Source organism: Streptomyces sp. ISL-12 (assembly GCF_018614415.1).
In the GTDB taxonomy this organism is placed as follows: Bacteria; Actinomycetota; Actinomycetes; order Streptomycetales; family Streptomycetaceae; genus Streptomyces.
This window is the reverse complement of record NZ_JAGGOO010000016.1, coordinates 1-113,537: the sequence shown is the minus strand read 5'-3', so window position 1 is coordinate 113,537 and position 113,537 is coordinate 1. Positions and strand designations below refer to the sequence as shown.

The 113,537-nt window shown below is 73.2% G+C and carries 98 protein-coding genes and 1 pseudogene (1 of these 99 running past the window's edge); 43 read left to right on the top strand and 56 right to left on the bottom strand.

Going from position 1 to position 113,537, the window contains the following annotated elements; all coding sequences use genetic code 11:
- The 3 genes from J7I94_RS05100 to J7I94_RS05090 all read left to right on the top strand — a co-directional run.
- On the top strand, nt 1-196 hold the 3' end of the coding sequence (locus J7I94_RS05100) for an amino acid ABC transporter permease (protein WP_215165427.1). 836 nt of this gene lie to the left of the window's left edge; only the last 196 of its 1,032 coding nucleotides appear in the window; the start codon falls outside the window, past its left edge; it ends in the stop codon at nt 194-196.
- Entirely contained in the window at nt 193-2,229 is a 2,037-nt protein-coding gene (locus tag J7I94_RS05095; protein WP_215165425.1) for an FAD/NAD(P)-binding domain-containing protein, read from the top strand. Before J7I94_RS05100 ends, J7I94_RS05095 begins: the two co-directional genes overlap by 4 nt.
- A gap of 519 nt (nt 2,230-2,748) precedes the next feature.
- Nucleotides 2,749-3,435 carry a hypothetical protein gene (locus tag J7I94_RS05090; protein ID WP_215165423.1) on the top strand — a complete coding sequence of 229 codons (687 nt, stop codon included), beginning with the start codon at nt 2,749-2,751 and terminating at the stop codon, nt 3,433-3,435.
- Nucleotides 3,436-3,582: 147 nt separating this feature from the next.
- On the opposite strand, the gene J7I94_RS38950 is transcribed toward J7I94_RS05090, so the two are convergent.
- From J7I94_RS38950 to J7I94_RS05075, 4 genes are all read right to left on the bottom strand, one after another.
- Nucleotides 3,583-3,708, bottom strand: a complete 126-nt coding sequence (locus J7I94_RS38950) for a hypothetical protein (protein WP_285442415.1) — start codon at nt 3,706-3,708, stop codon at nt 3,583-3,585.
- Between the two features lie 64 nt (nt 3,709-3,772).
- Nucleotides 3,773-4,048: a hypothetical protein gene (locus tag J7I94_RS05085; protein WP_215165421.1), complete on the bottom strand. Its 276-nt coding sequence runs from the start codon at nt 4,046-4,048 to the stop codon at nt 3,773-3,775.
- Nucleotides 4,049-4,260: 212 nt separating this feature from the next.
- Complete coding sequence (locus J7I94_RS05080; RefSeq protein WP_215165419.1) at nt 4,261-4,500, bottom strand: helix-turn-helix transcriptional regulator; 240 nt, start codon at nt 4,498-4,500, stop codon at nt 4,261-4,263.
- Complete coding sequence (locus tag J7I94_RS05075; RefSeq protein ID WP_215165417.1) at nt 4,500-4,997, bottom strand: DUF2975 domain-containing protein; 498 nt, start codon at nt 4,995-4,997, stop codon at nt 4,500-4,502. The genes J7I94_RS05080 and J7I94_RS05075 overlap by 1 nt, the downstream gene beginning before the upstream one ends.
- 788 nt (nt 4,998-5,785) lie before the next feature.
- On the opposite strand from J7I94_RS05075, the gene J7I94_RS05070 reads away from it, so the two are divergent.
- Nucleotides 5,786-6,961, top strand: a complete 1,176-nt coding sequence (locus J7I94_RS05070) for a PP2C family protein-serine/threonine phosphatase (RefSeq protein ID WP_215165415.1) — start codon at nt 5,786-5,788, stop codon at nt 6,959-6,961.
- Between the two features lie 145 nt (nt 6,962-7,106).
- On the opposite strand, the gene J7I94_RS05065 is transcribed toward J7I94_RS05070, so the two are convergent.
- The 5 genes and pseudogenes from J7I94_RS05065 to J7I94_RS05045 form a co-directional block, all read right to left on the bottom strand.
- On the bottom strand, nt 7,107-7,556 hold the full coding sequence (locus J7I94_RS05065) for an ATP-binding protein (RefSeq protein ID WP_215165413.1): 450 nt from the start codon (nt 7,554-7,556) through the stop codon (nt 7,107-7,109).
- 177 nt (nt 7,557-7,733) lie between these two features.
- On the bottom strand, nt 7,734-9,902 hold the full coding sequence (helR, locus tag J7I94_RS05060; RefSeq protein ID WP_215165412.1) for an RNA polymerase recycling motor ATPase HelR: 2,169 nt from the start codon (nt 9,900-9,902) through the stop codon (nt 7,734-7,736).
- Nucleotides 9,903-9,992: 90 nt separating this feature from the next.
- Nucleotides 9,993-11,170: pseudogene (locus J7I94_RS05055) on the bottom strand (nucleotide disphospho-sugar-binding domain-containing protein).
- A gap of 271 nt (nt 11,171-11,441) precedes the next feature.
- Nucleotides 11,442-12,905: a 4-hydroxyphenylacetate 3-hydroxylase family protein gene (locus tag J7I94_RS05050; protein WP_215165411.1), complete on the bottom strand. Its 1,464-nt coding sequence runs from the start codon at nt 12,903-12,905 to the stop codon at nt 11,442-11,444.
- Nucleotides 12,906-13,173: 268 nt separating this feature from the next.
- Nucleotides 13,174-14,628, bottom strand: a complete 1,455-nt coding sequence (locus J7I94_RS05045) for an MFS transporter (protein WP_215165410.1) — start codon at nt 14,626-14,628, stop codon at nt 13,174-13,176.
- Between the two features lie 210 nt (nt 14,629-14,838).
- Here J7I94_RS05045 and J7I94_RS05040 point away from each other — a divergent pair, with 210 nt between their 5' ends.
- On the top strand, nt 14,839-15,279 hold the full coding sequence (locus tag J7I94_RS05040; RefSeq protein WP_215165480.1) for a MarR family winged helix-turn-helix transcriptional regulator: 441 nt from the start codon (nt 14,839-14,841) through the stop codon (nt 15,277-15,279).
- An 86-nt stretch (nt 15,280-15,365) separates the two neighbouring features.
- Here the strand turns inward: J7I94_RS05040 and J7I94_RS05035 are convergent, their stop codons facing one another.
- A complete protein-coding gene (locus tag J7I94_RS05035; RefSeq protein ID WP_251074670.1) occupies nt 15,366-15,992 on the bottom strand; it encodes a hypothetical protein in 627 nt (208 codons plus the stop codon).
- 408 nt (nt 15,993-16,400) lie between these two features.
- On the opposite strand from J7I94_RS05035, the gene J7I94_RS05030 reads away from it, so the two are divergent.
- From J7I94_RS05030 to J7I94_RS05005, 6 genes are all read left to right on the top strand, one after another.
- Nucleotides 16,401-16,526: a lasso RiPP family leader peptide-containing protein gene (locus J7I94_RS05030; RefSeq protein WP_215165408.1), complete on the top strand. Its 126-nt coding sequence runs from the start codon at nt 16,401-16,403 to the stop codon at nt 16,524-16,526.
- Between the two features lie 113 nt (nt 16,527-16,639).
- On the top strand, nt 16,640-18,469 hold the full coding sequence (locus J7I94_RS05025; RefSeq protein ID WP_215165407.1) for an asparagine synthase-related protein: 1,830 nt from the start codon (nt 16,640-16,642) through the stop codon (nt 18,467-18,469).
- Nucleotides 18,466-18,723: a lasso peptide biosynthesis PqqD family chaperone gene (locus J7I94_RS05020; RefSeq protein ID WP_215165405.1), complete on the top strand. Its 258-nt coding sequence runs from the start codon at nt 18,466-18,468 to the stop codon at nt 18,721-18,723. Before J7I94_RS05025 ends, J7I94_RS05020 begins: the two co-directional genes overlap by 4 nt.
- Nucleotides 18,720-19,154: a lasso peptide biosynthesis B2 protein gene (locus J7I94_RS05015; protein WP_215165404.1), complete on the top strand. Its 435-nt coding sequence runs from the start codon at nt 18,720-18,722 to the stop codon at nt 19,152-19,154. Before J7I94_RS05020 ends, J7I94_RS05015 begins: the two co-directional genes overlap by 4 nt.
- The gene (locus tag J7I94_RS05010; protein ID WP_215165403.1) at nt 19,151-20,224 is read left to right on the top strand and encodes an LLM class flavin-dependent oxidoreductase; all 1,074 of its coding nucleotides are present in this window, start codon (nt 19,151-19,153) and stop codon (nt 20,222-20,224) included. Before J7I94_RS05015 ends, J7I94_RS05010 begins: the two co-directional genes overlap by 4 nt.
- A gap of 9 nt (nt 20,225-20,233) precedes the next feature.
- Nucleotides 20,234-22,027 (top strand): ABC transporter ATP-binding protein, encoded by a 1,794-nt coding sequence (locus J7I94_RS05005; RefSeq protein ID WP_215165402.1) that lies wholly within the window; start codon nt 20,234-20,236, stop codon nt 22,025-22,027.
- Between the two features lie 146 nt (nt 22,028-22,173).
- On the opposite strand, the gene J7I94_RS05000 is transcribed toward J7I94_RS05005, so the two are convergent.
- A complete protein-coding gene (locus J7I94_RS05000; RefSeq protein ID WP_215165401.1) occupies nt 22,174-22,773 on the bottom strand; it encodes a TetR/AcrR family transcriptional regulator in 600 nt (199 codons plus the stop codon).
- A gap of 239 nt (nt 22,774-23,012) precedes the next feature.
- Here J7I94_RS05000 and J7I94_RS04995 point away from each other — a divergent pair, with 239 nt between their 5' ends.
- Together J7I94_RS04995 and J7I94_RS04990 are read left to right on the top strand one after the other, a co-directional pair.
- Nucleotides 23,013-24,263, top strand: a complete 1,251-nt coding sequence (locus tag J7I94_RS04995; protein ID WP_215165399.1) for a hypothetical protein — start codon at nt 23,013-23,015, stop codon at nt 24,261-24,263.
- A 29-nt stretch (nt 24,264-24,292) separates the two neighbouring features.
- Entirely contained in the window at nt 24,293-24,442 is a 150-nt protein-coding gene (locus tag J7I94_RS04990; RefSeq protein WP_215165397.1) for a hypothetical protein, read from the top strand.
- Nucleotides 24,443-24,481: 39 nt separating this feature from the next.
- Here J7I94_RS04990 and J7I94_RS04985 read toward each other — a convergent pair whose 3' ends face one another.
- On the bottom strand, nt 24,482-24,976 hold the full coding sequence (locus tag J7I94_RS04985) for a DUF4396 domain-containing protein (protein WP_215165395.1): 495 nt from the start codon (nt 24,974-24,976) through the stop codon (nt 24,482-24,484).
- Nucleotides 24,977-25,284: 308 nt separating this feature from the next.
- On the opposite strand from J7I94_RS04985, the gene J7I94_RS04980 reads away from it, so the two are divergent.
- From J7I94_RS04980 to J7I94_RS04965, 4 genes are all read left to right on the top strand, one after another.
- Nucleotides 25,285-26,727: a sugar porter family MFS transporter gene (locus J7I94_RS04980; protein WP_215165393.1), complete on the top strand. Its 1,443-nt coding sequence runs from the start codon at nt 25,285-25,287 to the stop codon at nt 26,725-26,727.
- Between the two features lie 86 nt (nt 26,728-26,813).
- A complete protein-coding gene (locus J7I94_RS04975; RefSeq protein ID WP_215165391.1) occupies nt 26,814-27,599 on the top strand; it encodes a DeoR/GlpR family DNA-binding transcription regulator in 786 nt (261 codons plus the stop codon).
- A gap of 145 nt (nt 27,600-27,744) precedes the next feature.
- On the top strand, nt 27,745-28,800 hold the full coding sequence (locus J7I94_RS04970; RefSeq protein ID WP_215165389.1) for an SIS domain-containing protein: 1,056 nt from the start codon (nt 27,745-27,747) through the stop codon (nt 28,798-28,800).
- A complete protein-coding gene (locus tag J7I94_RS04965) occupies nt 28,797-29,744 on the top strand; it encodes an ROK family protein (protein ID WP_215165387.1) in 948 nt (315 codons plus the stop codon). The genes J7I94_RS04970 and J7I94_RS04965 overlap by 4 nt, the downstream gene beginning before the upstream one ends.
- Nucleotides 29,745-29,792: 48 nt before the next feature.
- Here J7I94_RS04965 and J7I94_RS04960 read toward each other — a convergent pair whose 3' ends face one another.
- The 9 genes from J7I94_RS04960 to J7I94_RS04925 form a co-directional block, all read right to left on the bottom strand.
- Nucleotides 29,793-30,035 carry a hypothetical protein gene (locus J7I94_RS04960; RefSeq protein WP_215165385.1) on the bottom strand — a complete coding sequence of 81 codons (243 nt, stop codon included), beginning with the start codon at nt 30,033-30,035 and terminating at the stop codon, nt 29,793-29,795.
- A gap of 50 nt (nt 30,036-30,085) precedes the next feature.
- Complete coding sequence (locus J7I94_RS04955; protein ID WP_215165383.1) at nt 30,086-31,003, bottom strand: LysR family transcriptional regulator; 918 nt, start codon at nt 31,001-31,003, stop codon at nt 30,086-30,088.
- A gap of 53 nt (nt 31,004-31,056) precedes the next feature.
- The gene (locus J7I94_RS04950; RefSeq protein WP_251074668.1) at nt 31,057-32,403 is read right to left on the bottom strand and encodes an MFS transporter; all 1,347 of its coding nucleotides are present in this window, start codon (nt 32,401-32,403) and stop codon (nt 31,057-31,059) included.
- Nucleotides 32,404-32,469: 66 nt separating this feature from the next.
- A complete protein-coding gene (locus J7I94_RS04945; RefSeq protein WP_215165381.1) occupies nt 32,470-32,718 on the bottom strand; it encodes a hypothetical protein in 249 nt (82 codons plus the stop codon).
- Complete coding sequence (locus J7I94_RS38130; protein ID WP_251074667.1) at nt 32,715-33,455, bottom strand: peptidase dimerization domain-containing protein; 741 nt, start codon at nt 33,453-33,455, stop codon at nt 32,715-32,717. The genes J7I94_RS04945 and J7I94_RS38130 overlap by 4 nt, the downstream gene beginning before the upstream one ends.
- Nucleotides 33,456-33,494: 39 nt before the next feature.
- Nucleotides 33,495-33,863, bottom strand: coding sequence for a hypothetical protein (locus tag J7I94_RS38125; protein WP_251074666.1), 369 nt, complete (start codon nt 33,861-33,863; stop codon nt 33,495-33,497).
- Nucleotides 33,863-34,528, bottom strand: a complete 666-nt coding sequence (locus tag J7I94_RS04935) for a DUF1028 domain-containing protein (RefSeq protein WP_215165379.1) — start codon at nt 34,526-34,528, stop codon at nt 33,863-33,865. Before J7I94_RS04935 ends, J7I94_RS38125 begins: the two co-directional genes overlap by 1 nt.
- Nucleotides 34,525-35,004, bottom strand: a complete 480-nt coding sequence (locus J7I94_RS04930; RefSeq protein WP_215165378.1) for a RidA family protein — start codon at nt 35,002-35,004, stop codon at nt 34,525-34,527. The genes J7I94_RS04935 and J7I94_RS04930 overlap by 4 nt, the downstream gene beginning before the upstream one ends.
- An 11-nt stretch (nt 35,005-35,015) precedes the next feature.
- Entirely contained in the window at nt 35,016-36,284 is a 1,269-nt protein-coding gene (locus J7I94_RS04925; RefSeq protein ID WP_215165377.1) for an NAD(P)/FAD-dependent oxidoreductase, read from the bottom strand.
- Nucleotides 36,285-36,528: 244 nt separating this feature from the next.
- Between J7I94_RS04925 and J7I94_RS04920 the strand changes: the two genes are divergently transcribed.
- From J7I94_RS04920 to J7I94_RS04900, 5 genes are all read left to right on the top strand, one after another.
- The gene (locus J7I94_RS04920; protein WP_215165376.1) at nt 36,529-37,053 is read left to right on the top strand and encodes a hypothetical protein; all 525 of its coding nucleotides are present in this window, start codon (nt 36,529-36,531) and stop codon (nt 37,051-37,053) included.
- A gap of 161 nt (nt 37,054-37,214) precedes the next feature.
- A complete protein-coding gene (locus J7I94_RS04915; RefSeq protein WP_215165375.1) occupies nt 37,215-38,267 on the top strand; it encodes a hypothetical protein in 1,053 nt (350 codons plus the stop codon).
- Nucleotides 38,268-38,353: 86 nt separating this feature from the next.
- Nucleotides 38,354-38,758: a DUF2089 domain-containing protein gene (locus J7I94_RS04910; protein ID WP_251074665.1), complete on the top strand. Its 405-nt coding sequence runs from the start codon at nt 38,354-38,356 to the stop codon at nt 38,756-38,758.
- Nucleotides 38,759-38,769: 11 nt separating this feature from the next.
- Nucleotides 38,770-39,015: a hypothetical protein gene (locus J7I94_RS04905; RefSeq protein WP_308114498.1), complete on the top strand. Its 246-nt coding sequence runs from the start codon at nt 38,770-38,772 to the stop codon at nt 39,013-39,015.
- A gap of 21 nt (nt 39,016-39,036) precedes the next feature.
- Nucleotides 39,037-39,462 carry a hypothetical protein gene (locus tag J7I94_RS04900; RefSeq protein ID WP_215165372.1) on the top strand — a complete coding sequence of 142 codons (426 nt, stop codon included), beginning with the start codon at nt 39,037-39,039 and terminating at the stop codon, nt 39,460-39,462.
- Between the two features lie 85 nt (nt 39,463-39,547).
- On the opposite strand, the gene J7I94_RS04895 is transcribed toward J7I94_RS04900, so the two are convergent.
- Complete coding sequence (locus J7I94_RS04895) at nt 39,548-40,195, bottom strand: YceI family protein (RefSeq protein WP_215165370.1); 648 nt, start codon at nt 40,193-40,195, stop codon at nt 39,548-39,550.
- 217 nt (nt 40,196-40,412) lie between these two features.
- Between J7I94_RS04895 and J7I94_RS04890 the strand changes: the two genes are divergently transcribed.
- The 9 genes from J7I94_RS04890 to J7I94_RS38120 all read left to right on the top strand — a co-directional run bounded on the left by J7I94_RS04890 (nt 40,413) and on the right by J7I94_RS38120 (nt 51,174).
- Nucleotides 40,413-41,480: a glucose-1-phosphate thymidylyltransferase gene (locus tag J7I94_RS04890; protein ID WP_215165368.1), complete on the top strand. Its 1,068-nt coding sequence runs from the start codon at nt 40,413-40,415 to the stop codon at nt 41,478-41,480.
- 68 nt (nt 41,481-41,548) lie between these two features.
- On the top strand, nt 41,549-42,148 hold the full coding sequence (locus J7I94_RS04885) for an acyltransferase (protein WP_215165367.1): 600 nt from the start codon (nt 41,549-41,551) through the stop codon (nt 42,146-42,148).
- A gap of 288 nt (nt 42,149-42,436) precedes the next feature.
- Nucleotides 42,437-43,603 (top strand): hypothetical protein, encoded by a 1,167-nt coding sequence (locus tag J7I94_RS04880; RefSeq protein ID WP_215165364.1) that lies wholly within the window; start codon nt 42,437-42,439, stop codon nt 43,601-43,603.
- The gene (locus J7I94_RS04875) at nt 43,600-44,370 is read left to right on the top strand and encodes a WecB/TagA/CpsF family glycosyltransferase (protein ID WP_215165362.1); all 771 of its coding nucleotides are present in this window, start codon (nt 43,600-43,602) and stop codon (nt 44,368-44,370) included. The genes J7I94_RS04880 and J7I94_RS04875 overlap by 4 nt, the downstream gene beginning before the upstream one ends.
- On the top strand, nt 44,370-45,629 hold the full coding sequence (locus tag J7I94_RS04870; RefSeq protein ID WP_215165361.1) for a nucleotide sugar dehydrogenase: 1,260 nt from the start codon (nt 44,370-44,372) through the stop codon (nt 45,627-45,629). The genes J7I94_RS04875 and J7I94_RS04870 overlap by 1 nt, the downstream gene beginning before the upstream one ends.
- 4 nt (nt 45,630-45,633) lie before the next feature.
- Complete coding sequence (gene wecB / locus J7I94_RS04865; protein WP_215165360.1) at nt 45,634-46,821, top strand: non-hydrolyzing UDP-N-acetylglucosamine 2-epimerase; 1,188 nt, start codon at nt 45,634-45,636, stop codon at nt 46,819-46,821.
- 51 nt (nt 46,822-46,872) lie between these two features.
- Nucleotides 46,873-47,793: a chain length determinant protein gene (locus tag J7I94_RS04860; RefSeq protein WP_215165359.1), complete on the top strand. Its 921-nt coding sequence runs from the start codon at nt 46,873-46,875 to the stop codon at nt 47,791-47,793.
- On the top strand, nt 47,753-49,318 hold the full coding sequence (locus tag J7I94_RS04855) for an oligosaccharide flippase family protein (RefSeq protein WP_215165358.1): 1,566 nt from the start codon (nt 47,753-47,755) through the stop codon (nt 49,316-49,318). Before J7I94_RS04860 ends, J7I94_RS04855 begins: the two co-directional genes overlap by 41 nt.
- Nucleotides 49,315-51,174 (top strand): glycosyltransferase, encoded by a 1,860-nt coding sequence (locus J7I94_RS38120; protein WP_251074664.1) that lies wholly within the window; start codon nt 49,315-49,317, stop codon nt 51,172-51,174. The genes J7I94_RS04855 and J7I94_RS38120 overlap by 4 nt, the downstream gene beginning before the upstream one ends.
- 3 nt (nt 51,175-51,177) lie before the next feature.
- On the opposite strand, the gene J7I94_RS04840 is transcribed toward J7I94_RS38120, so the two are convergent.
- Together J7I94_RS04840 and J7I94_RS04835 are read right to left on the bottom strand one after the other, a co-directional pair.
- Nucleotides 51,178-52,077, bottom strand: coding sequence for a glycosyltransferase family 2 protein (locus J7I94_RS04840; RefSeq protein WP_215165356.1), 900 nt, complete (start codon nt 52,075-52,077; stop codon nt 51,178-51,180).
- Nucleotides 52,074-54,089, bottom strand: coding sequence for an O-antigen ligase family protein (locus tag J7I94_RS04835; RefSeq protein ID WP_215165354.1), 2,016 nt, complete (start codon nt 54,087-54,089; stop codon nt 52,074-52,076). Before J7I94_RS04835 ends, J7I94_RS04840 begins: the two co-directional genes overlap by 4 nt.
- Before the next feature lie 74 nt (nt 54,090-54,163).
- Here J7I94_RS04835 and J7I94_RS04830 point away from each other — a divergent pair, with 74 nt between their 5' ends.
- Nucleotides 54,164-54,829, top strand: coding sequence for a hypothetical protein (locus J7I94_RS04830; protein ID WP_215165351.1), 666 nt, complete (start codon nt 54,164-54,166; stop codon nt 54,827-54,829).
- 29 nt (nt 54,830-54,858) lie between these two features.
- Here J7I94_RS04830 and J7I94_RS04825 read toward each other — a convergent pair whose 3' ends face one another.
- The 8 genes from J7I94_RS04825 to J7I94_RS04790 form a co-directional block, all read right to left on the bottom strand.
- The gene (locus J7I94_RS04825) at nt 54,859-55,905 is read right to left on the bottom strand and encodes a glycosyltransferase (protein WP_215165349.1); all 1,047 of its coding nucleotides are present in this window, start codon (nt 55,903-55,905) and stop codon (nt 54,859-54,861) included.
- 14 nt (nt 55,906-55,919) lie between these two features.
- Nucleotides 55,920-59,528: a DUF4082 domain-containing protein gene (locus J7I94_RS04820; RefSeq protein ID WP_215165347.1), complete on the bottom strand. Its 3,609-nt coding sequence runs from the start codon at nt 59,526-59,528 to the stop codon at nt 55,920-55,922.
- A gap of 23 nt (nt 59,529-59,551) precedes the next feature.
- Entirely contained in the window at nt 59,552-60,670 is a 1,119-nt protein-coding gene (locus tag J7I94_RS04815) for a DegT/DnrJ/EryC1/StrS aminotransferase family protein (RefSeq protein WP_215165345.1), read from the bottom strand.
- On the bottom strand, nt 60,667-61,371 hold the full coding sequence (locus tag J7I94_RS04810) for a NeuD/PglB/VioB family sugar acetyltransferase (protein ID WP_215165343.1): 705 nt from the start codon (nt 61,369-61,371) through the stop codon (nt 60,667-60,669). Before J7I94_RS04810 ends, J7I94_RS04815 begins: the two co-directional genes overlap by 4 nt.
- A complete protein-coding gene (locus tag J7I94_RS04805) occupies nt 61,368-62,510 on the bottom strand; it encodes a DegT/DnrJ/EryC1/StrS family aminotransferase (protein WP_308114497.1) in 1,143 nt (380 codons plus the stop codon). Before J7I94_RS04805 ends, J7I94_RS04810 begins: the two co-directional genes overlap by 4 nt.
- Nucleotides 62,507-63,481 (bottom strand): SDR family NAD(P)-dependent oxidoreductase, encoded by a 975-nt coding sequence (locus J7I94_RS04800; protein WP_215165341.1) that lies wholly within the window; start codon nt 63,479-63,481, stop codon nt 62,507-62,509. The genes J7I94_RS04805 and J7I94_RS04800 overlap by 4 nt, the downstream gene beginning before the upstream one ends.
- A 31-nt stretch (nt 63,482-63,512) precedes the next feature.
- Nucleotides 63,513-64,562 (bottom strand): Gfo/Idh/MocA family oxidoreductase, encoded by a 1,050-nt coding sequence (locus J7I94_RS04795; RefSeq protein WP_308114496.1) that lies wholly within the window; start codon nt 64,560-64,562, stop codon nt 63,513-63,515.
- A 242-nt stretch (nt 64,563-64,804) separates the two neighbouring features.
- Nucleotides 64,805-66,244, bottom strand: a complete 1,440-nt coding sequence (locus tag J7I94_RS04790) for a sugar transferase (protein ID WP_215165337.1) — start codon at nt 66,242-66,244, stop codon at nt 64,805-64,807.
- A gap of 348 nt (nt 66,245-66,592) precedes the next feature.
- Here J7I94_RS04790 and J7I94_RS04785 point away from each other — a divergent pair, with 348 nt between their 5' ends.
- The 3 genes from J7I94_RS04785 to J7I94_RS04775 are packed head-to-tail and all read left to right on the top strand — an operon-like array spanning nt 66,593 to nt 69,879.
- The gene (locus J7I94_RS04785; protein ID WP_215165336.1) at nt 66,593-67,477 is read left to right on the top strand and encodes a glycosyltransferase family 2 protein; all 885 of its coding nucleotides are present in this window, start codon (nt 66,593-66,595) and stop codon (nt 67,475-67,477) included.
- Between the two features lie 25 nt (nt 67,478-67,502).
- Nucleotides 67,503-68,813, top strand: coding sequence for an MFS transporter (locus J7I94_RS04780; protein WP_215165335.1), 1,311 nt, complete (start codon nt 67,503-67,505; stop codon nt 68,811-68,813).
- A gap of 43 nt (nt 68,814-68,856) precedes the next feature.
- Complete coding sequence (locus tag J7I94_RS04775; RefSeq protein WP_215165334.1) at nt 68,857-69,879, top strand: PD40 domain-containing protein; 1,023 nt, start codon at nt 68,857-68,859, stop codon at nt 69,877-69,879.
- 20 nt (nt 69,880-69,899) lie between these two features.
- Here the strand turns inward: J7I94_RS04775 and J7I94_RS04770 are convergent, their stop codons facing one another.
- The 8 genes from J7I94_RS04770 to J7I94_RS04740 form a co-directional block, all read right to left on the bottom strand.
- Entirely contained in the window at nt 69,900-70,976 is a 1,077-nt protein-coding gene (locus J7I94_RS04770; RefSeq protein ID WP_215165333.1) for an iron chelate uptake ABC transporter family permease subunit, read from the bottom strand.
- Nucleotides 70,973-71,962 carry an iron ABC transporter permease gene (locus J7I94_RS04765; RefSeq protein WP_215165332.1) on the bottom strand — a complete coding sequence of 330 codons (990 nt, stop codon included), beginning with the start codon at nt 71,960-71,962 and terminating at the stop codon, nt 70,973-70,975. Before J7I94_RS04765 ends, J7I94_RS04770 begins: the two co-directional genes overlap by 4 nt.
- Nucleotides 71,963-71,967: 5 nt before the next feature.
- Nucleotides 71,968-72,162 (bottom strand): hypothetical protein, encoded by a 195-nt coding sequence (locus J7I94_RS39320; RefSeq protein ID WP_308114500.1) that lies wholly within the window; start codon nt 72,160-72,162, stop codon nt 71,968-71,970.
- Nucleotides 72,084-73,016, bottom strand: a complete 933-nt coding sequence (locus J7I94_RS39315) for an ABC transporter substrate-binding protein (protein ID WP_308114495.1) — start codon at nt 73,014-73,016, stop codon at nt 72,084-72,086. The genes J7I94_RS39320 and J7I94_RS39315 overlap by 79 nt, the downstream gene beginning before the upstream one ends.
- Before the next feature lie 28 nt (nt 73,017-73,044).
- A complete protein-coding gene (locus tag J7I94_RS04755) occupies nt 73,045-75,264 on the bottom strand; it encodes an MMPL family transporter (RefSeq protein ID WP_215165331.1) in 2,220 nt (739 codons plus the stop codon).
- A 182-nt stretch (nt 75,265-75,446) separates the two neighbouring features.
- Nucleotides 75,447-76,103 (bottom strand): LuxR family transcriptional regulator, encoded by a 657-nt coding sequence (locus J7I94_RS04750; protein WP_215165329.1) that lies wholly within the window; start codon nt 76,101-76,103, stop codon nt 75,447-75,449.
- A complete protein-coding gene (locus tag J7I94_RS04745; RefSeq protein ID WP_215165327.1) occupies nt 76,091-77,245 on the bottom strand; it encodes a sensor histidine kinase in 1,155 nt (384 codons plus the stop codon). The genes J7I94_RS04750 and J7I94_RS04745 overlap by 13 nt, the downstream gene beginning before the upstream one ends.
- Before the next feature lie 69 nt (nt 77,246-77,314).
- Nucleotides 77,315-79,132: an NAD(P)/FAD-dependent oxidoreductase gene (locus tag J7I94_RS04740; RefSeq protein ID WP_215165326.1), complete on the bottom strand. Its 1,818-nt coding sequence runs from the start codon at nt 79,130-79,132 to the stop codon at nt 77,315-77,317.
- Nucleotides 79,133-79,303: 171 nt separating this feature from the next.
- On the opposite strand from J7I94_RS04740, the gene J7I94_RS04735 reads away from it, so the two are divergent.
- Nucleotides 79,304-80,326 carry an SMP-30/gluconolactonase/LRE family protein gene (locus J7I94_RS04735; RefSeq protein ID WP_215165325.1) on the top strand — a complete coding sequence of 341 codons (1,023 nt, stop codon included), beginning with the start codon at nt 79,304-79,306 and terminating at the stop codon, nt 80,324-80,326.
- A gap of 110 nt (nt 80,327-80,436) precedes the next feature.
- Here the strand turns inward: J7I94_RS04735 and J7I94_RS04730 are convergent, their stop codons facing one another.
- Nucleotides 80,437-82,146: a subtype B tannase gene (locus J7I94_RS04730; protein ID WP_215165324.1), complete on the bottom strand. Its 1,710-nt coding sequence runs from the start codon at nt 82,144-82,146 to the stop codon at nt 80,437-80,439.
- A gap of 474 nt (nt 82,147-82,620) precedes the next feature.
- Here J7I94_RS04730 and J7I94_RS04725 point away from each other — a divergent pair, with 474 nt between their 5' ends.
- On the top strand, nt 82,621-83,184 hold the full coding sequence (locus J7I94_RS04725) for a DUF2690 domain-containing protein (RefSeq protein ID WP_215165323.1): 564 nt from the start codon (nt 82,621-82,623) through the stop codon (nt 83,182-83,184).
- Between the two features lie 95 nt (nt 83,185-83,279).
- Here the strand turns inward: J7I94_RS04725 and J7I94_RS04720 are convergent, their stop codons facing one another.
- Complete coding sequence (locus J7I94_RS04720; RefSeq protein WP_215165322.1) at nt 83,280-84,041, bottom strand: GPP34 family phosphoprotein; 762 nt, start codon at nt 84,039-84,041, stop codon at nt 83,280-83,282.
- Nucleotides 84,042-84,237: 196 nt separating this feature from the next.
- Entirely contained in the window at nt 84,238-84,843 is a 606-nt protein-coding gene (locus J7I94_RS04715) for a TetR/AcrR family transcriptional regulator (RefSeq protein WP_215165321.1), read from the bottom strand.
- 289 nt (nt 84,844-85,132) lie between these two features.
- Here J7I94_RS04715 and J7I94_RS04710 point away from each other — a divergent pair, with 289 nt between their 5' ends.
- Nucleotides 85,133-86,059 carry an alpha/beta fold hydrolase gene (locus J7I94_RS04710; RefSeq protein ID WP_215165320.1) on the top strand — a complete coding sequence of 309 codons (927 nt, stop codon included), beginning with the start codon at nt 85,133-85,135 and terminating at the stop codon, nt 86,057-86,059.
- 724 nt (nt 86,060-86,783) lie between these two features.
- On the opposite strand, the gene J7I94_RS04705 is transcribed toward J7I94_RS04710, so the two are convergent.
- From J7I94_RS04705 to J7I94_RS04680, 6 genes are all read right to left on the bottom strand, one after another.
- Nucleotides 86,784-87,650, bottom strand: a complete 867-nt coding sequence (locus J7I94_RS04705) for an ANTAR domain-containing protein (RefSeq protein ID WP_215165319.1) — start codon at nt 87,648-87,650, stop codon at nt 86,784-86,786.
- Nucleotides 87,651-88,128: 478 nt separating this feature from the next.
- Nucleotides 88,129-88,308, bottom strand: a complete 180-nt coding sequence (locus J7I94_RS04700) for a hypothetical protein (RefSeq protein WP_251074662.1) — start codon at nt 88,306-88,308, stop codon at nt 88,129-88,131.
- Between the two features lie 27 nt (nt 88,309-88,335).
- A complete protein-coding gene (locus J7I94_RS04695; RefSeq protein ID WP_215165318.1) occupies nt 88,336-89,373 on the bottom strand; it encodes a nitronate monooxygenase family protein in 1,038 nt (345 codons plus the stop codon).
- A gap of 146 nt (nt 89,374-89,519) precedes the next feature.
- Nucleotides 89,520-89,780 carry a tautomerase family protein gene (locus tag J7I94_RS04690; protein WP_251074661.1) on the bottom strand — a complete coding sequence of 87 codons (261 nt, stop codon included), beginning with the start codon at nt 89,778-89,780 and terminating at the stop codon, nt 89,520-89,522.
- 1 nt (nt 89,781) lies between these two features.
- Entirely contained in the window at nt 89,782-90,243 is a 462-nt protein-coding gene (locus J7I94_RS04685) for a hypothetical protein (protein WP_251074660.1), read from the bottom strand.
- Between the two features lie 42 nt (nt 90,244-90,285).
- Complete coding sequence (locus J7I94_RS04680) at nt 90,286-91,266, bottom strand: pirin family protein (protein ID WP_215165313.1); 981 nt, start codon at nt 91,264-91,266, stop codon at nt 90,286-90,288.
- Nucleotides 91,267-91,353: 87 nt separating this feature from the next.
- On the opposite strand from J7I94_RS04680, the gene J7I94_RS04675 reads away from it, so the two are divergent.
- On the top strand, nt 91,354-91,812 hold the full coding sequence (locus tag J7I94_RS04675; RefSeq protein ID WP_251074659.1) for a carboxymuconolactone decarboxylase family protein: 459 nt from the start codon (nt 91,354-91,356) through the stop codon (nt 91,810-91,812).
- Here J7I94_RS04675 and J7I94_RS04670 read toward each other — a convergent pair.
- Entirely contained in the window at nt 91,778-92,638 is an 861-nt protein-coding gene (locus J7I94_RS04670) for an inositol monophosphatase family protein (protein ID WP_215165311.1), read from the bottom strand. The two genes, J7I94_RS04675 and J7I94_RS04670, sit on opposite strands and share 35 nt — an antisense overlap.
- A 484-nt stretch (nt 92,639-93,122) precedes the next feature.
- Entirely contained in the window at nt 93,123-94,601 is a 1,479-nt protein-coding gene (locus J7I94_RS04665; protein ID WP_215165310.1) for a glutamate-cysteine ligase family protein, read from the bottom strand.
- A gap of 238 nt (nt 94,602-94,839) precedes the next feature.
- Between J7I94_RS04665 and J7I94_RS04660 the strand changes: the two genes are divergently transcribed.
- Nucleotides 94,840-95,190 (top strand): hypothetical protein, encoded by a 351-nt coding sequence (locus J7I94_RS04660; protein WP_215165308.1) that lies wholly within the window; start codon nt 94,840-94,842, stop codon nt 95,188-95,190.
- A 24-nt stretch (nt 95,191-95,214) separates the two neighbouring features.
- Here the strand turns inward: J7I94_RS04660 and J7I94_RS04655 are convergent, their stop codons facing one another.
- The gene (locus J7I94_RS04655) at nt 95,215-95,658 is read right to left on the bottom strand and encodes a DUF3093 domain-containing protein (protein WP_215165306.1); all 444 of its coding nucleotides are present in this window, start codon (nt 95,656-95,658) and stop codon (nt 95,215-95,217) included.
- A gap of 123 nt (nt 95,659-95,781) precedes the next feature.
- Here J7I94_RS04655 and J7I94_RS04650 point away from each other — a divergent pair, with 123 nt between their 5' ends.
- The gene (locus J7I94_RS04650; RefSeq protein WP_215165475.1) at nt 95,782-96,357 is read left to right on the top strand and encodes a GNAT family N-acetyltransferase; all 576 of its coding nucleotides are present in this window, start codon (nt 95,782-95,784) and stop codon (nt 96,355-96,357) included.
- A 31-nt stretch (nt 96,358-96,388) separates the two neighbouring features.
- Here J7I94_RS04650 and J7I94_RS04645 read toward each other — a convergent pair whose 3' ends face one another.
- On the bottom strand, nt 96,389-96,847 hold the full coding sequence (locus J7I94_RS04645) for a tautomerase family protein (protein WP_215165304.1): 459 nt from the start codon (nt 96,845-96,847) through the stop codon (nt 96,389-96,391).
- An 89-nt stretch (nt 96,848-96,936) separates the two neighbouring features.
- On the opposite strand from J7I94_RS04645, the gene J7I94_RS04640 reads away from it, so the two are divergent.
- Nucleotides 96,937-97,839 (top strand): LysR family transcriptional regulator, encoded by a 903-nt coding sequence (locus J7I94_RS04640; RefSeq protein WP_374198359.1) that lies wholly within the window; start codon nt 96,937-96,939, stop codon nt 97,837-97,839.
- Nucleotides 97,840-98,126: 287 nt separating this feature from the next.
- On the opposite strand, the gene J7I94_RS04635 is transcribed toward J7I94_RS04640, so the two are convergent.
- Nucleotides 98,127-98,393 (bottom strand): hypothetical protein, encoded by a 267-nt coding sequence (locus J7I94_RS04635; protein WP_215165302.1) that lies wholly within the window; start codon nt 98,391-98,393, stop codon nt 98,127-98,129.
- Between the two features lie 315 nt (nt 98,394-98,708).
- Here J7I94_RS04635 and J7I94_RS04630 point away from each other — a divergent pair, with 315 nt between their 5' ends.
- Complete coding sequence (locus J7I94_RS04630; protein WP_215165301.1) at nt 98,709-99,779, top strand: iron-siderophore ABC transporter substrate-binding protein; 1,071 nt, start codon at nt 98,709-98,711, stop codon at nt 99,777-99,779.
- Nucleotides 99,780-99,830: 51 nt separating this feature from the next.
- Here the strand turns inward: J7I94_RS04630 and J7I94_RS04625 are convergent, their stop codons facing one another.
- Together J7I94_RS04625 and J7I94_RS04620 are read right to left on the bottom strand one after the other, a co-directional pair.
- Nucleotides 99,831-100,040, bottom strand: a complete 210-nt coding sequence (locus J7I94_RS04625) for an MbtH family protein (protein WP_215165300.1) — start codon at nt 100,038-100,040, stop codon at nt 99,831-99,833.
- A gap of 22 nt (nt 100,041-100,062) precedes the next feature.
- Nucleotides 100,063-113,537 (bottom strand): non-ribosomal peptide synthetase (locus tag J7I94_RS04620; protein WP_215165299.1); only part of this gene is annotated, 13,475 nt, incomplete at its 5' end.

The window sequence follows — 113,537 nt, the reverse complement described above, 5'->3', positions numbered from 1 at the left end:
CCTGTGGTACATCGCGGTCACCACGGTGCTCAGCGTCGGCCAGTTCTATGTGGAACGGCACTACGCGCGCGGCACCTCCCGCGCCCTGCCGCCCACCCCGGTGCGGCGGCTGCGGGAGCGGCTGGGCGCCGTCCGCTCCCGGCTGAGCGCCGCGACGGCCGCCGACGCCCGGCCCGTGACCGGCGGTGACCAGTGAGCGCCACCGCCTCCGCCGCCGTACTGGCCGTCGTCGGTGCCGGACCGCGGGCCACCGGTCTGCTGGAGCGCCTGGCCACCAACTCCGGTGAACTCTGGTCGGGTGAGCGGGAGTTGCGCATCCATCTGATCGATCCGCACCCGCCGGGTCCGGGCCGGGTCTGGCGGCACGAGCAGTCGCCGCTGCTGCGGATGAACTCCATGGCCGAGGACGTGACCATGTTCACCGACGAGTCCTCCGTCATCGACGGAACGGTCCGGCCCGGGCCCTCGCTCGCCGAGTGGGCCGCCCAGTTCTCCGGCAACGGCCCCCGGTACGCGCCCTACGCCGAACCCGCCGACCCGGAGGTGCTCGGCGAACTCCGCGCGCTCGCACCCACCGACTTCCCCACCCGGCGCGCCCAGAGCGCCTATCTGGACTGGGTGTTCCGCGCGGCGCTGGCCGCGCTGCCGCCGTCGGTCACCGTCACCTGGCACCGGGCCACCGCGACCGCTGTCTCCGGTCCCCCGGACGGTCCGCAGCGGGTGTGCCTGGCCGGGAGCGACACACCGCTCACCGCCGACCTGGTGGTGCTCGCCCAGGGCCACCTGGACGCCGCGCCCGCCGCCGAGCACCGTGCCCTGGCCGCCTTCGCCCGCCGCCACGGCCGCTTCCACCTGCCGCCCGCCTTCTCCGCCGACGCCGACCTCTCGGCGCTGCGGCCCGGTGAACACGTCGTGCTGCGCGGCTTCGGGCTGGCCTTCGTCGACCTGGCCGTGCTGCTCACCGAGGGCCGCGGCGGCAGGTACCGCACCGAACCGGACGGGACACTCGCCTATCTGCCGGCCGGCCGTGAGCCGGTCCTGCACGTGGGATCGCGGCGCGGTGTGCCGTACCACTCCAAGACCGGCTACCGGCTCCGGGGCCCCCGCCCGCCGCTGCCGCGCCACTTCGGGCCGGAGGCGGTCGACGCGCTGCTCGCCGGGGGACGGCCGCTGGACCTGCGGCGCGACGTGTGGCCCCTGATGGCCAAGGAGATCGGGTTCGGCCACTACCACGAGCTGTTCCACGCCCATCCCGGGCGCACCACCGGGACCTGGTCCGCGTTCTCCGCCGCCTACGACCGTCTCGACTGGTACTCCGGCGACATGGCCGCCCTCGTCGCCGCGTCGGTTCCGGATCCGGCGGACCGGCTCGACTTCGAGGCCCTGGACCGGCCGCTGACCGGCGTCACCTTCGCCACCCCGGAGGCCTTCCAGGAACACCTGCGCGATTACATCGTCCGGGACGTGGCCCGCCGCGAGGACCCGGACCACAGCGCGGACCTCGGCGCGTTCCTCGCCCTGCTCTCCGTCTACGGCCACCTGTCCCGGCTGGTCGCGTCGGGGCGCCTGACCGCCCGCTCGGTGGCCGACGGGGTGGACGGCTGGTGGCAGGGCTTCTTCAGCTTCCTCGCCTCCGGCCCGCCCGGGTTCCGGCTGCGCCAGCTGCACGCCCTGTCCCGGGCCGGGATCGTCTGTTTCACCGGCGCGGACCTCAGGATCGGCACGGACGAGGCCACCGGCACCTTCACCGCCACCAGCCCCACGGTGCCCGGGCACACCGTGCACGCGACCGCCCTGATCGAGGCGTATCTGCCCCGTCACGCACTCGACCGCACCGAGGACCCCCTGCTGCGGCGCCTGTACCGGGCCGGGGAGATAGCCGAGGAGGTCGTCACCGACCCCTCGCACACCCACCGCTCCGGACTGCTCACCGTCTCCCCCACCGACGCCCATGTACTCGACCCGCTCCTCGGCGGCCCCCACCCGCGCCGGATCGCCCTCGGCGCCCCCACCGACAGCCGCGCCGTCGCCGCCTTCGCCCGGCCCCGCACCGACGCCCCGGCCTTCCGCCAGAACGACGCCGTGGCCCGTGCCGTGTTGCGTGCCCTGAGCACACGGGAAGGCTCCCTGCCCACGGCCGGCTCCTCTCCCGTCCGAGGCGCGTCCGGACCCACCCTGGTCTCCGACGTCCGCGAACCCCGTGAAACAACACCGCGTACACACTCCTGAGGCACCTCCCGCGCACCTCGCCGGGTCCGCCTGCGGGCGCCGGTGCCACCCCCGCCGCCCTCGCCCCACCCGCCACGGCGGCCACCGCGCCGGGCAGCGTCACGCCCCTGCCCGACGCGTGGTCGACCGTTCGCGACACCACGCGGGCGCCGGCCGCCACACCCCCGACGAGCGCTTCTTCGTCCGCGACCTCACCTCCACTCCCGTCCTGGACACCGACGGCTGCACGCTCACCGCCGACGGCACCGGCCGCACCCAGGGGTACCTGTCCGACGCGGTCGTACCGCATTCCATGACCCATCATCTGATGGTGTGTCAGCCACTCCCGTCCGAGCGGAAAACGACCCGAGAGGAACAAGTGGCACTAGTTGTACGTAGTATCTCCACCTCAGGGCATACGCAGCAGTCGAGGCCCGCGCAGGTGTCACGCGTGGCCGGAAGGGCGGCCCGCCGTCCGTCGGCACCCGGCTGCTGCCCGCCGACAGCAACGACCGTCAGCATCAAGGAGAGTGACCGACCATGTCGGAGACAGCGTCCACCGCCACCGAACTCGCCTCGCAGTACGCCGCGCAGGTGACCGGCGATCTCGAGCGCAACGCCAAGGAACAGGAGCGCCTCAGCTCGGAGATCACCACCTTGCAGGAGCAGCTCGCCGCGTTGCAGCGCGACCACAGTGTGCTGGTCAACATCCAGCAGGCACTGGGCTCGACGCGGACCCCGGCCGAGGAGACGGTCGCGCCCGACACGGCGGCCGTGCCGTCGCCGCGCAAGAAGTCGACGCCCGCCGAGGGCACCGGCGGCAAGCAGACCCGGGCGAAGAAGTCCGCGCCGCAGCAGCGCAAGGCGGAGAAGAAGGCCCCGCCGGCCGGCAAGTCCGCGGCCAAGCCGGCTGCCAGGACCGCCGCCAAGTCCGCCACCAAGTCCGCGGCGAAGAAGCCGGCCGCACCGACGCTGGGCGAGCTGATTCTCGGCGTGCTGGCCGAGCAGACGGAGCCGCGTTCCGCCGCGGAGGTGGCCACCGCGCTGGGCGAGGCCCACGCCGACCGGACGGTGAAGACCACGGTCGTGCGCAACACTCTGGAGAACCTGGTGGCCAGGAACCAGGTGCAGCGCACCAAGCAGGGCTCCTCCGTCTTCTACACCGTGTCCGAGGCCGCTCCGGCCGCGGCGCCGGCGGACGAGGCACCGTCCGAGAAGGCCGAGTAGCGGCTGCCGCAGGCCGAGCGGTGACTCCCGGAGGCCGGGCAGCGGTCCGCGCGTCAACACCGGTGACACGGACCACCGTTGTGCGGTGGTCATGGCAATCCACCGGCGGAGGCATCAGGGCGGCCGGCCCCATGCGGCTGGACGACCTCATCCGGGTGCCCGGCGGGACGAGACGGCAGCGGCGCCGACCGCCCAGGGGAGGTCGGCCCGCCGCTCCACCGGCCGGGCGCGGACGGTGTCGTCGACCCGCTCCGCTCCCGTCGGCGCGGTCACACGCAGGCACGGTGGCGATGTCCCGGAAGAAGCCCCGTCGCACGACGAGACCGGTGGCGGCACGTCACCGCTCATAGCCGCAGCGCACCCCCGTACCGTCCCGTCGGGACCTTTGCCGGCGTCCGGCTCGCGGGCTCAGCGCGGACAGGGCCGCGTGCGCCGCGGAGGTGACGCCGCTGACGGCTCGCCACACCGCGCGGACAGGCCGGTCACCGTCGCTCCGGGCCCGTCCGGCGTCGTCGGCCGGCGGGGTGTCCAGCATGCGTAAACAGTCCGGGCAGGGAGCCAGGTCGTCGTCCAGCCAGTAGGCGCCGTTCAGTGCCGCGTAGGGGGTTTCCATACCTGGAGAACGCGCGGCGCCCGGGCGGGCAACCCACCGCCGCCGGCTCGAAACCGGACCGCAACAACGGATATCCACCGGGCACGTGCGATTCTGGTGCGCCGTGGGCTGCCGTGCTGGGCCTGACAGGCACGGAGCGAGTTCACCGGCGGCCGGGCGCGCGAACCGTTCTGCCCCCGGGTGTCCGCGTCATGATCGTCGGGACCGGCACTTCACGCCCCGGTCCCCGCCGTCTCCGTACCGTCGCCGTCGGGCACCCAGCGCAGCACGTCGCCGGGCTGGCAGCCGAGGGTGCGGCAGATGGCGTCGAGTGTCGTAAAGCGCACCGCCTTGGCACGTCCGTTCTTCAGTACGGCGACGTTGGCGGGGGTGATGCCGACGGCGTCGGCGAACGCGCCGACCGACATCCCCCGTCGCGTGAGCAGGACGTCGAGGTCGACGACGATCGCCATCAGACGACCTCGGCCATCTCGGCCCGCAGCGCTGTCGCCTTGCGCAGCAGACCCCGCATGATCACCATGAGCATCGCGAACGCCGCGCCCACGGCCACGCAGACGGCCGCGGCGCCGAGCGCGCTGGTGACCTCCATGCCGTCGTCGGGCGAGGGGATCTCGGCCACGCCCAGGTGGCTGGTGACCCCGAACGCCAGCAGGGTCGCCACGATCGCGGCGCCGATGATGATGTCGACCCAGCGGAAGGCCCGCTCGGTGAAGATCACATCGCGTTCGACCATGTCGAGCAGCATCCACATGGCGGCGAGGACGACTTGGACGCAGGCGACGCCGGTGATCGCGACGGCCACATAGGGCGCGGCGAACGGGGCGTAGGCCGGGAACCGGTCGACCTCGTCGGCCGCCGCGGTGGGGATGACCACGATCTGCCCGAAGAGACCGAGCATGATCGACGCTGCGATACCGACGCGCAGGACGGTGATGAGAAGGCGAGGCATGTATCGATTCTCGATCGGTATCGATCGAAAGTCAATCGATTACGGCGGTCAGTACAGGGTGCGGACGTACACGCCGCCACCCGGCCCGGCCGTGCCCGGTGCCAGAGCGCCGTCCGCCGAGGTGAAGGCGACGGTGCGGCCCCAGGCGTCCATCGGGCGGCGCTGGTCGTGCGGCGGCCGGCGTGCCGTCCGGGGCCCGGCCGACGAGCGCGGTGCGCCCGGTGCGCAGGCCGGTGACGAAGACGCCGTCGCCTTCGCCGTTGGGGTCCTCGCCGGGCACCAGGTCGGTCGCCCACGAGGCGAACGGCGGTCCGCCCGTCGCCGCTGATCTCCGGGTGTCCGCAGCGCGCGGTGGCCTGGGGCCACGGCGCCTGCCGGGCCCCGGTGCGCTGCTGCCCCGGCCGCCCCTCGCGGTACGGGCACCGCGCGAGGCGGCGGCCGAGGTGACCCGGGCGGGTGACGTCAACGGACGGGCGGACCGTGGCGTTTGTGGCGCGGTGCGCGCCGGTCGGTGTTCTGATGGACCAGGAGAAGGGCGAGCAGCAGCGGCCCCGCGGTGCACAGCGTGAAGAGCATGAGTCACCTCTCGCTCGGCTGACCTGACTGAGGAGTACCCGCGTTCCCCTTACGCCAATGGTGTGAACCCGGCTGTCACTCTCACGTGTTTCCGTCTCCGCACACCCGCACGACCGCGTTCGACGCGGGATCTTCCGGGCATGTGCGGGCCGTGACCGGGCAGATGAACCATCCGCAACGGCAGGAAGCCACGACGGCGGAGGGAGAGGACCATGGACGGCAACACCTTGGAGTTGGGAGACCTGCTCGCCGACGCCGAGGAGGCCTCGCCGGTGGAATCGGTCGACGTCGTGGCGCGCAACCTTCAGAAGCGGTTCGCGGCGGCCAGCGTCTCTTTCCTCTTCCTGGATCTGATCGAGGAGGAGCTGGTACGGCTCACCACCGCCGACGGCGTACGGGACGGGCACGGGGCGACGCACATCGCGCTGCGCGACAGCGTCTACGAGAAGGTGCTGCGGTCGCAGCGCCGGCGCGTCGAACCGGACGGTGACGGAAGCCACCGGGTGATCTCACCGGTCACCAACCGCGGGGACTGCGTCGGTGTCCTGGAGGTGACCCTTCCGCACGACGACCCGTCGGTCCTGCGCAAGGTCGACCAGGCGGCCCACGCCCTGGCCTACATCATCGTCACCGACCGGCGTTTCACCGACCTCTACCACTGGGGCCGGCGCACCACACCGACCAGTCTGGCCGCCGAGATCCAGCACCAGCTGCTGCCGTCCGCCTCGGCCTGCGAGGCCGCGCAGTTCTCGATCGCGGGAGGTCTGGTACCGGCCGACAACATCGGGGGCGACACCTACGACTTCGCGTTGGACCGGGACGTGCTGCATCTGTCCATCACCGACGCGATGGGCCACGACACCGACTCGGCGCTGCTGGCCACCCTGCTCCTCGGGGCGCTGCGCGGCGCCCGCCGCACCGGATGCGGCATCGCGGAACAGGCCAGACGCGCACACCACGCCCTGCTCCACCACAACCGGGGCCTGGCCACCGGTCAGTTGCTGTGCGTCCAGCTCAGCACCGGCGCCGTCCAGCTGATCAACGCCGGCCATCCGCGTCCCCTGCTGCTGCGCGACGGCACCGTACGGGAGCTCATGCTCACCGCGAACCTGCCCTTCGGTGTCGCCTCCCCCGTCCCCCACCAGGTCCAGTACCTGGAACTGCGCCCCGGTGACCGGCTGGTCCTGCTCACCGACGGCATGCAGGAGCGTGGCGCGTCCGGGGTCGATCTGCCCGCCCTGCTCCGCGACTCCCGTGCCCTCCACCCCAGGGAGGTGGTCCGCACCCTGGCCGGCGCCGTCCAGGACGCCTGCCGGGGCCGGCTGCGGGACGACGCCACCGTCCTGTGCATGGACTGGTACGGCGACCGGAGCCCGCGGCTCCCGTAATGGGGCGGGGCCGGTCCGGCGGGTTCGCCCCGGCCGGCCGCCGGCGTCCTCGCCGCCTCGGCACCCGACGCCTCCGTCCCCCTCCCCGCACTCGCACTCGCCCTCGCGGCCGGCCGATGTCCCTTCTCCTCGGCGGTGGGCGCGCTCAGCGCAGCGCGATGCGGGCGGTGACCCGTTTGCCGGTCGGCTCGCGCCGGACGTCGAGGTGCTGGCTCAGCGCCGCGACGATCTCCAGGCCGTGCTGCCCCACCCGGCCGGGGTCGGCCGGCCGCGGTACCGGCAGGGCCGTCTCGCCGTCCCGCACGGTCACCGACATCATGCCGCCGGCGACGGACAGGGACAGCCGTACCGGGCCCGATCCGTACTTGACCGCGTTGGTGACCAGTTCGCTGACCACCAGCTGCGCCGCCTCCACGACCCGGTCCGGCCACGGTTCGGCCCGCTCGTCCCGTGACGCGGCCAGATACCGGACCGCGACACGACGCGCGTCCGCGACGCGGAACGTGCCGGGCTCGAACGTCACCGAAAGCCCGCGCGCACCACCCCCGGACGGCGTCCCCGCGCCGGCCACGCCGTCCGTTCCGACCTCACCCATTCCGCCACCGCCGTCCGACTCCCCCGTGGAACGCGGGACGCCGCCTTCGTCCCGCGCGACCAGAACACTTGTCGCCCCTACGATAGTTCCCGCCGCGTCCCGGCACGCTCCGCGAACCCGCTCCTGCGGCAACGGACGACCGTACCCGTACGCCGGTCGCCGCGTCGCCCGCGGAGGTCAGGAACTGGTGAGGACGACGAGCCGGCGGGTCGCGCGGGTCATCGCGACGTAACGGTCGACGGCCCCCACGACGCCTTCGCCGAACCGGTCCGGGTCGACGAGGACGACCAGGTCGAATTCGAGTCCCTTCGCCAGTTCGGGGGTGAGCGAGCGGACGCGGGACGTCGCCCGGAACGCGGGGTCGCCGATGACACAGGCGGTTCCCTCGTCGTGTGCGGCGAGCCAGGTGCCGAGGACCGTCTCCAGGTCCGCGGTGGAGCCGTGGACGACGGGAACGCCGCCGCTGCGGACGGAGGTGGGCACGTTGGCGTCCGGGAGAGCGGCCCGGATGACCGGCTCGGCCTCCGCCATGATCTCCTCCGGCGTCCGGTAGTTGATGTTCAGGGAGGCGAGGCCGATGCGGTCGAGGCCGACCCGTTCGAGCCGTTCCCGCCATGACTCGGTGAACCCGTGCCGGGCCTGGGCGCGGTCCCCGACGACGGTGAAGCTGCGCGAGGGGCAGCGGACCAGCAGCATCTGCCACTCCGCGTCGGTCAGTTCCTGCGCCTCGTCGACGACGACGTGGGCGAACGGACCGGCCAGGAGATCCGGTTCGACGGTGGCCAGTTCGCTCTCGTCGACCAGGCTGACCTGGGCGTCCTGGCCGCGCAGCATCCGTACCAGGCCCTCGCCGTCGTCACCGTCGGCGCCGGAGTCCGCCACCGCCGCGATCAGGTTGTCGACGACCCGGTCCATGCGGTCGCGCTGGGCGGCCAGGGCGGCCTGGTCCCGGCGCCTTCGCCGGGCCGCCTCCGGGTCACCGAGCCGCTGCCGCGCCGCGTCCAGCAGCGGCAGGTCGGACACGGTCCAGGCGGCCGGGTCCGCGCGCTGGAGCCTGCGTACGTCGTCCCGGTCGAGCCAGGGGGCGCACAGCCGCAGGTAGGCGGGGACCGACCAGAGGTCGCCGACCAGGTCGGCCGCTTCGAGCAGTGGCCAGGCGCGGTCGAAGGCGGTGCGCAGTTCCCGGTTCCGGTTGAGCGACCTGCGGAGCAGTTCCTCCGGGGCGTCGCCGTCGTGCTTGTCGGTCAGGATGGTGAGCAGTTCCTCCCAGACCTGGTCGCGGGCCTCGTTGTGCGGGGTGCCGGGGGCCGCCGCCTCGAAGGCCGCGGCCCATTCGCCGGCGCTCAGCCGGATGTCGGACCAGGGGGTGGTGACCGTCATACCCTCGGCGGGCGGCTCCTCGTAGAACCGGACGGCCTTCTCGATCGCCTTCACCAGGTCGGCGGACGACTTGAGCCGGGCCACCTCCGGATCGGCCTCCACGCCCGCTCCGGCCCCCTCGGCGACGAGGTCGCGCAGGACACAGGTCTGCACGCCCTCCTCCCCGAGGCTGGGCAGGACGTCGGAGACGTAGGCGAGGTAGGGCCGGTGCGGGCCGACGAACAGGACACCGCCCCTGCGGTGGCCGAGGCGCGGGTCGGAGTAGACGAGGTAGGCGGCACGGTGCAGCGCGACGACGGTCTTGCCGGTGCCCGGACCGCCGTCGACGACGAGGGTGCCGCGGGAGCCCGCGCGGATGACGGCGTCCTGGTCGGCCTGGATGGTGCCGAGGACGTCCCGCATCCGTGCCGTCCGCGTGCCGCCGAGGCTGGCGATGAAGGCGGACTGGTCGTCGAGCGCGGCGTGGCCGGCCAGCCCGTCCGGGGTGAACACCTCGTCCCAGTAGTCGCTGATCCGGCCGTCGGTCCAGCGGTACCGGCGGCGGCTCGCCAGCCCCATGGGACGGGCGTGGGTGGCGCCGAAGAACGGCTCGGCGGCGGGGGAACGCCAGTCGACCAGCAGTCGGCGCCCCGTGCTGTCGGTGAGGCCGAGCCGTCCGACGTACACCGGCTCGGGGCTGTCCGCGCCGACCATGCGTCCGAGGCACAGGTCGAGGCCGAAGCGGCGCAGGGCGCGCAGCCGGGAGGTCAGCCGGTGGATCTCCGTGTCCCGGTCCATGGCCTGCCGGCCCAGGCCGCCGGGGGCCCTGCGGGTGGCGGCGAGACGGTCGGACAGCTCGGCGATCGACTGCTCCAGGCAGGCCGCCAGGGCCGCGAAGTGCCGCTCGTCCTCGGCGATCAGTGCCGGGTCGGCCTTGGCCGAGAGCCGGTCGGGGAGGTCGAACGCGCTGGTGGTCAGGGGTTTCACGGTTGTCTCAGCTCCGATGTGTGGGTCACGCTCGCGACCAAGGCGCGTTGCGGGGGCCGGGGACGGGTGTCCCGCGTGCCGTCGTGGGGTTCACGTTCGCGCTGATCCGCGCGGTTTCGCCGCGTCGGCCAGGTCGCGCAGCAGCTTCGCGGCCACCGTCGCACCGTCGGTGCGCACCGTGGCGGCCACAGTACGGGCCCGCGCCGCGGTCCCGGGCGCCAGGGCCGTCCCGAGGCGGCGGTCAGGGAGGCGACGGTGGGGGCCGGGCCGTCGTGTGCGGCGCCGATGCCGAGGCCGGCGACCCGGTCCGCCCAGTACGGCTGGTCCGCGACCTGGGGCACCACCACCTGGGGCGTGCCGGCCCGGGCCGCGGTGGTCGTGGTGCCGGCGCCCCCGTGGTGCACGACGGCGGCCACCCGGCCGAAGAGCGCCCGGTGGTCGGCCTCGCCGACGAGGAAGCAGTCGTCCCCGTCGTCGGGCCGGGTCAGGCCGGCCCAGCCGCCGCCCAGCACCACCCGGCGTCCGTGGGCGCGGGCCGCCTCGACCGCCACCCGGGCGGCGTCCGGCGCCGTGTGCAGGGGCATGCTGCCGAAGCCCACGTACACCGGTGGCGCGCCGGCCTCCAAGAACGCCGTCAACGCGGCCGGGAGCGGGCGGACGTCGGGTGCGATCCAGGCCCCGGTCTGTACGACGCCGAGGTCCCCGGTCCCCTGCCACGGGTCCAGGACCGGGTCGGTCGCCAGCCACGGCCGGTCGCCGATGACGTAGTCACGTACGCCCCGCACCGGGGGCAGTCCGTGGGAGACCCGGCTCGTGTCGAGCGCCTCCCCGAACAGTACGTCGATGCTCTCGGCGTCCAGGTCCCACAGCACCCGGTGGTCGGCCACCTCCGGCGGGAGGGGCCGGCCCGGGTACGCCAGCGGCCGGCGCAGCGGGGACGGCAGGGTCAGTTGCTGGAAGGTCACGGACACGGAGCGGATGCCGAGTTTCTCGGCCACCGACAGCGCACCGGCCGCGGCCGGCACCATGCCGGTCGCCACCAGCACGTCGCAGCCCTCGGCGGCCTCGGTGACCACCTCGAACTGGGCGGCGATCAACGCCGCCGCGCGCTCGGGCAGGGACGACGGCGCCGGCGCCGCCTTCGTCAGCGCGCGCGCCGACGGGCCGACCGGTACCAGGGGCACACCGGCACCGGCCAGCCGCCGCGCGAAGTCCTCGTCCGGCGGCGCGCACACCAGCGCCTCGGCGCCGAGGTCCCGCAACGCCATGGCCAGCCCCACCAAGGGTTCGACGTCCCCCCGCGACCCGTACGTCGACAACAACACACGCACTCGGCGACTCCCGTTTTCGCTGGTCCTGGGCTCAGGCCGGTCATTCTGCGGCACGACGGGGGCCTTGCCGCAAGGCCCCCCGTGCGCTATACGTTGAGAGTGGCGGAGAGCGGGTACCTCCCTCCGCCGTTCCCCCGGGCATTCCGAGCCGAGCCGAGCCGTGCGCGTACGCGCCGGCGGCCGGGCCGGTGCCGTACGGCGGCGTTCGTCAGTCCCGCTCCGGGCCCCGTACACGGTCGGACAGTCCGGCGGCGTCGCGGACCAGGTCCAGCGGGCCGCTCCAGTCGAAGGCGTGGTAGACGGCGGCCAGTTGGGCGAAGGGCGGGCCCTGCGCGAAGAGCTGGAAGGTGAGGCGGTGCCCGGCGTAGTCGGAGTTGAGCAGGTCGCGGGCGAAGGCGAGGAGCTTGCGCCGGTCGTCGGCCACCCAGTTCTCGTCGATCGAGTAGAACTTCTCCAGCCAGCGGCCGGCCTCGGGGTCGGCGAAGCTCGCCGAGTCCGGGGTGACGCAGATCTGGCCGCCGCACAGCTCACGGGCGAGGTGTGTCATCTGCGGCAGTTGGGAGCAGGCCAGGACCCGGCCGGTGTGCAGCAGGGACTGGTCCGGCATGAACAGTCCGCCGGGTGACGTCGTGCCCATCGCGATCGCCGCGGTGAGATGGGCGTTGACGCTCTCGCGGTAGCAGGCCAGCTGGGCCAGCTTCTCCCGCACCGCCGGGCGGCGTTCCAGCCCGGTCTGCCGTACGTTCCACAGCGCGGCGCCGATCATGAGGTCGGCCAGGCGCAGGGTGCGGTGGGTGAAGGGCAGCGCCGAGTAGCGGTGCAGGGTGGTGCGGAGCAGGGCGGCGGCCTCGGTGTGCCGGTGGAACAGCACGTCCTCCCAGGGGATCTCGACGTCGTCGAAGACCACCAGGGTGTCGATCTCGTCGACGCGGTGGGACAGGGGGTAGTCCTCGGCCTTGCCGCGGCCGGCGAACCCGGTGCGGCAGAGGAATTTCAGGCCCCTGGTGTTCATGTCGACGATGAACCCGGCGGCGTACTCCGAGAGTTCGGTGCCACCCCAGTCGGCGACGGCCGGTTTGACGAACGCCTGGTTCGCGTAGGCCGCCGCGGTCTCGTACTTGGCGCCGCGCACGACGATGCCGCTGTCGGTCTCGCGGACCACGCGCAGCAGCAGGTCGGGGTCCTGGTCCTGGGGGCGTTTGGACCGGTCGCCCTTGGGGTCGGTGTCGGCCGAGACGTGGAACAGGTCATCGGTCACCGAACGGGCGACGTGACGCCGGATGTTCGCGGAGAACCGCGGGTCCAGTTCGTCGAGGACCCGCTGTCCGTCGAGGAGCGACCACATCTCGCCGACCGTCTCGTCGCCGACCCGGGTGACGACGCCGCGCGCCTCGTCCAGCACGGTGTCGACGGCGGCGCGCTTGTCGTGCCAGTCCCGCTGGGTGAGCGGCGGTTTGCAGGCGACGCTGTGGCGCTCGCCGGTCGCCGGATCGGCGTAGGACATGACGTCCTGGGTGGCGGCCTCGTGGGCGAGGTCGTGGATACGGGCGCGGATGCCGACGATCGGGGCGAACTGGGGGTGTGCGGTGACGTCCTTGACGCGTTCGCCGTCGATCCAGATCTGCCGGTCGGGAGAGAGGGATTCCTTGTACTGCTGGCCGGTACGGATCATGCGGGGCCTCCTCGGTCGCGGGGCCGGGGGCCGGGAACCGGCGGTCGGGTTCCCGCCCTCCGGCTGCGGCGGACTCGCGGAGGGGATGCCCGGTTCGGCCGGGCCGTGAACGGAGCGGGGGCGCTGTGCGGGGCCGGTGCGGCCGCGCGGGGCGGGTGCGGGGCCGTGCGGAGGCGTGAGCCGGGCAGCCCCGCTCGCCTCGGGCGGGGCCCTGTTCCTGATGCCGGGCCCGGCGGGTGCCCGGTGAACACCGGGCGCCCGTGTCGGTTCAGGCGCGGGTCGGCGCCTTCTCGGCCGGGGTCTGCTCGTCCGCGGCCGCACCGCTGTCCGCGCGCAGGGCGGGGATCAGGCAGGCCACGGCGGCCGACACCAGCGCGACACCGCAGCCGATCAGCAGTCCCGTACGGAAGCCGTCCTCGGAGGCGAGCGAGTAGCCGCCCAGGGTGACGGTCATCTGTGCCAGGACGACACCGATCACCGCCGAACCGATGGTCGTGCCGAGGGAGCGCATCAGGGCGTTGAAGCCGTTGGCCGCCGCCGTCTCGGAGAGCGGGACCGCGCTCATGATCAGCGCGGGCATGGCACCGTAGGCCAGGGCGACACCGCTGTTGATCACGATACCGGCGACCATCAGACCCCAGGCGGTCCCCATCAGCGGGAGGGCGAGGCCGTACCCGACGGCTATCACCAGCGCGCCGAGGATCAGGGCGGGCTTGGGGCCGCGGGAGTTGATGAGCTTGCCGCCCAGCGGGGAGACGATCATCATCATCACGCCGCCGGGAGCGAGGTACAGGCCCGCCGCCAGCATCGACTGTCCCAGGCCGTAGCCCGTGGCCTCGGGGAACTGGAGCAGCTGCGGCGCGATCAGCATGAAGGCGTACATGCCGACGCCGATGAGGATCGAGGACGCGTTGGTGAGCAGCACGCGGGGGCGGGCCGTGGTGCGCAGGTCGATCAGCGGGTCGCGGGTGCGCAGCTCGTAGAAGCCCCAGGCGACGAGCGCGACGAGCGCGAGGGCGAACAGGCCCAGTGTGGTGCCCGAACTCCAGCCCCAGTCGGCGCCCTTGGAGATCGCCAGGAGCAGGGAGACCAGGCCGATGGCGAGCCCGACCGCGCCCGGGGCGTCGAACCGCTGTCCCTTGGCGCCGGCCGGGACGTCCGGGACGACGAAGAAGATCAGGGCGCCGATCAGCAGGGCGAGGCCGGCCGAACCCCAGAACAGCGTCCGCCAGTTCGCGTACTGGGCCACGGCGGCGGCCAGCGGCAGGCCGATGGCGCCGCCGATGCCCATGGAGGCGCTGACCAGGGCGATGGAGCCGCTCAGCTTCTCCGCCGGGACGACGTCGCGCAGCAGCGCGATGCCCAGCGGCACCATGCCCATGCCCATCCCCTGCAGTCCGCGGCCGACGATCATCGGCACGACGGAGGAGGAGAGGGCGCACACCACCGACCCGACGACCAGTGGCACCGCGCAGACCAGCAGCATCCGCCGCTTGCCGACCAGGTCACCGAGCCGGCCCGAGACGGGCACGCACACCCCCGCGACGAGGAGGGTGACGGTGACCACCCAGGCCGCGTTCGAGGAGCTGGTGTGCAGGATCTGCGGCATCTCCGCGATCAGGGGGGTCACCAGCGTCTGCATGACCGCGGCGACGGTGCCTGCCAGGGCGAGTGTGGCGACGACGCCGCCCGGGCGGGCGGTGGTCGGCTGGGGGCCGTCCATGGGAGCTCCTCTGCGAAACCTGGATGAGTGACGGCGTCTCCACCGAGACGCGGTGTGCATCATACATAGCTTGTGTATCTACCACATGATGTGTCGAGTGCATATGATGGAGCCGACTGGGTCCGAGGGTGCGCACGGCGACGCAGAGGGCGGAGAAGAGGGCTTGTGAACAGGGCGGACAGGGCTACGGAACGGGTGGAGTTCGAGCAGATGCTGCTGAGCCGTTATATGCATCTGCACAAGAGCAAAGGCCGACGCACCGGCAGTGTCCTGGACCGCAGCGCCTACATCCTGCTCAGCCGTATCCGCGTGCAGGGCCCGATGTCGATCGGGCAGCTGGGCGACGCGTTCGGGCTGGACGTCTCCACGCTCAACCGGCAGACGGCGGCCGCCATGCGGGCCGGTCTGGTCGAGCGCATCCCCGACCCCGACGGCGGCCTGGCCCGCAAGTTCCGCATCACCGAGGAGGGCGAGCGGCGTCTGGACGAGGAGCGCACCGGCTTGGTGGCAAGTCTGGACCGGATCATGACCGACTGGCCGGAGGAGGACATCGCCGCCTTCGCCGACCTGCTCCAGCGCTTCAACTCGGACATCGAGCGACTGCACGGGATGCCGTGGCCGCGCCCCGACCCGGCGGAACGTCCCGCCTGACGCCCGGCGGAGGGCAGGCGGACGGCGGACCAGGTGACGCGAAGGGGGCGCGGGCGTACCGGGGGCCGTACGCCCGCCCCTTCGCGTCAGCGGTGATGGAACGCCAGCAGGTCCGCGTCGATGCGCCGCGGGCCGCGCGGCAGCCAGGACGCCGCCACCCGTGCCACCGTCGGCCGGGGCAGCGGGGGGTTGACGGTCCGGGTGTCCGGCTTCGCCACCAGCTGCAGCGCCCACGCGAACCCGTTGACGGGAATCATCGCGGCCCAGAACCGTCGGTCGACGTCCAGCAGGACGCTCGCGTACTGGTAGGCGTGCCAGGTGTGGTAAGCGAGCGGCGGGTCCCCGTTCATGGTGTGCACTTCGGACTCCTGTGGCGCCCTGCGCGGATCGAACAGCACCCCTTGGGCGAAGTACGACATCGCGTCGAGAATGCCGTCGGGACGCCGGCCGTAATACCTGTCGAAGACCTCGACCTGAGCGCGGGAAATCACCCGGAGCGGTTCGCGCACCGGTTCGAGAAAGGCGGCGTACGTCTCCGGATAACCGGGTTCTGCCCCGGTTCTCACCCACGCGTCGCGGACACCGGTCAACGCGTTCCCGCCGAGGTACCGGGCCATTTCCGCATAGGCTTCCCGCAGTCGCGGTGACTGCCGGAAATAGGTCGCCTCGTCGAACTGGTACCAGAATTCGTTCGCCAGCCGGTCGCCGAGCATGCCCGGCACCTCGGGGAGGACGGGGCCGGCCCGGTGTCCGGCGGCGGCCCGTGCCGGTGAGCGGGAAGCCGCCGTCCCCAGCGCCAGGGCGCCGGCGACTCCCAGGGCGCCGCGCAGCGCTCGTCTTCTGCCGTACCGGGTCCCCCGAGCGGAATGCATCCGGATCCGTCCCTCCCGCCGTCCTCGGTGAGCCGGCCCCCGCGAGCCGTCCGGCCAGTTTTCAGGCTCGCTCATCGCGCTGTCCATGTACCAGGACAGAAAGGGGACTTCACCGGGACGTTCCGCTCGGGCGCCCGGGACCGGCGCGTCCCTACATTTGCACCCACCTGCCCAGCATGAAGCACGAACGGGGGCAGCACTGCGGCCTTCCGCCGGCAGTGAGCGCGAATGCGAGGGGAGGTGAACGACATGAGCGAGAACACCGTGTACGAGCCGCCCGCCCTGGTCGAGGTCGGAGGCTTCAGGGAACTCACCCTGGACACGGGCGTCTGGGGCTGGGACGCCTACGACCTGTGCTGGTGGCTGGGCTGCTGAGCCCACCGGGCCGGCTCCCCCGCCTCGCCCGCGGTGACCACGTGGGAGGGGGAGCCGGCACGTGCGCCCGTCGACGTCGGACCGGCTCGCTCCGGTGGACCAGTGGAGGACTCATGCGGTTTCTCGTTCTGCCCGACCACCGGCTGGGCGCGGTCGCCGCCGGTGTGCCGTCGCGCCACCGGGAACCGGACGGGATACTCACCCACGCGTCCGGGCGTCCCTGGGTCGTCGGTTCCTGGGCGGACGACGAGATCCTGACCGCCTCCGTCGGTACCCGCCGCGTCGCCCTGCTCGGCTGCTTCGCGGCGACCCCCGGGGACCTCGCGCGCGTGGTCGGACACTGTGCGACCCTCGACCGGCTCGGCGACGCCCTGCGGGCGATCCCGGGCAGCTACCACACCCTGGCCTCCTTCGACGGTGAGACGCGCGCCCAGGGCTCCCTCTCGGGTGTCCGCGAGATCTTCCACACCACCGTCGACGGCCTCACCCTGGCGGCCGACCGGCCGGACCCCCTGGCGGCCCTGTCGGGCGGCGAGGTCGACGAGACCACGGTGGTCTGCCATCTCCTGGCCCAGCCGCCCTGGCCGCTGACCGGCCGCACGGCCTGGCGCTCCGTGTCCTGTCTGCGGCCCGGCCACTGGCTCCGGGTGCGACGCGACGGCAGCCACCACACGGTCCGCTGGTGGTCCCCTCCCCCGGCCGACCAGCCGATCGGGCGCAGCGCCCGGCAGGTGCTGACCGCGCTGCGGGGCGCGGTCTCCGCGCGGACGCGGTCCGGCGTCGTCGGCTGCGACCTGTCCGGCGGACTGGACTCCACCAGCCTGGCCCTGCTCACCGCGGCGGACGAGGGCTGCCGGAGGCTGGTGACCGTCCGCAAGGACGCCGTGGACCCCGCCAACGACGACGCCTGGTGGGCACGGCAGGCGGCCGGATACCTGCCGGACGCCGAGTCCCTCGTCCTGCCCTGGTCTCAGGTGCCGCACTCGTTCGCCGGCCGCCCCGTCCCCGAGGACGACCTGGAGGCGCCGTACGCCTGGTGGCGGACGACGGCGGCGATGACCTACGTGGCCGAACGGCTGGCCGCCCGCGAGGTGTCCGTCCACCTGACGGGCCACGGCGGCGACGAGCTCTTCCACCCGGCGCCCTCCTTCTTCCACGCCCTGGCCCGCCGCGCGCCGCTGCGGTCCCTCACCGAGCTGCGGGTGGCCCGCAGCATGTACCGCTGGCCGCTCGGCGCGCTGGTGCGCAACCTGCTGCGCGACCCGTCGTACGGCCAGTGGCTGCACGCGGCGTCACGCTCCCTCACCACGCCCATCCGGGGACCCCGTGAACCACTGACCGGCTGGGGCCATCACCCGCGGCTGCCGTTCTGGGTGACCGCCCCGGCGGCCGACGTCTGCCGCCGGCTGCTCCGGGACGCGGCGGAGCGGGGAGCCGAGCCCCACTCCCCCGATCCCGCGCAGCACGAGGTCGTCCAGGCCGTACGCCGCTGCGGGACGAGCGTCCGTCTGACCGACCGTCTCACCTCCCGCTCCGGCGTCTCGTACCACGCCCCGTACCTCGACGACCAGGTACTGGAGGCGGCGCTCACCCTGCGGCTCACCGACCGCACCCGCCCGGGGCTGACCAAGCCGCTGCTGACGGCGGCGCTGCGCGGCACCGTCCCCGATCCGGTCCTGGAGCGCACCACGAAGGGCGAGTTCAGCGCCGACGTGTACGCCGGTGTGCGGCGTCACCGGCGGGAACTGCTGGAGCTCGGCGAGGACATGCGGCTGGCCCGGCTGGGCCTGGTGGACCCGGTCGCGGTCCGCTCCGTGCTCCTCGCCCCGCACCCCACCCCACGGAGTTTCATCCCGATGGTCTCCACGCTGGCCTGTGAGTCGTGGCTGCGCTCGGTCGAGGCGGCCCGGGAGCGGACCGGTGCCGCGAAGGGAATCCGATGAGCTATTCACTCGCCCCCGACGTGACCACGGCCGAGACCGACGACGGCATGGTGCTGTTGCACGAGTCCACCGGCCGCTACTGGATGCTCAACCGCACCGGTGCCACCGTCGTCCGGCTGCTGCGGGACGGCCTCGGCGTACCGGAGATCGTCGAGGAACTCGCCACGTCCTTCCCCGGGCAGCGGGAGCGGGTGGCGGCGGACGTCGACGCGCTGGTGGCGCGCCTGGTCGGGGCCCGGCTGGTGACGGCATGACCTTCCCCGTCGTACCCGAAGCACGGGCCCCGCTCTCCCGGGGTGACGCGCTGCTCGCCCGGCTCGCCGTGACGGCGGCCTGGCTGCTGATCCGGCTGTCTCCCGGCCGGCTGCGCCGGGTACTGCGCGCCGTCGCCCGCGGCGCCCGTCCCTGCGCCGAGGCACAGGCCCTGCTCAGCCGCCGGGCGGTGGTGTCCGTCAGCCGCACCTGCGCCGGGCAGGGGTGTCTGCAGCGTTCGGTGGCCACCGTGCTGCTGTGCCGGGTGCGGGGGCAGTGGCCGGACTGGTGCACCGGCGTGCGCACCGAGCCGTTCCGCGCGCACGCCTGGGTGGAGGTGGACGGCCGTCCCGTCGGCGAGGGCGGGGGCGTCGAGTTGTTCCGCCCGTTGCAGCGCGTGTCCGTGCCCGCGGCGGACCGGGCGGAGCGATGACGGCGGACGGCGGCGTCCGGTTCGGCGTCCTGCTGACCACCGACCGGTACCCGGGCCAGACGGACTCCGAAGTACTCGCCCGTACGGTGGCGGTGGCCAGGGGCGCGGAGGCGCTCGGTCTGGACGACGTGTGGCTGACCGAGCACCACTTCCTCGACTCCGCCGTCAACCCGTCGGCACTGGCCCTCGCCGCGTACCTGCTGGGCCGGACGGAGCGTGTCCACGTCGGCACGGCGGTGACCGTCCTGCCGCTGCACTCGCCCGTGCACACGGCCGAGCAGGCGGCGCTGCTCGACCAGGTGTCGGGCGGCCGGTTCGTCCTCGGGGTGGGGCGCGGCGTCCCGGGTGTCGAGTACGAGGTGCTGGGCGGCGGGATCGGCGACTGGCGGGCCGGGCTGGGCCGGCCGCTGGACCGCCTGCTCGACGCGCTGCGCGGCGAGGTGCCCACGGGTCTCGCGGCGCCCGCCCCGCCGTCGGTCCGGCCGCTGCCCGCGGCGCGCACCTCACCGCACCCGCCGGTGTACGTGGCGGCCGGCTCCCCCGCCTCGATCGAGCTGGCCGCCGACCGGGGACTGCCGCTGATGCTGTTCTTCGACAAGAGCGCCGAGGCGAAGGCGGAGATGGTGGCCCTCCACGCCCGGCGGGTCCGCGCCACCGGTGCGGGCGCGCCCGTGGGCGGGCACGCGTTCGCCGTGTTCACCCGGGTGACCGGCTCCCCGCGGGAGGCCGAGCGGCTGATGCGGGACCGGGCCCGGTTCATCCTCGCGCTCAACCAGCACCGCGGTCTGCCGCCCGACCCGTCGCTGCCGGCCGCGCCGCCGGTGACCGAGGAGCACGTCGCGACGCTGGCGGGCCGGATCCTCGCCCACCACCCGGTCGGGCCGGTGGAGACCTGCGTGGAGCGGCTGGCGCACCACATCGGCGTCTCCGGCTGCACCCGCGTCATGTGCCAGGTGGAGGGAGCCGAGGGGACGGACGAGACGCTGGCCCACCTGGAGCGGCTCGCGACGCGGGTCTTCCCGGCGGTACGGCGCCGCGTCGGCTCCCGCCCGGCCCCGGCCGCCCGCTGAGGGCCCGCCGTGCGCGCCCGGCCGCCCGCCGCCCCGCCGCTCCCCCTCGCCTCCCTGACGCTGCGCACGACCGGCCGTGCCCTGCTGCGGTACGCCCGCGGTCAGCTGCCGCGGATCGTCTGCGGCGGACTGCTGGGTCTCGCCGGTACGGCGGCCATGCTGGCCCAGCCGCTCGCGGCCAAGGAACTGATCGACGGCCTCGGCGACCGGCGGCCCGTCACCGGCGCCCTGACCGCCCTCTCGGTGCTCGTCGTGCTCGGCGCCGTGCTGCGCGCACTCGGCCAGTACGTCCTGGCGCGCGCCGCCGAGTCGGTGGTGCGCGGCGCCCGGCACGGGATCACGGGCAGGCTGCTGCGTCTGAGGATCACCGAACTCGACCGGCTGGAACCCGGTGACCTCCTGTCGCGGGTCTCCTCGGACACGACGCTGCTCCGGCAGGTCACCACCCAGTCACTGGTCTCGGCCGTCACCAGTACGCTCGCCCTGACGGGCGTCACCGTGACGATGGGGCTGCTCGACCCGGTACTGCTCGGCGTGACCGCCGGTGTCATCGCGCTCACCTGCGCGGTGCTGGCCGTCACCATGCCCCGTATCGCGCGGGCCACCGCGCGGGCCCAGGCCGCGGTGGGTGAGATGGGCGCCGTACTGGAACGGGCCCTGGGCGCCCTGCGGACGGTGAAGGCGTCCGGGGCCGAGGACCGGGAGACGGCCGCGGTGCACCGGAGTGCCGACGAGGCCTGGCGCAGCGGTGTCCGGGCGGCCGGCTGGCAGGCGCTGATGGGCACCTCGGCGGGCCTGTCCGTGCAGTTGTCGTTCCTGTGCGTCCTGAGTGTGGGCGGCGCCCGGGTGGCGTCGGGGACCGTCGAGGTCTCGGTGCTGGTGGCCTTCCTGATGCTGCTCTTCTACCTGACGCAGCCGGTGTCCGAGCTGATCCAGGCGACCACGCAGTTCCACGTCGGGGCGGCGGCCGTGGCCCGGCTGCGGGAGATCGACCTCCTGGAGACCGACACCGCCCCGGAGGCCCCGCCGGAGAGCCGCGACGTGAGCACGGGCGGGCGGGCCGGTCCCCCGGCCACCGTCACCTTCGAGAAGGTCTCCTTCCGCTACCGGCCCGAACTGCCCGACGTGCACCGGGCAGTGGACTTCACCGCGCCCGGCGGCCGGATGACCGCCCTGGTCGGCCCGTCCGGGGCGGGCAAGTCCACCGTGTTCGCCCTGCTGGAACGGTTCTACGAGCCGACCTCCGGCCGGGTTCTCATCGACGGCCGGGACGTACGCGACCTCCCCCTGGCCGACCTGCGGGCCGGCATCGGCTACATCGAGCAGGACGCGCCCGTGCTCTCCGGCACGCTGCGGGAGAACCTGCTGTTCGCCGCCCCCGACGCCACCGAGGACGAGATCGGCGAGGTGCTCGTCCGCACCCGTCTCGACGCGTTCGCGCGCGCCCTGCCCCAGGGGCTCGACACGCCGGTCGGCCACCGGGGCACGCGGCTGTCCGGCGGCGAACGCCAGCGGGTGGCCATCGCCCGGGCGCTGCTGCGCCGGCCCCGGCTGCTGCTCCTGGACGAGGCCACGTCCCAGCTCGACGCCGCCAACGAACGCGCCCTGCGCGACGTGGTCGTGGACGTGGCGCGCGAGACGACGGTCGTGGTCATCGCGCACCGGCTGTCCACCGTGACCATGGCCGACCGCATCGTCGTGATGGAGTCCGGCCGGGTACGGGCCACCGGCACCCACGAGGAACTGCTCGCCGGGGACGCCCTTTACCGTGCCCTGGCGGCCGGACAGTTGCTGGTGCCCTGAGGCGCGGAGGGGCGCCTGCGGTTTCGGGGCGGTGCCGGACGGGAGCCGGAGGAGGTCCCGCCCGTACGCGGGAACGATCACTGCGCGGAGAGGCTCGCCGAGGTGCCCGTCCGCCGGTCCGTCGGCGGCTGACGCCCCGTCCGCGCTCACCCCTCGAACGGCCGCACCGGCCCCACCTCGACGCCGAGAAGCCGCCAGGCCGCCAGTACCCGGGCGGTCCGCTCCTCGTGGGTCGGGCCGATGACGGCACCGGAGACCATGGCGACGGCGAGCGTCAGATCGTCGGCCGCGGCCAGCCGGTGCCCCGGCGGCAGGCGGTCGCGCAGCGCGCGCTCGACCCGTTCGGAGAGGGCGCGGGCGTACGCGTGGGTCGCGGAGGTCCCGGATCGCCGGTCCGCCTCGTCGGCGTGCAGCAGGCTGATGAAGGCCGACGACTCCGTCAGGTGCCAGGACAGGACACCAAGGGCGTCCTCGAAGGTGGCGCCCTCGGCCGCTGCGGCCTGCTCGACCTGCCGCACGTTCTCCTCCAGCACGGCGGCCGCGACGGCGGCCCGGTCGGGGAAGTGCCGGTAGAGAACGCCCTGTCCGACGCCGGCCCGGCGTGCGATCGCGGACAGCGGGGCGTTGAGGCCGGCCTCCGCGTAGATCTCCCGGGCGGCGGCGATCAGGGCCGCCCGGTTGCGGGCGGCGGCTTTCGGACCGGGGTTCGGGGACCGCCGTTCGTCCGGCCTGGGGTGTTGCGTCACCCCCGAAGAATACCGGCCGCGCAAGGCCCCGCCGGGTCCGGTCCCGGTGCCGGGCCCCGCCGCGCCGCACCGGTGATTCACGTGGTTCCCGCGTCGCGGCTCCCCGCTTGAATCGGCTCGTTCCGGTGCCGAGACGTTCTCCTTCGGCAACCGCGACAGGCAGGCACGTCCCCGCAACCGACGACACGACCCCGCGCCGACGGCGCAGCCGGCCGGCGCGGCCAGGAGGGATTTCCGACATGTCTCGTTCCAGTTGGCGCTTACGCGTGTGCGGCACCGTGGCCCTCACCGCCCTGTCCGTGGGAGCCGCCGGTACGCTCACGCCTCCCGCTGCCGCCGCCGGCGCGGTCTACGGCGAGGACTTCTCCGACGGGCTCGGCACCTTCACCGCCGACGGCTCCGTCACCACCGGCACGTACGGCGCCCGGTTGAGCGGTTCGCTGCTCTCCGACCCGTCGCTGACGTCCGCGCCCATCGATCTGACCGGGCACAGCGAGGTGACGGTGTCGTACACCCGGGCGGCGTCCGGGCTGGACCTCGGGGAGACGTTCACCGCCGCCTACTCGGTCGACGGCGGGTCGTTCACCTCGCTGGAGTCGGCGCGCACCGCCACCGGCGCGGCGTCGTTCCGCCTGCCCGCGTCGGTCGACGGACACCAGCTGCGACTGCGGTTCTCGCTGGACGCCAACAGCGTCCTGGAGTCGCTGACGGTCGACGACGTGCTGGTCGAGGCGGCGGGCGACGGCGGGCCGGGCGATCCCCCGCCCGGGTCCCTGCCTCCGGTGTCCGACGTGACCGCGCCGGGGCCGTACGCGGTGACCGTCGACGAGTCGGCCGGCCCCGGCGGCGACGGATGGCTGGTGTACCCGGCCGCCGCCGGCCGGGACGGTGTGGACCACCCGGTCCTCGTCTGGGGCCCGGGCGCGGGCTCCGACCCGGCGGCCTACGAGGACATGCTGCGCCAGTGGGCGTCGCACGGGTTCGTGGTCTACAGCGAGGTCTCGTCCAGCAGCGGCGCCTACATGGTCGACGCCCTCGACTGGCTGGAGGACGTGAACACCGACTCCGGCGACCCGCTGTACCAGGACCTCGATCTCACCGAGGTGGCCTTCGGCGGCCATTCCCGCGGATCGATCGGGACGTTCGACGTCGCCGACGACCCGCGGCTGGAGACCACCGTCCACGTGGCGGGCGGCTCCTTCGACGGCAACGGCCCGGACAGTCTGCGCAATCCGGCCCTCTACATCGGCGGCGACGACGACTTCGCCACCTCGAACGTGGAGCGCGACTACACCAACACCGATGTCCCGGTGTGGTTCAGCATCCTCGACGGCACCGATCACATCGCCGCCACGCGCAACGGTCAGCACATCATCACCGCGTGGCTGCGGTGGCACCTGGCCGACGAGGAGTTCCGCCGCACGGAGGACTTCCTGAGCGCCGGCTGCACGTTCTGCGGCCTGGGCGAGGTGCGGTACAAGAACTGGTGACGTCCCGCCCACCGGTCCACGGCCGTGTCATGGCCGTCCACCGCAGCGCGGCTGCGCTGAGCGGCGGCTGCGCCGAGCGACATGCCGCCGCCGAATCCCGGGGCTGCGCACCACGGGCCGACACCTTCGACGTCGACCTCCGCGACCTGCGACGGGTCCTGGTCCGCCCGCTCCGCTGACACGCCGGCCCCCCCGTAACCGCTCGGGAGGCCGGCGCCTCAGTGGTGGGCGTGGACGACGGCGTGACCCTTGCCGCGGCCGATCATCCACTTGTTGACCGGGGTCGTGATCAGGAAGGCGACGCCGAACCCGCCCAGGAGCGCCGACCAGAACAGCCCGTCCGACAGGTGTGCGTCCATGGCTCCGGGGACCAGGGCGATGATGCCGTTGTCGACGAGTTCCATCACGGCGATGGACACGGTGTCGGCGGCGAGCGCGACCCTGATCGCGGCTCTGAGGTCCAGGCCGGAGCGGCGGACGCCGAACAGGGTGAACGAGTAGCCGAACACGAAGGCGAGCGCGATCGCCAGCGCCATGGTCGGGACGTTGCCCCACATCAGGGCGGTGCCGATGACCATGCCGAGAATCTCACCGACGGCACAGCCGGTCAGACAGTGCAGCGTCGCCTTCACCGCCATGGGCCAGGACGCCGCGGCGGTGTGCGGGCCGTCGTGCGGACCGTGGTGTCCGGTGTGGTGCGTGCTGTGGACCATGACGTCATCCCCATTCCCGTTCGACGTGCCCCGTCACCGGTGCTTCACACACTCGGAACACCATACCCCCCGGGGGTATTCCCGGTCTTCAGGAGGAGAACCACCGGCGCCGGACCGACCGGCCCACCGGACACGACGTCCGTACGAAACACCCGTGCAGCCCGATCGAAACACGGAACCGTGCAGTTGTTTCCGCACGATTGCCGCTATTGACCGCACGCAACCGTGCAGCGGAGGATCCTTCCCACCCCCATGGAGATCCGCCGGTCAGGCGACGCTCCGCCACCAGCACGCAAGGACGGTCACGCATGCAGTCCAACCCCGGCGCCCGGCAGGGCGCGCCCGTTCCTCCCCGGCCCGCCCCGGCCGAGCTCCGCCCCGGCTCCGGACGCATGACGTGGTACGTCTATCTGGCGATCGCCATCAGCACCTTCGGCGGCCTGATCTTCGGGTACGACACCGGCGTGGCCGGGGGCGCCGCGGGGTTCGTCGCCGACGACTACGGCCTGTCGAGCTTCATGGAGGGCGTCGTCGTGAGCACCTCGCTGCTCGGCGGCGCGATCGGCGCGATGTCCGGCGGCCCGCTCGGTGACCGCTTCGGGCGCCGTCCGGTGCTGCTGCTGTCCGGTGTGCTGTTCACGCTCGGGGCACTGCTGTCGGCCGCCGCTCCCGCACTGACCGTGCTGCTGCTCGCCCGGGTGGTGCTCGGCGCCGGGGTGGGCGCCGCCTCCGTACTGGTCCCGGTCTACATCGCCGAACTGGCCCCGGCCCGCATCCGGGGAGCCCTGGTGGCCGGCTACCAGCTCCTCACCACGCTCGGCATCGTGCTCGCCTACGGCGTCAACGCGGTGTTCGGTGACAGCCAGGCGTGGCGCTGGTCGCTCGGACTGGCCGCCGTGCCCGGCCTGCTGCTGGCCGGCGGGGTGCTGCTCGTGCCGGAGTCGCCCCGCTGGCTGGTGGCCCGCGGACGGCTGGACGCCGCCCGTGACCTGCTGCGCAGGGTGCGCGGCCAGGCCGACGTGGAGGAGGAACTGCGCGAGATCGAGACGGTGCACCGGCAGGAGACGCGGCGGAGCGGCGGCTGGCGCGACCTGAACGCGCCCTGGGTGCGTCCGATGGTGCTGATCGGTGTGCTGGTCGCGTTCTTCGCCAACGGCTGCGGCATCAACCTCGTCATCTACTTCGCCCCGCAGATCCTCCAGACCGCGGGGATGGGCTCCAGTTCCTCCCTGCTGGCCACGGTGGGCCTCGGCGTCGTCAACGTGCTGTTCACGGTGGTGGGCATGGCCCTGGTGGACCGGGTCGGACGCAAGCCGCTGCTGCTGGCGGGCGCCGTCGGCATGACGGTCACCCTGGCCGCGCTCGCCGTGGTGATGTCCGTGCCCGGACTGCCCGGCGCCAACTGGCTGTCGTTCGCCTTCCTCTGCCTCTACATCGTGATGTACGCGGTGAGTCCGGGGCTGGTCGCCTATGTCGTCATCTCGGAGATCTTCCCGCTGCATGTGCGGGCCAAGGCGACCGGCGTGGCCACCTTCGTCATCTTCGCCACCAACCTGGTGATCGGCCTGACCTCGCTGCCGATGCTCGACGGACTGGGCACGCCCACCACCTTCTGGCTGTTCACCGCGGTCTGTGTGCTGTTCGTACTGTTCTGTCTGCGCATGCCGGAGACCAAGGGCCGGACGCTGGAGCAACTGGAGGAACGCTTCCGTGCCGCCGCCGAGGAACGCCACCGCCTCCGCGGCGCGTGACCGGCCACTCGTGCACGTTCGCGTGCACGGCCGCACCCGGACGCAGTAGGGTGTCGGCCGACCGGCAAGACGTAGGAGGTTGACCCGTGTCCGAGTCCTCGGCCGAGCGCCGGCAGGCCATGCTGGAGCATGTGCGGGCCCACGGGTACGCCGGAGCCGGGGAACTGGCGCGCGAGTTCTGCGTGGACGGGTCGACCGTGCGCCGTGACCTGGCCCAGCTGGAGCGGGCCGGGCTGGTGCGCCGCACCCGGGGCGGGGTGCTGCCCGCCGATCCCGCCGAGGCCGTCGACACACCGTACGACGTGCGCCGCAGCCAACGGTCCGAGGCGAAGCGGGCGCTGGGCGAGGCCGCCGCGGAGCTGGTCGAGGACGGTCAGTCACTGATCATCGACAACGGTTCGACCATGTACCACGTGGCGGCGGCGCTGCGGCAGCGGCAGCGCCTGACCGTCATCACCAACGACCTGATGGTCGCCCTGTGCCTGTCCGGCCACCCCACCCACCAGCTCCACGTGACCGGTGGCGTCATGCTCGACACCGTCTACACCCTGGTGGGTCCGGGTGCCGTGGCGTCGCTGCGCGGACTGCACGTCGACTGGGCCTTCCTCGGCGCCGAAGGCGTGCATCCACGGGCCGGGGTCACCAACGTCAACGTGGTCGAGATCGCCGTCAAGCAGGCGATGATCGAGGCGGCGGAACGGGTCGTCGTCGTGGCCGACAGCTCCAAACTGGGCCGCAGGTCCCTGGCCCCGGTGTGCGAGCTGTCCGCCGTGTCCGCCCTGTTCACGGACGACGGGCTGCCCGAGGAGGAGCGCGCCGCGTACGGGGCCGCCCTGCGCTGCGTCCCCACCGTCGGCGGCGGCCGGCGATAGCCCCGGGCCGCTGACCCGCCCCTCAGGAACCGTGCCGATATACCTGCACGCTTTCGCTTATTGACTGCACGTTTCCGTGCGTGATGGGCTGATGCCCTGCCTCCCATTCCCTTGCCTCACGGGCATGCTCCACGGAAGGACTCCGATGACCGGCCCCTCCCCCTCCTCCCCCGCCGGCTACCTGGCCGACATCGACGCCCAGCCCGACGCGCTGCTGCGGCAGGCGGACAGTCCGCTGCCCGCCGCGCTCTCCGGGATCGACCTGGGCCGGTACGACCGCGTCGTCCTGACAGGCATGGGCTCCTCCCTCTACTCCTTCGTGCCGGTCGAGCGCGCCCTCGCGGCGGCGGGACTGCCCGTCTGGCGCCTCGACGCCGGGCAACTGCTGGACACCCCCGAGCGGATCACCCCGGGCACGCTGCTGTGGGCCACCTCCCAGTCCGGCCGCAGTGGCGAACTGGTCGCCCTGCTCGACCGGCTCACCGGCCCGGCGCGGCCCCGCACCGTCCTGGCGACGACCGACGACTCCACCAGCCCGCTGGCCCTCGCCGCCGACGTACTGGTCGAACTGCGCAGCGGCCCCGAGGCGACCGTCAGCACCAAGAGCTACGTCAACACCCTGGCCGCCCACCGGCGCGTCCTGGCCGCCCTCCACGGCGGCGAGAACGACCAGGCGCTCACCGACGGACTGCGCCGCACCGCCGAGGAACTGCGCACGCTGCTCGCCGGCCGGCCGCTCCCCACCGGCCTCGCCGGACAGGCCCTGGCCGCCGCGTACCCCCGGTTCGCCTACGTCGGGACCGGCGCCGACGCGGCCACCGCGCTGACCGGCGCGCTCATCACCAAGGAGGCCAGCCGGGTGGCGGCCGAGGGCTATGTGGGCGGGGCCTTCCGGCACGGCCCGCTGGAGCTGGCGGGCCCCGGTCTGACCGTGCTGCTGTTCGGCACCGGCGACGCGGACGACGCCGTACTGCCCGCGCTCGCCCGGGACCTGACCGCCGCCGGCTCGACCGTGGTGACGGTGGGCCCGCGCGCCTACCCGGGAACCGGGCACCTGCCCACCCCGGCGGGCGGCGGCACCTTCGAGCGGCTCGTGTTCGGGATGGCACACGTCCAGCAGCTCACCGTGGCGCTGGCGCGGGCGGCCGGGCAGGTCCCGGGCGAGTTCCGCTTCGGCCGCAAGATCACGGACACGCTGTGAGCGGGCACCGCACGGATGCCCCCGTCACCGTCGGCCTGGACCTGGGCGGCACCGGCGTCCGGGCCCTCTCCTGGCGGGACGGCCGGACGGTCGCGTCGGCGAACGCGCTCAGCGCCGAACTCGGTGCCGGACCGGTCCCGGAGCGCGTCGGCCGGCTGGCGGGGCTCGTCACCGGCGTGCTGCCGCCCGGTACCTCCGCCGCCGCCGTGGGGATCGGCGCGAGCGGTCCGGTGGACAACGCCGCCGGTGTCGTCCACAACCAGGACACGCTGCCGTGGTTCTCGGACTTTCCTCTGGTCGCGTCCCTGCGGGAGCGACTGGGCGTGCCGGTCGTCATCGACAACGACGCGGTGAGCGCGGCCCTCGGAGAGCACGCGGCCGGAGCCGGCCGACGGTGCGACCGGATGCTGATGATCACGCTCGGCACCGGCATCGGTGCCGCGATGCTGGTCGACGGCCGCCCGGTACGCGGCCTGGACGGCGCTCACCCCGAGGGCGGCCACCTCCCGGTGACCTCCGATCCGGCCCGCTGCTACTGCGGTCTGACCGGCTGCTGGGAACAGGCCGCCTCGCGCGGCGCCCTGCAACGCATGCTGCGCGTCCGCCTCGGCGAGGACCATCCGGGCAACGAGACACTGCGGTACGGCAGCGAGGCGGCGGCGACCGATCCGGCGGTCCGGCGGATCTTCACCGAGTACGGCGTTCTGGTCGGCCGCGGCCTGGCCGCGCTGCACGCCCTCTACCAGCCGAGGGTCACGGTCATCGGCGGCAGCGCGGCCTCTTGCCTGCCGCTGTTCGCCGACGGACTGCGCCGGTCGCTGGCGCGCTCGGCCGAGTACGCGGTGCCGTCCGAGATCCGCCCCGCCGAACTGGGGGACAACGCCGGCGCGGTCGGCGCGGCGGTCCTCGCCCTCGGCCTCGGCGCGGCACCGCCCGGGTGCTGATGGCGCGCGAAGGGCGTCCACCGGGACGGACGCCCTCCCCCGCACGGCTCAGGACGGGTCGGCCGCCGCCTCGCCCTTCTCGTCCGTGACGCCGACCTCCAGGAGCGCGCTCTCGGTGGTGCCCAGGTAGGCCAGGCTCTTCGCGTCGAACACCCAGTAGCCGTTCGCGTCCTTCGCGCCGGAGCCGCCGGAGCCGCCGGAGCCGCCGGAGGCCGTGTACGTGAGGCCGATGCCCGTCCGCCCTGTCGGGGTCTCCGGCGCGCACGCGAGCGCGCAGTGACATCTCCACACTTCACCCTGTCCGCCGCGCCGCCCGCGCTGCGGTGAGGTGGGTCACACCGTCATGGCCGGGCGGCGATCTGGCGCAGCAGGTCCATCACCGCTCGGGCGCGGGCGGTCTGGGTCATGCCGTCCACGGAGGCGATCTTGACTTCGAGCGGGGGTCCGCCGTCCCGGAGCCGGAGTGCGGCGACCTCGCCGCCGCCGTAGGTCTGGCTGGTCGCGGGCCGCTGGTTGAGCACGGAGTAGCCGAGTCCGCGGGCGACCAGGGAGCGTACGGTCTCGTAGCTGCGGGTGCGGTAGCGGACGTCGGGGGCGGTGCCGGTGGCGGCCACCAGGGAGTGGAAGTAGTCCCGGCTGTGCGGGAGGTCCAGCAGGACGAGCGGTTCCGCGGACAGTTCGTTCAGTTCCACGCTGTCCCGGCCGGCCAGGGGGTGGCCGGCCGGGACGAGGACGTAGGCGGGGGCGAGCGCGATCGTCTCGCCGCGCAGTTCCGGGGCGGCCGACAGTCCGAGGCCGTAGGTGAGGGCGAAGTCGATGCGTCCGGCCGTCAGGGCCTGGACGAGCTGGTCCGTCTCGGCCTCGACCACGTCGATCTCGATGCCCGGATGGCGTTCGGTGCACTCGCTGAACAGGGGTGGCAGGTAGTACGGGGCGAGGGTCACGAAACAGCCGACGGTGACCGGTCCGGCGAGTTCCTCGCCCTCTCCCCTGGCCTCCCGTTCGACCTCGCGGGCGCGGGCCAGCAGGTCCCGGGCCTGCTGCTGGAGCCGCTCCCCGGCGGGGGTCAGGGTCAGTCCCCGGCCCCGGCGCCGGATGAACAGCTGTACCCGCAGGTCCCGTTCCAGGTTGTAGACGGCAGCGGACACGGCGGACTGCGCGATGTGCAGTTCCTGCGACGCCTCCGTCATCGACCCGCGCTCGGCGGCGACCAGGAAGTAGCGGAGCTGTACGAGGGTGAAACCCAGCGGTGACGTCATGCGAGGTCCTTGTGCGCGGTGAACCGTGTCCGCGCCGACTGTATCGGCGGCGCCTAGACCCGCTCGGACGGTACGTCCTCGGGCCGCAGCAGCGCGCGGCCGGCGGTCTCCTTCAGGGAGAGGGCGGCGACCAGGCCGCCCACGGCGAACACCATCAGGTACGGGCCGGGCACCAGGGTGGAGCCGGTCGCCGAGATGAGCACGGTCATCAGGTAGGGCACGGTGCCCGCGAACAGCGCCGCGGTGATGTTGTAGGCGACGGACAGTCCGCTCTGCCGGGTGCGGGTGGGGAAGATCTCCGCCGACCACACCGCGTAGGTGCCGAGGATGGCCGCCAGGATCGCGCCGAGGAGGAGTCCGGCGATCCAGGTGCCGGTGAGCCCGGTCCGCATCAGGAGGAAGGCGGGGGTGGACAGGACCAGCAGCGCCGCCGTCGCCCCGACGAACACCGGCTTGCGGCCCACCCGGTCGGAGAGCCTGCCGAACAGCGGCACCAGCACCAGGCCCAGCAGGGAGATGACGGTGGACAGCAGGGCGGCGCTGTCGGCGGAGTGGCCGAGGTGGTCGGTCTCGTAGGTGACGAGGTAGGTCAGTACGGCGTAGAAGGGGACGTGCATGGCGGCCATCAGACCGGCCGCCTGGAGCAGCTCCCGCTTGTGGGAGCGGAGCAGTTCGCGGGCGGGGCTGCTGGGCACTGCGCCGTTGGCTTCGAGCGCCCGGTACTCGGGGGTGTCCTCGATCTTGTTGCGGATGACGTAGCCGATGACACCGAGCGGCGCGGCGACCAGGAAGGGCACGCGCCAGCCCCAGGCGGTGAGCTGGTTCTCGTCGAGCCCCGCGGACAGCAGCAGGAAGACGAACGAACCGGCGAGGAAGCCGAGCAGGGAGCCGACCTCCAGCCAGCTCACGCCGAATCCACGGCGGCGGCGCGGCGCGCTCTCGGCGAGGAAGCTGGCCGCGCTGCCGAACTCGCCGCCCGCCGCGAAGCCCTGGACCAGCCGCAGCACCACCAGGAGTATCGGGGCGGCGATGCCTATCGCGTCGTAGCCGGGGAGCAGTCCGATGGCCAGGGTCGCGCCGGACATCATGAAGATGACCAGGGACAGGGTGCGCTTGCGGCCGATCCGGTCGCCGAGCGGTCCGAAGACCAGGGCGCCGACGGGCCGGATGCCGAACGAGACGGCGAAGACGCCGAACACGGCGAGCAGTCCGGTCGTACTGTCCTCGGCCGGGAAGAAGACGGTCGCGACCGTACCGGCGAGATAGGCGTAGGCCGCCCAGTCGAACCAGTGTACGAACACGCCGACGGCTCCCGCGGCGACACTCCTGCGCAGCGCTGCGACGTCGGTGGCCGGCTCGGCCTCGGTCGTCATCGTGGCACTGCTGTCACGCGTGGGCATACGCGCCTCCTTGGGGAAAAGGGGTGGAGAAGCCGGAGCAGTGCGGGTGCCGCCGGCGCCGTGCTCTCAGGGCGAGGGCAGGCCGGTCAGGGGGGTGGGGCTGGTCAGCTCGCGGAGTTCCGCCTCGGTCAGCGGCGCGCGCTCGGGGATCGCCGGGGCGGGGCCGGGCCGGCCCGCGCGGCGGGGCGGGGAGCCGGCCGGCGCCCGGACGGTGCGGGCCCCGTGGCAGGCGCCCGCCGCGGCGTCGGCGTGGCCGGGTGTGTCGTGTCCGGTCCGGTGCCGGCCGCGGTCGTGCGCCGCTGTCGCCGTCGTCATGCCGTGGCCTTCCCGGCCCGCGTGGCGCGGTCCACGCCGGTCCAGGCCAGCGCGAGGGCCGCGTCGAGCAGGGCCCGTTCGGCCGTGCCGCCCACACAGTGCGCGGCGAACTCGCGCTGGTGGTTGGTGGCGGGCAGGGAGCCGATGCCGATGTAGGGGTGGATGGCCGGCACCGCCTGCGAGACGTTGCCCATGTCGGTGGAGGCGCGGTTCATCCGGGCGGCCTGGCCGGGCTGCGCGAACTCCCGTCCCAGCGCGAGGGCGTTGGCCCGGTAGTGCCCGAGGGCCCGCTCGTCCGTACGGAACTCCGCGTACGGCTTGCTCTCCGGCTCGATCTCCAGGTCGCAGCCGGTCGCGAGGGCCCCCGCCTCGAAGGCCCGTATGACCCGGGGCTCCAGCTCGGCCAGTTCGGCGAGTGACTCGGCCCGTACGTACCAGCGTCCGGTCGCCCGCTCCGGGATGGCGTTCGGGGCGTCACCGGCGTGCGTCACGACACCGTGCACCCGCGCCGAGGCCGGCAGTTGCTGGCGCAGCAGCCCGATGGCGACCTGGGCCACCGTGAAGGCGTCGGCCGCGTTGATCCCGGCCTCCGGATAGGCGGCGGCGTGCGCGGACTTCCCGGTGTAGGAGATCTTGGAGTGGCTGACCGCGAAGGGGCGGGCCTCGGCGACGTCGACCGGCGCCGGGTGCGCCATCATCGCGAGGTCGACGCCGGTGAAGGCGCCCCGGTCCAGCATCTCGATCTTGCCGCCGCCGCCCTCCTCGGCCGGGGTGCCTTAGACCTCGACGGTGAGGCCCGCGTCGTCGGCGACGGCGGCGAGGCCGAGCGCGGCGCCGACCGAGCTGGCCGCGATGAGGTTGTGTCCGCAGGCATGACCGAGGCCGGGCAGCGCGTCGTACTCGGCGCACAGCGCGATCCGCACCGGCCCGCTGCCGAACCGGGCGTGGAAGGCGGTGTCCAGGCCAAGGTAGGAGGCGGTGACGTCGAATCCGGCGCGGTCCAGCGGCTCGGGCACGCGGGCGGCCGCCCGGTGTTCCTCCCACGCGGTCTCCGGATCGGCGTGCAGCCGCTCGGACAGGCCGGTCAGCTCCTCGGCGTGCCGGGCGACCGCCCGCCGGACCGCCTCCTTCAGCGCGCCGCCCATCACAGGTTCCCGGGGACGCCGTACGAGGGCGAGGCCGCGGGGTCGAGTCCGCGCCGCACATAGTCGTCCCGCTGCGGCAGCCATACGTCGAGGAGGTCGCCGAGCCGGTCCACGGGGTCCTCGGCCCAGTCCACCCGCAGGTCGGTCACCCGCCAGCCGACGTCCGCGACGACCGCCAGGCCCGCGGAGTGCACCGGCCCCTCCTCGCCGCCGGCGGCGACGGCCGCCCGCATGGCGGTGAGCAGCCGCTCCTCCAGCTCTCCCGTGGCGGTGGCGTACGCGTCGAGGAGTACGCCGGGCAGGTGCTCGCCGCAGAGCATGTTGCCGGCGGCGACCGCGCCGTCGGCGGTGGCCGAGGCATGCCTGCCGAGGGTGTGCGAGCCGCTGTAGGCGTACCCGGGGCCGGTGCGGCCCAGTACGGTCAGCTGCCGGTAGGCGATGTCGGCGCTCTCCTCGGTGACCTCCCGCAGCGCCCGCTCCGCGTCGCCGTGCGCGGCGAGCCGCTCCAGCAGGGCGGTGCCGAGCCTGGGGTCGGTGATGTTCTGCGAGGTCGCCGCGCCGGCACCGGGCCGCAGATGGACGACCCGGGCGGCGACCGCCGGGCTGGACGAGGCGGCCGCGACGCCGAACCGCTCGCCGTCCCGGACCACCAGGGAGAACGTCATGCTCCTGCCTCCTCGGACGGTTCGGGGATCACGGCGATCGCGTCGATCTCGCACAGCCACTCCGGGCGGGCCAGGGCGGAGACCACCAGGCCGGTGGAGATGGGGTGGACGCCCCTGGTCCAGCGGCCCACGGTGCGGTAGACGGCTTCGCGGTAGCGCGGGTCGACGAGGTAGATGGTCAGTTTGGCCAGGTGCTCCATCCGGCTGCCCGCCTCTTCGAGCAGCGTCTTGATGTTGGCCATGGCCTGCTCGGCCTGGGCCTCGGCGTCACCGATGCCCACGGACTCGCTGGTGTCGAGGTCCTGGCCGATCTGGCCCCGGACGTAGACGGTGCGGCCGGCGACGACGGCCTGGCAGAGGTCGTTGTCGAGATTCTGCTCGGGGTAGGTGTCGCGGGTGTTGAACGGGCGGACGCGGGTGTGTCCGCCGGCGGTGATCGGGGCCTTGGCCGGACGGCCCTCGCTGGTGGAGGTCATGGGGGTGCTCCTCAGTTCTGCGGGGTCGCGGGTGCGGTGCCGTACGCGAGGTAGGCGCGCCGGGTCGCGATGTGGTCGGCCACGTACCGGGCGTCGTGCCAGACACCCCAGATGAAGCTGGACCCGCGGCGGGACAGCCAGGGCAGGCCCAGGAAGTAGACGCCGGGCTCGCGGGAGACTCCGCGCCGCTGGTCCGGCCGGCCCCGCTCGTCGAACGCGTCGACCTGGAGCCAGCCGTAGTCGGTGGCGAAGCCGGTGGCCCAGACGATCGAGGTGACGCCGGCCGCGGCCAGGTCGAGTTCCAGGCGGGGGTCGGTCACGCACTCCGGGTCGGGCCCGAGGACGTGGGCCTCCGGTTCCTCGGGCAGGTCGAGGCCGTTGCGTTCCACGTACTCGTCGGCCGCCCGCAGGAGCGCGAGGTACTTGGTGTCACCGAGCGCGATGTTGTCGGCGAGGTCGGGCGCGAAGCGCAGGACGCCGTCGGCGCAGGACGCGGTCATGCCGACGAGTTCGACGCCGGTGGCGGCCAGGGCCCGGAAGTCCACGGTGTGGCCGCCGCGGGCGCCGCTGACCGCGATGGTGACGTGGGCGGCGCCCTCGGGCGGCGTCTGGGCGTCCCAGAGTCCGAGCACACCGAGCCACCAGCAGAAGTCACGTCCGCGGTACCGGCGGGGCGGACGGTCGTGCGGTCCGACGGAGAGGAGGACCCGGCGGCCGGAGCGGCGCAGCTCGTCGGCGATCTGGACGCCCGAGGAACCGGCGCCGACGACGAGGACCGCGCCCTCGGGCAGCTGCTCCGGGTTGCGGTACCCGCTGGAGTGGATCTGTACCGGGACGGTGCCGTCCGGGACGAGGGGCGGGATCACGGGCCGCTGGAACGGCCCCGTCGCGGCCACGACGAAGCGGGCGTCGATGGATCCCCGTGACGTCTCGACCCGGAAGCCGGGCCGGCCGGCGTGCTTGCGCACCGAGGTCACCTCGACACCGCACCGGACGGGGGCGCCGATCTTCTCGGCGTACGCGGCGAAGTAGTCGGCGACCTGCTCCTTCGAGGCGAAGCCGTCGGGGTCGACGTCGGGGAACTCCATGCCCGGGAAGCGGTCGTGCCAGGCGGGCCCGTTCGCGACCAGGGAGTCCCACCGCTCGGAGCGCCATCGCTCGGCCACCCGGTCCCGCTCCAGGACGAGGTGCGGGATGCCGTGGGCCCCCAGGTGCTCGCTCACCGCCACGCCGGCCTGGCCCGCCCCGACGACGACCACTTCAGTCTGTTCACTCGGCATTTCGCCTCCGCTCGTGCGGCAGTCCATCCGGTGTCGCGTTGACTGTGCTACCGCACGAACATCCTCAGCGGCCCTCGTAAACCCTGTCCAACAGATGTTTCCGTTGTAGGCAATCGGTTTTACAGATGTGAATCGGGGCGCGGGACGGGAACTTCCGGTCGGCCTCGCGCGTTGCGGAGAGCGACTTGATCGTTTTGATGTGAGACACGGCGGTGGCGCCGTCGTCGGGGGAAGTGAGCAACCCATGGCCATGGTGGGCCTGTTCTGGATCGCCGAGGGCGATGTGTACGTGGGCGCGAAGCCGTCCGGTCTGGCTCCCGGGGTACGCCTGTCCCCCGAGGGCGTCGTGGCCCTCGGGGACGGACAGTCCGGCCTCCACCTGTGGGAGGACGTGCGGAGCCTGACGGTGACGGACGTGCCCGTGAAGACGGTGATGCGGCGGGTCGGCGCGGTCACGGGCATGGCGTGGACCACGGTGCTGAATCTCGTGGACCCTGGCTCGGGCGGGGCGGACGACGCTCCGGGGCTGATGACGCTGAACGTCAAAACAGCCACTGGAGACCATGAGTTGGCGGCCTACGTGGCCGCGGCCGTCGGCTACTCCCAGGCCGAGACCGACCTCTCCCGCGCCCTCCTGACCCGCCTCGCGGAGGGCGCCGCGACGATGACCACGACCCTGGCGGCCATGTCGGAGTGGGGCCGCACGTGGGAAGGGGGCTCGCCCCGGGAGGCGGAGCGGGAGGCGCTCCTGCGGGAGTGGCTCGGCTAGGGGCCCGCCCTGCCCCAGAGCCTCGCCGTCACCCTGCCGATCCCTCGTGGAACCACGAGGACACCGGCGCGGTCTGAGAGTGGTAGTGGCAGTGGCTTCGTGGACCCGGCACACACGCATCCGGCGGGCCGGTCGGGGCCGCACGATGTACGGGGGTCGTGGTGAACCAGGTGCTCTATGGCGAACGGTCGCGCAATCCGCTGTCCCGGACCGTGGAGCTGACCGGGGACCGGTTGCGGGTGGGCTCGAGGACCACTCCCCTGTACGAGCTGAACCTCGGCGCCATGGCCGAGGCGTACCAGCGGGGCCGCTGGCTCGGCGGGGGTGGCACGGAGCGCCCGCCGCACACGCTGGCGGACGGCGCCGGCATCGTCCCGGTCACCCGCGTCACCGGTTCCTGCACCCCGGTGAGGGCTCGGCATGCCGCCCGGTTCGCCCACCAGTTGGGGAACCTCGCGGTCCTGCGGTGCGGCGGGCCCGGACAGGTGGCCGCCCTGTCCGCCCGGGGCCGGGCCGAGGGGGTGCCCCTGTGGATCGCGCGGCGGTTCGCGCCGGGACCCGCCGGGCAGATCGCCGTCGCCGTGGAACGGCGCCTGGTGCGCGTGGACGTATGGGGACCCCATGCTCCCGTCCTGCGGCTGCGGGCACCGTACGGCTTCCGCCCGGACGCCCCGGAGCCGTCGAAGGGCCTGCGGCTGACCGTCGCCGACACGGCAGCCGGCCTCGGTCTCGAGAAGAACTGGCGCAAGTCCCGGAGTCTCGTGGAGGTACGGATCCCGGGGCGGCACTGGGTCCTGCGGCGGGAGAACGCGACGAGTTCGCGGCTGCTGTGCAATGACCGGCCCGTCGCCCTGCTGACCCGTCTGCCAAGCCGGCTCGCGCGCGAACCGGGCATGGTGCTGCTGCCGTTGGCTCCCGTGCACTACGCGAGCGGTGACCCGTTGGACGCCGTCATGGCCCAGCTCTTCGCCGCCGCCTTCGGGCTCGGGGACACGACGGGCTCGGCACGGTTCCGCGCGGAACGGGGACGCCCCGTGTACCGGGGCGAGCCCGCCGCCGCCGACGACGACGCGTGGGGCCGTCCTTGGTACAGCAACCTCGGCAGGGGACGCCCGGACAACGAACCCGGCGGGGGTGACGGCTGGGGCGCGGACGGAGGAGACGGAGGCGGGGGCGACGGCGGGGGCGGTGATGGCGGAGGCGGAGGCGAGTGACTCGGCGCCCGGGCCGGCAACCAATGAAGCAGAGATAAAGAAAATCAATTCCTGAGCGTTGACGACTTAAAAATCTCAAGATACAAATGAACAGTGAGCGCGTCGCCGAGAGCAGGGAGCCGAGGGTGGACTGGCAGGAACTGACGGACCTGACGCGCGGGCAGCCGTTCGTGGTCGAGCGGGTCCGCCTCGCACGCGGCGGCGTCGCGATCGAGGGGGAGTTCGAACCCCCGCAGCTGGCCCAGCTCAGCATCGACGACCAGGTGTTCGTCGCCGCGTTCGTACGGTCGCACGGTTCCATCAAGGAGATGGAGCGGATCTTCGGGGTGAGCTACCCGACGGTCAAGTCCCGGCTGAAGCGGATCGCCGAGCAGCTCGACTTCGTCGACACCGACCCCGCGCCCGTCGACGCCGCCGCCGTGGTCGGCCGACTGCGGCGGGGCGAGATCAGCGCCCAGGAGGCACTGGCCGAGCTGGAGGGCTCCCGGTGATCCCCTGCCTCGTGACCGTGGGCCTCCGACGTCCGGACGGCCGCCGGAGGCGGCTGTACATCCCGGTCCCGCTGGTCCTGCTGGTGCTGTCCCCGCTGATCCTGCTCGCCGTACTGGGCGCCGTCGTCGCCTGCCTCGCCACCGGGGTGCGCCCCTTGGGCGCGCTGCGCGGTGCCGGGCGCGTGCTGTGGGCGCTGCCCGGCACGCGGTTCGAGCTGGAGTACCACCGCACGGCCGTACTGGTAAGCGTCAGATGAGCAGGAGGAGAGACAGTGGCGATGAACGAACAACGCCGTCAGGTCCTGGAAATGCTGGCCGAGGGCAAGATCACCGCGGATGCGGCCGAGCGGCTGATCGCCGCCCTGGAACAGGACCGGCCCGCGTCACCGCCGGGCGCCTCCGGCCCCAAGTCCCGCCCCAAGTACCTGCGCGTGCTGGTGGACGCGGCGGACGACTCCGGTGACGGGGCGAGCCGGGTCAACATCCGGGTGCCGCTGCAACTGCTGCGCGCGGGGGTCCGGCTCACGAGCCTCCTCCCTCCCCAGGCGATCACCAAGGTCAACACGGAGCTGAGCAAGGCGGGGGTGCCGATCGACCTCGGCGAGCTCAAGCAGCAGCACCTCGACGACCTCATCGAGCATCTCGACGAGGTCTCCGTCGACGTCGACGACCCCGATGCCAAGGTGCGGGTGTTCTGCGAGTGACGGCGGCGCCGGGCGGCGGCAGCTCGCCGGCGGAGCGCCTCCGGCGGCGGGACCGTCCCGGTGTCGTTCCCGCCCCGGTATCACCTCACGCCCGGATGGCGGAGATGTCGAACTGCAGCCGGATCTTCTCGCTGACCATCGCCCCGCCCGCTTCGAGGCGCTGGTTGTAGACCAGGCCCCACTCGGTGCGGTCGATCGTGGTGGTGCCGTCGAAACCGGCGCGCTCGTAGCCGAAGGGGTCCATGACCGAGCCGAGGTAGTCGAGCTGGAGGTCGACGGGCCGGGTGATGCCGCGGATGGTCAGGTCGCCCGTCATACGGAAGTTCTCCCCGCCCTCGTGCACGGTGGACGTGCTGCGGAACACCATCTCCGGGTAGCGGCTCGCGTCGAAGAAGTCGGCGCCGACGAGGTGGGCGTCGCGCTGCTCCACGCCCGTGTCGACGCTGGCCACCTTGATGACGAGGTGCGCCCGCGACTCGGAGGGCCGGGCCCCGTCGAAGTACAGCTTGCTGTCGTAGTCGGCGAAGGAGCCCCGTACCGTCGTCACCATCGCGTGCCGCACGGAGAACCCGATGCGGCTGTGCGGACGGTCGATGGTCCACTCACCGGTCAGCGCGCGCAGCCTGGGGTCGAGCGCGACACCGGCGGGCGTGACCTCCTCCACCGGCGCACGGAAGTCGACAGGTGACGCCTGCTCGGCGGTCGCGCTCTGGCGACGGCTGAAGATACCCATGAGGTCGTAAGCCCTTTCGACTCGGTCGCTCCGTGCTATCACGGAGTCGGCGGCGGAGGGACGGCGAAATAGGCGGCCTCGTCCGGGTTCCATGCCGCCGACCGCAAAACTGCACAAGTTCCCCGTGTCTGCGACACGGTTTCGGCGTCCGCCCCCCAGTCGAAGGTGTGTGCGGAATCCCTCCGTCGACCGTTCCGGCATGAGTAGGGTGCTCCGCATGAGGGCACTTGTGTTGTCCGGTGGCTCCGGTACTCGTTTACGTCCCATCACCCACACGTCCGCCAAGCAGTTGGTTCCCGTCGCCAACAAGCCGGTGCTCTTCTACGGCCTGGAGGCGATCGCGGACGCCGGGATCACCGAGGTGGGGATCGTCGTCGGGGACACCGCGGAGGAGATCCGGGAGGCGGTCGGTGACGGTTCGCGGTTCGGCCTCGACGTCACCTACATCCCGCAGGAGGAACCGCTGGGTCTGGCCCACGCGGTGCTCATCGCCCACGAGTTCCTCGGCGAGGACGACTTCGTCATGTACCTCGGTGACAACTTCGTCGTCGGCGGGATCACGCCGCTGGTGGACAGCTTCCGCGCGGAACGTCCGGACGCTCAGGTGCTGTTGACGAAGGTCCCCGATCCCGGGCGGTTCGGGGTGGCCGAACTGGACGCCCAGGGGCGGCTGATCGGGCTGGAGGAGAAGCCGAGGACGCCCAAGAGCGACCTCGCGCTCGTCGGCGTCTACCTCTTCACTCCGGCCGTGCACGAGGCCGTCCGCGCCGTCCGGCCCTCCTGGCGCGGGGAGTTGGAGATCACGCACGCCATCCAGTGGCTGATCGACGAAGGGCGCGACGTCCGCTCCACGACCGTCTCCGGTTACTGGAAGGACACCGGCAACGTCACCGACATGCTGGAGGTCAACCGGTCGGTGCTGGAGACCGTGGAACCGCTCAGGGCGGGCACGGTCGACGCGGACAGCGAGATCATCGGCCGGGTGCGCGTCGAGGAGGGCGCCCGGGTCGTGCGCAGCCGGATCGTCGGCCCCGTGGTCATCGGTGCCGGCGTCGTCGTCGAGAACGCCTACATCGGCCCGTTCACCTCGCTCTCCGAGGGTTGCCGGATCGTGGACAGCGAGATCGAGTACTCCATCGTGCTGCGCGGCTCGTCGGTGACGGGCGTACGGCGGGTGGAGGCCTCGCTCATCGGGCGCGACGTCGAGGTCACGCCCGCCCCGCGCAACCCGTCGGCGCACCGGTTCGTGCTCGGCGACCACAGCAAGGTGCAGATCTCCTCATAGCGTCTCCTCACAGCGTCTCCTCATAGCACTCCACCCCGGCCCCCACCTCGGCAGAAAGGTTCCACCACATGAGCTTCAGGGTTCAGCCGACCGCCCAGGTCGACGATTCCGCCACGGTCGGCGACGGGTCGGCGGTCTGGGACCTGGCCCAGATCCGGAAGGACGCGCGGCTCGGCAGCGGCTGCGTCGTGGGCCGGGGAGCCTATGTCGGCCCCGGGGTGCGGATCGGCGACAACGTGAAGCTCCAGAACTACGCGCTGGTCTACGAGCCCGCGGTGCTCGCCGACGGCGTGTTCGTCGGCCCGGCGGCGGTGCTCACCAACGACCACTTCCCCCGGTCGGTGGACGTGACGGGCCGGCTGAAGCGGGGCGGCGACTGGGAGGCCGTGGCGGTCGTGGTCGAGGAGGGGGCCTCGCTAGGGGCCCGTTCGGTCTGCGTGGCCCCGGTGCGCGTCGGCCGCTGGGCGCTGGTCGCGGCGGGCGCCGTGGTGACCCGGGACGTACCCGACTTCGCGCTGGTGGCGGGCGTTCCGGCCCGCCGGATCGGCTGGGTCGGCCGGGCCGGCGTCCGGCTGGTGGAGAGCGCGGGCACGCCGGGCGCCTGGGAGTGCCCGGAGACGGGGGCGCTGTACGACGAGAAGGACGGGGAACTGGTGGAGCGCGCCTGACGCCGGTCCCTGCGTTCCCAGTTGTTTTCAGCTGTTTCTCGCAAAGCCCGATTCCTCGAACACTTACCGGCATAACATGTGTACGAAGTGTGCAGACCGAGCACAATGAGCACACGAGCCAGTCGTGCCCAGGGGGGTTACGGGGTGATGGGGACACCTGTGTCCAAAGCCGGGAGCACGTGCCGATCCGGCGTCTGACGTCTGCCTTTCCACCGTCCGGCCGGTCGCGGCCCGACGGACACAGTCTGTTGAACACAGGACCCACAGGGGGGTTGGTGTGTCCGGAAGATGACCACTTCACGTCTGGCGGCGCTCGGTCGTGACGAACCGTCGCTGCTGCCGCTCGCACAACGGCTGCTGTCCCTGGCCGAGTCGGGCCTGCCCTCGATGCTGCTGCCGGGCAAGGAGGCCTTCGCCTTCACCCTGGCCGGGACGCGGGCGCCCGACGGGTCCTGGCGCGTGGAGCAGCGCGGGACCAGCAGGCGGTACGCGGCCATCACCGCGCTCGGCGTCCACCACCTGCCCGAGGACCGCCAGCGGACGGTGCTCGCGGGCCGTACCGCCCAGGAGTTCACCGGCCTGCTGGTGGAGTCGCTGCCGTCGGTGACCAACCTCGGCGACGCCGCGCTCATCGCCTGGGCCGCCGCCGAGACCGGGCACCCCAAGCTGTCCGACGCCCTGGCCCGGGTGACGGCGCTGGACGACCACCGACGGCCGCAGTACACCGTCGAGGCGGCGTGGGTGCTGTCCGCGCTGGCGGCGGCCCGCGACGCGGCCGATGTGGAGGAGCACCTCACCGCGGCCCGCGGCCGTCTGCTGCGCTCCCGCACCGGCGGCGGCCCGCTGTTCCCGCACGCCACCGGCCCCGGGCTGCTCCCCTGGTACCGGGCGCACGTGAGCTGCTTCGCCGACCAGACGTACCCGCTCCAGGCACTGGCCCGCGCCCACGCCAGTGGCCCCGGCGATCCCGAGGCACTGGCCGCGGCCGAGGCGTGTGCGGCCCGTATCTGCGAGCTCCAGGGCGAGGGCGGCCAGTGGTGGTGGCACTACGACGCGCGCACCGGCGGTGTCGTGGAGGGCTATCCGGTCTACAGCGTCCACCAGCACGCGATGGCGCCGACCGCCCTGTTCGACCTGGCCGAGGCCGGGGGCGGCGACTTCAGTGCGGCTCTCCGCAAGGGCCTGCGCTGGATGACGGACGTACCGGAACTGGCCGGACACCCGTCCGCCCAGGAGCCGTTGATCCTCGACGAGCTGGGCGTGACCTGGCGCAAGGTCTACCGGGGTGACCCGAAGAAGGCCGTGCGGGCGGTGCGCGGACTGTCCACGCGGGCTGCCGCGGGGCTGCGGCTGAGGACCCTGGACCGGGTGTACCGCCCGCTTTCCGTGGACCGCGAATGCCGGCCGTACGAGTTCGGTTGGATGCTCTACGCCTGGCAGGGGGGCCGGGTATGAGCGGGCGGAGGTCGTTGTTCGGGATCGAGCTGGACCCGCTGACCATGGACCAGACCGTCGAGCGCTGCCTCGCCGCGGTGCGGGAGGGCCGGCAGCTGGAGATCGGCGTGGTCAACGCGGCGAAGCTGGTCAACATGCGGCGCGACCCGCGGCTCGCGGAGGCGGTGACCGGCTGCGACCTGGTCCTCGCCGACGGGCAGGCCGTGGTCTGGGCCGCGCGGGTGCTGCGCGCCCCGCTGCCGGAGCGGGTGGCCGGGATCGACCTGTTCCTGAGGCTGCTGGCGGAGGCGGAGAAGGCCGGCATCCCGGTGTACTTCCTCGGCGCCCGGCAGGAGGTGCTCCAGGAGATGCTGCGAAGGGTCGCCGTCCGGTTCCCCGGACTGAAGGTGGCGGGCCATCGGAACGGCTACTTCGACGACTCCGAGCAGGAGACGATCGCGAAATCCATCGCCGAGAGCGGCGCCCACATGCTTTTCCTTGGCATGACCTCACCAAAGAAGGAGATCTTCACCGCCGCCCACGGCGCGCGCACCGGCGCCCGGGTCGTGCACGGGGTCGGCGGCTCCTTCGACATCCTGGCCGGGGTCACCCGGCGGGCCCCCGAGTCCTGGCAGCGCCGAGGGCTGGAGTGGCTCTACCGGGCCCTGCAGGAACCGCGCCGCCTGGGCCGGCGCTACCTCACCACCAATGCCGCCTTCGTCCTCATGACGGTCCGCGAGCGCATCCGGCTCACCCCGTCGACCGCTCCCGCGAACAGGAGTCACTGATGCGTGTCGTCGTGGTCGGACAGGGATACGTCGGCCTGCCGCTGGCCATCCGGGCCGCCGAGGTCGGACACGAGGTGATCGGCTACGACGTCGACACCCGGCGGATCAAGAGCCTCGCGGCCGGCGAGTCCTTCGTGGAGGACGTCTCCTCCGAGCGGGTCCGCGCGGCCCTGGACAACGGCACCTACCGACCGAGCGAGTCGGCTCGGGACTGCGGCGGTTTCGACGTCGCCGTCGTGACGGTGCCGACCCCGCTCCACGAGGGCACCCCCGACCTGCGGTACATCAAGGAGTCGGCGGTCACCCTCGCGCGCTATCTGCGCCCCGGGGCCACGGTCGTCCTGGAGTCGACCACCTATCCCGGCACCACCCAGGAGCTGTTCGGGCCGCTGCTGGAGGAGGGGTCGGGTCTCACCGCGGGCAGCGACTTCCGGCTCGGCTACAGCCCGGAGCGGATCGACCCCGGCAACGCGGTGTGGGGCTTCAAGGAGACCCCGAAGGTCGTCTCCGGCGTCGACGAAGCCTCGCTGAAGGCGGTCCAGGACTTCTACGGCCGACTCGTCGACACCACCGTGCCGGTGGGGTCGCCCAAGGAAGCGGAACTGGCCAAGCTCCTCGAGAACACCTTCCGGCACGTGAACATCGCGCTGGTCAACGAGATCGCGATGTTCGCCCACCACCTGGACATCGACGTCTGGCAGGCCATCGACGCCGCCTCCAGCAAGCCCTTCGGGTTCATGAGGTTCACGCCCGGGCCGGGCGTCGGCGGACACTGCCTGCCGATCGACCCCTCGTACCTGTCCTGGCGGGTGCAGCGCGAACTCGGCCAGAGCTTCCGCTTCGTGGAGCTGGCCAACGACGTCAACAACCACATGCCCGAGTACGTGACACGGCGGATCACCGACCTGTTCAACACCAGACGCCGGTCCGTCAACGGTTCCCGCGTCCTGCTGCTCGGGCTCGCCTACAAGAAGAACACCGGCGACGCCCGCGAGTCGCCCGCGCTGCGCATCTCCCAACTCCTGCTCGACATGGGTGCGCAGGTCAGGGCGGCGGACCCGCATGTCGTGGAGAGCCTGCCGGTGGACTCCCGGCTGGTGCGGGTCGAGCTCGAACCGGAGGAGCTGAAGGCCGCCGACGTGGTGGTCCTGCTCACCGACCACGACTCCTTCGACTACGAACTCGTCGCCGAACACGCCCCCTTCGTCCTCGACTGCCGCCGACGGCTGCCGTCCGGACCCACGATCGAGGTGCTCTGAAGCAATGCCGCGCATCATCTGTGTCGCCGGGGCACGCCCCAACTACATGAAGATCAAACCGGTGATGGACGCGCTGGAGCGCCGGGGCGCCGAGGTGCTCCTCGTCCACACCGGCCAGCACTACGACCCGGCCATGAACGACGTGTTCTTCACCGACCTCGGCATCCGCCCGCCGGACCGCTTCCTCGGCGTCGGCTCCGGCAGCCACGCCGAGCAGACCGGCCGGGTGATGACCGCGTTCGAGCCGCTGCTCGGCGAGGTGGCCCCGGACCTCGTCGTCGTGGTCGGCGACATCAACTCCACGCTGGCCTGCGCCCTGGTCACCGCGAAGGCCGGCCCGTTGCTGGCGCACGTCGAGGCCGGACTGCGCAGCCGTGACTGGAGCATGCCGGAGGAGGTCAACCGCGTCGCCACCGACCGGGTCAGCGACTATCTGCTGGCCCCCTCCCCCGACGCGGCCGGCAACCTGCGCGCCGAGGGGTACCGGGAGGACCAGATCCACCTGGTCGGCAACGTCATGATCGACACGCTGCTGGCCAACCTGGAGCGGGCCCGGGCCTCGGACGTCCTCGACCGGTTCGGACTGACCAAGGGCGGATACGGCCTGGTCACGCTGCACCGGCCCGCCAACGTGGACGACCCGGAGGTGCTCGCCGGGCTGCTGAAGGCCCTGGGCGAGATCGCCGGCCGCTGCCCGCTGGTGCTGCCGGCCCACCCGCGCGCGGCCGGCCGGCTGGCCGAGCTGGGGGTCCCGGCGGGCGTCCGGCTCGTGCCGCCCGCCGGTTACCTGGACTTCATCGCGCTCCAGGACGCGGCCCGGGTCGTGCTGACCGACTCGGGCGGGGTACAGGAGGAGACCACCGCCCTGGGCGTGCCGTGCGTGACGCTGCGGGACAACACCGAGCGGCCCGTCACCGTCGAGGAGGGCACCAACGTGCTCGCCGGGCGGGACCCGGCGCGCGTCGTGAGCACCGTGCACGGGGTGCTGGACGCCCCTCCCGCGCCGCGCCGGCCCGCGCTGTGGGACGGCCGGGCGAGCGACCGTATCGCCGAGGTGCTGCTGAGCGGCGGCACCGCGCGCACCCGGCCACGGCCCACCGACCGGCCCGGGTCCACCGACCAGCCCGGGTCCACCGACCAACCGGGGCCCACCGACCAACCAAGGCCTACGAGACCGACGTTCCCCATATGATCCGCTTGCCGCATATGCTCGTCGAACGCCGGGTCGCCAGGGGGTACCACCATGGATCTCGCGGAGATCTTCCGGGTCATGCGCAGGCGCTGGTACGTCCTGCTGCCCGGGCTGTTCCTGACCGCCGCACTGCTGGCCGCCGTGGCCCTGCTGGTCCCGGTGACGTACCAGTCGCAGAGCACGGTGGTACTCCTCAACTCCCAGAAGGCCACCGTCGCTTACGACGGCAACCCGTTCCTGAGCACACAGACCTCGCTCACCGGTATGGCCGACGGCCTGGCCCGCAACCTCAACTCCGACAGCTCCGTGCGGGAGCTGAAGTCTCGTGGTGCCACAGGCACGTTCGAGGCCAAGCTGGCCGACAACGCCCAGGGGCCGCTGATGTGGCTGACCGTCACGGGCACGGACGAGAAGGCCGTACTGGCCTCCGACAAGCTGCTGACGGCGTACGCCGCGGAGCGGCTGAAGGAGTTCCAGCGGCAGCAGTCGGTCGACCCGAAGGCCATGATCCGGATGACCACGGTCGTGGCCCCGCAGCAGCCGGTGGCGCAGACCAAGACGCGGCTCCAGTACCTGGTGATGGCCGGAGGGCTGGGCCTGGTGCTGAGCCTGGTCGCCGTGTTCTGGGTAGAAGCGCGCCGCCGGCCGCACGCGCCACAGCGACCGGGCTCCGCCCCGGAGCCGGACCACACCGCGCGACCGGACCGGGACACGCCGGAGCCGGACGCGCCGGAGTCGGACACGCGGGACCGGGACACGCCGGAACCGGGCAGCACCCACGGGCCCGGTGAGCCGGTCGCGGACCGGACCATCGCCCTGAGGCGTCCGCCCGCCTGGTCCCGGGCCACCGATCGCCGGACCCCTGCGGAGCCGAAGGCGGGACGCCCGGCCGTGACGCCCGCCGCCGAGCCGCTCGACGAGGAGCCGACCCATGGACAGCGTTCGCCCACCGGACAGCGGGACCGCCGCTGACCCGAGCGGCACCCCCGCCGCGGACACGGCCGGCCCGCACACCCCCGCCGCGGACACCCCCGCCGGGCACTCCCCCGGTTCGGACGCTCCCGACAGCGGCTCCCTCGGCCGGAAGGTGCGTTCCGCGGCGGGCTGGAGCCTGGCCAACACGATGGTCATGCGCCTGGGCAACTTCGCCACCGGCATCGTGCTGGCGCGCTTCGCGCTCGGCCCGGCCGAGTGGGGTGTCTACGGCATCGCCCAGACGGTCCTGCTGGTCCTGCTCTCCGCGAACGAACTCGGCGTCAGCCTGGCCGTCGTCCGCTGGGACGGCGATCCGCGCCGCTTCGCGCCGACCGTGCTCACCCTGGCCACCGCGTCCAGCGTGCTGCTCTACGCGGGCCTGTTCGTCACGGCGCCGACGGTGGCCGGACTGCTGGACTCGCCGGACGCCACCGGTGTGCTGCGGGTGATGTGCCTGTGCCTGGTGATCGACGGGGTGGCGCAGGTGCCGGCCAATTTCCTGACGCGGGAGTTCGCCCAGGGCAAGCGCATGGTCATCGACGCGCTGAACTTCGTCCTGAGCACCGCGGTGACCCTGATGCTGGCCTTCGCGGGCTGGGGGGCGATGAGTTTCGCGTGGGGCGCGGTGGCGGGCAACGTCGCCGCTCTCGTCGGCTGCGCCGTGGCCGCGCCCGGCACGCTGCGGTTCGGCTGGGACCCCGAACAGGCGCGCGCCCTCCTGCGGTTCGGGCTGCCGCTGGCCGGTGCGAGCCTGCTCGCCCTGGCCGTCGTCAACGTGGACACCATGGTCGTCGGCTCCACGCTCGGCGGGGTCTCGCTCGGTTTCTACGTACTGGCGTTCAACATGTCCGGGTGGCCGGTCCGGGTCATCTCCGAGGCGGCCCGACGGGTCTCCTTCGCGGGGTTCTCCCGGCTCGCCGGCTCCCCGGGGGCCCTCGCCGACGGCTTCAGCCGGGCGCTGGGCGTCCTGGTGGCCGGCACCGTGCCGCTGTGTGTGCTGCTCGGCGGCCTCGCCGCGCCCGTCGTCGAGCTGGTCTACGGCAGCACCTGGGTGCCGGCCGCAGCCGCGCTGCCGTGGCTGATGGCCCTGGGCCTGATCCGCATCGGCTGCGAACTCGCCTACGACTGTCTGGTCGCCGCCGGACAGCGCCGTTCCCTCATCCTCGTACAGGGCCTGTGGGTGGCCGCGCTCGTTCCCGTCCTCATCGCGGGTGCGCGGCTCGACGGCATCGTCGGTGTCGCGCAGGGGCACGTCCTGGTCGCCGCCGGGCTGATCGTCCCCGTGTTCCTGTACGCCCTCGGCCGTGCCGGGGTCGGGCTCGCCGCCGTCGGCCGGGCCTGTGCCTGGCCGTTCCTCGCGGGGGCGGTGATGACCCTGGTGGTCCTCGCCGAGCGGCGGCTCCTCGGCGACGGCACCCTCGCCCTGTTCGTCATCGGCACCAGCGCCCTGGCCTGCTACGTGGTGTGCGTGCTGCCCGGCCGGCGCTTCCTGCTCGGCTCCAAGACACCGGAGACCGTATGACGAGGCGCCGCCGTCTGACGGCCTGTCTGGCTCTGCTGCTGACCGCCGCCTGCTCCACGGGCCCCGCGCGGACGGACGGCCCCGCGGCGAGCGGACCGGCCGGAAGCGGCTCCCCGCCGCCCGCCCGCGCCCCTTCCGCCACCGCGCCGCCCGGCACCTCGGCGGCCCCCTCGGCGACCGGCTCCCCGTCGGCGGCCACGGGCAGCCCCTCGTCACCGGTCCCCCCGCCCGCCACCTCGGCGGCACCCGTCGAGGCCGCGTTCCCCGACGCCCGCAGCACCGGCCCCCGGGTCCGGCTCACGCCGAAGTCCACGGGCGACCTGAGCGTGCGGACCGACGGGGCGGTCATCAAGGGGCAGGACATCACCGGTTCGCTCGACATCTACGCGGACGACGTCACCATCGTCGACTCCCGGATCACCTCCGCCAACTGGTGGGGCGTCAACCTGCGCCCCGGCCACCACGGGCTGCGGATCCTGCACAGCACCATCACCGCGGTCCCCGGCGAGGGCCCCGACAACGGCGGGGTGAACTACGCCGTGTCCAACATGGGCACCAGCTCCGTCGAGGTCGGCTGGTGCGACATCTCGGTGTTCGGCAACGCCCTGTCCATGGGGCAGGGGCACATCCATGACAGCTACGTCCACGATCTCGTCGCCTTCCGCAACAACGGCGGCGAGTGGCAGCACCTCGACGCGGTGATCAGCGGCGGCGGCAACGACGGCGAGCTGGTGATCCGGCACAACACCCTGCTCAACCCCGCGCCCGTGGACCGCGGGGCGTCGGCCGCCGTGGGCCTTCGCCGACACCGGCCGGGTCTCCGACACGGTGATCGACGGCAACCTCCTGGCGGGCGGGGCGTACGCCCTGTACGGGGGCGGCGAGGGTGCCACCGGCATCAGGGTCACCGACAACGTCTTCTCGACCCGCTACCACCCGAACAGCGGCTTCTACGGACCGGTCACCGCCTGGAACGCGGGCGGCGCGGGCAACGTCTGGCGCGGGAACCGGTTCTCCGACGGTACCCCGGTCGTCCCCGAGCCGGCCGGCTGAGGAAGAGGATCATGCGACGTATCGTCCGCGCCCCGTGGGAGCTGCTCAAGCACGCCTTCGGCTGGATCGTCCTGTTCGAGCTGCGCAACAAGGTCCTGCTGCTGCCCTCCGCGCTGCGTCTGCGCCGGCTGGAGAACGCCGAGACCCGTCGGCTGGCGGCGGCCCTCGCTCCCCCGCCGGCCGCCCTGGTGGCGACGGTCATCGCCACCCACCGGCGGCCCGAGCAACTGCGGGCGGCGGTCCGTTCGGCGCTGGCGCAGACCGCGCGGGACCAGGTCGTCGTCGTGGTGGACGACGGTGCCGGGCTCCCGGAGCTGCCCGACGACCCCCGGCTGTTCGCCGTGTCGCTGTCCCGCAACACCGGGGTGGCCGGGGTGGTGCGCAACGTGGGCATCCGGCTGACGCGGTCGCGGTACGTGGCGTTCCTGGACGACGACAACCTGTGGGAGCCCGACCACCTGGAGCGGGCGCTGGCCGTGCTGGAGGCGCCCGGCGGGCCCGACGGCGTGTACACGGCGCTGCGCCGGGTCCTGCCGGACGGCACCGAACGGGACGTGCTGTCCGTGCCGTTCGACCGGCGCCGGGCGGCCCGGGAGTCCTTCCTCGACACCAACGCGTTCGTCGCCCGGCGCGACGGCTCCCTGCACTTCAGCCGGCTGCGCCGGACACCGCGGGTGCTGCCGCGCGAGGACTGGGAGCTGATCCGCCGGTACGGCCGGGGGCACCGGGTGCGCCACGTGCCGCACCCCACGGTGCGGTACCTGGTGAACCCGGGCAGCTTCTACACGACGTGGTCCGGGTGAGCGTCACGGTCCGGGTGTGGCCTTCAGCGCGCCCGGCCGCAGCAGGGCCGCGGCGGCGGCGCGGCTGGCCTCGCGGCCGAGGGCGGCCCGGGACGCCTCGCGCAGGAACACGGCGGCCCGGAAGCAGGCCGTGGCGAGGGGCCCGTTGCGCCGCCCGTACAGCCGTACCCGGTTGAGGGTGAGCAGGGTCCACAGCCGGGGCGACACCCGGGAGTCGCCGCCCAGGTGCACCGCCTCGGCGGTCGGCTCCAGCCGCGTGGCGTATCCCAGGTCCCGGGCACGCAGGCAGTACTCGGTCTCCTCCGAGTAGAGGAAGAACGACTCGTCCCACGCGCCGCAGGCGGCCCGGCAGTCCGCCGATACGGCCATCAGCGCGCCGGTGGCCCAGTCGGCGCGGGTGGGCCGGCGGTAGGCGGCCGGGTCGGTGACGATCTCGCTCAGCCCCGGGAACCGCCCGGCCCTGCGGTTGCCGATGAGGGCCTCGCCCAGGGCCCGGGTCACGCTGGACTCGCGGCGCAGCGAGTGGTGGGGCGTGTCCCGGCCCTCCTCGTACAGCAGGGGGACGGCGATCCCGGTGCCGTCCCCGAGGCGGTCCACGAGCCGTTTCGCGCAGCCCTGCCGCATGCGGACGTCCGGGTTGCAGACGAGGGCGGTGCCGAAGTCACCGGCGGCGGCCACGGCCGCGTTGATGCCGGCGGCGTACCCGGCGTTGCGGCCGGTCCGCACGACGGTGGCGGCGGGGGCCAGCGTCCGCAGGACCTCGACGGTGTCGTCGGCGGAGTCGTTGTCGGCGACGACCAGCCGCCAGTCGAGTCCGGCCATGCCGTCCTCCAGCGCGGCGAGGAACCCGGGGAGCACCGGGGCGCTGTTCCAGGTGACGACGATGACGGCGACGGTGCTCATCGGGACTCCGCGGGTCGGGGAAGCTCGGTCACTTCGGTCTCTGCGGCCTTGCGGGGCCCGGGGCCGGCGGCCTCGCGCCGGACGAACCCCAGGTAGCTGCTTCCCGCGCCCAGGGTCAGGAAGAAGATGCCGGCGAACATCGGGAAGCTGAGCGAGTCGAAGGTGGCGCTGATGACGAGGGCGACCAGCGCCGAGGCGAAGAACGCCTGCCCCAGTTCGCGGTCGCTGTCGGTGCGGGCCAGCCGCCGCACGGCGCCTCCGTGGTGGATGCCGGCGAGGAACAGCGCGAACAGGGCGACGACCCCGAGCAGTCCCGTCTCGGCGGCGGTCAGCATGTACTGGTTGTCGGTGAAGAAGTACAGGTCCGGGGTGAAGGTGCCGAAGCCCCGGCCGAACAGCGGGTGTTCCTTCAGATAGGGCACGATCGCGCTGTACTTGACGGTCCGGGCCTGGGTGCTGCTGTCGGAGTTGGACAGGAAGGAGGCGAACAGCTCCGTGATGGTGCCGATGAGTCCGGGCACGAGCACCTTGAAGACGGCGACGGAGGCCGCCATGATCCCGATGGCGGCCCAGCGGCGGGCCGGCTTCCAGCGGGGCACCATCACGAGGGCGACCAGCAGCAGGCCGAGGACGGAGGTCCGCGACACCGTCAGGGGCAGCGCGCCGCCGATGAGCAGCACCGGTCCCCAGCGGCGCAGGGCGGGCAGGTGGCGGCGGACCGGGTCGAAGGCCTGCTGGATCGCGAAGGGCAGGAGGATCGCCAGCATGCCGCCGAACTCCAGCGGCTGGGCGGTGGTGGACCGGGGCCGGGTGAAGGAGCCGCGGTCCATGACGGAGACCTGGGCGACGCTGGTCCGCAGGCCGGGGATGTGGATGGAGTCGGCGACGTTGGTGGCGGCGAAGAAGTCGTAGAAGCCGATCGCGGCGACCACGGACCCCATGACGACCATGCGGCGCATCAGTACGTCGAGCCGGCCGCGTTCCCGCACTCCCGCGGAGACCAGGACGACCAGGGCGACCCACACCAGGAAGCCGATGAGGCCGCGGTCGGCTCCCAGGACCTCCTGGTGGGAGCTGCCGCGCAGACTGTTGGCGAGGTAGGCGGCGAGGACGGCCAGGCCCAGCAGGCACATCACGATCCGTACGGGCCGGGTGCCCGGCGCGGGCAGGATCCGGCCGCCCAGCCAGGTCGCGAGGTACCACAACAGCCCGAGCAGGGCGAAGACGTTGGCGGGGGTGCCGACGCCGCCGAGGGCGGGCAGCGCCAGGTTGGACGGGACGAAGAAGGCCAGCACCAGGTAGACGGTGAGGATCGCGGTGGCGTCGACCCGGCGGCCGAGCGGCCCGGCCCGGACCCGCTTCGGGGCGCGCGGCCGGTGCGGTCGCGGGGCGGCCGGCGGGCGGCGGCGTACCACCGCGACGCCTTCCATCAGGATCGACAGCAGGAACGCGCTGACGACACCGAGGATGACCACGGCCGCGACGCCCTGGTAGCGGCTCTTCGACTGTGCCACCGGGGTCTGCGGGAGGACGACGGGCGCGGTCTCCACCAGGTAGGCGGGCGGGACCTCGGCGGCCTCCTGGAGGGCGGTGAGCTGCTCACCGGCGAAGGCGGTCAGGGTGTCGGTCTCCTTGAGTACCTTCTCGCGGTCGGTTCCGGTGACGCTGAGCTGGAGCAGCGGGCTCTCGCTGCCCGGGGCGAACCCGGCCGTGTAGGGGTCGGTGACGCCCCGGCTGTACAACTCCTTCGCGGCGTCGCCGGATTCGAGGGTCCTGATCAGGACGTCGGCCGTGACGATGAGCGAACCGCCCGCGTTCGAGATGGGGTTGCCGAAGGTGGGGGCCAGCCGGGCCACGGCCGAGGAGTCGAGGAGCGCGACCGAACTCTGCGACTGGTAGGAGACGGGGACGGTCGCGTACAGGTAGGTGCCGCCGAGCAGACTGAGCAGGGTGAGCGGCACCATGAAGTACCACCGCCTGCGCAGAATGGCCCATATCTCGCCAAGGCTCACGTACCGTCCCCCTCGATCCGGTGGCGTCGCCCGGCGCGCCCTGCCAGTATCGGGAGGGACGGAAGGAATGCGTGATGTCGCCTGGGAACGTCGCCGACGCGCTGCTGCGCCGCTGGTACGTCGTGGTGGTGGCGCTGCTGCTGACGGCCGCCGGGGCCTACCAGGTGGTCCGCCCCGAGCCCCGGTACACGGGGTCCGCGGTGGTCGTCCTCAAGCCGCCGGTGACCCGGAACCAGCCCAACCAGCTCACCAATCTCCAGCCGCCGCTCGCCGCGGTCTCCTACGCGGTCGTCCGGCAGCTGCGCTCCCCGTCCGGGAAGGACGAGTTGCGGGCGGCGGGCGTCCGGGGGGACTACCAGCTGGTGCCGCGCAACAGCGGCACCAGCGCGATGCCCCAGTATCTGATCCCGTCCCTGCAGGTGCAGTCGCAGGCGTCGGACCGGGACACCGCGGTGGCGACGGTGCGCCGCGTCATCGACGTGTACGGCGCCCATGTCGAACGGCTCCAGACCGCGCAGGGCGTTCCGGCCGGGGCGCGGATCACCCCGTCCGTGCTGACGTCCCCGAGCGCCGCCCCGGTCCAGGGTGACAGGGTCCGCGGCCTGGCGGGCACGGCCCTGCTGGGCACGGCCGGCGGGGTGCTCGGCGCGCTGTGGCTGGACCGCCTGCTGGCGGGCCGCCGGCCGGCCGCCGCGCACGGCCGCCGCCCGCACGCCGCTCCGGTGGCCACGGCCCACTGAGACGCACACCGGGTGGTACTGGCGTCCCATCAGATTCCGCGCCGCTTCCACGACTCCCACCACAACCGTTCCCGGCCGCGTTCGGCCACGGCCGACCACACCAGCGGCTGGAGGTACGGCATCACCGCCGGGCCGATCCGCCGGCGCAGCCGCAGCGCGCGGTACTCGGGCAGCGCCCGGTAGCCCGGCAGGCACTGCTCGGCGAAGGCCACGCACTCGTCGACCGGTACGACGCCGGTGCGTCCCCGGTCGTAGGCCCGGTAGGCGCGGCGCAGGGCGAAGCGGGCGAGGCGGGTGTGCACCTGGTCGGCGAGGCGGTCGGCGTGCGGCAGCCGGTCGCCGCACTTGGCGAGCACCGAGTCGAAGGCGACCAGCCGCTGGCGCAGGTCGTCGAGCTGGCCGCCGAAGTCGGTGGTGGACATGTTGTCGCCGTGGACCCGGTAGAAGGCCTGGTCCGCGCCGCGTACGTAGCCGACGTCGGCGTGGGCGGCGAGCCGCATCCACATCTCGATGTCGCCGGCGTGCGGCAGGGCCGGGTCGTAGCCGCCGACCGCCCGCTGGAGGCTGGTGCGGACGACGACCTCGGGCGAGGTGATGCAGCCGGTGCCCTCGCGGAACCGGCGCTCCAGCCACCACCGCCCGGGGTAGACGACCGAACCGGTGCTGTGGGTGCGGGCCTTCGGCAGCGGCCCGCCGTGCCGGAAGCGCAGGGGCCGCCCGTAGGCGAACCCGGCCTCCGGGTGGGCGTCGAGCAGGGCCGCGGCGCGGACCAGGGCGCCCGGCACCAGCCGGTCGTCGGCGGACAGCAGGGCCACGTAGTCGCCGTCGGCCCACTCCAGGAGGCCCTCGTTGTAGGTGGCGATGTGGCCCTTGTTGGTCTCGTGGACCCGGACCTCGATCCGCGGGTCGGCGGCGGCCAGTTTCCGCGCCGTCTCCGCCGAGTCGTCGGGTGAGGCGTCGTCGATGATGAGCACCCGGACGTCGACGCCGTCCTGCTCGTCGAGGACGCTGCTCACGCAGTCGGCGAGGAAGTGGCCGTACTTGTAGCAGGGAATGACAACACTGACGCTGCTCATCGTGGGGAAGCCAATCAGTTCTTCGGGCGGCGGACGGAGTCGGCGGTCAGGGTCCAGCTCCGGGAGCCGACCGTCCGCCGGTCCTCGTCCACGGCCGTGACCGTGATCCGGAACCGGGTGCCGTCCGGCAGGGGCGCGGTCAGGTGGACGGACGCCTTGCCGGCGGCCCGGTCGTAGTGGGTGACGGGCCGGACGCCGAGCTGCTCGGCGGCGGCCTCGTCGTCGGCGCCGGACAGGACGTCCAGGGTGGCCCGGACGGACGACGGGCCCGCGTCGTCCGGCACGGTCACCGTGAGCGGGTCCACCGCGTCGGCGGTGTACGTCACCGTGGTCGCGGTCGGCTCCGCGGAGCCCTCCGCCGCGATCGAGGCGCTCGGGTCGTCGGCGGTGAAGACGGGGCCCACCCAGTAGGTGGCGGAGCCGTGGGAGGCGGTGGGGAAGGCCGGGTCGGAGCCGTACTTGTACAGCCCGTTGGGGTGGGCCGCGGTGTCGGCGGTGGCGGTCAGCGGATAGGACTGGTGGGCGGAGGCGAAGTAGCCGCCGTCCACCGCGTACCGGCCGTTCGGCGCGTGGTACGAGGCGACGTACGCGGTGCCGGCGGTGACCTTGACCGGGGTGGCGAAGACCAGTGTCTGCCAGCCGGACTCCGTCTCGCCCGTGAAGGTGCCGGCGGCGAGCAGCGTGCCGTCGTCGGACCAGAGGCTGCCGGTGTGGGTGCCCGTGTTGCCGGCGCCCTTGTAGAAGGTGACGCCGGTGATCCAGCCGTCGGCCGACGAGGTGAACCGGGTGCCCAGTTCCACGGAGTTGGTGTCGGAGGTCATGTCGGTGACGGCCGGCGTCGCGGAGGGGCCCCACAGGGTGCAGGGGCAGGTGACCGGGGGCGGGGTGGAACTGGTGGTGAACGACCAGGTCACGGGCTCCGTCATCGCGTTGCCCCAGACGTCGGAGGCCCGTACGGAGGCGGTGTAGGTGGTGTGCAGGGAGAGCTGGCTCGACGGGGTGAAGGTCACCTTGTCCGCCGCCGGCACGGTCACCGTCCCCGGGACCGCGGCGCCGCTCGGGTCCTTCACGGTGAACGTCAGGTCGTCGGGGTCGACGGACGCGCTGAGCACGGCCGACACCGATGCGGTGATCGGGGTGTCGGTAGCCCCGGAGGTCGGGGAGGTGGAGGCGACGGTGGGCGGGACGGTGGTGGCCGTCGAGGTGTCCAGCACCACGTCGACCCAGTAGTTGCTGCCGTCGGACTGGGTGGACGGGAAGGCGCTGGCGGAGGTGTACCGGTAGACGCCGTTGCCGCCGTGGGTGCCGGACTTCGGGGCGGTCAGCGGCGCCAGGCCGGCGTCCTGGCCGGCGAAGTAGCCGGCGTCGTAGGAGTATCCGCCGTTGGGTGCGAAGTAGGAGGCCACATACGTGGTGTCGGCCTTGACGTTGACCGGGGTGGCGAAGTTGAGCTGCTGCCAGCCGGAGGCGGTCTCGTTGCTGAAGGTGCCGGTGGCCAGGCGGGTGCCGGAGGCGGTCCACAGGCTGCCGGTGTGGGTGCCGGTGTTGGCGGGCGACTTGTAGAAGCGGACGGCGGTGACCGAACCTGCGGTGGTGGTGCGGAACTTCACGCCCAGCTCGACCGCGCTGCCGTCGCCCGCGTTGACGGTGCCGGGTACGGCCGAGGCCGGCCAGACGGTGCAGGGGCAGGTCTGGGGGCCGACGGTCACCGGGATGGTGGTGACGGTGCCGATGTTGACGCTGTCGTCGACGGCGCGGACCTTGAGGGTCGCGGGCCCCGGCGTGGCCGGGGTCCAGCTGTAGGTCCAGGACGTCAGTCCGGTGGCGGCCTGCCAGGTCGCTCCGTCGTCGGTGGAGACCTCCACGCGGGCCACCACACCGCCGCCGGAGTCGGTGGCGGTGCCCTTGACGGTGACCGGCTTCAGCGCCGGGACGGTGGCCCCGGCGACGGGGGCGGCCACGGTGATGGCCGGGCCGGTGGTGTCGGTGGAGGCCGTGGCGGTGACCAGGTTGCTCTGGAGGGTCAGCGGCTGGACGCCCATGTCGGCGAGGACGTTCACGGTCGCCTGCTGCATCCGGGCGTCCTCGGTCACCACGGTGTCCTCGGGGTGGTACGTGGGAACGTCCGTCAGCCCCCACGACCACTGCACGGTCCCGGCCCCGAACACCAGGGCCCCGGAGTCCTGGTCGCGGAACGCGACGAGGCTGTGGGTGGCCGTGCCGTTGCCGTACGTGTTGCCCCAGTCCAGGCGGAGTTTGCCGTCGTCGATGTCCACGGTCGTCGACGACAGGTTGATCGCGCCGGCGGGCCGGGTGCTGTTGTCGATGTCGCTGTCCCACTCGTAGCCGAGGGTGCCGGCGGGGAAGGTGGCGGTCTGGCCGGCGGCGAGGTCCGCGATCGAGGTGTCGCGCCAGATGCGGTTCTTGCCGTACGAGCCGGGGACGGTGATGGCGTCGGCCCGGTAGCCGTTCACGGTGAACATGGAGCCGGTGAGGATGTTGGGCGGCTGGTAGTCCTGCCCGTAGCGGGTGCTGGCCGGGTCCATCCAGGTGCCGGTCCAGGTGCCGCTGGGGTCGGCGATGCCGTTGTTCTGGGCCATCTTGGTCATCTTGTAGCAGACCAGGGTGCGGTTGTCGGTGCCGGTGCCGTCGATGCTCGGGGTGAGCCGGGTCTGCCAGAACACCTCGTTGCCGCTGAAGAAGCCCTGCTGGACGCCGGCCTTGCGGGCGTCGAGGACGTGGGTGTACTGGCTCTGCGTCCAGTACTCGTCGTGGCCGGAGGACAGGTACACCCGGTGCTTCTTCAGCAGGGTGTCGCCGTTGACGGACACGTCCACGCCGGACAGGTAGCTGACGTCGTAGCCGTTGCGTTCCAGCCACGCCAGCATCATGAACTCGGAGCCGTAGATGCCGTTGTCGCCGCCGATGTCCAGCGGCCGGTTGTAGCTGACCTCGTAGGCCCGCCCGTCGGGCGCGGGTCCGGCGCCGCCGTAGAGGTCCTGGCCGCCGTAGTCGTTGTACGCCTGCCAGGTCTGGTCGCTGGTCTGCACGACGATGTCGGAGGTGGAGCCGTCGTCGCGGACGACGAACGGGTACGGCATCAGGCCGTCGCCGTCGGTCTGCGCGAGGTTGGCGATGTACAGGCCGGAGACGGCGTCGTCGGGCACCGTCCAGGTCACGTTCACCGGCCAGTTGCCGCAGTCGACCAGACCGGTGGCGCTCTTGGTGGTGCAGTCGGCGGGCTCGGTGGTGTAGTTGGCCGGGTGGACGGCCGACGCCTCGGCCTCGGTCGAGATCAGCCGGGCGCCGTCGCCGCCGTACCAGCCCAGGCGGTAGATCTGCACCTGGTACGGGACCGGCGACTGGATCTTGAACTGGACGGTGTCACCGGCCCGCACGCTCTCCTTGGTGGAGAAGCCCTTGATGTCGCCGTAGGCGTTGGGCGCGAACCACTCGGACTTCGGGGTGCCCGCCTTGGAGTTCTCGCACACGACCGGGTTCGAGTCCGCGCCGCACGGGTCCACGGCCGCCTGCGCGGCCCCGGCCTGCGGGAGCACCGCCCAGATCAACGCCGCCACGACGGCGAGGCGGACGCCCCGGATCCGTCTGCTCCATCTGTTCATGCGTACCTCTCAGCCGTGCCGCGTCAGCCGTCGAGCGCGTGGGCGAGCGCGTCCACGACACGTTGCTGCTGGTCGGGGGTGATCTGCGGGTAGAGCGGCAGGGACAGGATCCGGTCCGCCGCCCGCTCGGCGTGCGGGAAGTCGCCGCGGGCGTGGCCGAGGTGGCGGTAGGCCGGGGTGAGGTGGACGGGGGTGGGATAGTGCACCCCGGCGCCGATGCCCTCGGCGTTCAGCTTGCCGACGACGTCGTCGCGGCCGGCGCCGGTGATCTGGACGACGTACAGGTGCCATACGTGGGTGTTGCCGGGTGCCGTCACGGGCAGGACGACCCGGCCGGCCGCCGCGAGGCCGGCGAGGAGGGTGCCGTAGCGGGCGGCGGCGGCCCGGCGGGCCGCGTTGCCGTCGGCGAGGCGGGCCAGTTTGGCGCGCAGGACGACGGCCTGGAGACCGTCGAGGCGGCTGTTGAAGCCGGGGACGTCGTGGCGGTACTTGGCGACGCCGCCGTGGTTGGCGATGGCGCGTACCAGGCCGGCGGTCTCCGCGTCATCGGTGAGGACGGCGCCCGCGTCGCCGTAGGCGCCCAGGTTCTTGCCCGGGTAGAAGCTGGTGGCGGCGATGTGGCCGCTGCCCGGGGTGCGGCCCTCACGGGTCGCGCCCTGGCACTGTGCGGCGTCCTCGACGATCCGGACGTGCGCGGGCAGCCGGTCCGCCAGGCCGGTGACGTCGGCCAGCTGCCCGTACAGGTGGACGGGGACGACCGCGCGGGTGGCCGGGCCGACCGCCGCGAGCGCCGCCTCGGGGTCGAGGAGGTGGCTGTCGGGCAGGCAGTCCGCGAGGACCGGGCGGGCTCCGGCGCGGGCCACCGCGCCGGCCGTGGCGATGAAGGTGTTGGCGGGCACCACGACCTCGTCGCCCGGGCCCACGCCGACGGCGCGCAGGGCCAGTTCGAGGGCGTCGGTGCCGTTGGCGACGCCCACGCAGTGCGCGACGCCGCCGAAGTCGGCGTACTCGCGTTCGAAGAGGCGGACCTCCTCGCCGCCGACGAACGCGGTGTGCGCGAGGACGCGGTCGAATCCGGCCCGTACCTCGTCGGCGACCTCCTCGTGGGCCGCCTTGAGGTCCACCAGCGGTATCCGGTTCATCTGACAGGTCCCCCCTGTGCGTGCTCGGTCCGTGTGTCGAGTGCGGCTTGGGCGAGCGCGGGCGCCGGCGCGGCGCGCAGCCGTCGGGCCGGGCTCCCCACCCAGACCTCGCCCGGCGGCACGTCGCCGAGCACGCTGCTCCCCATGCCGATCAGCGACCAGGCGCCGACCGTCGTGCCTTCCCTGACCAGGGCGCCGGACCCCGCGTAGGCGCCCCTCGCCAGGCGTGCGCCGCCGCCGAGCCGCACGCCGGAGGCGAGCGTGGCGAAGTCCTCGACCACGTCGTCGTGGGTGAGCACCACCTGCGGCATCACCGCGACGTGCGCGCCCACCCGTACCGCGGCGGTCAGCGCGCAGTGCGCGAGCAGGACCGAGCCCGGCCCGACCGCCGACGTGGCGGAGACCGCCGCCGTCGGGTGGACGACGGTCGCGTAGCGCTCCTCGGGCAGGCCGAGGCGGCGGACCAGGCGGGCGCGGACCGCGTAGTCGCGGGGGTTGCCCACGCAGATCACCACCCGGGCCTCGGGCAGGCCGTGGACGAGGTCGCAGCCGCCGAGGACGGGCACGCCGTCCGTCTCGGTGCCGTGCAGGGCCGGGTCGTCGTCGAGGTGTCCGAGCAGCTCGAACTCGCCCGCGGCCAGCACCGCCTGGGCGGTCTCCCGGGCGAATCCCCCCGCGCCGACGATCACCAGTGGGGTCATGCCGGTGCCCGTTCGCGCAGTACCGCCACGACCCGGTCCTGCTGGTCCTCGGTCATGGTGTGGAACAGCGGCAGGATCAGCGAGTCGCGGCTGATCCGTTCGGTGACCGGCAGGGGGGCGGCCGGGTGGCCGGCGTAGGCGGGTTCGAGGTGGGCGGCCATGATGCCGCGCCGGGCGGAGACGCCGGCGTCGGCGAGCGCGCCGAGCAGGCCGTCCCGGCCGCCGGGGAAGTCCTCGTCGAGGAGCACCCAGTAGGACTGGAAGTTGCCCTGTCCGTGCCCGGGGTCGCGTACGGGGGTCAGACCGGGGACCTCGCGCAGCAACTGCCCGTAGCGGTCGGCCAGTTCGCGGCGGCGGGCGATCATCGTGTCGAGCCGGCCGAGCTGGACGAGGCCGACCGCGGCCTGGATGTCGGTCATCCGGTAGTTGAAGCCGACCTCCAGGTAGCTCTCCAGTACGGGCCGGCCGCTCGCGTGGCGTTCGGCCGCCGAGGCGTTCATGCCGTGCTCGCGCAGCCGGCGCAGCCGGGCCGCCCACTCGGCGTCGTCGGTGGTGACCATGCCGCCCTCGCCGGTGGTGACCAGCTTGCGGGGGTGGAAGGACCAGGCGGCGAGCAGCGCGCCGTGGCCGACGGGTTTGCCGCCGACGGTGGAGCCGATGGCGCAGGCCGCGTCCTCCACCAGGGGCAGGTCCCAGTCGGCGCAGACGGCGCGCAGGGCGGGTACGTCGGCCGGTATGCCGCCCTGGTGGACGGCGAGGACGGCCTTGGTGCGGGGGGTGCGGACCGCGTCCACGGTGGCCGGGGTGAGGTTGCCGGTGGCGAGGTCGACGTCGGCGAACACGGGCTGAGCGCCCGTGTACCGCACGGCGTTGGCGGTGGCGATGAAGGACAGCGAGGGCACCACCACCTCGTCGCCCGGTCCGATGCCGAGGACGACGAGGGACAGGTGCAGGGCGGTGGTGCAGGAGCTGACCGCGACGGCGTGCTCGGCGCCCACCCGCTCGGCGAAGGCCCGCTCGAAGGCCGCGACCCTCGGCCCCTGGGCGACCCAGCCGGACAGCACGGCCTCGGAGGCGGCCCGGGCCTCCTCCTCGCCGAGCCAGGGGATCATCACCGGGATACGGTCGGTGCCGCTCACTGGGCCGCCTCCCGCTCGGCGCGCCACCACCGCACCAGGTCGCTGAGGCCGGTGCGGAGGTCGATCCCGGCGGTGAACCCGAGCCGTTCGGCGGCCCGGGAGGTGTCCGCGAGGCGCCGTTCGACGCCGTTCACCGAGCGGGCGGGGCCGTGCACCGGCTCCAGGCCCTGGGCGCCCATCGCCTCCAGCAGGCCCTCGGCCAGCTCCTTGAGGGAGGTCTCGGTACCGCTGGCGATGTTGAACACCTCGTCGGTGAGGTCCGACTCGGCGGCCAGCACGTTGGCCCTGGCGATGTCGCGGACGTCGACGAAGTCCATGGTCTGGGTGCCGTCGCCGAGGATCAGCGGCGGCTCGCCCGCCTCGATCCGTTCCATCCAGCGGATGAGGACCTCGGTGTAGAGGCCGTGGATGTCCATCCGGGGGCCGTAGACGTTGAAGTAGCGCAGCGCGACGTAGTCCAGGCCGTACATGGCGTGGAAGCTGCGCAGCATGCCCTCGTTGAAGGCCTTGGCGGCGCCGTAGAAGGTGTCGTTGTTGTAGGGGTGGTGGCGCTCGGTGGTGGGGAAGGTCTCGGCCATGCCGTAGACCGAGGCCGAGGAGGAGGCGACGACCTTGGAGACGCCGGCCTCGGCCGCCGCCTCCAGGACGTTGAAGGTGCCGTCGACCAGGACCTCGTTGGCCAGCCGGGGTTCTTCCGCGCACTGGGTGATGCGGATGGCGGCGAGGTGGAACACCAGGTCGGCGCCCTCGGTGGCCTTCCGGACGGTGGCGGCGTCCCGCACGTCACCCTCGACGATCTCCACGGCGCCGCTGGTCAGGGCCGTGGTGAGATTGGCCCGTCGGCCCCGGACGAAGTTGTCCAGGACCACGATCTCACGGGCGCCGCCCTCCGCCAGGAGGTCGACGAGGTGGGAGCCGATGGTGCCGGCTCCCCCGGTGACCAGGATCTTCTTGCCGCGTACGGTGCTCAACTGCTCCCTCTCAGTGTGGTGGAACGGCCGGTCAGCGTCCGGCACGCAGGCCGACGACGGCGCCCTTGAACTCCAGGCTCCGGGACGCCGCCTCGAGGATGTCCAGCACCCGCAGCCCCGCCCGGCCGTCGGTCAGCGGCGCCCGGCGGTCGCGGATCGCGTCGGCGAACTCGTCGACCATGGAGCGCAGCGCCTCCTTCTCGGTGAGGGCGGGCGCGATCATGTCCCCGGAGCGGTAGGAGACGAGCATGTCGCGCCGCTCGTCGGCGCCGATCTCCTGGGGCGAGGCGAGGTCCACGCCCCGGTCGTAGATCGCCACCCGCTGGAGGGGGTTGAGGTCGTCCCACAGGAGGGTGCGTTTGGCGCCGCCCACCATGGTGGTGCGGACCTTGGTGGGCGAGAGCCAGTTGACGTGCACGTGGGCGATGGCCCCGGTGTTGAGCTGGAGCGTCAGATAGGCGACGCAGGCCTGTCCGGCACCGATCGGGTCGGCGCCGTGGGCGGCGACGGCGACCGGCTCGACGTTGTCGGGCAGGATGAAGTCGAGGATCGACAGGTCGTGCGGGGCGAGGTCCCACAGGACGTCGATGTCCTTCTGGACGAGTCCGAGGTTGATGCGGACCGAGTCGACGAAGTGGATCTCGCCGAGTTCGCCGGACCGGACCGCCTCCCGGATGCGGCCAACGGCGGGGGTGTAGCAGTAGGTGTGGTCGCACATCAGGGTCAGGCCGCGTTCCTCGGCCTCGGCCACCAGGCGCGTCCCGTCGGCGTAGGTCGCGGCGAGGGGTTTCTCCACGAGGACGTGCTTGCCCGCGCGCAGGGCGGCCAGGGCGATGTCGAGGTGCGTGCCGGCGGGCGTGGCGACGGCCACGGCGGCCACTTCGGGGTCGGCCAGGACGGCCGCGTAGTCCGCGGTGGCCTCGACGGTCGAGTAGCCGCCGAGGACCCGCCGGGCACGCTCCACGTCGAGGTCGCACAGCCGGCGCAGCCGGAAGCGGTCGCTGGCCTGGAAGTTGCGTACGAGGTTGGGTCCCCAGTAGCCGGCGCCGACGACGGCGACCCCCAGCGGCTGCCGTGGCACGGCTGTCTTCTTCCCTCGGTCCATCAGCAGACCCCCCGGTCCGTCCGTAGTGCCCGGTCCATCAGTAGTTCCCGGCCCGCCTGCGGACGCGGGTCCGTCCACGGGCCCCGATCCGTCCACGGGCCCTGATCTGCCCACGGGCCCCCGGTCGCTCCGTGGTTCGTGGTTCGTGGTCCCCGGTCCGTCCGCGCGGGCGTCGGTCCGGCCGCAGGCCGCCCGTCCCCTCCCCGGGGCCCCGTCCATCAGTAGGCCCCCGTCCCCCGCACCACCGCGGACCCGGTCCGCAGCAGGATCGACAGGTCGAGGCTCATCGACCAGTTGTCCACGTATCCGAGATCGAGCCGGACGGCCTCCTCCCAGGGCAGGTCGGAGCGGCCGCTGACCTGCCACAGACCGGTGAGGCCCGGTTTGACGAGCAGCCGGCGTTTGATGTCCGGCGAGTACTCCTCGACCTCCTCCGGCAGCGAGGGCCGGGGGCCGACGAGCGACATGTGGCCCCGTACGACGTTGAGCAGCTGCGGGAGTTCGTCGAGGGAGCTGCGGCGCAGGAACGAGCCGACGCGGGTGACGCGCGGGTCCTCCTTCACCTTGAACAGCAGTCCGTCGCTGTTCTGGTTGAGATGGCGCAGCTCCGCCCGCAGGGCCTCCGAATCCGGCCGCATGGTGCGGAACTTGAGCATGGTGAAGTGGTCGCCGTAGCGGCCCACGCGCTGCTGGCGGAAGAACGCCGGCCCGGGACTGTCGAGGCGGACCACGAGGGCGACGACCAGCATGGGCAGCGCGAGCAGCAGCAGGAGCACGGCGGCGAGGGAACGGTCCAGCAGTTCCTTGGGCAGCCGGGCGGCCCGCGAGAGGTTGGGCGCCTGGATCCGCACCAGCGGTACTCCGCCCATGGGCCGGACCGCCAGCCGTGCCGCCGAGATGTCGGAGACCATCGGGGCCAGCAGGAAGTCGACGCCCCGCGCGGCCGCCGTCCAGGACATCCGGCGCAGGACAGAGGCGTGCAGACCGGGTGTGGGGAGCACCACCACGGTGCCGATGCCCAGGGCGCCGACCGCGTCGTTCATGTCGTCGACACCGCCGAGCACGGGCAGTCCCGTCCGGCGGATCTCCGTGGCGTTCTCCGGGTCGCTCAGACACACCCCGGCTACCTGCAGTTCCTGGACGCACCCGCGTCGCAGCACGGTGATCAGCTCCAGGATGTCGCGCGCCGGCCCGACCAGCAGCGCCTGGCCGCGGCTCCGGTCCCGTGCCCAGCGCCGGTGCAGCCGGCGGCGCAGCGCGTACCGGGCCGCCGTGCCGGTCACGGCCACCGGCACAGCGGACATGATCATGTCATGAAGAAGGTCCGCATCACGGGTGAACAGCCAGTAGACGGCCGCGGACAGGGCCGGGAGCGCCACGGCGCCGCGTAACACCCGCCGGTACTCCTCGGTACCCAGCCCCAGGGCACCGCGGTCGTAGGACCGGTGAGCGAGCATGATCGCGATCCAGGCCGGCGGCAGCACCAAGGCCACCGCCCACCGGCCGTACGCACCGTGGACCGACAACGCCGCGACGACGGCCGCCAGGCCGTCCGCGATCAGCAGGACCGTCCGGTACTTCCGGTCCCAGGGTCTTCGGCGAGCCTGCGGACGCCCACGTTCCACATCCACCGGCTCGTGCGTGACCTCAATGGCCATGGCCCCCCACCACCACACGCGCAACTGTCCCCGACCGCGCACACACGGGATGTACGGTCACTGGTCCGCAGCCAGGGCTGAATCGGCGCCGACGTGTCTCCTCACACGGCGGCACCGGACGTTCGAAAAGCCGTCAGCGGTTCCCCAACCGCTTCATAGCGCCTGCTCGTTGGTCACTGCTCTGTCGCCGGACCGGAGTTCATGGTCGTGCCCGCCATGCCCTCAGCGACACGTTCCCCTCCCTCATCACCGACCCGGCGGACGTCAATCTAGACCATGAAACAGAGCCACGGGAACAGTTGGACGAAACATGCCTCACAAGGGTGACACCGGCGGCATACTGCCCAGGTGACGAGCATCGTGATCCCGGCACACAACGAGGCGCGTGTGATCGGCCGGCTCCTCGATTCACTGCTGGCCGACTCCGCCGAGAACGCCTCCAAGGACTCCGCCGAGGACTTCACCGACGGCGAGACCGACATCGTGGTCGTGTGCAACGGCTGCACCGACGACACCGCGCGGATCGCCGCCGGACGCGGCCCGCGCGTCCGGGTCGTGGAGATCCCCGTCCCCTCCAAACACGCCGCCCTGCGAGCGGGCGACGACCACGCCCTCGGCTTCCCCCGGCTCTACGTGGACGCCGACGTCGTGATCACGCGCGCCGGGGTACGGGCCCTGACCGAGCCCCTGGCCGACGACGGCTCCGGCGTCCTGGCCACCGCTCCCGAGCGGCGGATCCCGCTGGCCTCCTGCGCCTGGCCGGTACGGGCGTACTACCGGGTGTGGCAACGCCTGCCGGCCGTACGCGAGGGGCTGTTCGGCCGGGGTGTCATCGCGGTCTCCGAGGCCGGGCACGCCCGCGTCGCCGCACTGCCCCCGCTGATGGCGGACGACCTTGCGGCGTCCCTGGCGTTCACCCCGCGCGAGCGGCTGGTGGTCGACGCGGCCGAGGTCGTGGTCCAACCGCCGCGCACCTGGGCTGACTTGATGAAACGGCGGGTGCGGGCGGCGGTGTCCACCGCCCAGGTCGAACAGCGGCAGGGACCGGAGGACGCCTCGGCGCGCACCAGCGCCGCCGATCTGCGGGCCCTCGTCCGCGCGGAGCCGAAGCTCCTCGTGAGCGTCGCCGTCTTCGTCGCGGCGGCGGTCGTCGCCCGCCGCAGGGCCCGGAAGGCCATCCGGGCCCAGGACTTCGGCACCTGGCTGCGGGACGACAGCAGCCGGCAGGACTGAGCCCACCGCACCGGGAGTCACGCACATGTACCTCACCGACCGTTCCGCCCCGCCGGCGGACACCGGGCCGGGCCGAAGACGCGGCCCCCGGCCCCGGGTGGCGCCGGTCGTCCTCGTCCTCGGCACGGTCAGCCTGATCACCGACGTCTCCTCGGAGATGGTCACCGCCGTCCTCCCGCTCTACCTCGTCACCACGCTCGGTTTCAGCCCGCTGGCGTTCGGCACCCTCGACGGCGTCTACAACGGCGTCAGCGCGCTGGTCCAGCTCACCGGCGGCCACCTCGCCGACCGCATACGGAACCACAAACTCCTCGCGGGCCTCGGATACGGGCTGTCCGCGCTGTGCAAGCCGCTGCTCCTGCTCGCCGGCAGCATCGGCACGCTCGGCACGGTGCTGGCGCTGGAGCGCACCGGCAAGGGGCTGCGCACCGCGCCGCGCGACGCGATGATCTCCCTGTCCACGCCGGTCGCGCACCAGGGCCGGGCGTTCGGTGCGCACCGGGCGATGGACACCACCGGCGCGATGCTCGGCCCGCTGGCCGCGTTCCTCATCCTGAGCGCGGCGGCCGACGGCTACGACGCCGTGTTCGGCGTGAGCGCGTGCGTGGCCGTGCTCGGGGTGCTCGTGCTGGTGCTGTTCGTGCCCGGGCGGGGGCGGGGGGCGGGTACGGAGGCTGGTGGTGCTGCTGAAGCGGGCGGGACCGCCGACCCGAACGCGCCGGGCGTCGGCGGCGCCAAGCCCCCCGTCCGCGTCCGCGAGGCACTCGCACTGCTGCGCCTGCCGCGCCTCCGGGCCCTCGCCGGCTGTGCCGCGCTGCTCGGTCTGACCACCGTCAGCGACGCGTTCGTCTACCTCCTCCTGCAACGCCGCGCGGGCGTCGGCGAGGAGTGGTTCACCCTGCTGCCGCTGGGCACCGCCGTGGTGTTCCTGCTGCTTGCCGTGCCCATGGGCGCGCTGGCCGACCGGATCGGCCGCCACCGCGTGTTCGTCGCCGGGCACCTGGGCCTGCTCACCGCCTACGCCCTGCTGCTGTGGGCCCCGGACACCGGGCTGCTCGTCCCGCTCGTCCTCGCCCTGCACGGCACGTTCTACGCCGCCACCGACGGGGTGCTTCCGGCCGCGCTGGCCGGGATCGTGCCCGAGCGCCTGCGCGCCAGCGGGCTCGCCATCGTCGGCACCAGCCAGGCCCTGGCCCGGTTCTGCTGCTCGCTCGGCTTCGGCGCCGCCTGGACGGTGTGGGGTGACGGCCCGGCGCTGGCCGGCTCGGCGATCGGCCTGCTGTGCTGCGCGGCCGTCACCGGCCTGGTACTGCGGCCCGCCCGCCGGCTCCGATGACCACCACCGCGACACCCGAGACGCGAGAAGGACACCGACACCGATGACATCCCTGCGCCGCCGCCTGTTCATACTCGTCGCGGCGGTCCTGGTGCTCGCGGGCACGGCGACCGGCATGGTGCTGCGCGCCGCCGACCGCGCGGACCGCGCGGACCAGCCGCGGTCGGGCGACCCCGCCGTGCGCGCCGGCACGGTGACCCTCGGGCAGAAGGACCGGCTGGCGTTCGTCAACCAGATCGCCGGCCCGCACCGCGCGGCGGTCGCCTCGGTGCCGTCCGCGGCCCCCGGGGGTGAGCGGACCGCCTCGGACCTGGAGTGCGTGCGCTTCTACGCGGCGGCCGGCACCGGCGTCTGCCTCCAGTCGGACCCCGGTGTGCTCAAGCAGAGCAACCGCGCCCTGCTGCTCGACTCGCGGCTGCGCACCCAGCGCACGTTCGCGCTGGCGGGCACGCCCAGCCGGGCCCGGGTGTCACCCAGCGGCCGCTTCGCCGCCTGGACCGTCTTCGTCTCCGGCGAGTCCTACGCGTCCACCTTCTTCTCCACCCGGACCTCGATCCTGGACACCCGTACCGGGCGGCTGATCCCGAGCCTGGAGACGTTCGCCATCACGCTGGACGGCGAGTCCTACCGTGCCGCGGACGTCAACTTCTGGGGCGTCACCTTCGCGGCCGACGACGACACCTTCTACGCCACCCTCAACACCGCCGACAAGACGTACCTGGTGCGCGGTTCGGTCTCCGGACAGTCGGTCACCACCCTGACCGAGAACGTGGAGTGCCCCTCCCTCTCCCCCGACGGGACCCGGGTCGCCTTCAAGAAGCGGGTGCTGTCCCGTACCGACCTGTGGCGCGAGTACGTCCTCGATCTGCGCACCCTGCGCGAGACACCGCTCGCCGAACGCCACAGCGTCGACGACCAGGCCACCTGGCTGGACGACGACACCCTCGCCTACGCCCTGCCCACCGACGGCGAGGTCGGCAGCAGCGATCTGTGGAGCGTGCCCGCGGACGGCACGGGGAGCCCCCGGCGGCTGATCACCGGGGCCTCGTCCCCCGCCCCGCTGTAGGCGCCTCTGCTGACGGTCCGTCACCTGTCCGCCCTGCGGCCGAGCAGCCACAGCAGGTACGGTCCGCCGACCAGTGCGGTCAGCGCGCCGACCGGGATCTCCAGGGGCGGCACGAGCATGCGGGCGGCCAGGTCGGCGGTGACCAGGACGACCGCTCCGGTCAGCGCGCTCGTGAGCAGCGGAAGGTACGGGGTGCGCACGAGCCGGCGGGCGAGCTGGGGTGCGGTGAGGGCGACGAAGGCGATCGGGCCCGCCGCGCCGGTCGCCGTGGCCGCGAGGGCGACGCCGAGCACCGTCAGGCCGAGGCATGCCCGGTCCACCCGTACGCCGAGCGCGGCGGCGCTTTCCTGGCCCAGGCCCATCGGGCGTGCCACCCGGCCGGCCCGGACGAGGCAGGGCAGGGACAGGAGCAGGACGACGGCCGGCGGTCCGGCCTGTTCCCAGCCCCGGCCGTTGAGGCTTCCGGTGAGCCACAGCTTGATCTGCTCGGCCGTCTCCAGTTCACCCTCGGTGAGGTACAGCTGGACGACCGCGGACAGGGCCACTCCGATCCCGACGCCGATCAGGACCAGCCGGGCCGGCCGCATGCCGCGGCGCCAGGCCAGCGCGTGGACCAGGGCCGCCGCGGCCAGGCCGCCCGCCACGGAGACGGCGGGCAGCGCGCCCGGCGACGCGATCGTGCCGGTCGCCAGGGCGAGCACCGTCGCCGCTGCGGCGCCGTGACTCACGCCGATGACGTCCGGGCTGGCCAGCGGGTTGCGGGTGACCGTCTGCACGAGCGCGCCGGACAGACCGAGAGCGGCGCCCACGAGCGCGCCCAGCACGATGCGGGGAAGGCGGAGTTCGCCCACCACCAGGTCGTGCGGTCCCCCCTCCCCACATACAACGCGGTACACCTCGGCCGGGCCGACCCAGGTCTGGCCCGCGCAGGCGGAGAGGAGCATCACCGCGCCGAGGAGCAGGACGAGGACGGCCGCGACGGCGGTGCCGCGGCGGTGCAGGAGCAGGGAGACGCGCGGATGGGGGCGGAGGACGACGCTGCCCCTGGGCCGGGCGTCCTTCGGTACGAGGCTGGTCCCGCCGCCACCGCCCGTCATGCCGTCGCTCCCTTCTTGCGCACCAGCGCCACCAGTACCGGCGCGCCCACCAGTGCGGTCATCACCCCGGCGGGGACCTCGGCCGGCGCCCGCACCACACGCCCCGCCACGTCGGCGGCGAGCAGCAACGCCGCGCCGAGGAGCGCGGACAGGGGCAGCAGCACACGGTGCGGGGCGTTGCGGGTGAGGCGTCGGGCGAGGTGGGGAACGGCCAGGCCCACGAAGGCGACCGGCCCCGCCGCGGCCACCGCGGCGGCGGTCAGCAGGGCCGCCCCGAGTGCGGCGGCCCCCCGTACGAGACGCACCCGGTGCCCCAGGGCCCGCGCGGTCTCGTCGCCCAGGGCCAGCGCGTCCAGCCCCCGCGCGCACAGCAGCACCAGTACCAGTCCCGCCGCCAGGAACGGCAGCATCCGTACGACGCTGTCGGCGTCGCGCCCGCTGACGGCACCCACCTGCCAGAAGCGGAACTGGTCGAGGGTGGCCGAGCTGGAGGTCAGGACGACGGTCGTGGCTCCCGCGGTCATCGCCGACAGAGCCGTACCGGCCAGGGCCAGTTTCACCGGTGACGCCCCGCCCCGGCCTCGTGCGGCGATGGCGTACACCAGGCACGCGGCGGCGACCGCACCGGCGAAGGCGTACCAGACGTAGCCGGCGAAGCCGTGTGCGAGACCGAGGGAGATGGCGATGACGACACCGGCCGCGGCGCCCTGGCTCAGGCCGAGGATGCCGGGGTCGGCGAGCGGGTTGCGGGTGACCGCCTGGAGGGTGGCTCCGGACAGGCCGAGCGCGGCACCGGCCGTCAGTCCCACTTCGGTGCGGGGCAGCCGCAGTGACCGTACGACGAGGGCGTCGGGTGACGTCGTGCCGCGCAGCAGCGCGTCGAGCACCGCGGCCGGCGGCACGGCGCGGGTGCCGATGGCGAGGCTGAGGACGACCGCGGCGGCCGTCGCGAGGACGGCCGCCGGCCAGACGAGACGGCGCGCCAAGGCCGCTACTCGCCGAGCTTCTCGGAGAGTTCGGTGACGACCAGCCGCGCGGCGGCCGGCCCGGCGTTGAGGTACCAGGGGTCGTCGTCCACCTTGACGGTGTGTCCGGCCCGGACGGCGCTCATCGACTTCCACAGCGGTCCGGCCAGGACAGTGGCGGCGTCCGTCTCCGTGGCGTCGCCCTGGACCGAGTAGAAGATCCAGTCGGCGTCGGCGGTGTCGATCTTCTCGGCGCTGATGTCCTGCGAGATCGCGGTGAACCGCTGCGACTTCGGCCGGGCCAGTCCCATGTCGACGGCGAGGGAGCCGGTGAAGGAGGAGACACCGAACATGCGGGTGCGGTCCGGGGTGAAACGCCCATGGAAACGGTCGGGTCCCCCGCGACGGCCGCCCCCTTGGTCTGCGCGTCCTCGACGATGTCGTCGAGGAGCTGCCGAGCGGCCCGGCCCTTGCCGATGGCGTCGCCGACGAGCAGCAGGTCACGCTTCCAGTTGACGCCCTGGCCGGCGGTGACCACGGTGGGCGCGATCTTCGACAGTTTCGGGTAGAGGTCGCCGAGGGAGTCGTTGACCAGGATCAGGTCGGGCCCGGCGGCGGCGAGCGACTCCAGGTTGGGCGCCTGCCGGGTGCCGGCGTCCGTCATCGCGGCGAGGCCGGACTTGTACTGGGGGAAGGTGTCCGTCAAGTAGTCCGGGACCAGTCCGGCGTTGTCGGCGCGGGTGGAGGCCGTCGGGACGACGCCGAGGCTCAGCAGGTCGTCCAGCTGGCCCGTGGAGAGGACCGCGATCTTCTCGGGTTCCGCCTCGATGGTGGTGCTGCCCTGGAAGTGGTCGACCGTGCGCGGGAACACCCCGTCGGTCTCCTGGTCCGAACCCATGCCGTCGGCAAGGGTGCTGGGCGCGGCGGACGGCCCCTCGGACGCACCGGCCACCAGGCTCCGGTCGCCGTCCGCCCCCGCGGCGGTTCCGGAACCGGAACCGGACGAGCATCCGGTCGACAGCCCTATGACGACAGTGGACACGCCCAGGGCGGCCTTCCACTTCCATACACGCACGACAACACTCCCGTTAGTTAGGCAAGGCTCACCTTATACGGGTCAGGTCGGGCGACGGCACCACGGTGGGATGCTCCCGGGTGAGCCGCCCGCCCTCCACGTCGAGGTCGGGCAGGAGCCGCTCCAGCCGGCGCGGCAGGCGCCACGCCCGGTCGCCCAGCAGGGCGAGCACCGCGGGCACGACGGCCATGCGGACGACGAAGGCGTCGAAGAGGATCGCGACGGCGAGGCCGAAGCCGATCACCTTGATCATGGACTCGACCGAGCCGACGAAGCCCGAGAACACCGCGGTCATGATCAGCGCCGCGGCGACCACCACCCGGGAGCTGGAGCGGAAGCCGGACACGACGGCCTGGCCGGGCCGCTCCCCGTGGACGTACGCCTCACGGACCCGGGAGACCAGGAACACCTCGTAGTCCATGGCCAGTCCGAAGACGATGCCCACCAGGAAGATCGGCATCATGCTCATGATGGGACCGGTCTGTTCCAGGCCGATCAGTTCGGCGCCGTACCCGTGCTGGAAGACCATGACCACGGCGCCCAGCGCGGCCAGGACGGAGAGCAGATAGCCCAGCGCCGCCTTGAGCGGGACGAGGAGGGAGCGGAAGACCAGCAGCAGGAGCACGACGGCCAGGCCCACCACGACGGTCAGGTAGGGCACCAGCGCCGACCGGCACTTCTCCGCGAAGTCGATGTTCACCGCGGTGCTGCCGGTGATCCGGTACGTGGCGCCCACCCTCACCTCCACGGCCGGGCGGTCGCCGCGGAGGGTCTTCACCAGGTCGATCGTGGCCGCGTCGGTGGGAGCGGTGGACGGGACGGCGGTGACGACGGCCGTGTCGCGGGCCTCGTTGAACCGGGCCGGGGAGACGGACACGATCCCGTCGGTGGCGGCGATCCTCCGGGAGATCATCTCCACGGCGGCTTCGGGGTCGTCGGTGCCCTCGGTGTCCACCACGATGGAGAGCGGGCCGTTGAAGCCGGGGCCGAAGCCCTCGGCCAGGGCGTCGTAGGCGCGGCGTTCGGTGGTGGACGTGGGCTCGGCCTCGGCACCGGGCATGCCCAGCCGCAGACCGGCCGCCGGGACGGCCAGCGCGCCCAGGCCGACCACGCCCAGCAGCAGCACGGGAAGGGGGCGGCGCACCACGAGGCGGGCCCAACGGCTGCCGCGGTTGTCCTCCGTGCCGCCGTGGTCGCGCTCGGCGCCCTTCGCTCCCCTCGCCTTCCTCCGTGTCCGGCGGGCGAGGACCGCGTCGGGCCAGAAGCCCAGCAGGGCCGGCACCAGGGTGAGGCAGATCAGGACGGCGACGACGACCGCTCCCGCGGCGGTGAGGCCCATCTTGGTGAGCATCGGGATGCCCGCCACGGTCAGCCCGGCGAGGGCGATGACCACGGTCAGACCGGCGAAGAGCACGGCCGATCCGGCGGTGCCGGTGGCGAGTGCGGCGGCCTCCCGCGGGACGTGTCCCCTGCCGCGCTCCTCGCGGTAGCGGGAGACGACGAACAGCGCGTAGTCGATGCCGCAGGCCAGTCCGAGCATGGACGCGAGCGTGCCGGTGGTCGGCGAGAGGCCGAAGGTGCTGCCGAGGGCGGTGACGCCGGTCATGCCGATGCCGACACCGATGACCGCGGTGAGCAGGGGCAGTCCCGCCGCGGCCATGGAGCCGAAGGTGACCAGCAGGACCACCGAGGCCACCAGGAGCCCGACCGCCTCGGCCGACCGGCCCTCCGCGGGCTGGGTGGCCAGGGCGTCACCGCCGGTCTCGACGGTCAGGCCGGTGTCCCGGGCCCGGGCGACGGCCCGCTCCAGGTGCTCCCTGCTCGCCTCGGTCAGGTCCGCGGCCTCCGCCTCGAAGGTCACGGTGGAGTACGCGGTGGAGCCGTCCGCGCTGACGGCCTGGGCCCGGAACGGGTCGACGGCTTGGACCACTTGCGAGCCGCCCCCGGCTTCGACGACCAGCTTCTCGATGGCCGCCTTGTGCCGTGTGGCGGTGACCTTCTCCCCGTCGGGTGCGACGAAGACGAGCCGGGCGCTCGCGCCGTGGGCGCCCGAATCCGGGAAGCGCTCGTCCATCAGGTCGTACGCCCGCTGCGACTCCAGGCCCGGCAGGGCGAACCCGTCGTCAGGAGGGGCCGGCGCCTGGGCGGCGGCGAAACCGGTGCCGGCCAGGACGGCCAGCCACAGGAACGTGACGAGCCGGCGCCACCGGAAGGCCCAACGGCCGGTGCGGTACAGGAAAGTTGCCATGGCGGAAGGACGCCTCCACATCAGCGGAACGGAGCACGGGACAGGGCAGGGCCCGGCGTCCGTCGTGGCGGACGCCGGGGCGGCGTGTCCTGGTGTGCTCTCCACGATCCCGTCCGGCGAGCGCCACGACGAGGGAGTCCTCTCCCGGACCGGTGGTGCAGCGGCCTACACCACCGGGCAGGTCACCCGGCCGAGCGCGGGTCCTTCAGATACGTCAGGACCGCGAGCACCCTGCGGTGGCCGCTGTCGCTGGGCGGCAGGCCCAGCTTGAGGAAGACGTTGCCGATGTGCTTGCTCACCGAACGTTCCGTCACCACCAGGGCCTTGGCGATGGTGCCGTTGTCGTGTCCCTCCGCCATCAGCTCCAGCACCTCGCGTTCGCGCGGTGTCAGCGAGTCCAGCGGCGAGTCACGGCGGCGGGTCAGCAGCTCGGTGACGACCTCGGGGTCCAGGGCCGTGCCGCCGGCGGCGACCCGCTCCAGGGCGTCGAGGAACTCGTCGACGCGTCCGACGCGGTCCTTGAGCAGGTAGCCGACGCCGCTGCCGCCGCCGCTCAGCAACTCGGCGGCGTAGGACTCCTCGACGTACTGGGAGAGCACCAGTACGGGCAGGTCCGGGAGGTGTTCGCGGGCGGCGAGCGCCGCGCGCAGTCCCTCGTCGCGGAAGGCGGGCGGCATGCGTACGTCGAGCACGGCGGCGTCCGGCCGGTGTTCCAGCAGGGCGGGCAGGATCTCCGGGCCGGTGGCGGCGACGGCGGCGACCTCGTGTCCGCAGGACGTGAGCAGGAGGACCAGCCCTTCGCGCAGCAGTGCGTTGTCTTCGGCGATCACCACACGCACGGCAGCTCCACGGCAACGACGGTCGGTCCTCCTGCAGGACTGCTCACCGTCACCGTACCGTCCAGCGCGGCCACCCGGCGGCGGATGCCGAGCAGCCCGGTGCCGCTGGTCTCGTCCGCGCCGCCCGCGCCTTCGTCCCGCACGGTCAGCCGCAGACCGGTGCGCACCCGCGCCAGGTGGACGCGGGCACGGGACGAGCCGCTGTGCTTCGCCGCGTTGGTCAGGGCCTCGGCCACGGCGAAGTACGCGGCCGCCTCCACCGCGGCGGGTGCGCGGGGGCCGTCGTCGGCCAGCCCCTCGATGTCGACGGCCACGTCGAGTCCGCTGCCGGCCGCCAGGGCCCGGACCGCCCCGGCCAGCCCCCGGTCCGACAGGATCGGGGGCTGGATGGTGCGTACCACGTGGCGCAGTTCGGTCAAGGCCCGCTCTGCCTGGTCGCGCGCCTCGACGAGGAGTTCGCGTGCCGTCCCGGGGGCGCTGTCGTAGGCGCGCAGGGCGAGTCCCAGCCGCATGGACAGGGACACCAGGTGCGCCTGTGTGCCGTCGTGCAGATCGCGTTCGATGCGGCGCAGTTCCGCCGCGTGCGCGGCGACGGCACCCGCTCGGGTCTGGGTGAGTTCGTCGACCCGGGCCGCCAGTCGTGCCTGCGGGGAGGGCTTGAGCAGGGCCGTCGACCAGGCGGCCTCCAGGTCCGCGAGCCGGCTGATCAGCGGCAGGACGACCGGGTGCCGTCGCAGCAGGCCGCACCAGACTCCGTCGACGAGCAGACCGAGCGGCCACAGCGGGAGGGCCAGCAGGCCCGTCCAGCCGTAGACGTAGAAGGCCGCCGCCCAGATCAGGTCGGAGCGGGTACCGGGGTCGCGCAGCGCGGCGCGCAGGCGCCGCCGGAGCGGGCCGGTGATCGGCTGGTAGGCCTGGGCGACCTCGTCGCCCGTCCACAGGCCGGTCAGGTACCGTTTCGCGCCGGCGACACGGCGGATCAGGAGCACCGTCTCGGGGATCAGCCAGACGCCCGCGCCGATCAGTGTCCCGGCCACGGCGACGCAGATCACGCTGATGAACAGGCACATGGCGAAGACCAGCGCCATCGACCTGCACAGGTGGACGGTGGCCCGCGCGGCCCGCACGATCGCTTTCCCCATGCCGCTCACATTAGGCGGACGGGACACATCGGGCGGGAGAGTCCGCTTCCCCGTGCGGGGTGCAGCGGGCTACACCTTCCGGTCCGCCGTGGCGGCCCTGGCGCGGAGCACCTCGTCCACGGACTCGTCCCGCCAGCGCCTGAGCAGGTCGTGGAAGGCGGCCGCGCCGTGCGGGTAGGCGGTCGGGCCGTTCGGCCGGCCGCGCCCCTCGGCGTTGTAGTAGCCGGGGGTGCACTCGGCGTGGAACCACTCGTGGTCGGGGGCGTCCTGGGCGCACACGGCGAGCCAGGCGTCCTCGGCCTCACGGGACGGTTCGACGACGGCGCCCCTGGCCTCGGCCGCGGAGATCAACGCGGCGGCGTGGACGGCGTGTTCGTCCAGGACGTGGGTGTAGTTGACGCTGCTGGCGCTCTGCGTGCCGCCGAGCTGGATCAGGTTGGGGAACCCGTTGCTGGTGAACCCGTGCAGGGTACGCGGGCCGTGGGCGCGCCAGGCGTCCTGGAGCCGGACGCCGCCGCGGCCGGTGACGGGCAGCCGGCCCGAGTGGACGCCGGAGACGCCGACGGAGAATCCGGTGGCGAAGATCAGGCAGTCCAGCTCGTACTCGGTGTCGCCGACGACCACACCGCGCTCGGTCATCCGCTCGATGCCGTGGGTGTCGGCGGTGTCGACGAGGGTGACGTTGTCCCGGTTGAACGCCTGGAGGTACAGGTCGGAGAAGGTCGGGCGCTTGCACGCGTACCGGTACCAGGGCTTGAGCTTCTCCGCCGTCTCCGGGTCGGTGACCGTCTCGTCGACCCGGGCGCGGATCTCGTTCATCTTGGCGGCGTCTGCGGCCTCGTAGGCCGCCTCGAACACCTCCCGGTCGCCCTGGCGGCGGAAGCTCGGCACGAGCTTCTCCAGCAGACCGGCCGACGACGTCCAGCGGTCCGCCACCAGGTCCTGGTCGACCTGTTCGCCGGAGACGATCCTGAGGAAGTTGTCCCGGCGCTCGGTCGCCCAGCCCGGGCGGTCGGCGCCGACGTCCCGGGCGGTGGTGCGGCGGTTGGCGCGCACGTCCACGGTGGAGGGGGTGCGCTGGAAGACGTAGAGGTGTCCGGCGTCCTCGGCGAGCTTCGGGACGACCTGAATGCCGGTGGCGCCGGTGCCGACCACGCCCACGCGCTTGTCCGCGAGGCCGGTGAGTCCGCCGTCCGGGGTGCCGCCGGTGTAGCCGTAGTCCCAGCGCGACGTGTGGAAGGTGTGGCCCCGGTACGTCTCGATGCCGGGGATGCCGGGCAGCTTCAGCTCGGAGAGGGTGCCGGTGGCCGTGACGACGTACGTGGCCCGGAACTTGTCGCCCCGGTCAGTGGTGACGATCCACGTCTCGGAGGTGTCGTCCCAGGTCAGCGACGTGACCGCGGTGGAGAACAGCGCGTCGGCGTAGAGGTCGGACTTCTCGGCGATCCGCACCGCGTGCCGGCGGATCTCCTCACCGGGCGCGTACTTCCACTCGGGTACGTAGCCGGTCTCGTCGAGCATCGGCAGGTACACGTGCGCCTCGATGTCGCAGTGGATGCCGGGGTACCGGTTCCAGTACCAGGTCCCGCCGAAGTCACCGCCCTTCTCGATGACACGGACCCGTCGCACGCCCTTCTGGCGCAGTCGCGCACCGGCGAGGATGCCGCCGAAGCCGCCGCCGACGACCGCGACGTCCACCCGGTCCCGCACCGGCTCGCGCTCGGCGGGCTCCCCCGCGTACGGGTCGGCGGCGTAGTAACCGAACTCCGCGTCGGCGCCGAGGTACTGGCGTACGCCGTCGGGGCGCACACGCCGCTCCCGTTCGAGCCGGTACCGCTCCCGCAGTGCGGCGAGTTCCTCGCCGGAGAGGGCGGGTGACTGTTCCATGTGGGGGCCTCATTCCTTCCGGTTCGCTGCCGAAGAGTCACCTCACCCGTGAACTGGGCACGGAGTCGTATGACTTGAGCAGCCATGCACTACCGTAACAACAACCGGACAGTGTTGTCCGGTGGGCTTGTGGTTGCTTCCGCATACTTTCGGACAGGAAGAGTGATTCGCATGCGACGGTTTCCGATCCGGTCTCTCGCCGGTCTCACCGCGGCCGGTGCGCTGACCCTCACGGGCTGCGGTACGCAGACGAGCGGGTCCGCGGCGGACCCGGGCGGCGCCGGGACGGACCGCACCCTCCGCGCGCAGCAGGTCATGCGGCTGACGCAGACGCACCAGCAGGCCGGGATGACCTTGCTGGAGGGCCCGGTCTTCGACGAGGACGGGAGGCTGCTCGTCGTCGACGTCACCGCGCCGGCCGGCGAGCCGAAGGTGCTGCGCGTCGACGTCCGGAAAAAGACCTCGGAGCAGGTGTACACCGACGACCGCGGCGCCTACACCTCGGCCCAGTTCAGCCCGTACGACGGACGGATCTACCTGACCGACTTCGCGCACGGCGACATCGTGAGCCTGGCGCCGGACGGCGGTGATCCGCGGACCTTCTTCTCCGGCGAGGTCGACGGCGCGCGGATGAACCCCGACGACCTCGCCTTCGACCAGGAGGGCAACCTGTACGTCAGCGACTCACGCGGCATGTCCGAGGGGGAGGCGAAGGGCCGCGTGGTGCGGATCGACCGCGCGGGGAAGGACGCCACCGTCCTGGCCGACGGTCTGGCCGCCCCGAACGGCATCTCCTTCGACGCGGACTACCGCGGGCTGTGGTTCAGCGAACTGACCCAGAACCGCATCTCGTACCTGCTCCTCGACGGCGAGGGCGCGGTGGCGTCGCGCCACACCGCCGTCCGGGTCGACGGCGGGGTCGCCCAGACCGACTCGATCGCGGTGGACGCGGACGGCAACCTCTACCAAGGGCTGCACGGCCGGCCCGCGATGGCGGTCTACAGCGAGAACGGCGACCGTCTGGCGACCGTGGAGGTGCCGGCCCGCGCCGCCGAAGGACTGGAGTCGGCGACCAACGTCGCCATCGCCCCCGGCGGACGGAAGGCGTACATGACCGTCAGCGGGCCGGACGGCGGTTACCTGTACACCTTCGACGCGCTGGCGGAAGGGGTCCGGCAGTCCAACGGCGGCTGACGCCACCGCCCGCGCCCACTCCCCGGCCGATCGCCCCCGGCCCGCCGTGCCGCGACGCCGTGTGACGTCGCGGCACCGGTCCTCGGCGGTCGCGCCCCGCACCCGGACTGTCAGCGGTGGCTGGAGGAAAGCGGGTCACCGGCCGCACGGACGACGTCGGCGATCCAGGTCATGGCCTCGGGTACGTCGTAGTTGCCCGCGTGCGGCTGGTTCCAGGCGAGCAGGTAGTCCAGGTTCTCGACCTGCCGGTCGGAGGCGAGCGCGCGGTCGAGGTTGACCGAGACGGTGAACGCGGTGTCCCGGTCGCGGGTGCCGTGACGCACGTACCAGTTCGGCGCGGTGTCGGCACTGGTACCGACGAAGTCCATCGGGTTCAGGAGGTGGACCTGGTCGTCGACGGCGGTGCTCTTCTCGGCGGTGTACTGATCCCAGGTGAGGCCGGTGTCGTCGAGACCGCTGCCGTCGCCGGCGACGTCGTTGTGGTTCCAGCTGTACTCGGTGTAGTTCATGTACTTCCGCGTCGGCGGGCCGAAGAGGTCGGTCTCGGTGCCGCTGGTGGTGTTCCCGTCGACGCCGACGGCGTCGAAGGCGGGGGTCGTCTTGAGCGTGGCCTGGGTGGCGACGAAGGAGAGGTACTTCTCCATGTCGACGGAACGCACCGTGCCGGTGGTGTCGTCGACGTCGATCCAGTCGTTGACGTACGACTTCGTGGTGGGCGAGCCGCCGGGGGCGCCGGACGTGATCTCGAAGGTGCCGCCCAGCGGCGGGATGGTGTGGGCGGGGTCGGCCTCCAGGTAGGTCTCGGCGGAACGGACGACCTCCTTCTCGATGGTGTCGAGCATCGTCGCGGCGGTGAGCCGGGAGCCGTCCGGGTTGCGCAGCCCGAGACTCTTCTCGTACGCGGCGAACCGGGCCGCCAGCTCCGTGGCCGCCTCCGGTGAGGCGTTGGAGCCGGTGGCGTCGCGGGTACCGAGGGCGTTGTACAGCCACTCGTAGGCGATGTCGGCGTTGCCGAGGTCGGTGATCGGGCAGTACGCGTTGACGGCGAAGACGTCGTCGCGCAGGGTGCTGCGGCCCTTGGCGTCGATGCCGGCGGCGCCGATCGCGGCGAGGTAGGGGGTGTACTCGGCGCTGTTGCCGGAGGCGCCCAGGATCGACACCAGCGCGCCTCCGCCGCTGGTGCCGTTGATGACGATCCGCTCCGCGCTGCCGGGCATCGCGGCGTCGTTGAGGCGCAGGTAGCGCACGGCGGCTTTGGCGTCGACCACCGCCGCGGGGGCCTTGCCGGGGGCCGAGCCGTCGGCGCCGACCAGTCCGCGGCTGCGGTTGGCGACGTCGGCGAAGACGTAACCGGCCTTCAGGGCGGCGCCGACGTTGCTGGTCGAGCTGTTGTACGAGGTGCCGGCGGTGACACTGGCGCGGACGTAACTCGCCTTCCAGCCACTGTTGTTGACGGCGAAGTAGACCGGCGCCCGCTGGTCCCCGAAGGCACTCTCGGGGACGAACACGTTCATGCTCTGGTAGCCGCAGGCGGTGTTGGGGATGGTGGTGCCGCCGCCACCGGGACCGCCGGGCTGCTGGGCCGCCGCCGCGACCGGGTCGGCGACGTAACAGATCTCCTTGTACCAGCGCACGTTCATCGGCCGGCCGTCGACCGTGACGGTGATCGTGGTGTAGGCGGCGGAGTCGAAGTCCAGCGCGGCGTCCTGGGGATCCGCGGCTTTGCCGCGGTGCTGCGCGGCGGACGCGCCGGTGGCGGCCGCCGCGACGGAGGTCGGCACCACGGCGGCCGTGAGCGCGAGGGCACCCGCGAGTGCCATGCCTCTCAGGAGATGGGTGCGGGCCACCGGGCGTCCGTCCCGCGGCCCTCTCGGGTGGGTGAGTGCCTCGCGTCCGGTGGACACGGAGTGCGGCTGCATGGAGTCTCCCCTCATCGAGCACCAAGTGCCTCGCCGATGCCTCGGGCCGAGGCGAGACGCACGCTACAAGATTGTTAACAATATGCACAGCAATCTCGCGGACTTTTTCCGGCGGTCGACGGCGACGGCGAGCCGGGGCCGTGCGCCGGTCGTCCAGGGTGTCGCGCCGGGTGGTCATGCTCCGGCTTCACACCTCGCGGGGCGACCGTGCGCCCCGTTACCCGGTACGGCGGGGGTCGTTGCCCACGCAAAAGGCGCGTGAGCAGGGGGAACGCGTGAGCCGCGCATGCCGCGCGTGCATCCCGATCCGCGCCGCCCCCCCCTGACACCGCGGGGTGAGTTCTCCCTCCCCGTCCAGAGCACCAAGGCGGTCCCATGACGACGAGCAGCACCGACAACAGCTCCGCAACGTCCCCCGAGCCGGCCACCCAGCCGTCCGACCCCCGGCCCGAAGGCGGGCGCAGGTGGAACAGCGCGACCACCGTGGCCTACGCCGTGGCGATCGTCAGCGCCGTGGCGGCTGCCGTCCTGTCCCCGCTGGGGGAGCACGTCATCAACACGTTCCTGGCGGAACCGGCCTGCCCGGGTGAGGCATGCGACGGGAAGAACCCCGGCAAGCAGGGCTGCGACGGCGACGCGCGCACGTTCGAGCCGGCCGCCGGGAACCCCGCCGAACTCCAGCTCCGCTACAGCGAGGAGTGCCAGGCGGTGTGGGCGAAGATCGAGCGCGGCAGCAAGGGGGACCTGGTCACGGTCGAGGCGGCCGGGGGCGCCGAGCGCGCCGCCGAGATCGACTACGGCGACGACCAGTACACCCACATGGTACGGGTGGGCGACGGCGAGTTCGAGGTCACCGCCTGCGCGGTCCCCAAGCCCGGCGGCAAGAGCACGTACGACTACTACTGCGTCCACGGGACCGAGGCGACCGCGTGGCAGTGACCGCACGCCGAGGACGACCAGCATGCCTCCGACGAGCAGGAGCGCGCCGCCCCTGACGCCTCGGGAGCCGCGCCCCGGCGGCGGCTCCCGAGGCGTCAGCTCGTGACGACCGTCGTCGTCACCACCACCGCGATGATCGCCGTCAGCGCGTCCTCCGCGGCCTTCACGACGTGACGCACCGCCGCCGCGGACCACCGGTCCTGTGAGACCGACTCCATGGCCGCCTCGACCCGGCGCGCGTCGGCGTCCGCAAAGGCCAGGCGGTGCAGTTTCGCCCCGTGCAGGAGGGCGACCAGGCTCGCCGTACGCTCGTCCGGCGCCGCGCCCGACAGGACGACCGCGTCGAGGCGCTGCCGCACCGCCGCCTCCACCGAGCCGTCGGCCTCCGGATAGCGGCGCACGGGGAAGAGGCCGAGCACTTTCTTCTTCTCCTCCCGAACCAGCCCCTTCGCGATCAAGCTCGCTCGGGCCCGGGCCACGGCGTCCGTCCTCAGCCGGTGGATCCAGTCCTTGGTGCCGCCCGGCTCCTGCCGGCCGACGACGGCGTCGAGCGCGGCGTCGAGGGCCGGCTCGCCCAGCGGCGTCGCGTCGACGACGGTGACCATGTCATCGGTCACGTCGATCCGGCGGGCCAGGGCGAGTTCCACCAGCGCGGCCGCGGCGACGGCCGGGGCGACCTTCGCCGGCTCCGCGGCGGTGCCGGACTCGTCGTCCAGGGAGAGGAGCAGGAGCTGCTCGCCCAGAGTGGCCGAGGCTGCCTCGGAGGTCTCCGTGGCGGTTGCCGGGGGCAGGGCCATCACTGTGTCCGTTCCTTCGGTGCCTGGGTGGGGCCGGTCGTCGGTGCTGAGGATCTTCACCTCTCCTCTCTGGGACGCGCCTACCCGAACCGCCGTTCCCGCGTCACCGTGAACACGGAGGAACAGGCCGGCGTGGGCCCCCTCCTACGTGGCATCTTCGCCCGTCCGTGCACGGGTCTGTCGAACGACCGGTACCGGGGTGGTGGGGACTGGGTCATCGATGCGTATTCCATGACCGGGAGCCGCACCGACCGGTTCACAGTCCCCCGGTCTGGTTGCGCGCGCGCAACGCCTGCGAGAGCGCGTCGACGGTCACGTCCACGATGGCCAGGAGCTGTGCCGGGCTCGCCCCGGCTCTGCTCATGACAGCGAGGGACTGGTTAACGGCCGCCACGTGCACAGCGAAGGCCTCGGCGTCCTGGCCGGTCATCCGGCCCGCCTCCAACGCGGCGCGCAGACGCAGGCGCTGGAGGCCGAGCGCCTGCCTGGCGTGCGCCGCGACGGCCGGGCTCAGCACGGGAATCGCCATGGCCGACTGGGCGATCAGGCATCCGTCGGGCAGTTCGGGATCGGCGATGCGCTCAAGGGTGACGTCGAAGAACGCGCGGACCGCCGCAACGGGCCCGGAGACCGCACACGCCAGGGCGGCGTCGTACTTGTCGCCGTAGCGCGTGGCGTAACGATCCAGGCAGCGCAGGAACAGCGTGTCCTTGTCGCCGAGCGAGGAGTAGATCGAGCTGCGGTTCAGGCCGGTGGTCCGGGACAGGTCGTCGACCGAGGTGTCGGCGTAGCCGGCGCGCCAGAACTGGATCATCGCGGCGTCGAGCACCGTGTCCATGTCGAACTGCTTCTTGCCTGCCACGTGGCACTTCCCTGCTGGTGTGTCGGTGTTCCCGTCGCTGCCCGCCATCTTATCTTGAACTGAACGTTTCAAGATGTGTTAGCCTCCAGGCATGATCGTGACCGGGCGTCCCCCGCAAACCGGGGCGGCGCGCGGCAGGCGCCCCACCCCCACCGTCGGCTCAGGTCGTCGCACCGCCGGCCATCCCGCGACCCGAATTCCGAGCACCGCATGGCCGCCGTCGTCAGCCGCATCGCCCTCACGGGCCCGGCCCTCGGCCGGACCGCCGGACCAGCACACCCCGACACCGATGGAGGACCCCATGACCGTCTCCGCGAGCAACCCCGTCCCTGACCTGCCCCTGCACGACCTGGCCGGATTCACCCACCGCTGGGTCGACGCGGGCGGCATCCGCCTTCATGCCGTCGAAGGCGGCCGACCGGACGGTCCGGCTGTCGTCCTGCTCGCCGGGTTCCCGCAGACCTGGCGGGCCTGGCGCAAGGTCATGCCCGGCCTCGCCCGCCGGTTCCGCGTCATCGCGGTCGACCTGCCGGGCCAGGGCCACTCCGAGCGCCCGGAGCGCGGCTACGACACCCACACGGTCGCCGCCCACGTCCACGCCGCCGTCAAGGCGCTCGGGGTGCCGGCCTACTGGCTGGCCGCCCACGACATCGGCGCCTGGGTCGCCTTCTCCCTCGCCCTCGGCTATGAGAGTCAACTGCGCGGGGTCGTCCTGCTCGACGCCGCAATTCCCGGCATCACCCTCCCGGAGACGATTCCCACCGACCCGGCCCAGGCGTGGAAGACCTGGCATTTCGCGTTCCACCTCGTGCCCGACCTGCCCGAGACCCTGCTCGCCGGCCGCGAACGGGAGTACGTCGGCTGGTTCCTGAAGGCGAAGGCCCTCGCTCCCGGCACGTTCGACGACGCGGACCTCGACCACTACGCGGCGGCCCTCGCAGCCGACGGCGGCCTCCGCGCCTCCCTCGCCTACTACCGGGACGCCGCCGAGTCGGCGCGCAGGAACCACCAGGCGCTCGACCGGCAGCACCTGACCCTGCCCGTCCTCGGAATATCCAGCAGCCACGGCTCCATCCCGGACATGGCGGCCTCCATCAGCCCCTGGGCCGACAACACCACCGGAGTCATCGTGCCCGGCGCCGGGCACTTCATCCCCGACGAGCAGCCCGAAGCCGTCGCTGGCGCGATAGCCGACTTCATCGCCGACGGCGACTGACACCGCTCAGGTGCGAGCGGACTGCCCCGCATCGTCGGCGTCTCATGCGCCAACGTCCACGACAGCGAAGGGCTGAGGCAGCCGATGCCGAACGCTTGCGCCGACGCAGGTGGGTGATCGAGCGCACGTCGTCGTGGTTGTCCGGCCACCACAGACCTCGCCCCCGTCGGCCGACCTCACGGACGTAGGCCGACGCGGTCGCGGTGCTCTCTGTCCGACACCGGCGTTCCGCCCAGCGGACCGGACGCTGGTGATCCGCATGCCTCGCGGACACAGTGCGGAGCATGACCGAACCAAGCAATCATCGACGCGCTCTGCGACACTCCCTGCCCCGAGTTCGGCATGGGAAACGGCAAGCAGCGCATCGAACCAATCCTGGACCTCTACGCCGAGGACGCCATCCGGGAGGGTGCCGGAGGGCGCTACGACAACCAGTGGCGCCGCGGTGCGCGCGGCCCGCGAGGCGTTCGACGCGTCCGAATGGGCGGCTCCTGCGGAAGTAACGAGCGGATGGCTGTTCAGCCAGTTCTCCGTACGCGGCCCGGTTGTGGTGAAAGCGTGAACCCACGCGTGACCGGGTCCGGTTGTCGGGGACCGTCTGTGGGGTTGTCGCGAGGGGATCGCTTGGGCAGTCAGGTGAGAGCCGTCACCTCGCGAGAGCCGGCAGCTTTGCGTCCGCCGTTTCCCGGACCACCGAGAACTGCGGACGCAGCCCCGCACAACGTCAGTGGTGCGCGCTGACGGCTTGGGCGTGGAGGCGTTCCAGGGCGTCCAGGACGACGGTGTGCCAGTGCCAGGACAGCCAGCGGCCGACGTCGGTTCCCGTCTGCTGCAGGGCGTGGAGCTGGGCGCTGGTGAAGCCGGCCAGGGGGCGTTCGTGGTGGGAGGAGACCATGCCCAGCACTCCGCCCTTGCCGTTCGTCAGAGGGACGCTGTGAGCAGCCCGGCTGCCTGCCTGCAGGATGGCGAAACGGGACGCCTCGTCGAACACGTCCGCGGTCGCCACATCCCGCACCGTGACCTGCCGGCGTTCGGCGGCCGCCTGCGAGCAGGCGGTGGTGGGGGCGTCGACGAAGGCGAAGAAGTCGGTGAAGTACGTGTTCAGGCCGGTGTGCCGGGCCAGATGGAGCCGACCGCTCTCCGCCAGCTGGACGTTGCCCATCGGCGTCTGCGTGATCGACAGCACCCGGTGCAGCGCCGCCTTCAGGACGGCACCCTGGCTGCCTCGCGAGCCCCGGTCCAGGCTCAGGCCCGGCAGCCGGGGCGGGCTGACACGCGCCCGGCCGGGAAACCATAAGGGCGCGTCCTGGTCCGGGGCGGGCGTGCGGACAACGGCGTCGGCGAGCGTGTGCAGCTTGATGTTCGACTGCTGCGAAACCGTTCTCAGTAGTTCGAACGCCTGATCAGCAGAGGCCAGGTGGTACCGCTTGGCCAGCACGTTCTGAGCACGACCGACACCTGCATGGCCCAGACCCCGGTTGCGCAGATCGAGCTCTTCCTGCGCCCAGCGCGGATCCCACTGGACAGGACGGGAGCCAGACGGTGTCGCCGGAGTGATTCCTTCATCCGGGTGCCAGGGAAGCTGACCCATAGGGAGGCTCCAATTGCGGGACGGCGGGCAGCAGCAACACCGCAACCGGCTCCTTTCGGGCCGGCCGCGGGCAGCACCTGCTTCCCAAGCACTCCGACCGGAGCCTAACCGACAGCCACTTGCCCGACGCAAACCACCCCGAGCTCGAACTCCGGACACCTGGCGGCCACCCCGTCGGAAAACCCGCGCGCGCTCACAGCAGCACAGCAGTGGGGCGCGGCGCTGGACGGCGCGCTGCCCCGGCTCCGGCGATCGCCCAGAGCGCTCGCCGCGACCGGTCGGCATTCGGACGCCGGCCGTCAGCCCGCCGCCCGTGCTGCGCCGTGGACCTGCGCCGTGAACCTGCCCCGGAACATGAACGGATGCGATGACGAACTCGCTGCGCACGCGGCGCGGCATGCGGTTCAAGGGGATCCGCCGGTCCTGATCGGGCTTGTCGTACTCCACAGCGGTCGTGATGTCCTCACACGCACCGTCGTCAGTCCCGCGCCACCACACGGAGCGTCTTGAGCGACGGGTCGGCCGCGTCCGGGATCAGGACCCCGTGCTCGACGCCGCTGCGCAGACAGTCCAGTACCTCGTCGGTGATGACCTCACCGGGAGCGACGACAGACACCCCCGGCGGGGACGGGCTGATCATCTCGTGGCTGGGATTCATGGGTGACGGGGCAGGGACGCGGCGGATTCACAGCCCGGCCGCGAGGCGGGTGAGAGTCTGGGCGGCGGGTTCGTCGCGGGCCCGGCGGTGGCCGGTTCCGGCCCACAGGGGCATGAGATCGGTGTCGTGCGCGGCGGTTGCTGCTTTACGCAGCCGGCTGGTGAGGTGGTGGAGCGCCGGGTAGCCGAGGGGGGCGGAGCGTTCGAAGGTGTCGGTGAAGCGGTTGCGCAGGGCGCGGGCCGGGCGGCCCGTGAAGACACGGGTCAGCGTGGTGTCCGTGAAGGCCGGGTCGACAAGGGCTGCCTTGTGGGGCGTGGAGGCGCCGCTCTCGTGGGTGCGCAGGAGAAGAGTGCCGACCATGGCGGCGTGGGCGCCGGCGCGTAGAGCGGCGGCGGTGTCTGCGGGGGTGGCGATGCCACCGGTGGCGATCACTGGCAGGGGGACGGTGTGCCGCACGTCGCTGACCAGGTCGGGCAGGTCGATGGGAGTGAGGGGCCGGTCCGGGGTGAAGGTGGCGGAGTGCCCGACGGCTGCCGGGGCCTGGACGATCAGCAGGTCCGCGCCGGTCTCGGCGGCGGCGAGGGCTTCGGCGGGGCTGGTGACGGTCTGGGCGACCAGGCTGCCCGTCCCCTGCAGAGCGCGGACGGTGTCCGGGTGGGGCAGACCGAAGGTGAACGAGACGAGCGGGACCGGCACTTCCAGCAACAGGTCGGTCTTGTCCGACCAGGCGTCATCGTCCTCGTTGGCGGGCTCGAGCTCGACGGTCAGGTCGACGCCGTAGCGCTCGGCTTCCAGAATGAGGGCGTGGACGTAGCCACGGTAGGCATGTGAGGTGACCGGTATGGGGTTGTGGGCGAAGAGGTTGACGCCGAAGTCCACACCGCTCGCCCGCACTTCGGCGATCTGCGCGGCGAGGTCGGCGGGGGATCTGTCGCCGCCCGCGAGAAACCCGAGCCCACCGGCGCGGGCAGCGGCCTGGACCAGGGCGGGGGTACTGGGACCGCCGTCCATCGGGGCGGCCCATACAGGCAGGTCGGCGGTGAGAGAGGCCAGGCCACGGGGCATGGCGGAACTCCTTGGGCGAGGTCGCCCTCGGCGTACTGGGCACGGCCGTCGGCGAACGACCGATCGTCGGGGCCGTTCTCGAAGTAGCTGATGAATAGATCCGTGCCGCCGATACCGACCGCCTCGAGTCGTTCGGCAAGCGTGCGTTACAGGCCCTGCTTGTCGTCGGCGCTGAGGCCGCGCTGGGTGAAGATGTGGACGATGGCTGTGCCGTCTCCGGTGCGCTGGAAGACGGGCCCGGCGTCGAGGGCGGTGATCTCGTCGGCGTCGTGCTGGGTGACGATGTGGAACCGGTCGCGCTCGGGGATCTTCAGCGCGTCGACGAGGGACTGCCGGACGGCGTCGGCGATGGCCCGCACGGCTTCCGGGCTGCGCCCGCGGATCAGGTCGATACGTACGAGGGGCATGTCACGTGTCCTGGGCGGGCTGGTAGTGCGGTAGTGGTTGGCCGTCAGGGGCATGGGGCAGGGGCGTAGGGCCACCGTGGTGCCCGTGCGGCACGGCGTGGAGCAGGGGGGCCAGAGCGGCCTCGTATAAGGCCAGTTCGAGCTCCGCCGGGCCCTCGGAGAAGTAAGTCCAGCCGTCGTAGCGGGCAGACAGCACGATGTCCGCGCCCAGGACCGCTGCCGCCGTTGCGGCCCGTCGGCTGTCCAGGGACAGCGGGCGGCCGTCGAACTTCGCCGGCACACGTGCGGTGCCCGCCTGCAGCACCGCCGCGTCGATGTGCGCGACCCGGCGGGAGATCTCGGCCACGGTGCGGATCGAGGCGTTGTCCCCGCTGACGTAGAGGGCAGGAAGCCCCTGTCCGGACAGGACGAACCCGATCATCTCGCAGCGCTCACGCCACAGCAGCAGGCACCCATCGTCCATCCAGGCTTCGTGGTCGCCGGGAAGGGACTCATACCTGCCTGGTCAGGGTCGGTTTCGCCGGGGTCTCATGGGGACCGTCGGCAGCGCGGGAGCGGGCAGCGGATCACCGTCGTACCCCTCCACCACCCCGAACCGCCGGCCTTCCGTCCAGTCCTGCCGGGCCTGAGCGATCTCTTCTGACGACCGCCCGATGAAGTTCCACCACATGATGATCTCCTCCTCGAACGGCGGCCCGCCGAGCAGGACCGTGCGGGACGGTTCGGGAGAGTCGTTGTGGAGGGTCAGGGTGTCGGTGCCGGGGGGTACGTAGCCCAGTTCGGCGAGGTGCAACGCGGTGCCGTTCAGGTGCGGTTCGCCCTGGTCGACCAGGAGGCCGTGCTCGAAGGCGGGGTCGACGGGCAGGGTGACCGTGGTGTGCGGGGCGAGGGTGACTTCCGCGCCGAGGAGGGGCGTGAAGGTCCGTACCGGTGAGACGGAACCGGCCAGGGAGCCGAGGAAGACGCTGACCTGGGCTCCGTCGATGTGCACGGGTTCGGGCGCGTAGTGCTGGAAGTCCCGGTCGGTGTCGCGGTGTTCGGACGGGAGGGCCACCCACAGCTGGACGCCGTGCAGGACGGTGGTCCGCGGGGTGGACACCTCCGAGTGGCAGATGCCGTGGCCGCCGGTCATGAGGTTGAGCTCGCCGGGGCGGACGTAGGCGTGGGTGCCGAGGCTGTCCCGGTGTTCGATCTCACCGCTGAACAGCCAGCTGACCGTCTGCAGGCCGATGTGGGGGTGGGGCGCGACGTCCATGCCGCCGGTGCGGGCCACGTCGTCGGGGCCGTAGTGGTCGGCGAAGCACCAGGCGCCGATCAGGGACCGGGCCCGCTGCGGCAGGGTGCGGCGGACCGTCATGGCCCGCGGGCCGCCCAGAGGGACGTCGCGCGGGGTGAGGACGTCGACCCGGCCTTCCTCCGGCCCTCGGCCGTCGTCCTTCGTGGGTCCGCAGCGGGTCCGTGCGGGTTCCGTCTCGACGTTGCTCATCGATGACCACCTCCGCCCCTCATGCTACTTTCATCTTCAATCACTTGCCCGCTCGCCCTGGCGGCGGCGCCTCCCAGGGAGTCCGAGTTGAGCAGCCGTGTCTTCGTCGACAAGCAGAGCCCCGAGGCGTACCGGGTGCTGGTGCGGACGTCGGAGGCGGTCCGGACGGTCGCCGACGAAGCGGGTCTTGACCGGATTCTGGTGGAGCTGGTCAACCTGCGGGTGTCGCAGATCAACGGCTGCGCCTTCTGTCTGCACGTCCACACCCGTGCCGCACTGCGCGCGGGTGAGACGACGCAGCGGCTCGGCGTGCTGGCCGCCTGGCGGGAGGCCGGGCTGTTCGACGACGTGGAGCGCGCGGCGCTCGGGCTCGCGGAGGCCACCACCGCGCCGGCCGACCTCCCCGCACAGGAGGCCGCCTACGCCGTGGCCCGCGCGGTCCTCACCGACGCGCAGATATCGGCGGTGATCTGGATCGCGGTGACCATCAACGCGTTCAACCGGGTCTCCGTCATGAGCCGGCATCCGGTGCCGCCGGAGCGGTGACCGCGTCCGCCGCCGTGGTCAGTACGTCGGCCAGTTCGGCGCCCAGTTCCGGGGTGGCGGCGACGATGCCCGACCAGCGGCGGGTGAGGTCGGTGTCGAAGACCAGGGGGCGGCCCCGGGCGTCGAGGACCACTCCCCCGGCGCGCGGCACCATCACGGCCGCCGCGGCCAGGTCCACCAGCCGGTGGGTGTCGGAGCAGGCGTCGGCGAAGGCGTCGGTGGCGCCCTCGGCGACCAGCGCGGCCTCCAGGCAGGTGGTGGACAGGATGCGGACGCGGGCGGCACGGGAGGCGGCGGCCCACCAGGCGGCGGCCGGGCCGGGCTCGGCCGTGTGCGGGCGGAGCAGGGACAGGGCCGCACCGGACAGTTCCCGGCGGCCGGAGGTGCGGTACGGGACCGGCTGGTCGCGGTGGGCCCACCAGGCGCGGCCGGTGTCGAGCCACACCGTGTACGCCTCGGTGAACTCGCCGTCGATCGCCACGGCGGCGGCGAACGCGGTCAGCGGGACCCCGGCGGCACCGTTGGCGGAACCGTCGAGGGGGTCGATGACCAGGGACACGGCGCTGGCGTGGTCGAGCCATCCGCTCTCCTCGGAGAGGATGTTGACGCCGTGCGGGCGCAGCGCGTCGATCACCGCGTCCTCGACCAGGCGGTCGATGCGCATGGTGGGGGTGCCGTCGGCGCCGGTCGCCACGGACTCGGCGAGGGTGGCGCGGTCGTGCGCGGCGCGGGCGGCCGTATAGGCGTCGAGGGCGGCGCGCGCGGCGGCGGTGAGGGCCGGGTGGACGGCCGGGTCGGTGGCGGCAGTGGTGGTGCGTGTCGTCATGGTGGTCACCGTCCTGGGGTGCTGGGGAGCCGGGCGACGGAGACCGGGGCGCGTCGCCGTCCCGGGACTCCTCCGCGAGCAGGGGCATGCGTACGGTGGGCCGGCCGGCGTCGGCGGTGACGGCGACCGGGTCGGCGCGGGACCCCGGAAGGCGGGCCGCCCCGGTCGGTGAGCCCGGCGGGGCGGGCGGCGCCCGAGGTGAGCAGGGCCACGGCCGAGTGCAGTGGTATCACGCCGTGCGTGCGCCGCGAGGCCCAGGACCGCGGCGAGTGGTCGGGCCACCCCCCTTTTTTCGCCTGCTTCCGCTTCGGCCTCCGCGCTTGAGATCACCATGACGACAGGGGCTGCCACCTGCGGATTCGGGTAAGAGTGCCGTGCGCCGTCGGCACGGTCGCCGTCAGTGGGACCGGTCGCGGCAGCCCGGGGCGGGGCCGGATCCGGTCCGGGCCGCCGGGTGGGCCGGGACATCGGTGGGCCGGTGGCGTCAGTCGACCGGCCAGGTGTGCACCGGGGCGTTGAGGTGCATGTAGTCGATGTACTGCAGGGTCATCAGCCGCAGCGCCTCGTGGCGGTCGCAGTGGGCCGAGGCGCGGATGTGGTGGAACATCTCCTTCTGCCACGTCGCCCCGTTGCGGCCGGTGACACACCGCTGCTCGATGACGCCGAGCAGCGGCTCGCGCCAGGCCGCGTCCATGCCGGAGAGTCCGAGACCGTGGTGGGCCAGCGGCAGCAGCCGGCGCAGGACGAGTTCGGCGACGGGCACCTCGCCCGTTCCGGGCCAGTACAGCCGTGCCTCGATGCCGTGCCGGGCCGCGGCGTGCAGGTTCTCCTCCGCCGCCGCGAAGGACATCCGGGACCACACCGGGCGTTCCTCCTCGACCAGGGCGCGCGTGAGTCCGTAGTAGAAGGCGCCGTTGGCGAGGGTGTCGGCGACGGTGGGGCCGGCCGGCAGGACGCGGTTCTCCACGCGTACGTGCGGGCGGTCGCCGGCGACGGCGTAGACGGGGCGGTTCCAGCGGTAGATGGTGCCGTTGTGCAGGGTGAGTTCGCCGAGTTCGGGGATGTCACCGCGGTCGAGTGTCTCGGTGGGGCTCTGTTCGTCGCACAGCGGGAGCAGGGCCGGGAAGTAGCGCAGGTTCTCCTCGAAGAGGTCGAAGACGCTGGTGATCCAGCGTTCCCCGAACCAGACGCGGGGCCGTACGCCCTGCACCTTGATCTCCTCGGGGCGGGTGTCGGTGGCCTGCTCGAAGAGGGGGATGCGGGTCTCGTGCCAGAGTTCCTTGCCGAAGAGGAAGGGCGAGTTGGCGGCCAGCGCGACCTGGACGCCGGCGATCGCCTGGGCCGCGTTCCAGTAGCCGGCGAACTCGTCCGGTGACACCTGGAGGTGGAACTGCGTGCTGGTGCAGGCCGCCTCCGGGGTGATGGTGTCCGCGTAGGTGCGCAACCGGTCGTCTCCGTCCACCTCGATGCGCAGGTCCTCGCCGCGGGCCGCGAAGATCTGGTCGTTGAGCAGGCGGTAGCGCGGGTTCTCCGACAGGGCGGCGTCGCCGGCGTCCTCCTGGCGGAGGGTGGGGAGGATGCCGGTCATGATCAACTGGGTGCCGACCGACCTGGCGCGCTCGTCGGCGTGGTTCAGCGCGGCCCGGATCTCGGACTCCCAGGCGTCGGGACCGCCCGCCGTCAGACTTCGCGGCGGGATGTTGACCTCCAGGTTGAAGCGGCCCAGCTCGGTGTCCCAGGCCGGGTCCGCGATCGCCTCCAGCGCGTCGCTGTTGCGCATCGCGGGCTCGCCCTCGGCGTCGACCAGGTTCAGTTCGATCTCCAGCCCCACCTGGGGCCGCCCCGACTCGAACCGTGACTCGCGCAGCATCTGGGCGAACGCGTCGAGGCACTCCTGCATCTTGATGCGGTAGCGGCGGCGGTCCTCTCGGGTGAAGACCAGAGCCGGAACGTCCCGTCCCATCGGCTTCCTTCCGGGTTCTCCTCCCAGCGTCGCACCGCCGGACGACTCCCACCAGACGGGACGGCCCCGCCTGCGGACTGTCGGCCCTGCCCAGGGCCGGTGCCGTACGCCGTCCGGGTGAACGGTGGTGCGGGACCGCCGGCGTGCGGGTCCGAGACCGCGGGGCATCGTGGGCGGTTCTCGGGGCACTCTCACTGCCGGAGACACCGGGCATGAACGGTGGGGATCGGAGGCTGCCATGCTGTCGTACCGTCTGGAGCACGAGGTGCTGGTCATCACGGTGGAGCGGGACCCCGGGATCGGCGGCCGGGCCGGCCTGGCGAGCCGGATCACGGATCTGGTCGACGCCCACCGGCCGAGCCCGGTGGTCGTCGTCATCGATGACCGGGCGGCGGGCAGCGCGGCGGTCAGTGCCGTGCTCCGGGCCCATCAGTTCTGCGCCCGGCTCGGCATCCTCATGTCCGTGGTCACCCACAGCGCGCCGCTGCGCCGTCTGCTGGAGGCCGACGGCAGCACCCGCGGGCCGCGGCTGGTGGTGCACGCCCGCACGGACACGGCGATCGCCGGCAGCTTCGCCGCGGCGGCCTGATCCGCCGGGCGCCTTCCCGCGTCGTCAGCGGCGCGCGAAGGACAGTACCGCGAGGAGTGTGGCGGGCCGGCGGGTGGAGAGGTACAGGTAGGGCGCGGGGCGGTGCGGGTCGTCGAGTTCGATGCGCACGGCGGTCGGGACATAGCCGCGCAGCAGCATCGCCGCGGACACGTCGGCCCGCCGGGTGCGCCACAGGAACGCCTCCTCGGCGTCCAGGATCTCCACCATGCCGAGGGAGGTCAGGGGGTAGCGCAGCGAGCCCGCCCTGAGGTGACCGCCCGTCACCACGATGGCGGCGGAGCCGTAGGCGTACAGCCCCAGGGCCGTCAGGGCGACGGTGACCGCGAGGCCGCCGAGCGCGGCGGCGGGTCCGAACGGCAGCAGGACGGCGGCGGTCATCGCTCCCGGCAGGGCACTGAGCCAGAACCAGGTGCCGGGCACGGCGAGGCGTTCTTCGTACAGACGCATACCTGCCACCTTGTCAGGCCGTGGCCGCGGAACGTTGTCGGGGGACACCGCCGGCCGCGGAGTGGCTCCGGGCAGGAGGGCGAGGCGGTGGCAACGGCATCCGGCCGTGGCATCGTGGCGTTCATGACCCTCGACGTACGCCCCGCCTCGGTCTTCGAGGACATGCGGGCCCTGCTCGGCCCGAAGTCGCCGGACGCCACCGTCTGCTGGTGCCTGAGTTACCGCGTCCCGTCCAAGCTCAACAACGAGCTGCGGGGCCCGGCGCGCGGCGAGTACGCCGCCGGGCTGTGCCGGGCCGATCCACCGCCCGGGGTGCTGGCGTACGACGGTGACGAACCGGTCGGCTGGGCCGCCGTCGCTCCGCGGTCGGCCACCTCCTTCGCCCGCAGCCGCACGATCCCGCACGTCGACGACCTGCCGGTCTGGTCGCTGTGGTGCGTCCGGGTACGCCCCGGGCACCGCAGGAAGGGCGTCTCGCACGCGCTCATCGCCGGTGCCGTGGACTTCGCCCGCTCCCACGGCGCCCCGGTGATCGAGGCGTATCCCCTCGACAACGGTGACGCCAGGGTCGACATGACGATGGCGTACGCGGGGATCCGCAAGAACTTCGAACGCGCCGGGTTCACCCATGCCGCCGGCACCACCTCGGTGCTGGCCGGCCATCCCCGGGTGCTGATGCGGCTCGACCTGCGGCGCTGAACACACCGGGGCGTCCGCCGGGCCTCCGCCGTCAGCGCACGTCCGCCCCTTCGGTCGTCGCCGGCGCCGGCGTCGGCGTGGACCTGGGCGCGGTCATGCGCTCGTCGTAGCCGGTGGCGGGGTCGACGACGCGGCCCGCGGCCCACCAGTTCTCCCTCGCCGTCTCGGTCACGGTCATCAGGATGTCCTCCTCGGGGACCCCGGGGCACTGTCGCAGGTTGTCGACGACGGTCGCGAAGAGCGCCGTCTTCTGCTCGGCGGGGCGGTGGTTGAAGGAGAACTGGAGGAACATGGCGCGTTCCCCGCGCGGCAGACCGAAGACCACCGGCTGCATGTGGAAGTTGTCCGGGTCGACTTCGTGGAAGACGTGGAACTGGTCGTCCTCGGGGATTCCCAGCACGTCGACCATGGCCCGGTGGATGCCGAGGGAGACGTCCCGCCGGTACTGGGCAGTCGTTCCCTTGCGCAGATACACGTTCGTCAGAGGCATGTCCGTCACGCTACGAGCCGCGCGGGGCATTCCGCCAACGAATGGTTCGCATGCCCCCTATGCTGTCCGCTCATGGTGATCCCATGGAGATGACACTGGTCGGGCTGCGGGTGCTGCGCGAGGTGGCGGAGCGGGGCACGTTCACGGCGGCGGCGGAGGCGCTGGGGTACACGCAGTCGGCCGTCTCCCGGCAGGTGGCGGGGCTGGAACAGGCGGCCGGTGTCCGGCTCTTCGACCGCCACCCCGGTGGTGTGCGGCTGACCGGCCCCGGGCGTGCGCTGCTGCGGCACGCCGTCGTCGCGCTGGACGCGGTGGCCGCCGCCGACGAGGAGTTGCACGGCGCGGCGGCCGACGGCGGCGTCGTCCGCCTCGGTTTCTTCCCTCCCGCCGGGCCGGTGGTGGTGGCCGGGGCGCTGGCCGCGCTGCGCCGGGACCACCCCCGGGTCCGGGTGACGACCCGTGAGGGCACGACCCCGTCGCTGGTGCGGGCGTTGCGCGCGGGCACCCTGGATCTCGCCGTGCTGTCCTCCCGGCCACCGCACCGCTCCCCCGACACGGACGATCCGCCGCTGCGGTCCGAGCCGCTGCTTCGGACGCGGCTGGCCGTGGCGGTGCCGGCGGACGGGCCGCTCGGCGCACGCGGCCACGTCACCGCCGAGGAGATCGCTCGGGAGCCGTGGATCGCCGGACCGGGCAGCGCGGACGAACCCCTGCTGGGCGTCTGGCCCGGACTGCCCGGACGCCCGGCGGTCCGCCACACCGCCCGGGACTGGCTGACCAGGCTCCATCTCGTCGCCGCCGGGGCCGGTGTCACCACGGCGACCCCGGCGCTTCTTCCGGTCCTGCCCTCCGGGGTGCGCCTGGTGGACGTGGCGGGCGTCGCCGAGGAGGTACGGCGGGTCGACCTGGTACGGATGCCGGCTGCCGTCACGGCACCGGCCCAGGCCCTGGCGGCCGCCCTGCGGCGGCAAGCGGCCCGGCTCAGCGGCTGAGCACCGCCGCCCCCGGTCGCGTCCGGCACGGGCCGGATCCGATGCGGGCCGGATGTCCGGCGGCGCGGGCCGAGTGTCGGCGCATGCCGGATGCCCGGCGCGGGCCGGGTGTCCGGTGCAGCCCAGGTCTCCACTGCGGGCCGGGCGTCCGGCGCGAACGGAATCTCCAGTGCAGCCCGGGCATCGGCGCGGGCCGGGTGTCCGGTGCAGGTGCGACGTCTGTTGCAGGCCAGGCACCCGGTGCGGACCAGGCACCCGGAACGGGGCACGCGGCGCCGGGGGGACGGTCACCGGATGTCCCCCTGCCAGTCGAACCGCCGGGCGTCCGTCGGCCGGGGCGCGTACACGGCCCGTCCCCCGGGGCCGTAGCGGCCTATCTCCGTAGGCAGCGCGACGCTCTCCGGTACGCCGGTCCCGAACGTGCCGGTGACGTCCAGGAGCAGGCCGTCCAGCGGGCCACCCACCAGTTGCGCGTACGCACGGCCGGTCCGGGGCCCGGGGTCCCCGTGCTCGGCTCCGTAGACCCGGCCGCGCATGAAATCCGCCTCATCCATGACGTCCAGCCTCGCATCCGGCACTGACATCGCCGCCTTCCGCGCCCCCGGCCCCGCGCCCCCGCCCCGCGCCTTCGCGCCCCCCGCCACCGCGCCCGCCGCCGTTCCAAAGGGCTAGCCGGACACGGCAGTTGTGGTTAGCCTTGCCTAAGTCTGTGGGTCCGGCGTCCGGGTGCTGTGACCGCCGCTCCGAGAGGACACGTGAGGGAAGCGGAACTGCCGGGACGGGCCGCACGGTCCGCCCCGCGCGAAGCCCGGCCCAGCCTCCACCCCGCGTCACTCCGCTCCACCAGACCCCGAAGCGAAGGACCACCGATGTTCCGCTCCCGCAGAGCACCACGGCTCGCCGCCGCGCTCGCCTCCGCCCTCCTGCTCCTCACCGCCGCCACGGCCTGCGGCGGGGACGACTCGGACTCCGGCTCCTCGGGTTCCGGCACCGAGGCGAGCGCCTCCGGGGAGTCCGCCTTCCCGGTCACCATCGACCACAAGTACGGTTCCACGACGATCGAGTCCGAGCCGAAGCGGATCGTCACGGTCGGCCTCACCGACCAGGACGCGGTCCTGGCGCTCGGCAAGGTGCCGGTCGGCACCACCGAGTGGCTGGGCGGCTACCCGGGAGCCATCGGCCCGTGGGCCGAGGAGAAGCTCGGCGGGGCCGAGCTCCCGACCGTCCTGAAGGACACCGGCACCGGCCCCCAGGTGGAGCGGATCGCGGCGCTCAAGCCCGACCTGATCCTGGCGGTGTACGGCGGGCTCACCAAGGAGCAGTACGAGTCGCTGTCGGCGTTCGCGCCGGTGGTCGCCCAGCCGAAGGAGTACAACGACTACGGCGTTCCCTGGCAGGAGCTGACCGAGCGGGTCGGCCGGGCGCTCGGCAAGCCTGACCAGGCCGCCGACGTGGTCAGGAAGACCGAGGACACCATCGAGGCGGCGGCGGCCGAACACCCCGAGTTCAAGGGCGCCACCGCCTTGATGGCCACCCCCTACGAGGGCATGTTCGTCTTCGGCACCCAGGACGCGCGCTCGCGGCTCCTCACCGACCTCGGGTTCTCGCTGCCCCAGGGGCTGGACAAGGCGATCGGCGACCAGTTCGGCGCGAACATCAGCAAGGAGCGCACCGACCTGCTCGACCAGGACGCCATCGTGTGGTTCGCCGGTGACGTCACCAAGGACGCCGCCAAGCTGCACGCGGACGCCTCCTACCAGGACCTGGGCGTGGTGAAGGAGGCCCGGGAGGTCTTCGTGGCCGAGTCGAGCGACTACGGCCACGCGACCTCGTTCGTCTCCGTGCTGAGCCTGCCGTACGTGGTGGAGCGGCTGGTACCGCAGCTCGCGGCGGCCGTGGACGGCAAGCCGGCGACCGAGGTGGAACAGCCTGCCGCGTGACCCTGAGCCGCGCGCCACGAGGGGGACGTGTCCCCCTCGTGGCGGGTCCGGTCAGCCGTCCATCGCCTCGGCCAGGCTGCGGGGCCGCAGGTCCGTCCAGTGGGTCTCGACGTACTCCAGGCAGGACTGCCGGGAGGCGGGGCCGTGGACGGCGCGCCAGCCGGCGGGGACGTCGGCGAAGTCGGGCCACAGGCTGTGCTGGTTCTCGTCGTTGACGAGCACCAGGTAGACGCCGTCGGGGTCCTCGAACGGGTTGGTCATCGGGTTCCGCCTCCTCGTTCGGTCATCGGGTTTTGCCTCCTCGGTTCTCGGGTGTGCGCGGGTTGTCGTCCGCCCACGCGAGCAGGCCGTCCAGGGCCCGGAACCAGGTCCGGGCCAGGTCCTGGACCGCCTCGCGCGGCAGCAGCCCTTCCAGGTACGCCCAGTGGGCGGAGAGCACGGGGCCGTCCGGGCGGTCCTCGGTCACCACGTTGATCTCCAGTGCGTGGCCCTGCCGCATCGCGGGCTCGGGGCCGATGTCGGCCGCGTCCTCCTCGGGCGCGTACGACCAGTCGGTGGCCTCCGGCAGCCCGAACCGGCCGAGGTAGTTGAACTCGACGCGGGCCGGTTCGCGGGCCGCGAGGATCTCGCGTGCGCGCGGGTCCAGGTGGCGCAGCAGCCCGTAGCCGACGCCGTTCGCGGGCAGCGACGCGAGGTGCGCGCGGATCCGCCGTACGGTGTCGGCCGCGGCGGGGCCGCCCGTGAAGGCGTCGGCGAGGTCGCCCGGCCCGGCGTCCAGGCGGACGGGGAAGACGCTGGTGAACCAGCCCACGGTCCGGGAGAGGTCGACGCCGTCCCCGGCGAGTTCCGCCTCCCGGCCGTGGCCTTCCAGGTCGACCAGGACGGTCCGGTCGTGGCCGCCGCGCCGGTGGCGCCAGTCGGCGAAGGCGAGGGCGAGGGCGGCCAGCAGTACGTCGTTGACACCGGCGCCGAAGGCCGCGGGGACGGTGGACAGCAGGGGGCCGGTGCGCTCGGCGGGCAGCCGCAGGACGACCTCGCGGCGGGTGGCGGTGGTGTCGCGGTCGGGGTCGGGTGCCCGGGTGAGCGGGAAGGGTTCCGTGCCGCCGTCCAGGATGGAGGTCCACACCGGCAGTTCCGCCTCGCGGGCGGGGTCGCGGGCCAGGTCGGTGAGGAGCCGGGACCAGCGGGCGAAGGACGTCTCCACGGGGTCGAGGCGGGCGGGGCGCCCCGCGCGGACGTCCTGCCAGGCCGCCGCCAGGTCCGGCAGCAGCACCCGCCAGGACACGCCGTCCACCACCAGGTGATGGGCCGCCAGCAGCAGCCGTCCCGGTGCGTCGCCGCCCGCGTCGAACCACACGGCCCGCACCATGTCCCCCGCGTCCGGGTCCAGCCCGGCCCGGGCGGTGTGCGCGTGCTCCCGTACGGCACCGGCCAGCGCGGTGGCGTCGAGGCCGCGGGCGTCGACCTGTTCGATCCACCGGGCGGCGTCGACGGAGCCCGCGGGCGGGACGTGCAGCGCCCAGTCGTCGCGGGGGTGGGGCCGCACCAGTGTGGCGCGCAGCATGTCGTGCCGGTCGGCGAGCGCCTGGAGGACGGCGGTCAGGCCGGGCAGGTCCAGGTCGGCGGGGGTGCGGACCAGCGCCGACTGGTGGTACGTGGCGAACGGGCCGCCGAGTTCGCGCAGCCAGTGCATGACCGGGGTGAGCGGCACGGTGCCGGTGCCGTCGTCCTCGGGGCGGGAGGCGGCCGGGGCGGTCTGCTCGGCGACGGCGGCCAGCGCGGCCGGGGTGCGGTGCCGGAAGACGAGGCGCGGGGTGATCCGTACGCCCGCGGAGCGGGCCAGGCCGACCAGGCGCATGGCGACGATGCTGTCGCCGCCGAGGGCGAAGAAGTCGTCGTCCGCGCCGACCCGTTCGAGCCCCAGGACATCGGCGTAGACCGCGCACAGGGCCTCCTCCCGGGGAGTACGGGGGGCCCGTCCGCCGGAGAGGGCGGTGAAGTCGGGGGCGGGCAGCGCGGTCCGGTCCAGCTTGCCGTTGGCCAGGCGCGGGAAGCGCTCCAGCGGCACGACGGCGGCCGGCACCATGTGGTCCGGCAGCCGGGCCGCGACGTGGGCGCGCAGTTCCGCCGGGGCGGCCGTGGACACCACGTAGGCGACCAGCAGGGTGCGCGGACCGTCCTGGCGTGCCGTCACGAGTGCCTCCATGACGGCCGGGTGGTGGGTGAGGGCGGACTCGATCTCGGCGGGCTCGATACGGAAGCCGCGGATCTTGAGCTGGTCGTCGGCCCGGCCGAGAAAGTCCAGCCGTCCGCCGGCCGTCCAGCGGGCCAGGTCGCCGGTGCGGTACATGCGGGTGCCCGGGGTGCCGAACGGGTCGGCGACGAACCGCTCGGCGGTCAGCGCGGGGGCGTTCAGGTAGCCGCGGGCGAGGCCGCCACCGGACAGGTACAGCTCGCCGGTCACGCCCGGCGGCACCGGTCGCAGCCGCTCGTCCAGTACATGGGCGCGGGTGCCGGCCACCGGCCGTCCCACCAGCGGGCGTTCGCTGTCCCGCACCCGGGCCACCAGGGCGTCGACGGTGGACTCGGTGGGCCCGTACAGGTTGTACGCCTCGGGGCCGCGCGGGCCGGCCAGGCGCCGCCAGAGGGCGAGCGGTACGGCCTCGCCGCCCACGCCGACCGCGGCGAGCGGGCCGTCGGCGTCCAGCGGCAGGCCGCTGTCGGCCATCTGGGCCAGCAGGGACGGGGTGACCTCCAGGAAGTCGAAGCGGTGGCGTACGACGGCGGCGGCGAGGAGTTCGGGATCGCGCCGCACCTCGTCGGAGACGATGTGCACGCAGTGCCCGTCCAGCAGCCAGAGCTGGGGCTGCCAGGACGCGTCGAAGGAGAACGACCAGGCGTGCCCCGCCCGCAGATGGCGCCGCCCGGCGGCCTCGACGGCCGGGGCGTAGAGGGTCTCGCGGTGGCTGTGGAAGAGGTGGCCGAGGGACTCGTGGGTGACGACGACGCCCTTGGGACGGCCGGTGGAGCCGGAGGTGTGGACGACGTACGCCGGGTGGCGGGGCGTCAGCGGGGCGGTGCGGTCGGCGTCCGTGAGGTCGGCCGGGTCGTGGGCGGCGATCCGGGCGGCCGTCGCCGGGTCGTCCAGCCGCAGGGTGCCGGGGAGTTCACCGGGCGCGGCGGCGGTGGTCGTCGTCAGGGTCAGTACCGGGCGGGCGTCGGCGAGGATGCCGGTGGTGCGGTCGGCCGGGGCGTCCGGGTCCAGCGGCAGACAGGCGGCGCCGGCCTTGTGCACGGCGAGGAGGGCGGCCAGGAAGCGGGCGGTGCGCGGCAGGGCGAGGGCGACCAGGCGCTCGGGTCCGGCGCCGTGCGCGACCAGGACCCGCGCCAGGCGGTTGGCCTCCGCGTTGAGTTCGGCGAAGGTCAGCTCGATGCCGTCGGAGGCCGCGGCGGGCCGGTCCGGGCAGGCGCGTACCCGCTCCTCGAAGAGCGCGGGCACGGTGGTGGGGGCGGCGAGGAGCGGCCTGGCGTGCCAGCCGGCGGTGAGGCGGCGCCGTTCGTCCGGGGCGAGGATGTCGATCGCGCCGAGCCGCAGATCCGGGTCGGCGGTAACGGCCCGCAGGACGCGCCGCAGACGCGCCGCGAAGGACTCGGCGGTCGTCCGGTCGAACAGGTCGGCGCTGTACTCCAGCACCCCGTCCACGCCGGTCCCGTCGGCGCGATCCACGAAGTCGAAGGAGAGGTCGAACTTGGCGGTCGGCGTCGCCACGTCGTCCCGGGCGGCCCGCAGTCCGGGCAGGCCCGGGGTGTCGTCCCCGGCGGGCAGGTACACCACCATCACCTGGAACAGGGGGTGCCGGGCGAGGGACCGGGCCGGGTTGACCGCCTCCACGATCCGTTCGAACGGCACGTCCTGGTGGTCGAAGGCGGCCAGGTCGGTCTCCCGCACCCGGGCGAGCAGCTCACGGAAGGCGGGGTCGCCGGAGGTGTCGGTGCGCAGGACCAGCGTGTTGAGGAAGAACCCGACGAGGTCGTCCAGGGCCGCGTCGGTACGGCCGGAGACGGGGCTGCCGACCGGGATGTCGTGGCCGGCGCCGAGCCGGGTGAGCAGGGTGGCGACGGCGGCTTGGAGCACCATGAACACGGTGACGCCGTGGTCGCGGGCCAGCCGGCGCAGGCCGGCGGCCGTACCGGCGTCGAGGGAGAGGTCGGCCGCGCCTCCCCGGTAGGTCGCCTCCAGCGGACGCGGCCGGTCGACGGGGAGCGGCAGTTCCTCGGGGAGGCCGCTCAAGGCATGTTTCCAGTAGGTGAGTTGTGCGGAGCCGACCTGGTCGAGCAACGTGTTCTGCCAGCGGGTGTAGTCGGCGTACTGGACCGGCAGCGGGGTCCACTCGGGGGACCGCCCGGCGGTGCGGGCCGCGTAGGCGAGGGCCAGGTCACGGCTGAGCGGCGCCTGCGACCACTCGTCACCGGCGATGTGGTGCAGCACGTGCAGCAGGGTCCACTCGCGCTCGCCGGTGCGGAACAGGTGGACGCGCAGGGGCGGTTCGCGGTCGAGGGCGAAGCCGTACGCGCCGGCCTCGGCGAGCCGCCCGGGCAGCAGCTCGGCGCTGGTCTCCTCGGTCTCGAACGGGACGTGCGCCTCGTCCGGTTCCAGGACCCGCTGGTGGGGGCGGCCCTCCTCGTCGGGGAAGACCGTGCGCAGCGTCTCGTGGCGCGCGCCGAGGTCCCGTACCGCGGCCCGCAGCGCGTCGACGTCCAGGGTGCCGGTGAGTCGCCAGGCAGTGGGGATGTTGTACGTGGGGCTGGGGCCCTCGACCTGGTAGAGGACCCACAGGCGGCGCTGCGCGGACGACAGCGGCAGCCGCGCCGGACGCGGCCCCGCCGTCAGGGCGGGCCGGGTGGCGGCGCGGGCCGCGTCCAGCCGGGCGGCCAGCCGGGACGGTGTCGGCGCGTCGAACACCGTGCGCGGCGCCGTCTCGGTGCCGAACGCCTCCCGGACGGCGGCGGCCAGCCGCATCGCCAGGAGGGAGTGGCCGCCGAGGGCGAAGAAGTCGTCGTCCACACCGACCTCCGGGGCGCCGAGCACCTCCGCGAACAGGGCGCGGAGGATCTCCTCGCGGGGGTCGCGGCCCCGGCCGCCGGCGCCGGCGCCCGCCGCGAGGTCTACGGCGGGCAGGGCGCGCCGGTCGAGCTTGCCGTTCGGGGTCAGCGGCAGCGCGTCCAGGGGCACGAAGGCCGCGGGGACCATCGGCGCGGGCAGTGCGGCGGCCGTGTGGCGGTGCAGTTCCGCCGGGTCGACGGTGTGTCCGGCGGCGGGAACGACGTAGGCCACGAGCCGCTGGTCGTGCGGGACGACCACGGCGCGGCCGACGGTGGTGTGCCGGGCGAGGACGGCCTCGGTCTCGCCGGGTTCCACGCGCACACCCCGGATCTTGACCTGGTGGTCGGTGCGGCCGAGGAAGTCGAGGCGTCCGTCGGCCGTCCAGCGTGCCAGGTCGCCGGTGCGGTACATGCGGGTGCCGGGGGCGCCGTACGGGTCGGCGACGAAGCGTTCGGCGGTGAGGGCGGGGCGGTCGAGGTAGCCGCGGGCCAGCTGGACTCCGGACAGGTACAGCTCGCCCGGGACGCCCGGGGGGACGGGGCGCAGCGCGGCGTCCAGGACGTGGGTCCGGGTGTTCCACACCGGGCGTCCGACGGTCACGTGCGCGGTGCCCGGCTCCACCTCGGTGGCGGTGACGTCGACGGACGCCTCGGTGGGGCCGTACAGGTTGTGCAGTGCGGCGGGCAGCAGCCGGTGGAAGCGGTCGGCCACCGCGGCCGGGAGGGCCTCGCCGCTGCACAGCACCCGGCGCAGGCCGGTGCAGCGGGCGGCGGCGGGCTCCTCCAGGAACACCTGGAGCATGGACGGCACGAAGTGCGCGGTGGTGACGCCCTGGTCGCGGATCAGCGCGGCGAGGTAGGCCGGGTCCCGGTGGCCGCCGGGCTCGGCGAGCACCAGGGCGGCCCCGGTGATCAGCGGCCAGAAGAACTCCCACGCCGACACGTCGAACCCGGCGGGGGTCTTCTGGAGCACCCGGTCCTCGCCGGTCAGGCCGTAGGTGTCCTGCATCCACAGCAGCCGGTTGGCGATGCCCCGGTGCGGGACGACCACGCCCTTGGGGCGGCCGGTGGAGCCGGAGGTGTAGATCACGTACGCGGGGGTGGCGGGATCGTAGGCGGTGGGCAGGTCACCGGCCGGGCCGCCGTCGGGCAGCGCGGCGTCCACGACGCACACGGGCCGGGCCTCCGCCAGGACGAGCGCGGTCCGCCCGGCCGGCTGGTCGGGGTCCAGCGGCAGGTAGGCGCCGCCCGCGCGGTGCACGGCCAGCAGGGTGACGACCAGGTCCACGGAGCGCGGCAGGGCCACCGCCACCGTGCGCTCGGGTCCCACGCCCCGGCCGGCGAGCACCCGGGCCGCCCGCTCGACGCGGGCGTCCAGTTCCGCGTACGTCAGGCGCTCGGTGCCCGAGACCAGGGCGGTGGCGTCGGGGGTGCGGGCCGCCTGGGCGCGGAAGAGTTCCGGCAGGGTCGTGGGCGGGGTGTCGTGCGCGGTGTCGTTCCAGCGGGTGAGGACGAGGTCCCGCTCGTCGTCGGTGAGCGGGTCCAGGTCCCGTACGGCGGTGTCCGGTCCGGCCGCGATCTGCTCCAGGAGGCGGACCAGGCGCCCGGCCAGTCGGCCGGCCGTCGCCTCGTCGCAGCGGTCGAGGGCGTACTCCAGGAGCAGCGCCAAGCGGTCGCGGCCCGTCTCGTCCACGGAGTGGTCCACGAAGGTGAAGTGGAGGTCGAACTTGGCCGCGCCGGTGTCCATGTCGTACCACTCGGTCGGCAGGCCCAGGACGTCCGGGTCGCCGTCGGGCCGGTGGTGGTAGCCGAGCATGACCTGGAAGAGCGGGTTGCGGCCCGCCACCCGGGGCGGGTTGACGGCCTCGACGACGTGGTCGAAGGGGAGGTCCTGGTGCTCGAACGCGGCCAGGGACGACTCCCGCACCCTGCCGAGGAGTTGACGGAACGTCAGGTCGGGCCCGGTGAGGTCCGTGCGCAGGACGAGGGTGTTGACGAAGAACCCGACGAGGTCGTTCAGGGCGTCGTCGGTGCGGCCGGCGATGGGCGCGCCGAGGGGGATGTCGTCACCGGCGCCGTGCCGGTGCAGGAGGGTGGCGGTGGCGGCCTGGAACAGCATGAACATGCTGGTGCCGGTGGCGGCGGACAGGTCGCGCAGGGCGCGGGCGGTGGCGGGGGGCAGGTCCAGGCGGACCTTGCCGCCGCGTCCGGTGGGTGCGTCGGGCCGGGGGCGGTCGAGCGGGAGGGCGAGTTCCTCGGGCAGGTCGCGCAGGGCGTCGGTCCAGTGGGCGAGCTGTCCGGGGCCGATCCGGTCGAGGAGGGTGTCCTGCCAGAGGGTGTAGTCGGCGTACTGGACCGGCAACGGCGTCCACCTGGGCGCCCGGCCCTCGCGGCGGGCGGCGTAGGCGGTGGTGAGGTCGGTGAGGAAGGGCCGGTCGGACCACTCGTCGGTGGTGATGTGGTGCAGCACCAGCGCCACCACGTGGTCGTCGTCGGCCAGCCGCAGCACCTCGGCCCGCACCGGCAGCCCGGCGGACAGGTCGAAGGGGCGGCGCTGGGCCGCCGTGATCCGCGCGGCCGTCCCGTCCTCGTCCACGTCGGTGACGAGGAACTCCGGTTCGGCCTCCGCCGCCGGGACGACGTACTGGTAGGGCTCGCCGTCCTCCTCGGCGAAGCGGGTGCGCAGGGCCTCGTGCCGGGCGGTCACGTCATGCAGCGCGTCACGCAGCGCGTCCACGTCCAGGGCGCCGCGCAGCCGGAACACCAGCGGGAAGTGGTAGGCGGCGCCGGTGCCGGTGAGCCGTTCCACCAGCCACAGCCGCCGCTGGGCCGCCGACAGCGGGACGCGTGCGGGGCGTGCGGCCACGGGCCGCAGCGGGGGGCGGGTTGAGCGGGGCCCGGTGTCCGCGCGCCGGGCCAGCACCTCGGGGGTCGGTGCCTCGAAGAGGTCCCGGATCGCCAGTTCCGCGCCCAGTTCGGTGCGGGCGCGGCTGATCAGCCGGGTGGCGAGCAGGGAGTGGCCGCCCAGGTCGAAGAAGTTGTCCTCGGCGCCGGTCCGGGGCAGCGCGAGCACCTCGGCGAACAGCCGGCACAGCACCTCCTCGGCGGGGGTGCGCGGGCCGCGTCCCTCCGTCAGGGCGACGGCGGGCTCCAGGTCGGGCAGGGCTCGGGCGTCGAGCTTGCCGTTGGCGTTCATCGGCAGCCGGGGCAGGACGACGAAGGCGGCCGGGACCATGTGGGCGGGCAGCCGCCGCCCGAGGTCGTCGCGGAGCCGCCGGACGAGCGCGCCGTGACCCCGGGTGGCGGTGGGGGTGTTGGCGTACGGGGCGGAGCCTCGGTCGGGGCGGGGGCGGTGGAGGCCGGTCGTGCGGCGGGGGCGTTCACCGGGGACGAAGACGGCGTCGAGCAGGCCGGGGCGGTCCGACCAGGTGGTCAGGACATGGTGGCCGTGCCGCTTGCCCAGGGCGCGCAGGTCCTCCGGGTCCACGGTCGCGGCGGGCACCGGTGTCACGTCACCGTCCATGGCCCGCTGGACGGCGAGGTCGTCCGCGGTGCGGGCGTCCGGGACGCGGCGCACGCGCAGCGGCCCGGTGCCGTCGAGGCGGGCGGCGAGGTCGTCGGGCCCTGCCCAGTCGACGGCGGGGACGGTGTCCAGCCGGGTCGTCTCGGCGGTGCCCTCGTGGAGGACGACGTCGTAGCGGTAGCGGGTCAGCTCGTTGTGGTGGCGGCCGGCCTTGACGCGCAACTCGACGCCGGTGCCGAGGGTGCTGAACCAGTCCGGGTCGACGAGGAGTTCCTTCTCCAGGGCGAGTCCGCGCTCCACGGCCCGGCGCAGGGTGTCGGGGTCGGCGCCGGTTCCGGCGCGGGCGCTCTGGATGCCGGTCTGGAAGACGCGGGCCTGGCGCAGGTCGCGTACGTCGCCGAGGAAGACGGCGCCGCCGGGGGCGAGCAGGTCCAGCGCGCCCCGCAGGACGCGGTGCAGGTGGTCCAGGCTCGGGAAGTACTGGACGACGGAGTTGATGACGACCGTGTCGAAGAAGCCGGCCGGGAGGCCGTCGGTGACGTCGGCGGCCTGGCAGCGCAGGGTGACCTTGCGGGCCAGTTCCGGGTCGGCGGCGAGGTCGGCGCCGAGCTTGCCGATGACGGGGGCGGCGAAGTCCGTCGCCCAGTACGCCTCGGTGTGCGGGGCGAGCCGGGCCAGCAGCAGCCCGGAGCCGACGCCGATCTCCAGGACGCGGCGCGGGCGCAGGGCGCGGACGCGGCGGACCGTCTCCTCGCGCCATTCGCGCATGTGGTCCACGGGGATGGGGGTGCCGTCGTAGGAGCTGTCCCAGCCGGCGAAGTCCTCGGTGTGCACGGCCGTGCCGATCTCGGTGTACTCGGCGCTGTAGATGTCCCGCCACTCGCCGATCTGCTCACGCTCGGCCGACTCCCGCGCCTCGGCGTCCGGTTCGGCGGGGACGACGTAGCCGACCAGGCGGCGGGTGCCGGGGGCGGTGGTGTCGTCGCGGGCGAGGACGGCGGCCTGGGAGACCTCGGGGTGCTGGGTGAGGGCGGTCTCGATCTCGCCGGGTTCGACGCGGTGGCCGCGGATCTTGACCTGGTCGTCGGTGCGGCCGAGGAAGTCCAGGTTGCCGTCGGGGCGGCGGCGGACCAGGTCGCCGGTGCGGTACATGCGCTCGCCGGGGCCGCCGTGCGGGTCGGCGACGAACCGCCCGGCGGTCAGGCCGGGCCGGTCGAGGTAGCCGCGGGCCAGGCCGGCGCCGGCGATGTACAGCTCGCCCGGCACGCCGTCGGGGACGGGGCGCAGCCAGGTGTCGAGGACGCGGGCGCGGGTGGCGCGGATCGGGCGGCCGACGGTCGGGGTGGCGCTGTCGCGGGTGCCGCCGCCGAGGGTGTTGATGGTGTACTCGGTGGGCCCGTACAGGTTGTAGCCGTAGGTGCCGTCGGTGTCCCGCAGGGTGTTCCACACCGTCTCGGTGACCGCCTCGCCGCCGAGCAGCACCAGCGGCGGACGGTGCCCCTCCAGCAGGCCCTCCTCGATGAGCAGGTGGGCGTAGGTGGGGGTCACGTTGACGACGTCGACGCGGTGTTCCTCGCAGTAGGCGACCAGGGCGGTGGCGTCGCGCCGGAGTTCCTCGTCGCAGATGTGCACCTCGTGGCCCTCGACGAGCCACAGGAGTTCCTCCCAGGACATGTCGAACGCGAAGGACACGGTGTGCGCGATGCGCAGCCGTCGTCCGCCGGCGGCGGCGATCGTGGGGGCGAAGATCTCCTCGCGGTGGTTGAGCAGCATGTTGGTGAGGCCCGCGTACGGGGTGACCACGCCCTTGGGGCGGCCGGTGGAGCCGGAGGTGTAGATGACGTACGCGGGGTGGTCCAGGCGGAAGGTGACGTCCGGCGGGCCGTCGGGCAGGGCCGCGAGGGCGGCCGTCGTGCCGGGGTCGTCCAGGAGGAGGCGCGGGGTGTCGGCGGTGAGGCGGCGGGAGACGGCCCGGGTGGTCAGCAGGAGCAGCGGGCGGGCGTCGGCGAGCATCAGGGAGAGCCGCTCGGCGGGGTGGTCGAGTTCCAGCGGGAGGTAGGCGGCACCGGTGCGCAGGACGGCGAACAGCGCCACCACCGTGTCGATCGAGCGGGGCAGGCCCAGCGCGACGACCCGTTCCGGGCCCGCCCCGTGGGCGATCAACAGGCGGGCCAGGCGGTCGCAGCGGGCGTCGAGCTCGGCGTACGTGACGGTGCGGGTGCCGCAGACCAGGGCGGTGGCGTCCGGGGTGCGGGCCGCCTGGGCGGCGAGCAGGTCGGCCACGGTCTCGTGCGGTACGGGCGGGCGGCTTCCGGCGTCCGCGCGGGCGACGGCGGAGCGCTCGGCGGGCAGTACGGTGTCCAGCGCGCCGACGGGCACCGCCGGGTCGGCGACCAGGCGGTCCACCGCCAGCACGAACCGGTCCAGCAGGGTCCGGGCGTCCGTGTCGTCCAGGACGTCGGGGCGGTGGGCGAGGGTGACGCGGACCTGGTCGCCGGGGGTGACGACGAGGTTGGCCGGGTAGTGGGTGGCGTCCACATTGGCGACGGCGGTGGCGCCGTACCGGGCACGCAGTTCCGCCAGCCGGTCGTCGGTGTCGGCGTTGCGCAGCACGAACAGCGTGTCGAACAGCCGCCGGTGCCCGGTCTCGGCCTGGAGGACGCCGAGGCCGAGGTACTCGTACGGCATCAGCGCCAGCCGTTCGCCCTGGACGCGGCGCAGCAGGGCGAGGACGGGTTCGCGGGGGTCGAGGGCGATGCGGGCGGGGACGGTGTTGAGGAACATGCCGACGACGTTCTCGACGTCGGGGACTTCGCTGGGACGTCCGGCGACGGTGGTGCCGAAGGCGATGTCGGTGCGGCCGGTGGCGCGGGCCAGGACCAGGGCCCAGGCGGCGTTGAGGACCGTGTTGACGGTCAGGCCGTGGCGGCGGGCGAAGCCGCGCAGCCGCTCGGCGGAGGCCGGGGCGAGGGTGGTGTCGAGGTGGCGCGGGACGACCGGTGCCAGGCCGCGGTCGGCGACGGCGGGCGCCAGCAGCGTGGGCTCGTCGAAACGGTCGAGGGCGGCCCGCCAGGCGCGGGTGGCCTCGGTGTCGTCCTGTCGTTCCAGCCAGGTCAGGTAGTCGCGGTAGGAGCCGGGGCGGGCGAGTCCCGCCGGGTCGCCGCCGCTCTCGTAGAGGGCGAAGAGCTGGTCCAGGAAGAGCCAGGCGGACCAGCCGTCCCAGAGGATGAGGTGGCGTCCGACGACGAGCCGGTCGCCGCGCTCCGCACCGAGCCGGATCAGCAGCATCCGGAAGAGGAGGGGGCTGCCGAGGTCGAAGCGGCGGGCCCGTGACTCCTCCAGCAGGCCCTCCATCCGCCGGTCCTGCGCGTCGCGCGGCAGCCCGGAGAGGTCGACCTCGGTCAGCGGTACGGGGGCGTCCCGGACGATGAACTGCACCGGCCGGCGCAGTCCCTCGCTGGTGAACCCGGCGCGCAGGCCGGCGTTGCGGGCCAGCAGCGCGCGGACCGCGGCACGCAGCCGGCCGGCGTCCACGCGCTCGGCGAGGTCGAACGACTCGTGGACGGTGTAGACGTCCAGGGCGCTGTCGTCGTACGTGGAGTGGAAGAACAGCCCCTCCTGGAGCGGGGCGAGCGGCCACACGTCCTCGATGCGGCCGGGGGCGATCCGCTCGACGCGGGCGCGTTCCTCGTCGGTCAGCTCGAAGGCGAGGGCGGTTGCCCCGGTGCCGGTGTCCTGGACGTCCGTCGCGGCCTCGGCGAGGGCGGCCGGGGTGCGGTGTGTGAAGACGTCGCCGGGGCCGAGGGCGAGGCCCGCGCGGTGGGCGCGGCCGGCGACGGCGATGGAGCTGATGCTGTCGCCGCCCAGCAGGAAGAAGTCGTCGTCGGGCCCGGCGTCGGGCAGTTTCAGGACGGCGGCGAAGATCTCCGTGAGCAGCCGTTCGCGGGGGGTGCGCGGGGCGCGGGGCGCCGTCCGTACCGCCTGCGGGGCGGGCAGGGCGGCCCGGTCGAGCTTGCCGCTGGGGGTGAGGGGCAGGGCGTCGAGGACCACCCAGGCGCCGGGGACCATGGGGGCGGGCAGGGAGCCGGCGAGGGCGGCGCGCAGGGTGGACGGGTCGAGGGTGTCACGCGGGGCGGGCGGCTCGGGGACGGCCGGGGCGCCGGACGGACCGGGGACGGCCGGGCCGAGGGCCTCACGCGGGGCGGACGGACCGGGGACGGCCGTCGCGCCGCCGGACGGTACGACGTAGGCGACGAGGGCCCCGTCCCGTACCGTCACGGCGGCCCGGGCGACCTGGGGCAGGGCGGTGAGCGCGGCCTCGATCTCGCCGGGTTCGACGCGGTTGCCGCGCAGTTTGACCTGGCGGTCGGTGCGGCCCAGGTACTCGATCACCCCGTCGGCGCGGCGGCGCACCAGGTCGCCGGTGCGGTACATGCGGCTGCCGGGCGGACCGTACGGGTCGGCGGTGAACCGTTCGGCGGTCAGCGCCGGGCGCCGGTGGTAGCCCCTGGCCAGCTGCACTCCGGTCAGGTACAGCTCGCCGGGCACGTCGTCGGGGACCGGGCGCAGGCAGGGGTCGAGGACGCGCAGACCGGTGTTCCAGACCGGGCGGCCGAGGGGTACGGAGGCTGCCGTGTCGTCGGCGGGGCCGTAGGGGTGGTGGGTGACGTCGACGGCGGCCTCGGTCGGGCCGTAGAGGTTGTGCGGCGGGACGCCGGTCAGGGTGAGCCAGCGGCGGGCGGCGGCGGGCGGCAGGGCCTCGCCGCTGCTGAGGACGTGCCGCAGGGACGCCGACCAGGCGGGGTCGCCGGTGACCGCGTCGTGCTGGAGGAACGCCTCCAGCATGGACGGCACGAAGTGCATGGTGGTGACCCGGTGTTCCCGGACGAGGGCTGCCAGGTACGCCGGGTCGCGGTGGCCGTCCGGCCGGGCGAGGACGACCGCAGCGCCTTCGAGCAGCGGCCAGAAGAACTCCCACACGGATACGTCGAAACTGGACGGCGTCTTCTGCAGGACCCGGTCGTCGGCGGTGAGCCGGTAGGTGTCCTGCATCCAGGCGAGGCGGTTGACGATGGCGCGGTGGGTGACGACGACGCCCTTGGGCAGGCCGGTGGAGCCGGAGGTGTAGATGA

Excerpts from the sequence above, each read along its gene's own strand:
- J7I94_RS38125 (WP_251074666.1), bottom strand. The coding sequence starts at position 33,863 with ATGGGCGGCGCGCTGAAGGAGGCGGTCCGGCGGGCGGTCGCCCGGCAC.
- J7I94_RS04740 (WP_215165326.1), bottom strand. The coding sequence starts at position 79,132 with ATGGAACAGTCACCCGCCCTCTCCGGCGAGGAACTCGCCGCACTGCGG.
- J7I94_RS04900 (WP_215165372.1), top strand. The coding sequence starts at position 39,037 with ATGAACGAACAACGCCGTCAGGTCCTGGAAATGCTGGCCGAGGGCAAG.
- J7I94_RS04815 (WP_215165345.1), bottom strand. The coding sequence starts at position 60,670 with ATGAACCGGATACCGCTGGTGGACCTCAAGGCGGCCCACGAGGAGGTC.
- J7I94_RS04935 (WP_215165379.1), bottom strand. The coding sequence starts at position 34,528 with ATGACGTTCTCCCTGGTGGTCCGGGACGGCGAGCGGTTCGGCGTCGCG.
- J7I94_RS04630 (WP_215165301.1), top strand. The coding sequence starts at position 98,709 with ATGTTCCGCTCCCGCAGAGCACCACGGCTCGCCGCCGCGCTCGCCTCC.
- J7I94_RS04820 (WP_215165347.1), bottom strand. The coding sequence starts at position 59,528 with ATGAACAGATGGAGCAGACGGATCCGGGGCGTCCGCCTCGCCGTCGTG.
- J7I94_RS04645 (WP_215165304.1), bottom strand. The coding sequence starts at position 96,847 with ATGCCTCTGACGAACGTGTATCTGCGCAAGGGAACGACTGCCCAGTAC.
- J7I94_RS04700 (WP_251074662.1), bottom strand. The coding sequence starts at position 88,308 with ATGAATCCCAGCCACGAGATGATCAGCCCGTCCCCGCCGGGGGTGTCT.
- J7I94_RS04970 (WP_215165389.1), top strand. The coding sequence starts at position 27,745 with ATGACCGGCCCCTCCCCCTCCTCCCCCGCCGGCTACCTGGCCGACATC.
- J7I94_RS04660 (WP_215165308.1), top strand. The coding sequence starts at position 94,840 with ATGCTGTCGTACCGTCTGGAGCACGAGGTGCTGGTCATCACGGTGGAG.
- J7I94_RS04885 (WP_215165367.1), top strand. The coding sequence starts at position 41,549 with ATGAGCTTCAGGGTTCAGCCGACCGCCCAGGTCGACGATTCCGCCACG.
- J7I94_RS04635 (WP_215165302.1), bottom strand. The coding sequence starts at position 98,393 with ATGGATGAGGCGGATTTCATGCGCGGCCGGGTCTACGGAGCCGAGCAC.
- J7I94_RS04695 (WP_215165318.1), bottom strand. The coding sequence starts at position 89,373 with ATGCCCCGTGGCCTGGCCTCTCTCACCGCCGACCTGCCTGTATGGGCC.
- J7I94_RS04625 (WP_215165300.1), bottom strand. The coding sequence starts at position 100,040 with ATGACCAACCCGTTCGAGGACCCCGACGGCGTCTACCTGGTGCTCGTC.
- J7I94_RS04730 (WP_215165324.1), bottom strand. The coding sequence starts at position 82,146 with ATGGCACTCGCGGGTGCCCTCGCGCTCACGGCCGCCGTGGTGCCGACC.
- J7I94_RS04895 (WP_215165370.1), bottom strand. The coding sequence starts at position 40,195 with ATGGGTATCTTCAGCCGTCGCCAGAGCGCGACCGCCGAGCAGGCGTCA.
- J7I94_RS04840 (WP_215165356.1), bottom strand. The coding sequence starts at position 52,077 with ATGAGCACCGTCGCCGTCATCGTCGTCACCTGGAACAGCGCCCCGGTG.
- J7I94_RS04880 (WP_215165364.1), top strand. The coding sequence starts at position 42,437 with ATGACCACTTCACGTCTGGCGGCGCTCGGTCGTGACGAACCGTCGCTG.
- J7I94_RS04995 (WP_215165399.1), top strand. The coding sequence starts at position 23,013 with ATGTCTCGTTCCAGTTGGCGCTTACGCGTGTGCGGCACCGTGGCCCTC.
- J7I94_RS05010 (WP_215165403.1), top strand. The coding sequence starts at position 19,151 with ATGACGGCGGACGGCGGCGTCCGGTTCGGCGTCCTGCTGACCACCGAC.
- J7I94_RS04980 (WP_215165393.1), top strand. The coding sequence starts at position 25,285 with ATGCAGTCCAACCCCGGCGCCCGGCAGGGCGCGCCCGTTCCTCCCCGG.
- J7I94_RS04735 (WP_215165325.1), top strand. The coding sequence starts at position 79,304 with ATGCGACGGTTTCCGATCCGGTCTCTCGCCGGTCTCACCGCGGCCGGT.
- J7I94_RS04650 (WP_215165475.1), top strand. The coding sequence starts at position 95,782 with ATGACCCTCGACGTACGCCCCGCCTCGGTCTTCGAGGACATGCGGGCC.
- J7I94_RS04705 (WP_215165319.1), bottom strand. The coding sequence starts at position 87,650 with ATGGGTCAGCTTCCCTGGCACCCGGATGAAGGAATCACTCCGGCGACA.
- J7I94_RS04810 (WP_215165343.1), bottom strand. The coding sequence starts at position 61,371 with ATGACCCCACTGGTGATCGTCGGCGCGGGGGGATTCGCCCGGGAGACC.
- J7I94_RS04860 (WP_215165359.1), top strand. The coding sequence starts at position 46,873 with ATGGATCTCGCGGAGATCTTCCGGGTCATGCGCAGGCGCTGGTACGTC.
- J7I94_RS05075 (WP_215165417.1), bottom strand. The coding sequence starts at position 4,997 with ATGCCTCGCCTTCTCATCACCGTCCTGCGCGTCGGTATCGCAGCGTCG.
- J7I94_RS05015 (WP_215165404.1), top strand. The coding sequence starts at position 18,720 with ATGACCTTCCCCGTCGTACCCGAAGCACGGGCCCCGCTCTCCCGGGGT.
- J7I94_RS04780 (WP_215165335.1), top strand. The coding sequence starts at position 67,503 with ATGTACCTCACCGACCGTTCCGCCCCGCCGGCGGACACCGGGCCGGGC.
- J7I94_RS04640 (WP_374198359.1), top strand. The coding sequence starts at position 96,937 with ATGACACTGGTCGGGCTGCGGGTGCTGCGCGAGGTGGCGGAGCGGGGC.
- J7I94_RS04790 (WP_215165337.1), bottom strand. The coding sequence starts at position 66,244 with ATGGCCATTGAGGTCACGCACGAGCCGGTGGATGTGGAACGTGGGCGT.
- J7I94_RS04830 (WP_215165351.1), top strand. The coding sequence starts at position 54,164 with ATGTCGCCTGGGAACGTCGCCGACGCGCTGCTGCGCCGCTGGTACGTC.
- J7I94_RS04920 (WP_215165376.1), top strand. The coding sequence starts at position 36,529 with ATGGCCATGGTGGGCCTGTTCTGGATCGCCGAGGGCGATGTGTACGTG.
- J7I94_RS04725 (WP_215165323.1), top strand. The coding sequence starts at position 82,621 with ATGACGACGAGCAGCACCGACAACAGCTCCGCAACGTCCCCCGAGCCG.
- J7I94_RS04950 (WP_251074668.1), bottom strand. The coding sequence starts at position 32,403 with ATGCCCACGCGTGACAGCAGTGCCACGATGACGACCGAGGCCGAGCCG.
- J7I94_RS04875 (WP_215165362.1), top strand. The coding sequence starts at position 43,600 with ATGAGCGGGCGGAGGTCGTTGTTCGGGATCGAGCTGGACCCGCTGACC.
- J7I94_RS04925 (WP_215165377.1), bottom strand. The coding sequence starts at position 36,284 with ATGCCGAGTGAACAGACTGAAGTGGTCGTCGTCGGGGCGGGCCAGGCC.
- J7I94_RS04870 (WP_215165361.1), top strand. The coding sequence starts at position 44,370 with ATGCGTGTCGTCGTGGTCGGACAGGGATACGTCGGCCTGCCGCTGGCC.
- J7I94_RS05090 (WP_215165423.1), top strand. The coding sequence starts at position 2,749 with ATGTCGGAGACAGCGTCCACCGCCACCGAACTCGCCTCGCAGTACGCC.
- J7I94_RS04825 (WP_215165349.1), bottom strand. The coding sequence starts at position 55,905 with ATGAGCAGCGTCAGTGTTGTCATTCCCTGCTACAAGTACGGCCACTTC.
- J7I94_RS38130 (WP_251074667.1), bottom strand. The coding sequence starts at position 33,455 with ATGCTGGACCGGGGCGCCTTCACCGGCGTCGACCTCGCGATGATGGCG.
- wecB (WP_215165360.1), top strand. The coding sequence starts at position 45,634 with ATGCCGCGCATCATCTGTGTCGCCGGGGCACGCCCCAACTACATGAAG.
- J7I94_RS05045 (WP_215165410.1), bottom strand. The coding sequence starts at position 14,628 with ATGGACGGCCCCCAGCCGACCACCGCCCGCCCGGGCGGCGTCGTCGCC.
- J7I94_RS05085 (WP_215165421.1), bottom strand. The coding sequence starts at position 4,048 with ATGGAAACCCCCTACGCGGCACTGAACGGCGCCTACTGGCTGGACGAC.
- J7I94_RS04680 (WP_215165313.1), bottom strand. The coding sequence starts at position 91,266 with ATGAGCAACGTCGAGACGGAACCCGCACGGACCCGCTGCGGACCCACG.
- J7I94_RS04910 (WP_251074665.1), top strand. The coding sequence starts at position 38,354 with ATGAACAGTGAGCGCGTCGCCGAGAGCAGGGAGCCGAGGGTGGACTGG.
- J7I94_RS04775 (WP_215165334.1), top strand. The coding sequence starts at position 68,857 with ATGACATCCCTGCGCCGCCGCCTGTTCATACTCGTCGCGGCGGTCCTG.
- J7I94_RS05020 (WP_215165405.1), top strand. The coding sequence starts at position 18,466 with ATGAGCTATTCACTCGCCCCCGACGTGACCACGGCCGAGACCGACGAC.
- J7I94_RS04990 (WP_215165397.1), top strand. The coding sequence starts at position 24,293 with ATGGCCGTCCACCGCAGCGCGGCTGCGCTGAGCGGCGGCTGCGCCGAG.
- J7I94_RS04690 (WP_251074661.1), bottom strand. The coding sequence starts at position 89,780 with ATGCCCCTCGTACGTATCGACCTGATCCGCGGGCGCAGCCCGGAAGCC.
- J7I94_RS05065 (WP_215165413.1), bottom strand. The coding sequence starts at position 7,556 with ATGGGTGAGGTCGGAACGGACGGCGTGGCCGGCGCGGGGACGCCGTCC.
- J7I94_RS04945 (WP_215165381.1), bottom strand. The coding sequence starts at position 32,718 with ATGACGACGGCGACAGCGGCGCACGACCGCGGCCGGCACCGGACCGGA.
- J7I94_RS04770 (WP_215165333.1), bottom strand. The coding sequence starts at position 70,976 with ATGACGGGCGGTGGCGGCGGGACCAGCCTCGTACCGAAGGACGCCCGG.
- J7I94_RS04930 (WP_215165378.1), bottom strand. The coding sequence starts at position 35,004 with ATGACCTCCACCAGCGAGGGCCGTCCGGCCAAGGCCCCGATCACCGCC.
- J7I94_RS04710 (WP_215165320.1), top strand. The coding sequence starts at position 85,133 with ATGGAGGACCCCATGACCGTCTCCGCGAGCAACCCCGTCCCTGACCTG.
- J7I94_RS05080 (WP_215165419.1), bottom strand. The coding sequence starts at position 4,500 with ATGGCGATCGTCGTCGACCTCGACGTCCTGCTCACGCGACGGGGGATG.
- J7I94_RS04855 (WP_215165358.1), top strand. The coding sequence starts at position 47,753 with ATGGACAGCGTTCGCCCACCGGACAGCGGGACCGCCGCTGACCCGAGC.
- J7I94_RS04655 (WP_215165306.1), bottom strand. The coding sequence starts at position 95,658 with ATGCGTCTGTACGAAGAACGCCTCGCCGTGCCCGGCACCTGGTTCTGG.
- J7I94_RS04685 (WP_251074660.1), bottom strand. The coding sequence starts at position 90,243 with ATGGACGATGGGTGCCTGCTGCTGTGGCGTGAGCGCTGCGAGATGATC.
- J7I94_RS04985 (WP_215165395.1), bottom strand. The coding sequence starts at position 24,976 with ATGGTCCACAGCACGCACCACACCGGACACCACGGTCCGCACGACGGC.
- J7I94_RS05030 (WP_215165408.1), top strand. The coding sequence starts at position 16,401 with ATGAGCGAGAACACCGTGTACGAGCCGCCCGCCCTGGTCGAGGTCGGA.
- J7I94_RS05070 (WP_215165415.1), top strand. The coding sequence starts at position 5,786 with ATGGACGGCAACACCTTGGAGTTGGGAGACCTGCTCGCCGACGCCGAG.
- J7I94_RS04665 (WP_215165310.1), bottom strand. The coding sequence starts at position 94,601 with ATGGGACGGGACGTTCCGGCTCTGGTCTTCACCCGAGAGGACCGCCGC.
- J7I94_RS04955 (WP_215165383.1), bottom strand. The coding sequence starts at position 31,003 with ATGACGTCACCGCTGGGTTTCACCCTCGTACAGCTCCGCTACTTCCTG.
- J7I94_RS04755 (WP_215165331.1), bottom strand. The coding sequence starts at position 75,264 with ATGGCAACTTTCCTGTACCGCACCGGCCGTTGGGCCTTCCGGTGGCGC.
- J7I94_RS05050 (WP_215165411.1), bottom strand. The coding sequence starts at position 12,905 with ATGATCCGTACCGGCCAGCAGTACAAGGAATCCCTCTCTCCCGACCGG.
- J7I94_RS05040 (WP_215165480.1), top strand. The coding sequence starts at position 14,839 with ATGCTGCTGAGCCGTTATATGCATCTGCACAAGAGCAAAGGCCGACGC.
- J7I94_RS04890 (WP_215165368.1), top strand. The coding sequence starts at position 40,413 with ATGAGGGCACTTGTGTTGTCCGGTGGCTCCGGTACTCGTTTACGTCCC.
- J7I94_RS04745 (WP_215165327.1), bottom strand. The coding sequence starts at position 77,245 with ATGGGGAAAGCGATCGTGCGGGCCGCGCGGGCCACCGTCCACCTGTGC.
- J7I94_RS04670 (WP_215165311.1), bottom strand. The coding sequence starts at position 92,638 with ATGACGACACGCACCACCACTGCCGCCACCGACCCGGCCGTCCACCCG.
- J7I94_RS38120 (WP_251074664.1), top strand. The coding sequence starts at position 49,315 with ATGACGAGGCGCCGCCGTCTGACGGCCTGTCTGGCTCTGCTGCTGACC.
- J7I94_RS05035 (WP_251074670.1), bottom strand. The coding sequence starts at position 15,992 with ATGCTCGGCGACCGGCTGGCGAACGAATTCTGGTACCAGTTCGACGAG.
- J7I94_RS05025 (WP_215165407.1), top strand. The coding sequence starts at position 16,640 with ATGCGGTTTCTCGTTCTGCCCGACCACCGGCTGGGCGCGGTCGCCGCC.